Source organism: Halomonas sp. E14, from assembly GCF_052568415.1.
Map to the genome: position 1 here is coordinate 3,374,268 of NZ_CP199423.1, position 108,395 is coordinate 3,482,662.

Here is a 108,395-nt window from a genome sequence, read left to right on the forward strand (position 1 = left end):
AGACGCGCTACCGGGAGGATATCGAGCGGCTCAAGCAGCGCCGCGACGAGACCCGCCGCCGCCTCGAGGCGCTGCAGACGGCCGGCGAGGCGGCCTGGGACTCGCTGCAGCAGGGCGTGGAGGAGGCCTGGGAGCTGATGCGCAAGGCCTGGCGCGATGCCAGCGCCCATGAGCGCGAGACGCGTGACGCCACGCCCCCGGACGCGCCGCCGTCGCACCGCCCGCCCGGGGGCTCGCCCTAGCGGGGTTTACACCTAGCGGGAGTTTCACTCGCGGCCCTCCCGGGCGGCATCCACCCGCCTAGCCGCCGCGCGGCGTATCGTCGGACGGGCGTACGTTCGCCTCCAGCGGCGTGGCGTGCGCCTCGCTGCCGCGCTGCAGCCTATCGATGGCCTCGTCGCCACGGCGCGCCAGCGCCGCCAGGCGATCGATCTGGGCGTCGAGCTGCGGCAGCGCCTCCTGGCGGTAGCGCGACAGGTCGTCGATGGCACCCATCACCTCGCCAAAGGCTTCTTCCAGCGCCTGCATGTCGAGCTGCGCGGAAGCCGCGCGGGTCTGGATCTCCACCCCCTGCTGGCGCAGCGCCCTGGCGGTGCCGGCGATCAGGTCGGAGGTGGTGGTATTGAGCGACTCGACGCGATCCAGCACCAGCCGCTGGTTGGCCAGCGCCAGCGCCACGGCGACCGCCACCGTCAGCGCCGAGACGGTGACATGAATCGCCCGGTCGACGCCGCGGATCAGCTCGCGGTTGTTGCGAATGATCACTTCCAGCGCCAGCACGCCCTGCTGGCTCACCGCCATCTGCTGCTGCAGGTCGACGATGCGCTGGCGCAGCGGAAAGCGCAGCTCCTCTTCGATGAAGGCGCGCTGGGGGTGCTCACCGCCCCGCTGTTCCAGCGCCTGGCCAAGGCGCCGGTCGATCAGGCGGCCGAGGTCGATCTGGCGCGTGAGCCGGGCCAGCAGGCTACGCAGGCTCTCCTGGTCGTCACCGAGGGTGATGTTGTCGCGGCGCAGCATGTCACGCCCCGCCTCGAGGTCGGCGATGATGGCGTCGAGCGCCTGCTGGGCGTTCTCGAACTTGCGGAAGTAGCGCTGCACGCGGCCGCCGGCGCCGGGAATCCGCGCCAGCAGGCGGTCGAACGGACCCGACGCCAGGCGGTGCTGCTGGGGGTCGAGGGTCTGCATGTGGCCGCGCAGGTCGAGCAGCGCCTTGGCCACCGGGCCGCCTTCGTCGCCCTGGTGCGCCAGCTTGCGCAGCGGGGTCTGCAGCATCTCGCTGTGATGGGCGGCCTGCTGCTGCAGCTCCAGGCCCATTTCGTCCACCGCCCGGCGCTGGCGCGCCAGGCTGCCATCGTCGCCGGAGAGCACCTCGTCGACAAAGGCGTCGGCCATGCGCTGCAGCTGCGGGTCGTCGACCTCGGGCGTCGGCTCGGGGTCGGCCTGCCCCAGCTCCCTGGCGATCTCCTCCACCGGCGGCAGGGAGAGCGGCGAGCCAGTTTCCAACGGCGAGTTCATAAGCGTCTTCCCCTTCTGGATCATTCACGAGGTCGTTCACAATGCCTTTACAAGATCAGGCGAAGCGGCGCCGGGCTCAGCGCCGCTCGCTGCGACTGTAGCGCTCCGCCCCGCCAATGAAACGGCGCAGCTCTTCCAGCGCCTGGTCGGTGGCCAGCGAGGCCTGGGGGCGGCCGGTCTCGATTCGCGCCAGGGCCACCGCGGCGTCGTCGAGCAGGGTCAGCGCCGACTCGTTGCGCGCCGCCAGCCGCCGCAGCCGCTTGTCGGTCTCCTCGATCAGCTCCAGGCGCCGCTTCAGGGCGATGCGCTCTTCCACCGCGAGCCCCGCCTCCTCCTGGGCCAGGCGGCGGCGCACGTAGTCGCCGTCCAGCCCCGCCACCCCGCGAGCCTGGCCCGCCATCGAGCCGAAGGCATCCACCGCCCCCAGGCACACCTCGGTGACCAGGCGACGCGAGCGCTCGTAGGCCAGCTCGCCGGGGTCGAAGCGCGCGCCGAGCAGCGTCATGACATGGCTGTAGCGGGTATAGAAGCGATCGACCTGGGCCGCCAGGTCGGGCCGCTGCACCTCGAGCAGCCCCTGCTTGGCCCGGCACAGGGCCAGCACCAGGTCGTCGGCATCCACCGGCGGCCGGCTGGGGTCGAGTTCGGCGACACCGGCCTCGCGCGCCTGCCGCTCGTGCGCGGCCCGCTGGCGCTGCGCCTCGGCGTCGAGCTTGGCCTTCAGCCGCTGCTGGTGGCGCCGCGTCCGCCAGCGCCGCCAGCCGCGCTCCAGCGGCAGCGCAATGCCGATCGCCGCCAGCCCGGCGAGCCAGCCGCCCAGGCTCGGCCCGAAGCCCCCCCACAGCGAGGTCAGCCACAGCAGCATGCTGAGGAAGGGCACCAGCAGACCGTAGCGAAACACTACCTGCAGCCGGCCGGGGTTCTCGGTGGGCACCGCCAGCCGAGGATTGACCAGCCCCACCAGCGCCCAGGGCAGGCAGGTAAGGAAGAGGCCGTAGGCAAACCCCTGCAGAAATCCCAGCATAAGCCTTGTCTCTCAGCAAACGGCGACGAATGACTGCCTTTGAGTGTATGGGGGTCGGTGATCCTGTGCGAGCCTGCCGGCTCATCAACGGCACAGGCGAAAGCCGCGCATGCCGAAGTGGAAGTGGTCGGCGTGGGCCTGGTTGTAGTCGGGGCCCAGCACGTTGCCGAACAGCTCGCAGGCGCCGTCGCGCGCCTCGCGCAGGAAAGCGCCGCGCGCATCCTCGGCATCCCAGTGCTGCAGCAGGCTGACGCGCCGTCCATCCTCAAGGTGGAAGGCCGCCACGTCCAGCGCCTCGGCGGTGGCGTGCTCGCTGCGCCGGCCGGCCTCGCGTCCGTAGATGTTTCGACAGGCAAAGCTGCCGTAATGCTCCACCTGCACCACGCGGCTGTCGAGATGGGCCAGCGCCGCGGGCTGGAGCCGCTGGCGTTCGTACATGACCCAGGCCAGTGCCAGCGGGCAGGCAGCGACGAAGCTGGCGTTGAAGGTGACCTCGCTGCGCTGCATGCGCACCACGTTGTGCAGCGGGCAGCCCGCCACCGGCTCGTGATCCTCCAGCGGGGTCATGCGCAGCGCGCCGTCGGGAACGGTGTCCAGCGCCGCCAGGCAGCCCTCGCGATCATCGGCCAGAAGGTGCAGCTTCCATTTCGTCACCGGCGTCAGCGGGTCGTCGACGTGCAGCGGTGCCCAGGGGTGCCAGTGACGGGGGATCGCCTCCTCGAAGTGCCACCAGGCCGCCGCCCCGAGGGCGAGCAGCAGCAGCACGATCAGCAGCATGCGCATCGCGAGGCGGGGGTCAGAGCAGCAGCGTGAGGATCAGCGCCACGCCACCCACCAGCAGCGCGGTGATCACGGCGACATCCACCGCACGATCGAGCCAGCGATCGAAGCCGCCCGGAGAATGGCGACGCGGCTGGCGGCGCCGGGTGGCGCCGCGCTGCAGCGGGCGTTGGCGTGAGCCGATGAGAGACATGGTAGGCATCCGATACCCGATTCTTTCTCAAGCTTACGACCTGTCACCACGCCTGGCTACCGCCGTTGTCAACCATCTAGCCTCCTTCACGCCGATGAATACGCCGATTGACCACGTTGGGCGCCCGCCGCAGCCGCTCCTGCTCGCCCAGCGCCTCGGCCTCGAAGGCGTCGGCGCCCACCGGCGTCTCGCCATGACGGCGGTAGAGCTGGGTCAGCATGGCCTGGCGGTCGGCGCGAAGCTCGCGTACCAGCACCACGATCATGCCGTAGAGAATGAAGGTGAACGGCAGCGCCGAGAGCACCGACGCCGACTGCAGGCCCGAGAGCCCGCCCGCGGCGATCAGCGTGAGACAGATGGCGGCGATCAGCACCCCCCAGACCACGCGCTTGAACAGCGGCGGGTTGATCGAGCCGTTGTCGGTCATCTGCGCCACGATATAGGAGGCCGAGTCGGCCGAGGTGACTAGGAAGATAAAGATGAGCAGCATCGCGATCACCGACAGCACGCCGGTGAAGGGCATGAGGTCGAACATCTCGAACAGCGCCACGGTGATGTTGGCTTCAGTGGCCGCGGCCAGGCCGACATCGCCGTTCAGCTCCATGTGCAGCGCCGCGCCACCGAACACACCGATCCACAGGCAGGCCAGCAGCGGCGGCACGATGAGCACGCCGAACACGTACTGCTTGATGGTGCGCCCGCGCGACACGCGAGCCACGAAGGTGCCCACGAACGGCGACCAGGCGATGACCCAGGCCCAGTAGAAGATGGTCCAGCTGGCGGCCCAGGTGTTGTCGGTGAAGGGCGAGATGCGCAGGCTCATGCCGATGAAGTTCTGCAGGTAGTCGCCGATGCCCAGGGTGATGGTCTCAAGAATCATCACCGTGGGCCCGGTGATCAGCACATAGAGCATTAGCCCGATGCATAGGATCATGTTGAGGTTGGAGAGCCGCCGGATGCCTTTGTCCAGCCCCGACCAGGTCGAGGCCATGTAGGCCAGGAACATCACGAACAGGATGATGAACTGCCACAGCACATTTTCCGGCAGGCCGAACACGGCATTGAGCCCCCCGTTCATCTGCAGCACGCCCAGGCCCAGCGAGGTAGCCACCCCCATCACCGTGGCCACCACCGCGAACACGTCCAGCGTGGGCGCATAGGGCCGCACCCGCGGGTATTTCGCCGCCACCGAGGAGAGCACCGAGGAGACCAGCCCGGCCTGCCCCTTGCGGAACTGGAAGTAGGCGATGATCAACCCCACTACCGCGAACGCCGCCCACTGGTGCACACCCCAATTGAAGTAGCTGTACTGGATGGCATAGCGCGCCGAGGCGGTGGTTTCCGCCGGCACGTCGCCGTAGGGCGGGTCGATGTAGTGGAACATCGGCTCGGCCATGCCGTAGAACACCAGCCCCACGCCGAACCCTGCCGCCAGCAGCATGCTGATCCAGGAGAAAAAGCTAAAGCTCGGCGTACTGTCCTGCGGGCCCAGCCGAATCTTGCCGTACTTGCTGAAGGCCAGCACCAGCAGGAAGATCACGAAACCGAATACCGAAATGAGATAGAACCAGCCGAACAGGCGCGTCACGCCGGCAAGGGCGGCATCCGCCGCCGCTGCGAACTGATCGGGAAAGCCGGCACCGACGAGCACCAGCCCGAAAATGATCAGTGCCGAGGCGGCAAAGACCCGCTGCCCTCCATGGTTGGCCATATTGGATTCCTTTCGCTTCGTTCGTGAACGCCTTCAGCCTAGCAGCTGCCCCCACGGACACACAGCCAACCGGCAAATTCGCAGCAAGAGCATTGCATCCCATCGCATCTGCGACGATGCTGATGCAAAGCAGGCTAAACAATTCACGAGCGTCGCACCATGTCCCGACTCGCCACGACCCCTCTCTCCGTGCTCGACCTGGCGCCGATCCGCCAGGGCGGCACCATCGCCGACAGCTTCGCCGAAAGCGTGGCCCTGGCCCAACTGACCGAGCGCCTGGGCTTCACTCGCTACTGGCTGGCCGAGCACCACAGCCTCGACGGTATCGCCAGTGCCGCCACCGCGGTGCTGATCGGCCATGTTGCCGGCGCCACCTCGCGCATCCGCGTGGGCAGCGGCGGCATCATGCTGCCCAACCACCCGCCGCTGGTGATCGCCGAGCAGTTCGGCACCCTCGCAACCCTCTTCCCCGGGCGCATCGACCTGGGGCTGGGCCGCGCCCCGGGCTCCGATGCCGCGACCATGGCCGCACTGCGCCGCGACCCCTATGCCGGGGTCAACGACTTCCCCGACCAGCTGGCCGAACTGCAGGCCTTTCTCAGCGAGGAGCAGCCCGGCCAGCGGGTGCGCGCGGTGCCGGGCCAGGGCACCCGGGTGCCGATCTGGCTGCTCGGCTCCAGCGGCTACAGCGCCCAGCTTGCCGCTCGCGAGGGGCTGCCGTTCGCCTTTGCCGCCCAGTTCGCCCCCGGCTACCTGCACGAGGCGCTGCGGCTGTATCGCGACAACTTCCGCCCGTCGGACGTCCTGGCGCAGCCCTACGCCATGGTCGGCCTGCCGGTCATTGCTGCCGAGAGCGACGCACGCGCCCAGTTCCTCGCCTCCACCACCCGCCAGAAATTCCTCGGCATGGTTCGCGGCCAGCGCACCCGTTCGCTGCCGCCGAAGGAGAGCCTCGACTGGACCCCCATGGAGCGCACCCAGGTGGAGCAGTTCCTCGGTGCCGCGGTGATCGGCGGACCCGACACCGTGCGCGAAGGGCTCGAGCACTTCCTCGAACAGACCGGCGCCGACGAGCTGATGCTCAATACCGACACCTATGCCAGCGCCGACCGCCTGCGCAGCTATGAGATCGTGTCGGAGATATGGCACGCATGACCCCCTCACCTCCTGGCGCCAGGCTCGATCTCGCCGGCATCCTGGTTGGCATCCGCCGCATGGCACCACTGTCGCTGTTCGTGGTGGTGTTCGGCCTGGCCTTCGGTGTCGCCGCGCTTTCGCGCGGCCTGTCGGGCCACGAGGCGCTGCTGATGAGTGCGCTGGTGTTCGCCGGCGCCTCCCAGTTCGCCGCCCTGGAGCTGTGGGGGCCCGAGATTCCGCTGCTGCCGCTAATTGCCATTACCTTCGCCATCAACGCCCGCCACCTGCTGATGGGCGCCGCCATCCAACCCTGGCTGGCCCACCTGCCGCCGGGCCAGCGCTACGGCAGCGTGGTGCTGATGAGCGACTCCAACTGGGCCATGGCGGTCGCCGACCGCCAGCGCGGCGAGACCAACCTCGGCATGCTGGTCGGCGGCGGCATCACCCTGTGGTTGACCTGGCTGGCCGGCACCCTGCTTGGCGTGATCTTCGGCAGCGGCATCGAGCAGCCGGAGCGCTTCGGTCTGGACGTCATCATGGGCTGCTTCCTGCTGGCGATGCTGGTTGGCGGGCGCCGCGACCTCTCCATGCTGCTGCCCTGGGCAGCAGCTGCCATCGCGGCGGTGGCCGCCATGGCCTGGCTGCCGCCGCATGCCCATGTCATCGTCGGCGCCGTTGCCGGCGGTCTGGCGGGCGTACTGCTGCCGCCCAAGCGCACCGGGGAGGCAGCGCCATGACGCTTCCCGCCACCGCAGCCGGCGTCGTCGCCGCCATCCTCATCATGGCACTCGTCACCTACCTCACCCGTGCCGGCGGCGTGTTCGTGATGGCGCACGTGCCGATCGGGCCAAAGGTCGAGCGCTTCATCAACGCCATGGCGGGCTCGGTGCTGATCGCGGTAATCACCCCGCTGGCCATCCAGGGCGACTGGGGGGCGCGCGTGGCGCTGGTTGCCACACTCGGCGTGATGCTGACGACGCAGAAGGCGCTCGCCGCCATCGCCGCCGGTATCCTCGCCGCCGCCCTGTGGCGGCTATGGCTGTGATAGCCTGCAACCCTGGAACGTTTGGCGCACCTCGCTCTCCAACAGATACCGACCCACCCGCAAGCGGAGCCACTCCGCCGGAGATGTCAATGTTCGATCCCAACGACCCACGCCGCAACGCCGCCTGGCAGGCAGCCCAGCAGTGGCGCGCCCGGGCCAGCCAGTCTCCTCGTGGCCCGCTGGGCGGGCTCAAGCTGATCCTGACCTGGCTGCTGTTCGGCGTGCTGCTGATCGTCGGCACCGTGCTCGGCCTGTTCTTCCTGCTGCTCGGCTGGGCCATGCTGCCGATCGTGCGCTACCGCATGAAGAAGCGCCTCGAGCAGCTGCGTGCCGAGCAGGCCAGAGAGGCCGGCAACGGCTACTACGCGCACGAGACCCACTATCGCGAAACCCGCTACGGCAACGGCGAACACGAGCTGCTGGAAGGGGATTACGAGGTGCGCGACGAGCGCAAGCCCTGAGCGGCTCTCTCAACGTGAGCCTGGGTTGACGCAACAGGCTGGATTAAAAAAGACCCGCCACGAGGGCGGGTCAAAAAGTGTCATGCAGGGATGCAGACAAATGAAGGGGGGTCGGCCAAGCCGACACCGCTACAGAGTAGAACAAAAACGATTCCCACCACCAATAGCTTTTGCTGATGGTATCAATAGCCGCTTTTCTTATCGGCAATTCTCCCGCGGTGCAGCGCCAAGGTCGCAGGTCTGCTACGACTTAGGTAGGAAGGCAGGCAACTCTCGAACTGCTTAACTGGAAGCGGCAATCTGTCTTATCACCTGACGACGTGGAGAATTTCCTATGTGGACCAAACCCGCCTACACCGACCTGCGCCTCGGCTTCGAAGTTACCCTGTACATCTCCAACCGCTGAACCGGCACTCCTGCCCCTGGGCTGGCGCTGGCGCAGCGTCGGCCCCTGCCACGACCCGATACCTTCACCCTCAGGCACGGAGCCAACCATGCATGTACTGGTTCTGGGGGCTGCCGCTGGCGGCGGCTTTCCCCAGTGGAACTGCAATTGCCCGCTGTGCCGCGGCCAACGGGAAGGAAGCCTTGAGGCCACCCCGCGCACCCAATCGTCGATCGCCATCAGCAGCGACGGCGAGCGCTGGCTGCTGTGCAACGCCTCGCCGGACATCCGCGCCCAGCTGAACGCCAATCCCGAGCTGCACCCGCGCAAGATTCCCCGCGACAGCGGCATTTCGGGCGTGCTGCTGGTGGACGCCCAGATCGATCACACCACCGGCCTGCTGTCGCTGCGCGAAGGCTGTCCCTTCGACGTGTGGTGCACGCCCAACGTACACCAGGACCTGAGCAGTGGCTTTCCACTGTTCACCATGCTCGAGCACTGGGGCGGGCTGAACTGGCAGCCGATTGCCATCGACGACAACCACCTGGAAGCCGCCTTCGAGATTCCCGCCTGCCCCGGCCTGGCGTTCACCGCCGTGGCACTGAGCAGCAACGCCCCGCCCTACTCGCCGCGCCGCGGCGCGCCGACCCCGGGCGACAACATCGGCCTGCTGATCGAGGACCGCACCCGCGGCACGCGGCTGTTCTACGGCCCGGGGCTCGGCCGGCTGGACGACCGGGTGCGCGCCTACCTCGCCCAGGCCGACTGCGTACTGGTCGACGGCACCCTGTGGCACGACGACGAGCTGATTCGCGCCGGCGTGGGCAAGTCGACCGGTACCGACATGGGGCACCTGGCCCTGGCCGGGGCGGGCGGCCTGCTGGAGGAGCTCGACCGCTTGTCGCCTGCCACCCGCCGGGTGCTGATCCATATCAACAACACCAACCCGATCCTCGACGAAGGCTCGCCGCAGCGCGCCACCCTGGCCGAGGCCGGCATCGAGGTGGCCTTCGACGGCATGCGCCTGGAGATCTGAGCCGCGCCGAACCGCAACATCGGAGCGACGTCACTACAACGCACACGTACGCCATGCAATGGGAAGGAATCGCCTCATGAGTTCAATCGCATCACCCCTCACCGACCCAGCGCCCACCCCCGACACCCCGGCGCTTTCCCCCGAGGCGTTCCGCGAAGCGCTGCTGGCCAAGGGCGCCTACTACCACATCCACCACCCCTACCAGGTCGACATGGCCGAGGGCCGCGCCACGCCGGAGCAGCTTCGCGGCTGGGTCGCCAACCGCTTCTACTACCAGGTCAACATCCCGCAGAAGGACGCCGCGCTGCTGGCCAACTGTCCCGACGCCGCCACCCGCCGCCGCTGGATCCAGCGCCTGCTCGACCACGACGGCCATGACGCCGACGGCGGCGGCATCGAGGCCTGGCTGACCCTGGGCGAGGCGGTGGGCCTGACCCGCGACGAGCTCTGGTCGCAGGAACACGTGCTGCCCGGCGTGCGCTTCGCGGTGGACGCCTACGTCAACTTCGTGCGTCGGGCCGACTGGCGCGAGGCGGCGATCTCCTCGCTCACCGAGCTGTTCGCCCCTCAGGCACATCAGAGCCGGCTCGACACCTGGCCGACCCACTATCCCTGGATCGACGAGGCCGGCTACGGCTACTTCCGCAAGCGCTTGAAGGAGGCCCGCCGCGACGTCGAGCACGGCCTGGAGGTGGCGCTGGCGGTGTGCACTACCGCCGCTGCCCAGCAGCGCGCGCTGGAGATCCTGCAGTTCAAGCTCGACGTGCTGTGGAGCATGCTCGACGCCATGAGCCTGGCCTACCAGCTCGGGCGGCCGCCCTACCACTCGGTCACCGACCGGCGCGTCTACCACAGGGGGCTGTGATGGCCACGATCGACTCCGCCACCGTCTATCGTCTGCGCCCCGGCTGGCGCCTGCAGTGGGAACAGGCCCAGGGCCGCCACGTGCTGCTCTATCCCGAAGGCATGGTGCAGCTCAACGACAGCGCCGGTGCCATCCTGAATCAGCTCGACGGCCAGCGCGACGTGGCCAGCCTGGTGGCCAACCTGCAGGCGCAGTTCCCCGATGCCCCCGACGCGGCGATCGAGCAGGACGTCCACGAGTTCCTGCTCGATGCCGCCCGACAAGGGTGGATCCAGCATGACTGACCGAACCGATACCGCCGCCGTCAACGGCGCCACCGGCGCGCCGCTGTGGCTGCTCGCCGAGCTCACCTACCGCTGCCCGCTACAGTGCGCCTACTGCTCCAACCCGCTGGACTTCGCCGCGGTGCAGGAGGAGCTCACCACCGCGGAGTGGATCGACGTACTGGCCCAGGCCCGCGCCATGGGCGCGGTGCAGATGGGGTTTTCCGGCGGCGAGCCGCTGGTGCGGCGCGACCTGGAAGAACTGGTAGCCGAGGCACGCCGGCTCGGCTTCTATACCAACCTGATCACCTCCGGGCTCGGTCTCGACGAGGCGCGCATCGAGGCGCTGCGCGAGGCCGGCCTCGACCATATCCAGATCAGCCTGCAGGCCGCCGACCCGGACGTGGCCGCAGCCGTGGCCGGCTCGCCCAAGGCCCATGCCAAGAAGCTCGCCATGGCGCGGGCGGTGAAAGCCGCCGGCTACCCCATGGTGCTCAACGTGGTGCTGCACCGGCACAACATCGACCGCATCGACGACATCATCGCCCTGTGCGACGAGCTGGGTGCCGACGCGGTGGAGCTGGCCAACTGCCAGATGTACGGCTGGGCCCACCTCAACCGCGAGGGCCTGCTGCCGAGCCGCGCCCAGCTCGAGGCCGCCGAGGCCACCACCGCGCGCTGGCGCGAGCGTCTGGCCGAGCGCGGTCGTGACATGCGCCTGCTGTTCGTGGTGCCCGACTACTACGGCGAGCGCCCCAAGGCGTGCATGGGCGGCTGGGGCTCGATCTTCATGACCGTGGCCCCGGACGGCGCGGTGCTGCCCTGTCACAGCGCGCGCATGCTGCCGATGACGTTTCCCAACGTGCGCGACCTGGGTCTCAGGGAGATCTGGTACGACAGCGAGCCGTTCAACCGCTACCGCGGCGACGCCTGGATGCAGGAGCCCTGTCGCAGCTGTGACGAGCGCCACAAGGACGTCGGCGGCTGCCGCTGCCAGGCCTACCTGCTCACCGGCGATGCCGCGGCCACCGACCCGGTCTGCTCGCTGTCGCCGGATCACCATTTGATCGAGGCTGCCCGCCGCGAGGCCGACACAGCCACCCGTGCCATCGAGGCGCTGACCCTGCGCAACGTGCATGAGTCGCGAGTGTTCTGCCGCCAATGAACGCCCCGCCCCCTCTCGACGACGACGCGGCCCGCCGCGCGGGGCTGCCGCCGGGCAGCCGCTTGCAGGAGGTGCAACTGCCAAGCGGGCTGTGGATCGCTGCGGCGGAAGTGCCCAACGCGCGCCTGCAGCGCCTGGTCGCCGCGGTGGGAGTAGGCTACCTGGACGAGCCCGACGACTGCCTGGGCCTGGCCCACCTGCTCGAGCACATGCTCTTCCAGGGCTCGTGCCGCTTCCCCGATCCCGGCGAGCTCTCTGGCTGGGTGGGTGAACGGGGCGGGCGCTACAACGCCCGCACCGACGAAAGCGTTACCGATGTCCACCTGCACCTGCCGCCCGCCGACGCCGACGAGGGTCTGGCGCGGCTGGTGGACATGCTCGCCGCGCCACGCCTGGCCCACGAGCGCATCGCCCACGAGGTAGCAGTGCTCGACGCGGAGTTCCGCGCCCGGCTGGCCGACCCCGACCTGCACCGGCTGGCGGCACTCGGCCGGCTCTGTCACGAAGGGCATCCGGCCCGCCGCTGCCATGCCGGCAACCGCAGCACGCTGGGCCACGACCCGGCCCGCCTGGCCGGGCGCCTCGCCGCCTTCCACCACCGCCACTACCGCGCCGGGAGCATGGCGCTGGTCATGCTGGGACCGCTGCCGCTGGAGCAGCAGCTCGCCCTGCTGGCACGCCATGGCGCCGGGCTGCCGCCAGGCCGGGCGCCCAAGCGCACCGGCCGCTGGCGCTGGGGCGCACCGGGGGCGGTCGCCTGGTGCGCCCCCGACGACAGCGCCAGCGCCAGCGCGCTGGAGCTGTTCTGGCCGCTGCCCGGCGCCCTCGCCGCAGCCGAAGCCGAGCGCCTGGCCGCCGTGACCGCCCGCCTCAACGATGGCCAGCTTGCCGCCACGCTGCAGGGGGTCACCGAACTGGCCAGCCTCGACGTAACGCTCAGCCCCGCCGGCACCGGCCCGGCCCTGGCGCTGCGCCTCGCCCCCGTGCCCGAGGGCGCCGCGCTCGGCGCCCTGCTGGCCGGCTGTCGCCAGGCCGTCGCCCGGGCGGCGGGGGGCCCCGCCGCCAGCGTGGCGCCGCCCCCGGCGTGCCTCGATGCCTGGCCGCGCCACCATGCCTGCCGCCTGGCCGGGCAGGCGCTGCCCGACGCAGCGCCGCTCCCCCGGCGGCTGACGAAGGAGCCGACAGAGCGGCAGGGAAAGGCACCGGCTAAGGAGCTGGAAACATGGCTGGCACCCGAGCGCTGCCGGCTGCTGTGGCAGGCCCCGGCGCACGCCGGCCCCTGGTGCACCCTGAACGAGACCAACACCCGCTGGCGCAGCGAGGCGTGGCCAGCGCCCTGCGCACCGCCACCACCCCGCCGCCCGCCCGCACTGCCACGCTCCCACGAAACGCGCCGGGCCACCGGCCGTGCGGACGCGCCGTCTGAGAGCGACCTGCTGCTATGGCAGGGCGACCCCAGCGCACGCACCGATGCGCCCATGGCCAGCGGCTGTCTCGGCTGGCCGGCTAACGCCAGCGACCAGCCGGCGCGGCTGGCGCACTGGCAGCGCACCACCCTGGCCCTGCGCCAGGCGGCCGCTCGCCACGGCATGCGGCTGGCGCTCGGCGGCGATGCCCGCGGCGACTGGCTGATGGCGAGCGGCAACGCCGAACGCCTACCCGCCCTGCTGAGCCGGGCGCTGGCCGCCTGGCCGGCAAAGGCCGATGCACCGAGGACCGCCGCCCCTGCCGCCGTCGGCCTGATCGCCCAGCGGCTGCTGGCGCAGCTGGAGCGCCAGCTTCCGCCCGAGGCCCCGTCATCGGACGGGGCGCAGCCGCTGCGCTGCTGGGTCAGCGGCCGCCTGGCACCGGACGATGCCGTCGCCGCACTGCGCCCGCACCTGGCTGCACTGTATCGCAACCCCAAGCGGGAAAACGCCGGCAGCCAGGAAGGCGTGCACGCAGGGAAAACGAGCCGGGGCTGCCCGGAAGCAGGCGACGGTGACATCCTGGTCACGCCCCAGGGCGATGATCAGGTCGTGATGCTCGAAATGATCGGCGAGGCCTCGCCCCGCGGGCGCTGGCTGTTCCAGCTGCTGGCGCAGTGCCACGATGCGGCCTTCCAGCAGGAGATGCGCCAGCGGCGGGGCCTCGGCTATGTGGCCGTGGTGCGCTATCGCGAGGCCTCAGGCGTACCGCGCCTGGGCTACGTGGTGCAGTCGCCGCACACCCCGGCCGCGGCGCTACGCGATGCCATTGCCGCCTTCGTCAGCGGCGAGAGCGCCGCACTGGCCACGCTCGACGTCGCCGCCTTCCGCCGCCGCCGGCATGCCCTGGCGGCACAGGCGGGGCCGCCCGAAACCGCCGTCGAGGCCCATCGGCGGCTGTGGCAGGCGCTGCGCCAGGCGCCCTGCCGGGCCAACCCGCCCTGGCCACCGCTGCCGTGGGAAGCGGAGGCCCAAGCGCTGGCGGCGCTGCAGCCCGACGAGCTTGCCGCCGCCGCCCTGGCGCTGGCCGACGGCACCACGCCGCGGCGCTGGTGGCAGCACCTCCCCGCGGCTTAGCGCGCCAGGCCCGCCGTAGCGCCGGGCCTGGCCACCACCAGGCAGGACGCCCGCTGGCCATGCCGCGCCAGCACCTCGAAGCGTTCCACGCTCAGGCCGGCCGCGTGCAGCTGCGCGCGGAAGGTCGTCTCGTAGGTCACCCGCCCGAAGTCGATACTGGTCAGCCGCTTGAGCAGGGGCTTGAGCCGCTCCATGGCGGGTGAAGGGCGCTGCTGCAAGGTCTGGGTGAAGTAGAGCCGGCCTTGCGGCTCGAGCAGCGTGCAACAGTGGCGCAGCGCCCCTTCGGGTTCGGGCAGCAGCATGAAGCTGCCCGAGAAGTAGATCGCCGCATAAGGCCCGCCGCAGTGGTCGTAGACCGACTCCAGGTGCACCTGCACCTGGTCGGCAAGCGGCGTGCCGTGCAGCCTGCGCCGCGCGCGGTGCACGTAGTCGGCGTCGATGTCGATGCCGGTGACGCGCAGCCGCTTGCGCCGCACCAGGTCAGCGTTGGCCAGCAGCGCGCCGGCGGTGCCAATGCCGACGTCCAGCACGCCGGCCCCTTCCGGCAGGCTGGCCAGCACCTCGGCGTACCAGCGTGCGGTCAGCCGCAGGATCAAGAAATCGTAGACGGCGCTTCGCCACATGGCCGGCCTCCGCTCAGCAGGGACGTACCGCCCTCAGCAGCCGCGCTTGCCGGCGAAGAAGGCGTCGATCGCCGCCTGGGCTTCGGGCGCCCGGCAGCGCTCCAGCAGGCGCTGCTCCTCGCGGGCGAAGGCCCGCTCGACGGCCTCGGCGTCGGCCTCGCGCAGCAGCGCCTTGGTAGCCAGCAGCGCCGCCTGGGGCTTGGCCAGCAGGCGCTCGGCGCAGTCCAGCGCCTGGTCCAGCGCCTTGCCGTCGGGCGTGGTGTCGGTGAGCAGGCCCAGCGCCAGCGCCCGCGACGCCGGGAAGGGGCGGCCCAGCATCAGCAGCTCCGTGGCCGCCTTGTTGCCGGCCAGTTTGGGCAGCAGGTGGGTCGTGGCGCCGAGCGGGGTCAGGGCGAAATGGGTGAAGGGCAGGAAGAAGCGCGTCGAACTGCCGGCGTAGGCGAAATCGCAGTGCAGCAGGATGGAGGTGCCCAGGCCCAGCGCCAGGCCTTCGGCCGCGGCGATCACCGGCTTGGGGAAGGCGTGCAGCCGGCGCAGGAAGGCGATGGCCGGCACCTGGCTGGCCTCGGCCAGCGCCTTGTAGTTGGCCAGGTCGTTGCCGGCGGTGAAGCAGTTCACGCTGCCGGTGATGATCACCACCTTGACCGCCTCGTCGGTGGCACAGGCGTCGAGCAGCTCGATCAGCTGGGCGTAGCTCGCCTCGTCCAGAATATTACGCCGCTCGGGGCAGCTGAACGCCAGCACCCGGATGCCGCCTGGCTGCCGGGTCTGGGTGATCTGGGTCGCCATGAGAGTTCTCCTGAGGGTCGTGGCCTGACCTCATCATAAGAAAAAAGTAATGAGGTCGCTAACGGCCACGCCGCCGGTGCCTCGCATCATGTCGCCAGGTAGGCCAGCGCACCTGCGGCCAGGGCCGCCATGCCGGTCCTGAGGGTTTCGGCGTGCCCGGGAAAATAGTAGGGCGAGTGCGGCATCTCGAGGTGGCGCATCTTCTCCGCTACGCTCTCCCCCGGCGTGGCCTGCCAGCGCTCCGCCGGCGTCATGCCGATAAACCAGTAGACGCAGGGAATATCGTCACCGCCGAAGCCCCCCGCCTCGGCCTTGCCGAAGTAGGGAAAGTCCTCGCTGCCGTTGAGACGCGGCATGGCGAACAGCCGCGCCTCGCCGAAGCATTGCCGGTGTGCCTCGCGGACCCGCGCCGTGCTCACCGGATCGTTGTGCATGGCGACGGTTTCGGAGAGCACGCGGAACTCGGGCGGCCGGGGCGAGCGCCCCGCCTCGCACTCGGCCCGGATGATGCGCTCGATGGCGGCCAGCACCTGGCGGTGCAGGGCGTCGTCGAAGCTGCGCACGTTGATCTCCAGCTCGGCCGAATGCGGGATAATGTTGCCCTGGGTCCCCGCGTGCAGCTTGCCCACCGTGACTACCACGGTCTCTTCCGGCGGCACCTCGCGGGCGACGATGCTCTGCAGGCGGGTGACCACATGGGCGGCGATGACCACCGGGTCCACGGTTTGCGCCGGCATCGAGCCGTGCCCGCCGGCTCCGTGGACGGTCACGCCCAGGGTGGTGGCCGCCGCCATGGCGCTGCCGGCGATATGCCCGACCGTACCGGCCAGCGCCGGCATGTTGTGCTGGCCCAGCACCACGTCGGGCCGCGCGAAGCGTGTATAAAGGCCGTCGTCGAGCATGGCCCGGGCCCCGCCGAAGATCTCTTCGGCGGGCTGGCAGACCACCATCAGCGTGCCGCGCCAGCGCGCCTGCAGCCCGGCCAGCACGGCACCCGCCCCGACCGCGCAGCTGCTGTGCAGGTCGTGGCCGCAGGCGTGCATCACCGGCACCGGCTTGCCGTCGACGCCCATGGCCGTCACCCGGCTGGCGTAGTCGAGGCCGGTCTGCTCCTCGATGGGCAGGGCGTCCATGTCGCCGCGCAGCAGCACGGTGGGGCCTTCGCCATTACGCAGCAGCGCCACCACGCCCGTGCCGCCGACCCCGCGGGTCACCTCGAAGCCCAGCGCCTCCAGCGCGGCGGCCAGCCGAGCGGCGGTCTCATGTTCCTGGAAGGGCAATTCAGGATACTGGTGCAGGTGGCGATAGAGCGCCTGCACCTCGCCGAAGGCCGCATCGACGCCGGCCTCGATGGCCTGCTTGAGGGGAAGCCCCTCCGAATTCATCGTCATCGTCTTGCTCCTTGCATTCATTGCTCTTGCCCCGCCACGGCATGCCCCTGGGCGCGGGGCTGCAGGCACACCTGACAGAGCGCGACCACAGCGACGTTGAGCAGCATGGCCCAGACGCCGGCATGCCAGCCCAGCGGCGAAGACCACACGAAGTCCATCAGCAGGTAGGCGATACTGCCCACCAGAGCGCCGAGCATGACGCTGGCGCGACGCAGCCTGGGCAGGAACAGGGCGCCCATGACCATCGGGAACAGCTGGACGATCAACCCGTAGGCACCGAGCAGCAGCAGCACCAGCGAAGCGGGGTTGAGCAGGGCGAAGCCGTAGGCAAGCAGCGACAGGCCGATCACGCTCCAGCGCGTGGCGGCAACCATGGCCCGGTCGCTGGCCCGCTGCATCACGGTAGGCGCAAGCACGTCGCGCACCAGCACGATGGCGGCGGTGTGGGCCAGGTTGGCCCCGGTGGACATGGCCGCGGCCAGGGCGCCGGAGAGCATCAGGCCGATGACCCAGGGCGAGAAGTTGGCCACGTCCATGACCATGCGCAGCAGCACCGTGTCCGAGCGGGCCAGCGGCTCGTCGGCAAACACCAGAATGCCGGCAAAGCCGATGAACAGCAGCGGCACCAGCAGGTAGGCATACAGCGGATAGAACACGCTGACCTTGCGCAGGGTCTTGCCGCTGTCGGCGGAGTAGAACTTCATGAACAGGTGGGGCCACATGGCGCCGCCGAAGGCGCTGATCAGCACCGCGGTGCTGAAGTAGCCCCAGCCCATGCCGGTGGCACCGGGCATGGTGAGGTACTCGGGGGCCGTCTGCTGGAGCTGCACGAACATCTCGCCGACGCCGCCGTAGAGGCGCTCAGAGACCGAAAGGCCGAGGAACCAGGCGATGGCCACCATCATGATGCCCTGCACCAGGTTGGTCCAGCCGATGCCGCTCAGCCCGCTGCAGAACACGTAGGCCGCCACCACCACGAAGGCCATCAGCGCGCCCAGCCAGAAGGGTACCAGGCCGTCGGTGGCGGCCTGAAACAGCAGGCCGGCGCCGGCGATCTGAATGGTCAGGTAGGGCACCAGGGCCAGCACGCCGATCACCCCCGCCAGCATGCCCAGCGGCTTGCTCTGGTAGTGGTCGGCGATCATGTCGCCCTGGGTAAGGTAACCCTTCCGGCGACCCAGCTCCGCCACCCGCGGGCCTAGCGCCCAGATGGTGATGGGCACCAGCGCCAGGTAGGCAAGGATGTAGAAGGCCGGCGAGCCGTGCTGGTAGGCCCAGCCGGGGGCACCGAGGAAGGCGAAGGCCGAGAAGATCTCCGCACCGAGGATGAAGAACAGGATGACCACGCCGACATGGCGCCCGCCGGCCACATAGCCCTCCAGGCTAGAGCTCGCCTGGTCGCGGGCGCGCAGGCCCACCCACAGCACCGCGGCAAGATAGGTCAGGGTGATGCCGACCACGATCAGGGAGTCAGTCATGGCGGCGTCCTCCATGGCGAACCACGTAGGCCACCCACATGCCGGCGAACAGCACCAGCATCCACAGGGCATACCAGAAGAACAGGAAGGGCAGCCCCAGCACCATGGGTTCGATGCGGTTGGCGATCAGGGCGCCGGGCCAGATCATGGCCAGGGTACAGAGCGCGAAATGCAGCCCCGTGAGGAGGTGATAGGTCTTGGTCATGGGAGTACCTGCTCGACACAGCGAGTCTTGTTGGGGTTGTGCTTGAACTATGGCGCAGGCATTTCGATAGCAAAAATATGGCTTTTAGATGCCAGCCATATTTTTTCAGCATGAGCGGCCGCTAAAAGCTCCCGGCATGCCCGCCGGGAGCCTCCAGTGGGAGTGGTAGAAAGAAGCCTTAGCGGACCAGGATCGGCCTGGCCGAGCGGGCGCCCGCGGCCACCACCGCATCGGCGACCATCTCGGCGGTGACGGCCGACAGGGTCCAGCCCAGGTGGCCGTGCCCGGTGTTGTAGAAGACGCTCGGCAGCCGCCCCCGGGCGACGCGCGGCATCATGTCGGGCAGCATTGGGCGCAGCCCCGCCCAGGGCACCACCCGGCGCGTGCTGACCCCGGGGAAGCACTGCTCGACCCAGTCGATGAGCGGACGAATGCGGTCGTGGCGGATGTCGCGGTTGACGCCGTTGAATTCCGCGGTGCCGGCGACGCGGAAGCGGTCCTCGCCCAGCCGGCTGGTAACCAGCTTGGTCTCATCGTCGAGCAGACTCACCCACGGCGCCGCCTGGCGCGAGGCGGGCTCGTCCAGGTGCACGGTGATCGAATAGCCCTTCACCGGGTAGATATTCACCCGATCGCCGAGCTTGGCCGCCAGGTGGCGGCTGCCAACCCCGGCGCACACCACCAGGCCGTCGTAGGCCTCCCGCCCTTCCGGAGTATCCACCCAGGCCCCTTCAGCAGAAGCGCCGAGGTCATCCACCTGCTGGCCGAAACGCAGCGTCACCCCACGGCGCCCGGCGGCGGCGGCCAGGCCTTGGGTGAACTTGTGGATGTCACCCGTGGCGTCGCTCTCGGTGAAGAACCCACCGTAGTAGTCGCCGGCCAGGCTGGGTTCCAGGGTGCACATCTCGGCGGGCGTCACCGCACGGCGTTCGAGCCCGCCCTTGGCCAGCAGCGTCGAGACTCGGGCCGCATGCTCGAAGCTCGCCTTGTCGCGGTAGATATGCAGGATGCCGCGGCGCTCCAGGTCGAAGTCGATGCCCTCCTCCCGCGCCCACCGGTAGAGCGTGTCACGCGCGGCAATGGCCAGGCGGGCCGTGGCCGTGGTGTTGTCGGCATAGCGGGGAATGGCGGCGATGAACTCGGCGAACCAGCTCAGCTTGTGCCAGGTAGGCTTGGGGTTCACCAGCAGCGGGGCGTCGGGGCGCAGCATCCAGCGCAGCCCCTTCAGCACGGTGGGCCAGTGGGTCCAGACCTCGGCATTGGAGGCCGAGAGCTGGCCCCCGTTGGCGAAGGAGGTCTCCATGGCCGCGTAGCGGGCGCGTTCGTAGAGGGTGACCTCCAGGCCACGCTTGGCCAGGGCGTAGGCGGCGGTGACACCGGTAATGCCCCCTCCGATGACGGCGATTCGTTGCATCGTGGTTCTCCAGACGCGCCAGGGTGAGCTCGCCGCCACGCGGCAGCCAGCACCCCTTCCGTCATGGAACCTGAGAGATTCGCGGCACCACCGCCCGCTTGCTCCTTCGGTGTGCCGGGAGACGCAGACGCCGGCCGCTCTTCGGAAATCGGAGACACGACAGCGGTCCGGTGGCCTGAGAGATTCCGGGGCGGTTGCTCCTTCGGCGCCGGTGCCGCCAGAGGCGGACCGAACTCTCCCGCTGTCGCGATAGCACCCTGCCACTATCTCGCCTTGGCGCTCATAGCAAAAATATCAATAATGCATAACCACCATGCCATTCAGGTATCGACTGCCATGGAATTCCGCCAGCTCAGCTATTTCGTGGCCGTGGTCGAGGCCGGCTCTATCTCCGCTGCCAGCCGCCGGGTGCACATCGCACAGCCGGCCCTGACGCGCCAGATCAAGCTGCTGGAAGAGGATCTCGACACGCGGCTGTTCGAGCGCCATGCGCGTGGCATGCAGCTCACAGTGGCGGGCCGCAAGCTCTACGAGGAAGCCCTGGCGCTGCTGGATGCCCGCGCGCAGATCCGCGCCCGGCTCACGGCGCTAGGCCAGGGCGTGGTCGGCAAGGTCAGCCTGGGCGTGACGGTGACTCATCTGTGGGTCAGCGAGGTGGCGGGCATCATGCGTCGCTATCGCGACCGCTACCCCGAGGTCGCCTTCGAGATCTACCCGCTGCTGTCGGGGCCGCAGTTGGAGCGGCTGCAGGAGGGCAGCTTGGACGCCGGCATCCTCTACCTCGACGACACCGGCCACCCAGGGCTCGAGACCCGCCTGCTGCAGCACAACTGCCTGATCCTCGCCGTGCCGGAGGCCTCGCCCTGGGCCGCGGCCCCGCCGACCTCCCTCGAGGCGCTGGCCGACACCGACTTCATCTGGGGCTTTCGCAGCGCTTCTCCGGTCTACTACGACCGCGTGCAGAGCCACTTCCAGCGCCTGGGCTTCCATCCCCGGGTGGTGCAATACGGCGCCGACAACATTGCCATCCTGAGCATGGTGGCGGCGGGCCTCGGCGTCGCCATCCTCCCCTCCGCCAGCAGCTGCCACCCCATGCCCGGCATCCGCTTCCTGCACCTGCCGGAGCTGGACCGCTGCGACATGCCGCTGTGGTTCGCCTGGCGCCGTGACAACGACTCGCCGGCCCTGCGCAACCTGATCGCCCTGGTCGACCCGTCAAGCGTCGCCAGGGATGCACCGTGACGGCTCAGGGCGGCGAGGGTGGCACGGGGTGGCATGGCGGTCAGCGACGGCGAGGGGGGCACCTCAGCGCGCCGCCGAGGTGACGGGGGTAACGCGCCGCGCTCAGTGGCGGCGCAGCACCTCCAGGGTGGGCGTGTTGGGGCAGAAGCCGCAGGCCGAGAGCTCGGGTTCGCCGGCCAGCGCCCGGCGACAGCGCGCCTTCTGCGGGCACAGCGAGCAGACCCGTTCCAGGTCACGGCGAACGCCGGGGCCGGCAAGAATGGCATCGGCCGGCTCGACGCCATGCAGTGCCATCATGCGCGGAAGCTGCTCCAGCGGCGCACGGTCGCCGCGCCAGAACAGCGACTCGTCGAGGCGCGCCAGGCCGAGGTCGCGCAGGCGTGCCTCCTGGCCGTCGGCATCGAGCGCCTGCCACTCCCGGCGGTACCGGCTGCTACGCCAGGCCTGGGCCATCTGTCTTACCGCTGCGCTGAGAAATTGCATGGAGGAGCCTCCGCTTGTTGTAGGTCCCTCCCACCTTAGCCCAGCGCAGCGACTCTTCCTTTGATCGACATCACGCCTTCGGCCGCAGCACCGCCACCGGGCAGCAGGCCTCGTGCAGCACCTCGTGGCTGACGCTGCCGGCCACCACCTGCGACAGCCCGCTGCGCCCGTGGGTGGTCATCGCCAGCATCACATTGCGGCTGTCGGCCAGGTAGCTGACGATGGCATCCGCCGGATCGCCGTGCAGCACCTCCCAGTCCACCTCGGTACGGTGCTCCCCCTCCAGGCGGCGCGCCAGCCCGTGCACGTAGCCGGACTCCATCACGTCGCTGCGCGCCTCCCCGCCGGCGGACGACAGGGCGCCGGCGTCGAGCACCTGCAGCAGCTGCAGCCGCGCGCCGAAGGTGGCGGCCAGCGTCACGGCGTGGGGCAGCATCGCCTCGGAGAGCGGGGAGCCGTCGACGCACACCATGACGACCTCCACCCGGGCGTGGCGCTCGGGCACATAGCGCGGGCCGCACAGCAGCACCGGGCGCGCGGCACGCCGCACCACCCCGGCGGTGACGCTGCCAATCAGCATCTCCGGCACCGGACGCCGACCGTGGGCGCCCATGCACAGGCCGGCGTCGGGCTGGTCGGCCAGCCTGGCCAGGGCATCCTTGGCGCTGTCGGCCACCACCACCTCGACCGGCACGTCGGCCAGCGCAGGGTCCGGTGACGCCTCCAGGCGCGCTTGCAGCGCCTGTCGCCGGGGCTCGCTGCGCTGCGGCGAGGCCACCACCGACACGATGGACAGGGCGGCACCAAGCTGGGCCGCCAGGTTGCGGCCCAGCAGCAGGCCGCGCAGTGAGTCGTCGCTCTCGTCCATGGCGACATGCAATGTTTGCATGGATTGTCTCCTCGAGGCCCGGGCGAGTCGCGTGGCCGCGCCGGTGCCTGCGTGATCGGCGCCTGGCGCCTAGGGTTGTTTTTCACCGACCGCGGGAGCGGCACGCCGTCCCGGCAGCCTGAAGCCGCGATGCAGCAGCTGATAGGCCAGCCCCCCCGCCACCACGCCCCAGAAGGCGGAGCCGAGGCCCAGGAAGCTGATGCCCGACGCCGTGGCAATGAAGGTGATGACCGAAGCCTCCAGATGGTCCTTCTCGGCGGCAAAGGCCCCGATGTTGCTGGTGATCGCGCCGAGCAGCGCCAGCCCGGCCAGGATCGCCACGAACTCGCCGGGCAGCGAGGTGAACAGCGCCACGATGGTGCCGGCGAAGGCGCCCCCCACCAGGTAGAACAGGCCGTTGGCCACCCCGGCCACGTAGCGCTTGCCGGGGTCCTCGTGGGCCTCCTTGCCGGTACAGATCGCCGCGGTGATCGCCGCCACCACCGTGGTGATGCCGCCGAAGAAGGCGGTGGCGAAGGAGGTCAGGCTGGTCACGCCGATGATCGGCCGGGCCGGCGTGGCGTAGCCCGAGGTACGCAGGATCGCCATGCCCGGCAGGAACTGCCCGGTCAGGCTGACCAGCACCAGCGGGATGGCCAGGCTGAGCGTGGCATTCCAGGTCCATTCGGGGCGGATGAACTGCGGCTGGGCCAGCTGCAGCGAGACGCCGCGCAGGCTCGCCCCCTCCAGCACCACCGCCAGCGCCACGCCGACCACCAGCAGCAGGACCAGGCTGTAGCGCGGGTTGAGCCGCTTGAAGGCCAGGTAGGCCACCAGCATGCCGATGGCCAGCGCCGGCACCGTCGCCAGGGACTCGAAGACCCCGACCCCGAACTGGAACAGGATGCCGGCCATCATGGCGCTGGCGATGCCCGGCGGTATCGCCTGCACGATGCGGTCGAAGGAGCCGGTGATGCCCACCACGAAGAGGATCGCCGCCGCCGTCAGGTAGGCGCCCACCGCCTCGCCCAGCGACAGCCCCGGGAACAGCGTGACCAGCAGCGCCGTGCCCGGCGCCGACCAGGCCGTCACCACCGGCACCTTCAGCCACAGGCTGAGCAGGATGCCCGAGGTCGCGGCGCCGATGGAGATCGCCCAGACCCAGGAGGTCATCATGGCGGCGGAGATTTCCGCGCTCTGGGCCGCCTGGAAGAAGATTGCCAGGGGCCCCGAATAGGAGATCAGCACCGCCACGAAGCCCGCCGTCACGGCGGGGATCGACCAGTCCTTGTGCAGTTGCATGGTTGGCTCCGTCATCCCTTGAAGGCAGGTTTCGCCCGGCCACTGCTGCGCGGGGCCGGGCGCGGCAAGGCGTCAGGCGACGCCGAGATGGGTGTCGAGGATTGAGGGTTCCTCCCTCAGCCCCTGAGAGTCGCCGCTGTAGACCACCTCGCCCTTGACCAGCAGCAGATGGCGGTCGGCCACCTCCAGCAGGTTGTCGATGTTCTTGTCGACGATGATGCTGGCGATGCCGGAGGCCTTGATCTCGCGGATGATCTTCCAGATTTCGTCGCGGATCAGCGGCGCCAGGCCCTCGGTGGCCTCATCCAGGATGATCATGTCGGGGTTGGTGGTCAGCGCCCGGCCGATGGAGAGCATCTGCTGCTCGCCACCGGAGAGGAAGGAGCCGTCGTGGTTGATGCGCTGGCCGAGGCGCGGAAAGGTGTCCAGCACCCGCTCCAGGGTCCAGGGCGACTCGCCGCGCTCGTTGGGGCGTGCGGCCATCACCAGGTGCTCGCGCACGCTGATGCCGGGGAAGATGCCGCGCCCCTCCGGCACGTAGCCGATGCCCTGGCGGATCAGCTGCCAGGGGCGCCGCTTGGCGGTGGGCTGGCCCTTGATGCTGACCTCTCCCCGGCGCGGCGGTACGAAGCCCAGGATCGACTTGAGCGTGGTGGTCTTGCCCATGCCGTTGCGCCCCATCAGGCTCAGGGTCTCGCCGGGCATCAGACGCAGGTCAACGCCATGCAGCACATGGCTCTCGCCATAGTAGGTGTGCAGGCCCCGCGCATCGATCAGCGGGGCGGAAGCGAGTGCAGCGCTCATGCGGCGGCCTCCTCGTGGTGACGGCCAAGATAGACGTCCCGCACCCGTTCGCTGGCGCGGATCTGGGCGGTGGAGCCGGTTTCCAGCACGCAGCCGTCGACCATCACGGTGATGCGGTCGGCCAGGCGGAACACCGAATCCATGTCGTGCTCGATCAGCACCAGCGGGTAACGCTCGGCCAGCCCCTTGAGCAGCTTAGTGACCTGGGCGGTTTCCTCGCGGCCCATGCCGGCCATGGGCTCATCGAGCAGCATCAGCCGGGGCGCGGTGGCCAGCACCATGGCGATCTGCAGCTGGCGCTGCTCGCCGTAGCTCATCGCCGCGGCCGGGGTATGGGCGCGCTGCGTCAGCTGGCAGGTCTCCAGCACTGCCAGGGCGCGCTCGTCGACCTCGCTGGCGCGCTGGCGCGAGCGCCAGCTGCCGAAGACACCGCCCAGGTGGATGCGCGCCGCCAGCTGGCAGTTCTGCAGGCAGGTCAGGCGCGGGAAGATGTTGGTCTTCTGGTGGCTGCGGCCGATGCCCATCCGGGCGATCTGGCGCGCCTTCCTGCCCTGGATCGGCTGACCCTGGAAGAGGATCTCTCCCTCGCTGGGTGGAAACTCACCCGAGAGCAGGTTGATCAGGGTGCTCTTGCCCGCCCCGTTGGGGCCGAGGATGGCGTGGATCTCACCCTGGCGGAGCGTGAAATCGACATTGTTGACCGCCACCAGGCCGCCAAAGCGGCGGGTCAGGCCGCGAGTCTCGAGCAGAACGTCGTGCCGTGTCGTGGTGCTCATGCTCAGCCCTCCTTGCTGGTAGCAGAGACGGCCGGCTTCGCCGCCTCGGTGGGCGGGGCGGTCGGCTCCCGCTTCAGCCATTTGAGCAGCGGCGACTTGGCCAACGTGGTGCGGTTGGGCGGGTCGATGATCAGCCCGGCGATGCCGCGCGGCAGCATCAGCACGGCGAGGATGATGGTGATGCCCATCAGGATCGGCCAGTGGATGGTCAGGTGCTCGAAGATGTGCTGCAGGATCTCGTAGGCGAAGGCGCCGAGGATCGGGCCGAAGATGGTGCCCATGCCGCCCAGGATCAGCATCATCAGCACCTCGCCGGAGGTGTGCCAGCCGAGCTGGGCCGGGTTGGCGAAGCCGTACTGCATGGCCGCCAGCATGCCGGCGACGGAGGCCATCACCCCCGAGATCACGAAGGCGACCAGCTTGTAGTGGCTGGTGGCGTAGCCCAGCGCCTCCATGCGGTGCTCGTTGTCATGGATGCCGTCGAGCACCTGGCCATAGAAGGAGCGGGTCAGCCAGCGCAGGAACAGATAGCCCACCACCACCATGGCCAGGCAGACGTAGAAGAAGGTCAGCGGGTTGTCGAGGTCGAGCAGCACGGTCCCGCCGATCTCCACGCTGGGCCGGAACATGATGAAGACCCCGTCGGTCCCCCCGGTATGCCGCGAGGTGTTGACGAAGTAGTAGAGCATCTGACCGAAGGCCAGGGTGGTCATGATGAAGAAGATGCCCTTGGTGCGGATCACCAGGAAGCCCACCACCAGCGCTGCCACCGCCGCGATCAGCATCACCAGCGGCATCATCCACCAGATGGCGGCCGGGCTGAACGAGGGGCTGGCCAGCGCCAGGGTGTAGGCACCGAGACCGAAGAACAGGGCGTGGCCGAGGCTGACCAGGCCGACGATGCCCACCAGCAAATCCAGGCTCATGGCGAACAGCGCCAGGATCAGCATCAGGGTCATCTTTTCCATCATGAACTCGCTCTGGGCGCCGAACACGGCGGGGCCCCACAGCGGAAAGACGGCAACGATGGCGGTCATCACCAGCATGATGACGACGACGCGCTTGGGATAGCGATGCAACATGTCAATTCTCCCTCAGGCGAACAGCCCGCGTGGCTTGACCAGCAGCACGGCGGCCATGATCAGATAGATGACCATGCTGGCCAGGCTGGGAATCAGCACCGAGCCGAAGGTCTCGGCCATGCCGATCAGGATCGCGCCCCAGAAGGCGCCCTTGATCGAGCCGATGCCCCCGATGACGACCACCACGAAGCAGGTGATCAGGATGCTGTCCCCCATGCCCGGGGTGATGGAGGTGAGCGGCGCGGCGATCATGCCGGCAAAGGCGGTGAGCGCGACGCCGACGCTGAAGATCAGCGTGAACAGGGTGCGTACGTTGATGCCCAGCCCCTCCACCATGTCGCGGTTGACCGCACCGGCACGAATGATGATGCCCAGCCGGGTATGCCGGATGACCCAGTAGATGACGCCGGCCAGCGCCAGGCAGACGCCCATCACGAACAGCCGGTAGTGGGAATACTGCAGGTTGTCGGTGAGCTGGATGCGCCCGTTGAACAGCTCCGGCACCGGCACGCTGTGCACGTCGCCGCCCCAGATGATGCGCTGCATCTCGTTGAGCACCAGGATCAGCCCGAAGGTGAGCAGCACCTGGTAGAGATGGTCACGCTTGTAGAGCGTGTCGAGGAACAGCCGCTCGATGACCAGGCCCAGCGCCACGGCCAGCGGAATGGCCACCACGATGGCCAGCCAGAAGCTGCCGAGGCGGAACGTCAGGTCGTAGACCAGGTAGGCCCCGATCATGTACATGGCGCCATGGGCCAGGTTGATGATGCCCATGATGCCGAAGATGAGCGTGAGCCCGCTGGCGATCAGGAACAGCAGCAGGCCGTACTGCAGCCCGTTGAGCAGCTGCACGCCGAAGAATGCAAGATCCATGAAACCCCCTCCGAGAATCGCGATTGAGGGGCGGGCATACCCGCCCCGTGATCAGTGAGGCAGGCCGTTACATCCGGCAGGCTTCGTCGGGCACCTCAAGGTTCTCGTAGGCAATGTCGATGACTTCGTGCCTGCCGTCGCGAATCTCGCGCAGGTAGACGTTCTGGATGGGGTGGTGCGAGCGCGAGAAGCTCAGCGGCCCCCGCGGGCTGTCCAGCTCCACGCTGGCCAGCGCCTCAATCAGTTGCTCGCGGTCGGAGGTGTCGCCGCCCACGGCCTCCATCGCCTGGATCAGCATCATGCCGGTGTCGTAGCCCTGCACCGCGTAGGTGTCCGGCAACTGACCATAGGCCGCCTGATAGGCCTCGACGAAGGCGCGGTTCTGCGGGGTATCCAGGGTCTCGGCGTAGTGCAGGGTGGTCAGCACGCCTTCGCCCGCCTCGCCGATAGCCGCCAGATTGCCGTCGGTGAGGAAGCCCGAGCCGAGCAGCGGGATGCTGTCCTTTAGCCCCGATGCCGCGTAGTCGCGCACGAAGCTGACACCGCCGCCGCCGGCAAAGAAGGTGTAAACCGCATCCGGCCGGTCGCTGGCGATCTGGGCAAGGTAGCTCTGGAACTCGGTGTTGGGGAACGGTACCAGGATCTGGCGCACGATCTCGCCGCCGGCCGCGGTGAAGGACTCCTCGAAGCCGGCGATGTCCTCCTTACCGCCGGCGTAGTCCCAGGTGATGGTCACGACGCGACGATGCCCCCTGTCATAGGCCACCTTGCCCATGGGGTAGCTGTCCTGCCACATGCTGAAGGAGGTGCGGAAGACGTTGGGCTGGCACAGCTCGTTGGTGGCCGCTCCCAGGCCGGCGTTGGGGATGATGGTGATGGCGCCGGTTTGCTGGGCCACGCGCAGCATGCCCATGGCCACGCCCGAGTGCACCGGGCCGATCACGAAGTCCACCTTGTCGCCGCGCACCAGGCGGCTCATGTTCTGCGGGGCGCGCGAAGGGTTGGCCTCGGAGTCGAGCTTCACGTACTGCACATCGCGCCCGCCGAGCTGGTTGCCGTGCTGGGAGAGGGCCAGCTCCAGGCCGTTGGTGATCGCTTCGCCCAGCGCGGTGTAGGTGCCGGTATAGGGCAGCATCAGGCCCAGCTTGACCGGATCACTGCTGGCCTGGGCAACGCTGCCTGCCGCCAGCCCGGCGACGAACATCGAGGTGAGGGCGTACTGCTTGATCGTTTTCATGGTGGGTTCCAGGGGGTGTTGTTATTGAGGTTGCGCCATTGGCATCGCCGGCCGCCGGCAGGTTGTTGTTGGGTTGGCGTCCTTGCCGCTCGCTCATCCTGGGTCATGTCCCGACGTGAAACCTATCGGTGACATGGGCTGTCGACGCTGCCGAGTCGACAGAGGGTGAAGCCTTTACTGATTGGCATGTCGTAGCGATTCTGGCGCTCGCCAACGGCGCCAACCAATATCGAATGGGTACCCCGCCATACCCTGGAGGTATCGACAGGCCCAGCCGACCGGGCCGCGCTTCGGCCCGATTCGATCAAAAAAGTCATGATTTTTAGTTAACTAGCCGAGAGGCATGCCACCCCCCAGGCGCCAGGAACCATTCCCTCTGCGTAAGGGCGGTATACCGGCAGCGCGGTACGACCAGAAGTGGCGCCCACCGGGGAACTGGCGAGGCCAACGTCATCGACTTGGCTTCACCGCTGAGGTGCGACAAAAGCATAATGGCGGGGCGCAGATAAAAAAGGCGACGGGAGGCCCTGTCGCCATAAGTGGCCGTTTCCGACCGAGAGACCATCTGGCTATTACCCGCAGCGCTGCCAGCCCCTCTGGCTGCCGGTTGCAGACTGTTCAGCTGGCTATGGAGATCTTTGGCAGGGTCGGTTTCGGCACGGAGAGCTTCTCGGTGGGAGCGATCACCTTCGCCTCTCCGACCACGACTGGCTGACCGTGCTGGTTGCGTATGGCGCACTCGAGCCGCACACGGTGGCGGGGCTCCTTGCTGAGTACCGTCAACGTGATGCTCAGGGTATCGCCTAGCTTGACCGGCCGCCTGAAGGCCAGGCTCTGCTCCAGGTAGATGGTACCGGGGCCGGGCATCACGGTGGCGAGAGCGGCAGAAATCAGCGAGCCGCTCCACATGCCGTGGGCAATGCGCTCCTTGAACAGGCTCGTCGCAGCGAAGTCGGCATCCAGATGCAGGGGGTTCACGTCGCCGGAAACCGCCGCGAACAGCACCAGCTCGTCGTGGGTCAGGGTGCGGGAAAAGGTCGCGGTATCGCCTTCCTTCAATTCGTCGTAAGTAATATTTACGAGGGTCGCCGGGGTGGTACTCATCGCAGGCTCCGAAATCAGGGGATGACGCTATCTCTTGTCGGGGTGCTGACGGGGTTCAGTGCCCATCTCCAGCCCCACCTTGCCCATCCGGCTACCCGACTCGAGGCGATCCAGCGCCGCGTGAATGGCCTGCAGCGGATAGACGCTGTCGATGACGGGGGTGATCCCGTGGCGCTCCACGTAGGCGAGCAGTTCCCGGAACTCCGCGGCATTGCCGCTGGTGGAGCCGATGACCTGCAGCTGGCGGATAAAGAGGCGCCTGATATCGGCCGGGGGCTGGTCCCCCGAAGTCGCCCCGCAGGTCACCAGGCGCCCACCGCGCACCAGCGACTTCATGGCCGAGGCCCAGACGGCCTCGCCGACGTTCTCGACCACCACATCCACGCCGCGGCCATCGGTCAGTGCCATCACGCGCCGGGCCACCTCCTCGGTCCTGCCATTGATCGCCTCGTGGGCGCCCAGCGCCAGGGCCCGCTCAAGCTTGTCATCCTCCCGGGAGGTGACGATCACCCTGGCGCCGATGCTGGCGGCCAGCTGCATGGCGGCGAGCGACACCCCGCCGCCGACGCCGAACACCAGCACGGTCTCCCAGGGCTTCAGCTGCGCCCGGGTGAAGAGCATCCGCCAGGCGGTGAGGTAGTTGACCCCCAGGGCCGCGGCCTGCACGAACTCCAGGTGCGCGGGCATGGGGTAAAGGTTCTCCACCGGCACGCTGAGCCACTGCGCAAAGGTGCCGTCCACATGCTCGCCCATCAGCTTCATGCGGCTGCAGAGCACATCGTCGCCGCGCTGGCAGAATTCGCACCGCCCGCAGGTCAGGTTGGGAAAGACCACCACCCGCTGGCCCACCGTCAGGCGCGTCTCGCCCTCTTCGATGGCCTCCACCACGCCGGCGCCGTCCAGCCCCATCACCAGCGGCAACTCATGGGTGATGCCCGCGCCGCTGTTGCGCATGTAGAGATCGACCTGATTGAGGGTGCCCGCCACCAGGCGCACCAGCGCCTCGCCCGGCCGTCGCCGAGGCCGCTCCCCCTGCCTGACTTCGACCACCTCGTTGCCGCCGTGGCCGGTGATCACGACGCTCTGCATGGGTTCCGTCATGGCTGGGCCCTCTCCTGCAGCGAGGCGCCGCCCATGAAGCCCTCTTCGATGGCGGCCGGGTCAAGATCCCATGGCTCATCCAGCACCGCCTTGAAGATGGGGGTGGCGAAGTCGCCGGGGGGCACGCTGGCCAGGGTGCCGCCGAAGCGGCCGATGGCGCTGCGCCGCGGATGGCACAGAGAGATATCGGTCATGTCAGGATCCTTGTGTGTTGTATCGGTGACGCCTCTGCCTCTACATCCGCCTCATACCGAGGCGGCGCCGCGCTTGCCCAGGCGGGCGATGCCCTCTACCGCCGAATAGCTCTCCAGCGCCGAGAGGTCGCCCACCTCGCCGCCGGTATAGGCGTTCTTCACCACGCGGCGCAGCAGCTTGCCGTTCTTGGTCTTGGGCAGTTCGTCGACGATGAACACCTCCCGCGGGGCGAAGGCCTGGCCCAGCTTTTCGCCCACCAGAGCCTTAAGGAGCGCCTCTACGCCATCGCGCGCTGCCTCGGGCTTGAGCACCACGAAGCACAGCGGCACCTCGCCCTTCATGGGGTCGGCCACGCCGACCACCGCGGCTTCCGCTACCTGGGGATAGGCCACCACGATGCTCTCGATCTCTGCCGGCCCCACGCGCTTGCCGGCGACATTCATGGTGTCGTCCGAGCGCCCGCGGATCTCCAGCTGGCCATCGGCATAGGCAATGGCCATGTCGCCATGCACCCAGCGCCCCGGCCAGCGGGCGAAGTACTCGCCCTCATACTTGGCATCGTCGCGCCAGAAGCTCCTGGTCATGCCGACCCAGGGCCGGTCGATCACCAGCTCCCCGAGCTCATTCACGACGCGCTCGCCGTCGGGATTGACCACGCCGGCCGCCATGCCCGGCACGGCGCTGTTGAAGCAGGAGGCCCCGATGGGGCGCAGCAGCACGTTGGCCAGGATGCCGCCGCCAATCTCGGTGCCACCGGCGTAGTTGATGATCGGCACGCGGCCCTGGCCCACCGTCCCGAACAGCCAGTGCCAGCTCTCGTCATCCCAGGGCTCGCCGGTGGAGAGGAACAGGCGCACGCGCTCGTCCAGCCGCTCCGGCGAGATATCGCTCTTCATCAGGCTACGGGTGAAGGTCGGGGAGAGGCCCACGTGGGTCGCCTCGAACCCATCGACCAGGGTCCACAGCCGATCCTCCTGCGGATAGTTCGGCGCGCCGTCGTAGATCGCCAGGGTGGCGCCGTTCATGAAGGCCCCGAACACCGCCACCGGGGCCGTCAGCCAGCCCATGTCGGTGATCCAGAACAGGGTGTCGCCCTCGCCAAGGTCCATGCACAGCCCAAGATCCAGCGCGGCCTTGAGCGGCAGGCCTGCGTGGGTGTGCACGGCGCCCTTGGGCTTGCCCGAGGTGCCCGAGGTGTAGATGAGCAGCAGCGGATCATCGCTTGCCATCTCGCAGGCGGGTTCGCGCGTCTCGGCCACCGGCGTGGCCGCCATCAGCGACGCCCAGTCATGCTCGTGGGCCGCCAGCCGGGAGATGTCGGAGCCGGCGTTGTTGACCACGATGACGGTCTCCACGGCGCTGCCCGAGGCCAGCGCCTCGTCGGCCTTGCCCTTCATGTCGATGAAGCGGCCGCGCCGATGGTAGCCGTCGGCGGTCACCAGGAAACGCGAGCCGGAATCCGCCAGGCGCACGGCCAGGGCGTCGGCGTTGTAGCCGGAGAAGGCCGGGGCGTAGATGGCGCCAAGGCGAATCGCCCCCAGCATGCACACGACGGCCTCGGGAATCATGGGCAGATAAAGCGAGACCACGTCGCCACGCCCCACGCCGAGGCTGCGCAGCATCTCGGCACAGCGTGCCACTTCCCGGGCGAGCTCGGCGTAGGTGTAGCGCCGCTGACGGCCATCCTCGGCCTCGGCGATCAGCGCCAGCCGGCCGGCATGCGCGGGGCTCGTCGCCCAGCGCTCCAGGATCGAGTCGATGATGTTGAGACGCCCCTCGGGAAACCAGTCGGGGTGCATGATCTCGTCGGGATCCGCGATGACCGAGGCGTAGGGGGCGCGCCACCGGACGCCCAGCTTCTGCTCCAGCGCCCCCCAGAACCAGGCGATGTCATCGGTACTTCGGACCAGGAGGTCGTCGTAGCCCTCAAGCCCCAGCGTCTCGATCCACCGCTGCAGACGAGTCGCCTGGCAGTAGGCGCTGTCGGGTGCCCAGATGGTTGGCTTGGTCATGCTCTCGCTCCTGTATGCGTTGGCCGCATCGGCATCACTTGACGTTCTTGCGGTAGGACTTGAGGATCTCGCCAACGATACCGCTGCGGAAGCTCAGCACGCAGATCACGAAGATAGCCCCGAGGATCACGTCCACCCAGTTGCCCAGCGGCGATTGGGCCAGCAGATGCTGCAGGCTGACCACGATGCCGGCCCCTACCACCGGGCCGAGCAAAGTGCCCACCCCGCCCAACAGGGTCATCAGGACCACCTCGCCGGACATGTGCCAGTGGGCGTCGGTCAGCGAGGCAAGCTGGAACACCACCGTCTTGGTGGAACCGGCCAGGCCGGCCAGGCCCGCGGAGAGGACGAAGGCCACCCACTTGTAGGCGTCGACGTTGTAGCCCAGCGACACCGCCCGCGGCTCGTTCTCGCGGATCGCCTTGAGCACCTGGCCATAGGGCGAGTGCACCGCACGCTGGATAATGGCGAAGCCGATCAGAAAGACGGCGAACACGAAGTAGTACATCGCCAGGTTGCTGCGCAGGCTGATCACGCCGAACAGCTCGCCCCGCGGCACCCCATGCAGGCCATCCTCGCCGCCGGTGAAGGGCGACTGCAGGTAAAGGAAATAGACCAGCTGAGACAGCGCCAGGGTCACCATGGCGAAGTAGATCCCCTGGCGGCGTATCGACAGCGCACCGAACACCGCCCCCATCGCCACGGCGACCAGGGTGCCGGCGATGATACCGAGTTCCGGGGTCAGCCCCGGATGGCTGGCCAGCAGGTAGCCGGTGACGTAGCCGCCGGTGGCCAGGAAGGCCGCATGGCCGAACGAAAGCAGCCCGGCGTAGCCCAGCAGCAGGTTGAAGGCGCAGGCGAACAGCGCGAAGCACAGCACCTTCATCAGGAACACCGGGTAGGCAACGAAGGGCGCGGCGATGCCCACCACAATCAGCGCCAGGTAAAAGGCATTGCGGCGCATATCGGCACGGCGCTGGCGCCGCAGAGAAAGAGGCAGCGACTGGGTCTGGGACATGGACATGATCAAGCCTCCTTGCCGAACAGGCCGGCGGGTCTGAGCAGCAGCACCAGGATCATCACCAGAAAGATCACGGTGTTGGCGGCCTCGGGGTAGTACACCTTGGTCAGGCCCTCGATCAGGCCCATGCTAAGGCCCGTGATCACGGCTCCCAGGATCGAGCCCATGCCGCCGATGACCACCACGGCGAAGACCACGATCAGCAGGTTGGAGCCCATGGTCGGCGACACCGGGTAGAGCGGCGCGGCCAGCACCCCGGCGAAGGCGGCCAGGGCCACACCGAAGCCGTAGGTGAGCGTGATCAGCAGCGGCACGTTGACGCCGAAGGCCTGCATCAGCGCCGGGTTCTCGGTACCGGCCCGCAGGTAGGCGCCGAGCCGCGTGCGCTCGATGATGTACCAGGTCACCAGGCAAACGGCGATGGCCGCCACCAGTACCCAGGCACGGTACTTGGGCAGGAACATGAAGCCGGTCTGGAAACCGCCCGAGAGCGCCTCGGGCGTCGGGTAGCGAGCACCAGAGACACCGAAGAAGTTGACCAGCGAGCCCTCGAAGATCAACACCAGGCCGAAGGTCAGCAGCAGGCCGTAAAGGTGATCCAAGTGAGCGATGCGGCGCAGCATGGTGCGTTCCAGCAGCATGCCGAACAGGCCGACGAACAGCGGCGCCAGCAGCAGGGCCGTCCAGTAGTTGATGCCCAGATAGCGCATTCCCAGCAGGGTGGCGAACGCCCCCAGCATGTACATGGCGCCATGGGCAAAGTTGACGATCTTCAGCAGGCCGAAGATTACCGCCAGCCCAAGGCTCAGCAGGGCATAGAAGGCGCCGTTGATCAGGCCCAGCAGCAGCTGACCCATGAACACCGCCAGCGGCACCCCGAATATCATCGTCATGTCAGGAATCTCCCATTGCAGAGACGGCGGCTTGCGCCGCCGCCGGACTTACCTGCCTCAGTTCTGCACCAGCTTGCACTGGCTCTCGGAAAGCGGACGGAACGCTTCCTCAGCGGGGATGGTGGAAAGGATGTCGTAGAGGTCCCACTCACCCTGCGACTGGTCGGGAGACTTCACGCGAGCCAGGTACATGTCGTGAACCATACGGCCATCCTCGCGCAGGCGGCCATTACGGGCGAAGAAGTCCTCGACGGGGTTCTCCATCAGGTAGGCACGTACGTCTGCCGGGGCATCACTGCCGGTGGCCTCGACGGCCTTCAGGTAGCTGGTGACTGCCGAGTAGTTGCCCGCCTGCACCATGGTCGGCATGCGGCCTTCGCGCTGGTAGAAGCGCTCCGCCCACTCTCTGGACTCATCGTCCATGTCCCAGTACCAAGCCGTCACGAACTGGGCGCCCTGGGCGACTTCCAGGCCCAGCGACTTCACGTCGGTGATGAAGACCATCAGCGGCGCCAGGATCTGCCCGCTCTGCGGAACACCGAACTGGTAGGCAGTCGAGATGGCGTTGACGAGATCCGACCCGGCGCTGGCCAGGCCGATGATCTGGGCGCCCGACGCCTGGGCCTGGAGCACATAGGAGGCAAAATCGTCACTGGGGAAGGGATGGCGCGCCTTGGCCACGACGTTACCGCCGCTGTCGAGCACCGCATGCGCCATGTCGGCCTCCATGGCATGGCCGAAGGCGTAGTCGGCGCTTAGCAGGAACCAGGTGTCGCCGCCCTGATCCACGATGGCACGCGCCGCGGCATCGGAAACGGCGAAGGTGTCGTAGACCCAGTGGACATGGTTCGGCGTGCAGTGCTCACCGGTGATGCTCGCGGCGGCGGCCGTGGTGATCATGGCAAAGCGATCCTCCTGCTCCACCAGCCGCGAGACCGCGATGGCCACGGCGGAGGAGTTCAGGCCGGTGATCATGTCCACGGCATAGCGATCCATCCACTCCCTGGCCAGGTTGGAGGCCACGGCGGCATCGTTGCGGTGATCGGCGCTGATCAGCTCGATGGGAACGCCGTTGACACTGCCGCCGAAGTCCTCGATGGCCATCTCGACGGCGGTACGCCCCGCGGGGCCGGCCAAGTCGCTGTAGGGGCCGTTCATGTCATCCATGTAGCCGATCACGACCTTGCCGTCGCTGATCGCGGCCTGGGCGGTGGTAGCCAGGGCGGCGCTGGCGGCCAGACCAACGGCGGCGGCGAGGCTCTTCCTGATGAAGCTCTTCCCGGTGAGGCGCTTGCTGTGAGTCATACCCGTCTCCTCTGCCTCGACTTCGAGGCGCTTGTTGTTATGGCATGCAGGACGTAACGAAAAGGGTGTGGGTAATGCGGTGACACACCGCCGATGGACGCGGATCAGACCCCCAAGAGGGTGTGCAGATGCTCGCGCCGGCTCGGCAGCTCGGCCGCCGAGATCTCCTCGACGATCAGGCCGTGATCCATCACGAAGTGGCGATCGGCCAAGGGTGCTGCGAAGCGGAAGTTCTGCTCCACCAGCACGATGGTCATGCCACGCTCCTTGAGCTTGACCAGCACCTCGCCCAGCGTCTGGACGATGACCGGTGCCAACCCCTCGGTGATCTCGTCGAGCAGCAAGAGCCGTGCCCCGGTGCGCAGGATCCGCGCCATGGCCAGCATCTGCTGCTCGCCCCCGGAGAGCCGCGTGCCCTGGCTGCGCCGCCGCTCGTAGAGGTTGGGAAACATCGCGTAGATCTCATCGATCGACATGCCGCCGGAGCGCACCGTGGGCGGCAGCAGCAGGTTCTCCTCGACGTCAAGGCTGGCAAAGATGCCGCGCTCCTCGGGGCAGTAGCCGATCCCCAGACGTGGGATGTGGTGAGCCTTCATACCCAGCGTCTCGTTGCCGTTGATCATGATCGAGCCGGTACGTCGGCCGACCATGTTCATGATCGCCTTGAGGGTGGTGCTGCGCCCGGCGCCGTTGCGCCCCAGCAGGGTCACCAGCTCACCGCGCTTCACGTTGAAGTCGACGCCGTGGAGGATGTGCGATTCGCCGTAGAAGGCATGCAGGTCGCTGACCCTGAGCATCTCGCCGCCATGGCTGTCGCGGTACTCGAACACCCCCTTCTCGCGTGCGGCCACTGGCTGGTTCATGGCGTCGCCTCCTGTGTCGCTTCGCTGCCCATGTAGGCCTCCTTGACCCGTGGGTCGGCGGAGACGGTGGCGTAGTCACCCTCGGCCAGCACCGCACCGCGAGCCAGCACGGTGATGCGATCGCACAGCCGGCTCACGACGCTGAGGTTGTGCTCCACCATCAGCACGGTGCGGCCCTTGGCGACCCGGCGGATCAGCGCGACGATGCGGTCGACGTCCTCGGCGCCCATGCCCTGGGTCGGCTCATCGAGCAGCATCAGGGTCGGTTCCATCGCCAGGGTGGTAGCCACTTCCAAGGCGCGCTTGCGCCCATACGGCATCTCCACGGTGAGCACGTCCGCGTATTCACGCAGGCCCACTTCCTCGAGCAGCTCGATGGCGCGGTCGTTAAGATGGTCGAGGGTGCGTTCAGATTTCCAGAAGTGGAAGGAGGTGCCCATGGGACGCTGCAGCGCCACGCGCACGTTCTCCATGGCGGTCATGTGGCCGAACACCGCGGAGATTTGGAAGGAGCGCACCAGGCCCAGGCGGGCGATCTCGTTGGCCTTCATGCCGGTGATCGGCTTGCCACGGTAGAGGATCTCACCGCGGGTGGGCGGCAAGAACTTGGTGAGCAGATTGAAGACGGTGGTCTTGCCCGCCCCGTTGGGACCGATCAGGGCATGGATATGCCCCTCCTGGACCTGCAGGTTGACATCGTCCACGGCGGTGAAGCCGCGAAACTCCTTGGTCAGGCTGCGCACTTCGAGGATTGCACTGCTCATCATGCCACCTTTGTCATTGTCTAACGTTCGGCAGGATTGTTAGTTGAGTGTAGAACCACGCCAATATATGTCAATATATATACATATATTTTTTAGAAAGAGGAAAAAGCCCCTCGTAATGGCAGTTTTTCCGCATAAAATTTAATAACTAGTGACAAGCAATTGTCTTAATGACCAACCACCCCATTCACGCAGGCATGCCGACACCCCTGCGTGATCAGGCGCCAGGGCGATATCGTCAGGGGCCTCGCTCCGCAGACTAGAGGCAGCCCCAGTGCGATACGCTGCTTCAGCTGGGAGCTGACGCGATAGCGCGACTCGCCATAGCGGTCATGAAGCAGGCCACGCTCGGTGACGGTCTCGCTGACTGCGCCACGCCTCACCTCCTCAGAGCTTGCTTTCCAGCTCGGGCAGCACCTCGAACAGGTCGCCGACCAGCCCGTAGTCCGCCACCTGGAAGATCGGCGCCTCCTCGTCCTTGTTGATGGCCACGATCACCTTGGCGTCCTTCATGCCGGCCAGGTGCTGAATGGCCCCGCTGATGCCCACGGCGATGTAGAGCTCGGGCGCGACGATCTTGCCGGTCTGGCCCACCTGCATGTCGTTGGGCACGAAGCCGGCGTCCACCGCGGCGCGCGAGGCGCCAATGGCCGCGCCCAGCTTGTCGGCAATGCCGTCGAGCAGCGTGAAGTTCTCGCCGCTGCCCATGCCGCGGCCGCCGGAGATCACCACCCGGGCGGCGCCCAGCTCGGGGCGGTCGGACTTGGCCAGCACCTCCTTGAGGAAGGTGGACTGGGCGCTGTGAGCGACGAAGTCGACCGCCTCGACGGCACCGCCGCCCTGACCTTGTTGAGCGCCGACCGCATCGAAGCCGGTGGTGCGCACCGTGATCACCTTGAGGGGGTCCTCGCTCTGCACCGTGGCGATGGCGTTGCCGGCGTAGATCGGGCGCTTGAAGGTGTCGGCATCGACCACGTCGACGATCTCGGAGATCTGGGCCACGTCGCGCAGGGCGGCCACGCGGGGCAGCACGTTCTTGCCGGTGGTGGAGGCAGCCGCCAGCAGGTGGGTGTAGTCACCGGCCAGCTCGTTGAGCAGCGCCGCGGTGGGCTCGGCCAGCAGGTGGGCGTAGGCGACGTGGTCGGCCACGCGCACCTTGCTCACGCCGTCCAGCCTGGCGGCGGCCTCGGCGATGGCGAAGACATCTCGGCCTGCCACCAGCACGTGGATCTCCCCGCCGCCGTGCTGGGCAATCTGCCGGGCGGCGGCCACCACATGGGCGGTGGCGCCGGCCAGGGCGCCGTCGTGATGTTCGGCCAGGATCAGAATGCTCATGCGACCACCTTCGCTTCGTTCTTCAGTTTGTCGACCAGCTCATCCACGGAGCCCACCTTGATGCCGCCCTGGCGCTCGGCCGGCGGCTCGACCTTGAGCAGCTTGACCTTGGAGGCCACCTCGACGCCGAGATCCGCCGGGGTCGTGACAGAGAGCGGCTTCTTCTTGGCCTTCATGATGTCCGGCAGCTTGGCGTAGCGCGGCTCGTTGAGGCGCAGGTCGGTGGTGACGATGGCGGGCAGGGTCAGCTCGACGGTCTGCAGGCCGCCGTCGACCTCGCGGGTTACGACCGCCTTCTCCCCCTCGACCCTCACCTGCGAAGCGAAGGTGCCCTGGGGCAGATCGGTCAGCGCAGCGAGCATCTGGCCGGTCTGGTTGTTGTCGGTGTCGATGGCCTGCTTGCCGAGAATGACCAGGCCCGGCCGTTCTTCTTCGACCAGCCTGGCCAGCGCCTTGGCGACGCCCAGCGACTCGACGCGCTCGTCAGTCTCGACATGAATGGCCCGGTCGGCGCCCAGCGCCAGCGCAGTGCGCAGCTGCTCCTGGGCCGCCTTGGGGCCGACGGTAACGGCGATCACTTCGGAGGCGATGCCTGTTTCCTTCAGCCGCACCGCTTCTTCCACGGCGATCTCGCAGAAGGGGTTCAGGGCCATCTTGACGTTGGTGAGGTCGACGTCGGAGTGATCGGGCTTGACCCGGATCTTGACGTTGTAATCCAGCACGCGCTTGATCGCGACGAGCACTTTCATGGCGTACCTCCCAAGAGAAACAGCGGATCTTGGCGGTGAAAGGCGAGCAACTGGGACATGTCGAAGGCTCCTGTACTTGTTGTGGGGACGCTGGTCGCGTCAACTGACCGCGAGAAGATCGGCATAGGCCTTGAGCTGGCGGTCGTCATCGCCAAAGCGGTGGCCGAGCATCACCAGGTGGCGGGCATGGTGGGCAAGGCGGTACTCCCAGGTCATGCCGATGCCGCCGTGAAGCTGGATCGCCTGCTCGGCGATGAACTGCGCCGCACGCTTGACCACATGCTGGGCGGCGATCAGCTGGCGGCTGCGCTCGAGGCTTGCCGGCTCGTCGGCCACGCAGGCGGCGAGAATCGCCATGGAGGTGGCCAATTCCAGCTCGGTGGTCATGTCCACCATGCGATGCTGGAGCACCTGGAAGCGGCCGATGGGCTTGCCGAACTGCTGGCGGGTCTTGAGGTAGTACAGGGTCAGCTCGCAGGCCTGCTGCATGCTGCCCACCGCCTCGGCGCACTGAGCCGCCATCGCGCGACCCAGCTGATGATCTAGAGCCTTGAAGGCGCCACCGGGCTCGCCCAGCAGGGCGTCGTCGGCCAGGAGCACGTCATCGAAGGAAAGGTCGCAGGCCCAGGGGCCCGCCATGGTGGGATAGCTACGGCGCTGCACGCCGCTTGCGGCCGGGTCGACCAGGAATAGCGAGAGGCCATCGCACTCACCGGGCTCCCCCGCGGTGCGTGCCACCACCAGGACCCGGTGCGCGGCCTGGCCGCCGATCACCACCGACTTGCGGCCCGAGAGCCGCCAGCCATCGGCAGCGCGCTCGGCCCGAGTCTCGGTCCACTCCGGCCGATAGTGGGTGCGAGGCTCCTCGCTGGCCACCGCAAGCAAGAGCTCGCCGGCAGCCAGGGCCGGCAGCAGCGCCTCTCGCTGGGCCTCGCTGCCCAGGGCCTGCACCAGGCCGCCGCCGAGGATCTGCGACTCCAGAAAGGGCTCCAGGCAAAGGCCGTGACCGAGCGCCTGCATCACCACCAGGTTTTCGACGCCGCTGCCGCCCATGCCGCCATGGGCCTCGTCGATGGGTACCGCCAGCACGCCCAGCTCGGCCAGCTGGGCCTGGAAGGCCTCGCTGAAGCCCGGTGCGCTGCGCTGCACCTGGTCGCGCTGCTCGAAGCCATAGTGCTCCCTGACCAGTCGGACCAGCATGTCCTGCAGCATCTGCTGCTCGTCACTGAAGGAAAAGTCCATGGTGGCCTCCTATAAGCCCAGCTGGGCCTTCGCCAGGATGTTCTTCTGGATCTCATTGGAGCCGCCGTAGATCGACAGCTTGCGCAGGTTCAGATACTGGGCGGCCGGCGCTGCGCTGTAGTCGGCGTGCCGAAGCTCGCCGTCGTGTTCGAGCTGCATCTCGTCAGCCAGGAACGGCAGGGCATGGGGGCCCAGCACCCGGCGGGCGAGATCGCTGATCGCCTGGCGGATCTCGGAGCCGGTGATCTTGAGGATCGAGCTCTCCGCCCCCGGCACCCCGCCGGCCTGGGCCCGGGCAAGGATGCGCAGGGTGCTCATCTCCACCGCCATCAGGCGCATCTCCACCGCGGCGATACGCTGGCGCAGCAGCGGGTCCGCCAGTGCCGGCCGGCCGTCGATCACCTCGCGGGCGGCGATCGCCTTGAGGTGGGCCAGGGCCGCCTTGGAGATGCCGATGCCGGCCTGCCCGGTGCGCTCGTGGGTCAGCAGGTACTTGGCGCAGGTCCAGCCGTCGTTCTCCTCGCCCACCCGATTCGCCACCGGTACGTGAACGTTGTCGAAGAACACCTCGTTGACCTCGTGGGCGCCGTCCAGGGTGATGATCGGCCGCACCGAGATGCCGGGACTCGCCATGTCGATTAGCAGGAAGGAGATGCCGGCCTGGGGCTTGGCCTCGGGGTCGGTGCGCACCAGGCAGAAAATCCCGTTGGCGTGCTGGCCCAGGGTGGTCCAGGTCTTCTGTCCGTTGACGATGTAGTGGTCGCCCTCGCGCACCGCGCGGGTCTTCACTGCGGCCAGGTCGGAGCCGGCGCCCGGCTCGGAGTAGCCCTGGCACCACCAGTCGCTGCCGTCGAGAATGCGCGGCAGATAACGGGCCTTCTGCTCGGGGGTACCGAACTTGATGATCACCGGCGCCACCATGTTGACGCCGAACGAGATCAACCGCGGCGCGCCCGCCGCCGCACACTCCTCCTCGAAGATGTGCTTCTCCACCACGCTCCAGCCGGTGCCGCCGTACTCCAGCGGCCAGTTGGCGGCGTACCAGCCGCGGCGGTGGAGAATCGCCTGCCAGCGCTGGTGATCCTGCTTGGCGAGTTGCTTGCCGAGCCGCACCTTGGCGGCGATATCGGCGGGCAGCTCGGCCTTGAGGAAGGCCCTGACCTCATCGCGGAAGGCCAGCTCCTGTGGGCTGAAATGAATATTCATGCGGTGGTCCCTCTTGCGGCATCTCCACCGCCGCCCGCGTTGAGCAACCGGCTGTCGCGGCCGCGCGCCAGGAAGGCCTCGACTTTGGCCTGGCGCTGGGGCGAGGCCAGGCACTCCAGGAAGAGCTCGCGCTCGCAGGCGAGCGCCTTGTCAAAGGAATGGGTCATGGCAGCCTCAAGTGCCTCGACGGCCTTGAGGGGGGCCAGGTCGCCCGAGATGGGCAGCGTCAGCGCCTCACGCTGGGCCGCCAGCCAGGCGAGCGGCGCCTCGCTGGTGGCGACAAGTTCACGCTCACGCGTCGGGCGTACGCCCTGCCCGGCCAGTTCCGCCGCCATGACGAGGCGCATCGCCTCGGGGGTATGCCCCTCGTCGGCCACACCATCCACCAACCCCAGCTTGCGGGCCTCGCGGGTACCGATGGGCTCACCGGAGAGGATCATGTCGAGTGCCGCTTCCAGCCCGATCAGGCGCGGCAGGCGCTGGGTGCCGCCGGCACCGGGAATCAGCCCCAGCTTGACCTCCGGCAGGCCGAAGCGAGCATCGGGCGCGGCGAGGCGGTAGTGGCAGGCCATGGCTAGCTCCAGCCCTCCCCCCAGGGAGACGCCGTGAAGCCAGGCCACTACCGGCTTGGCCGAACTCTCTATGGCCCGGATCACATCGGGCAGCAGCGGCGCCTGGGGGGGCTTGCCGAACTCCTTGATATCGGCCCCGGCGCTGAAGCAGCGCCCGCCAGACTGCAGCAGGACCCACTCCACCCGAGCATCCTCCAGGGCGGCGTTCATGGCCGCCGCCAACCCCGACCGCACGGGCTGGCTCAGGGCATTGACCGGCGGGCTGAAGAGTGTGACCAGGCCACAGTTTCCATGTCGGGTCAGGGTGACAGGGTTGCACATGGCGACTCTCCGAATCGTTGTGGCTATTCGAGCTGGCGTGCCAGCGATATCGCCAGGCCGCCGCAATTCGTGACAACGGGATGTCACGCTGTTACCGAAAGCGAGCCTGATCGACCTGGTTTCGAGTCTAGCCAGCCTCAAAATAAAAGACAATGTATTGACATAAATTTTCCCGTGCCCTAGCTTTTCATCAGGCGCACGGCGAGGCATGAGCCGGCCTTCGAGCAGCCAACTTCCCAAAAATAAATTCTTTTTCAGGAGCTTATATGCCAATCCATACAAATCTGACGCCCGAGCGCAGAAAAGCCATGGTCGAGCTAGGTGCCTGGAATGACAGGATCATTACGGACTATCTGGACGAGGCGGTGACCAGCGCTGGCCACAAGGCCGCCATCATCACCTATTGCATGGCCGACGGCAGCCGCACCGAACTGAGCTACCGTGAACTCAACGAGAGGGTCACACGTATCGCCGCGGGGCTGGCCGGACTCGGCGTCGGCAGAGGCGACATCGTCTCCTGCCAGCTGCCCAACTGGTGGCAGACGACCGCGCTGCATCTGGCCTGCGTACGCATCGGCGCCGTGCTCAACCCGCTGATGCCGATCTTCCGCGAGCATGAGCTCTCGTTCATGCTCGGCATGGCCGAGAGCAAGGTGCTGGTCGTCCCCCAGACCTTCCGCAAGTTCGACCATGGCGCCATGGCCCATGAGCTGCAGCGCTCGTTGCCCAAGCTGGCGCATGTGCTGGTGATCGGCAGCGAGGGAGAGGACAGCTTCGAGCGGGCACTGCTGGAGCGCGCCTGGGAAACCGAGATCGACACCGCCGCCCTGTTCCACGAGCGCCGCCCAACCGGGGATGACGTGGTGCAGATCCTCTATACCTCCGGCACCACCGGGAAGCCCAAGGGGGTGATGCACACCTCCAACACCCTGTTCAGCCATCTTCGCCCCTTCACCGAGCGCCTGGCCCTGGGCGAGGCGGACACCGTGTTCATGCCCTCCCCGCTGGCCCACCAGCTGGGCTTTCTCTACGGCCTGATGCTGCCCGTCTATCTCAAGAGCAGCGCCGTGCTGCAGGACACCTGGCTGCCGGAAGAGGCCGTGGCCATCATCCGCGCCGAACGACCCAGCCTGATGCTCGGCTCGACGCCCTTCCTTGCCGATATCGCCGAGCAGGCCACCGAACATGGCCCGGACCTGCAGTCGCTGAAGCTGTTCCTGTGCGCCGGCGCGCCAATCCCCAGCCCGCTGGTGGAGAAGGCCGCAAAAAACCTGCCAACCCGCATCCTCTCCGCCTGGGGCATGACCGAGAACGGCGCGGTCACCACCACCCTGCCCGAGGACGACCCCGAGCGAGCCGTGCACACCGACGGCGTGCCGCTGCCCTATATCGAACTCAAGGTCACCGACATGGAGGGCAACCCCCTGCCTGCCGGCCAGGAGGGGCCGCTCTACATGCGCGGCGCCAGCCTCTTCGTCGGCTACTTCAAGCAGCCGGAACTCTATGGAGTGGATGACGAGGGCTGGTTCCCCACCGGCGACCTGGCGCGCCTCGACGCGCAGGGCTACGTACGCATCACCGGGCGCTCCAAGGACGTGGTGATCCGCGGCGGCGAGAACATTCCCATCGTCGACATCGAGAACACCCTCTACCAGCACCCGAAGATCCAGACCCTGGCGCTGGTAGGCAAGCCCGATGAGCGCCTTGGCGAGCGGCTGTGCGCCTACGTGACCCTGAAGGAAGGCGTGGAGTCGCTGACCCTCGACGAGGTCTGCGCCTTCCTGAACGAGCGCAAGGTGACCCGCCAGTACCAGCCGGAATTCCTGGAGGTGCTCGACGAGCTGCCGCGCACCCCCTCCGGCAAGATCCAGAAATTCAAGCTTCGCGAGCAGCCCCTCCAAGGCGCCTGAGACAGCCCTCCCTATTCCCCACTACCCGAGCGGAGAGACGACATGAAAGGACTTGAGAACAGAACCGTGATCGTGACCGGCGGCGGCGGCGGCATCGGCCAGGCCGTGTGCAAGCGCTTCGCCGAGCATGGCGCCAAGGTCGCCGTACTCGACCGCGACGAGGGCGCCGCCCAGGCCACCGTCGAACTGATCGCCGAGGCCGGCGGCAAGGCCCAGGCCTACGCCGCTGACATCACCGACTACGCCGCCATCGTCACCACAGTGGCAAGCATCGAGCAGGATCTCGGCACCCCCACCGTACTGGTCAACAACGCTGGCTTCGACCGCTTCATGCCGTTCCTCAAGACCGAGCCGGCCATGTGGGAGTCGCTGATCGCCGTCAATCTGACCGGCGCGCTCAACATGCATCACGTGGTACTGCCCAAGATGGTCGAGGCCGGCGGCGGCCGGGTGATCAACATCGCCTCCGATGCGGCACGGGTGGGCTCCTCCGGCGAGGCCGTCTACGCCGCCTGCAAGGCCGGCATGCTGGGCCTGAGCAAGACCCTGGCCCGCGAACTCGCCAGCAAGAACGTCACCCTCAACGTGGTCTGCCCCGGCCCCACCGACACCGCCCTGCTCAAGGAAGTGGCCGATACCGCCCGCGACCCGGAGAAGCTCCTCGAGGCCTTCCGCAACGCCGTGCCCATGCGCCGCCTCGGCCAGCCAGAGGACTACCCCGGCATCATCACGATGCTCGCCAGCGACGAAGCCAGCTTCATCACCGGCCAGGTGATCAGCGTTTCCGGCGGCCTGACCATGGCCGGCTAAGCGCCGCCACCGCACATATCTGCACGGACCTCTAGGAGCTCGACAATGAACTACGAAGACATCCTCTACGACGTGACCGACGGTGTCGCCACCATCACCATCAACCGCCCCGAACGTTACAACGCCTTCCGCAGCCAGACCTGCATGGAGCTGCTCGACGCCTTCAACCGCGCCGGCTGGGACAAGTCGGTGGGCGTGATCGTGCTGACCGGCGCCGGCGACAAGGCCTTCTGCACCGGCGGCGACCAGGGCGCCCACGAGGGCCAGTACGACGGCCGCGGCATCATCGGCCTGCCGGTGGAGGAGCTGCAGACCCTGATCCGCCAGGTGCCCAAGCCGGTCATCGCTCGGGTCAACGGCTTCGCCATCGGCGGCGGCCATGTGCTGCACGTGGTGTGCGACCTCTCCATCGCATCCGAAACCGCCATCTTTGGCCAGGTGGGCCCCAAGGTGGGCTCCGTCGACCCAGGCTTCGGCACCGCCTACCTCTCCCGCGTCATCGGCGAGAAGCGCGCCCGCGAGATCTGGTACCTGTGTCGCAAGTACACCGCCCAGCAGGCGCTGGAGTGGGGGCTGGTCAACGCCGTGGTGCCGCCCGAGCAGCTCGACGAAGAGGTGCGCAAGTGGTGCGACGAGATCCTCGAGAAGAGCCCTACCGCACTGTCCATCGCCAAGCGCTCGTTCAATGCCGACAGCGAGAACATCGCCGGCATCGGCAGCCTGGGCATGCAGGCGCTGAGCCTCTACTACGACACAGAGGAGTCCAGGGAAGGGGTCGCGGCGTTCAAGGAGAAGCGCAAGCCCGAGTTTCGCAGGTTCTACAACCGCTAGTTCCGCCAGTACTACAACTCCTGGTGCCCCAAGGCGCTGACCCACGCACCGACGACAGTCGCCGCCGGCCTCCCCGCGGGTCGGCGGCCACCCGATAAGGATGGAAATGGCCATGAACTTTGCCTTTACCGAACAACAGGATGCCATTCGCGAGAGCGTGGCCAAGCTGTCCGCCGACAGGCTGGCCCCCCGCTACCGCCAGCGCGAGGAAGAGGCGCTCATCGAACGCGAAATCGTCGAACTGCTCGGCGAGATGGGCTGCCTGGGCGGCGAGCTGCCAGAAGAGTACGGCGGCAGCGGCCTGGACTGCGTGACCAGCGGCGTGATCATCGAGGAGATCGCCCGCGGCGACTTCAACGTTGGCTACCTGCCGCTGCTGGCCTCGCTCAACGGCCAGATCATCGCCCAGCATGCACGTCCCGAGCTGGCCCGCGAATGGCTCGGCGGCATCACCGCTGGCAAGAAGATCTGCTGCATCGCCCTGACCGAGCCCCATGGTGGCAGTGACGCCGCCAATCTGAAGCTGAAGGCAAGCCGCAACGGCGAGCACTTCGTGCTCAATGGTGAGAAGACCTCCATCTCGATGGCCGACCAGGCCGACGTGGCGGTGGTCTTCGCCCGCACCGGCACTCAGGAGCAGCGCGCCAGCGGCATCAGCGCCTTCCTGGTGCCCATGGACCTGCCCGGCATCACCACCAGTCGTTTCGAGGATTCCGGCCAACGCGCCATTGGCCGCGGCTCGATTTTCTTCGACAATGTGGCGGTGCCCGCCGATCACATGCTTGGCGAGGAGGGACAGGGGTTCAAGCAGGTGATGCAGGGCTTCGACTATAGCCGGGCGCTGATCGGCCTGCAGTGCCTGGCAGTGGCGCAACAGTCGCTGGACGAGACCTGGCAGTGGCTCACCGAGCGCGAGGCTTTCGGCCAGCCGCTGGCAGCCTTCCAAGGGCTGACGCACCCGCTGGCCGAATACCAGACCTACGTTCAGGCCGCCCGCCTGCAGTGCTACTACGCCCTGTGGCTGAAGGACAACGACCTGCCCCACACGGCCGAGGCGGCCATGAACAAGTGGTGGGGCCCCAAGCTCGCCTTCGATGTGATCAAGCAGTGCATGCTGGCCCACGGCCACACTGGCTGGGGCGAGGACCTGCCCTTCTCACAGCGCATGCGTGACGTGCTGGGGCTGCAGATCGGCGACGGCACCGCCCAGATCATGAAGAACATCATCGCGCGCCAGTCGGTACCCCGGTGAATGCCATCGTCGGGGCTCGGAACACCGCTCCCGGCCTGGCGCCACCGCTTTACGACACAGGAGTGCTACCGATGGCTGCCCAGGACGACAGAAGCGTCGCCAACCGTCTGTTCTTCCGCCTCTTCCAGGCCAGCAACATCCTGCAGAAGCAGACGGTGAGCGCCGTGGGACTGACCACGGTGCAGTGGGCGGTACTGGGGGCGCTCTCACGCCGCGGCTATGAGGACGGCATTGCCTTCAACGACCTCACCGAGTACCTGATCGTCAGCCGCCAGAGCCTCGACGGTGTGCTCAAGCGCCTCGAACGGGAAGGCCACGTGAGGCGCATCCCTCACCCCGACGATGGCCGCGCCCGCCTGATTCTGCTCACCGATGAGGGGCGCGCCTACTGGGAGAGCCTGCAGCCGAAGATTCATGACTTCTATGCCCAAGGCCTGGAGAGCCTGAGTTTCGATGAGGCGATTAGCCTGCTGCATTACCTGAACAAGCTTCAGAAAGACCTGGAAGCCATCGATATGCCGGACACCCCGACTGCCAGACGCGAGGAGAGCTGAGCCCCCACCACTAAACCAACCGCTAGCGCTACACCCCTTACGAATCACAACAACAATGGCTTCGTCCAGCGACGAGGCAGGAGAGTTCGCATGTCCATAAAACACCCCTTCACCCTGAAAAGCGGCCTGCTGGGCCTGTGCGTGGCGCTTGCCGCCACCGGCGCCCATGCCGAGATCAGCGATAGCGCGATACGCATTGGCTACCTGGCCGACATGTCCGGCCCCTACCGCGACCTGGCCGGCCCCGGCGGGCTGGAGGCGCTGCGCATGGCCGTGGAAGACCACGGCGGCAGCATTCATGGCGCTCCCATCGAGGTATTCAGCGCCGATGATCGCAACAGCGCCGACGTGGGCGCCAACACCGTGCGCGAGTGGATCGACCAGCGCAACGTCGACATGGTGGCGGGGCTGGTCGCCTCGTCGGTGACCATCGCCGCCACCCGGCTGCTGGCCGAGCACGACAAGATCGGCATGGTCGCCGGTGCCGCCGCGCTGAGCGTGACCAACGAGCACTGCACGCCCAACCACATCCAGTGGGTCTACGACACCCATGCCATGTCCAACGGCGCGGCCCGCGCCATCATCGAGGAGGGCGGCGACAGCTGGTTCATCCTTGCCGCCGACTACGCCTTCGGCCACTCGCTGGAGGCCGACGTGGAGAAAGTGGTGGTGGAGAGCGGCGGCCAGGTGCTGGGCAAGGTACGCCACCCGCTCAATACAGCCGATTTCTCCTCGTACATGCTGCAGGCCCAGGGATCCGGGGCGAAGATCATCGGCCTGGCCAACGCCGGCGCCGATACCGTCAATGCCATTAGTACCGCAGGGCAGTTCGGCCTGGCCGAATCGGGCCAGGCGCTGGCGGGGCTGATGGTGTTCCTCAACGACATCCATGCCCTGGGGCTGGAGACCACCCAAGGCATGCAGCTCACCACCGGCTGGTACTGGGACATGAACGACGAGGCCCGGGAGTGGGCCGAGCGCTACTATGCGCGCATGGGCAGCATGCCCACCATGGTCCAGGCCGGTGTCTACTCCAGCGTGAAGCACTATCTCGACGCCATCGAGGCCACCGGCACCGACGATGCCGGGACGCTGCGCGCCTGGATGGGCGAAACGCCGGTCAACGACATGTTCACCTCCAACGGCGTGATCCGCGAGGACGGCCGCATGGTCCACGACATGTATCTGGTGGAAGTGAAGTCGCCGGAGGAGTCTCAGGGCGAATGGGACCTCTACCGCATCCTGCGCACCATCCCGGGAGACGAGGCCTTCCTGCCGCTGGAGCAGAGCGGCTGTCACCTGGTCAATTCCTGAGCGCCTGCCGGACCGCTCCACAAGCGGTCCGGCAACGTCCCGCCCGGGTGGCCTGGCTCACCCTCGCCGCAGCAATGGTGAGCGGTGCCGTCGGACTTGTGGAAGACAAAGGGTGAAAACCCGCAGAGCCAGAAACGGCATAATGGCGACTACTGCCCCACCACCCGTTTGCGGCCGCTTGCCTTGGCGGCATACAGGCGGCTGTCCGCATCCGCGAACAGCTCGTGGAACCCTTGGGTCCGAGGATCCCCGACGGCGACTCCCGCGCTGATCGTCACCCACACTCGCGTACGCGGAGACGGGCCTGGCGCGTGTGCCCTAGCGCCTCACTTAGCCGGCTCGCGCTTCAGCACGTTGCGGCTGGTGGCAAATTCAAAGTCCTTGGTTTCGAAGATCAGCGAGATGAAGACGCCCAGCACCAGGGCCCAGAACGAGGCGCCGATCTCCAGTATCTGAATGCCCGAGGCGGCGATCAGGAAGGCGAACAGCGCACCCATCTCGTGCTTCTTGCCGGAAAAGGCAATGGCCATGGCCGAAGTGATGACGCGGATCAGCGCCAGGCCGGCGATGATGGCGATGAAGTAGCGCGGGGTCGCTTCGATCAGGCTCACCACATAACCGTAGAAGGGCGCCCCGACAACGAAGATGGCCCCGGCGATCACCGCCGCCACCCAGCGCTTGTCGCGCTCGCCTGCTTCCGGTGACGAGCAGATGCCGGTCATGGGCGCAGCGATGCAGGTGCTGTGCAGGTTGAAGAAGGCGGAGATCATGGTGCCAAAGCCGCCCACGGCGGTGATCGCGTTGGCCGGCACCTCCTTGTAGCCCATGCCCTTCACCAGGCCGACGCCGGCGGGCGTTTCCATGCCGACCAGGATCAGCGCCAGCGGCAGGCCGTAGGCGAGGAAGGCGCCCAGGGTGAACTCGGGAACGATGAATTCGGGGAAACGGATGGTGGCCTGCACGCCGGAGAAATCGACCCCGGTCACCGACAGGTAGAGGATGCCGGCCAACATGGCAACGATCAGCGGCGGCACCTTGCGCAGCAGCCGCGCCGAGAGGAAGAAGGCTAGGATCATGATCGCCGCGGGCAGCATGGCGTTTTCCAGCGGGCGCACCATGTTGAGGCCGAAGCTGAGCAGGATGCCGCCAATCATGCCCATCACGATCGGCATCGGGATCAGCCGCATGACGATGGACATCACCCCGGTCAGGCCGGCGACCAGCGCGATGGCGCCGGCGATCAGCGTCGCACCCAGCGCCGCCTCGAGGCCCACCACAGGAATCACTGCGGCGAACAGCAGCGCGCCGGGAATGGAGTTGGCCATGGGCAGCGGCAGCCGGTAGTAGGCCGGCATGAAGAGGCCGAACAGGCCGTTGATCATCAGGTAGCTGATGACCCAGATCATGATGAAGGAGGAGTCGAGGCCGGCCGCGGTGCCGGCGCTGATGTGGATGATGCCGGCGCTGAGGCCGAAGATACCGGCCACCAGGCCGGCGCTGGCATTGTCGAGGTTGAGGTCTCGCACAAAGTCTCGGGGGGCGTACCGGAGGCTGACGCCCTTCTCGATATGCTTCATGGTGGCTCCAGAGGGTTGTTATCGTTGGTATTGTGCGGAGGGATGTCGCTGATCCGCCGGCCCGGCATTATCCGAGCCGGCGCGGGTTTGTCTAGCCTTGGTCGCCGCCGCCCACCGGCAACACGCTGCCGGTGATGTAGCTGGCGTGATCGGAGGCCAGGAACAGGATGGGCTCGGCCATCTCATCCAGCGTGCCGTAGCGGTCCATCAGGCAGCTCTGCTTGGTCTGGTCGATATGCGCCTGGAACCAGGCCCGCTCCGTGTCGTTGCGCGGCTCGGGCGTGCCGCGGGAGATCTTGCGCGGCGGCGCCTCGGTGCCACCGACGCCGGCCGCCACCACTCGGATGCCGCGGTCGGCGTATTCGAAGGCCAGCGACGCCGTCAGCGCATTCACCCCACCCTTGGCCGCCGAATAGGGAATCCTGTGGATGCCGCGGGTCGCCACCGAGGAGATGTTGACGATCACTCCGGCGCCCTGGGCTTCCAGGGTGGGCAGCACGGCGCGGCAGCACCACAGGGTCGGCATCAGCGAGCGGTTGATCTCGGCGCTGATCTCGCTGTCGCTGAACTCGGTGAACGGCTTGAAGTTGATCGCTCCGCCCACGTTGTTGATCAGAATGTCGATGCGGCCGAAGTGCTCGGCGGCCTTCGCCATTACCTCGGCGGCGCCGTCCCAGCGCTCCAGGTCGGCCTGCAGGGCGATGGCGTCGATGCCCTGCGCCGCCAGCTCGGCCACCACCTCATGGATCAGGTCGGCACGATCGACCAGCGCCAGGCGGGCGCCCTCGGCGCCGGCCCGCTCGGCGACCCGCTTGCCGATGCCCTGGGCGGCGCCGGTGATCACCATCACCTTGTCATGGAAACGGCCGCCCTGGGAACGGCCTTCCTGATCGTGCGGGGTGGCTTGGCGGCTCATGCGGCCTCCCCCGCCTGGTTCGGCGTGAACTTCTCGTAGTGGAAGCTCTGCGGCGTGATGCCCTCGGCGTCGAAGTGCCTGAGCACTGCATCGACCATGGGGGGCGGGCCGCACAGGTAGACGTCAACGTCGCCGTCGTGCATCACCTCGGCGTCCATGTGGTGGGTCACGTAACCTTTGCGCGGGTGGGCGCTGGCCTCGTCCACCACCACGGTGGCGTAGGTGAAGCGGGGCAGCTGCTGCGCGAAGGCCTCCAGGGCGTCCACCTTGACCAGGTGATCGTCCTTGTTGACGCCGTAGATCAGGTGAATCGGCGCCTCGCAGCCCTTCTCCACCAGCTGCGCCAGCATCGAGAGGAACGGCGCGAGGCCAGTGCCGCCGGCCAGCATCAGCACCGGCCGCGTGACCTCACGCAGGTAGAAGCTCCCCAGCGGGCCGGTCAGGGTCAGGCGGTCGCCCGCCTGGGCCCGGCTCGAGAGGTAGCGGCTCATCACCCCATCGGGAATGTTGCGAATCAGGAAGGTGGCATGCTTCTCGCCGGGCAGCGAGCTGAACGAGTAGGAGCGATACAGCTCGGTGCCCGGCACGTCGATGTGCACGTACTGGCCGGGCAGGAAGGCGATCTCGGCCTGCTCGTCCAGCTCCACTACCAGCTCGATGCTGTCCTCGGAGAGCGAGTCGACCACGGCCACGGTGCCCTCGACCTTGCCGACCTGGGTCTTGCACAGGGTGGAGGCCACCGGCACCTGGATGACACAGTCGGAGGACGGCACCATCTGACAGGTCAGCACCATGCCTTCGGCGGCCTCCTCGTCGGAGAGCGCCTCTTCAATGTATTCGTCGCCCATGTCGAACGCGCCCTGCTCGCAGCGGCCCTTGCAGGTGCCGCAGACGCCGTCGGAGCAGTCCATCGGCAGGTTGACCTTCTGGCGGTAGGCGGCGTCGAGTACCGTTTCACCTTCCTTGCAGCCGATGAAGCGAGTGACGCCGTCCTCGAAGTTGAGGGCAATGGTGTAGCTCATGGTCGTTCTCCTCGGACACCCGGTCCCCATCTATCGGTCAGACGTGATAGATATCGATGACCTGGTGGATGTAGTCGTTGTTGAGTTGGATCACCTTGCGCGTGATCAGCGGCCGCTCTCCCGACACGTCCAGCGTATAGAAGGAGGTGCCGAAGAAGGTCTGGGTCTCCTTGTAGCGGTGGCTCAGCGTCTGCCAGTTGAAGCGCAGCTCCACCTTGCCGCCCTCCTCCTTGAGAATTTCGAGGTTGGTGATCTGGTGGGTGGTGCGCGGCTCCGGCGTGCTGGCGCCGGAACGCTCGGTCTTGATCCGGTAGACGCGGTCCTCCAGCCCTTCGCGGCTGGGGTAATAGATCAGCGATATCTCGCTGTGCGGGTCGCGGGTCAGCTGGTCGTCGTCGTCCCACGCCGGCATCCAGTATTCGACGTCCTTGCTATAGCAGGTCAGCCATTCGTCCCACTCGCGGTCGTCAAGCAGCCGCGCTTCGCGGTACAGGAAGGCCTGGATGTCGTGATAGCTAAGGCTCATGGTGTCTCTCCCCTGTCAGGTCGCTCGGCTCACGCCGAGGCGGTGGCACGCTCAATTGGAATGAACTGGCTGCGCTCCTTGTCGATGGCGCGCAGCATCTCCTCGACCCAGTGCTTGTGGTGCAGCACGTAGAGGCCTTCGTCCTCGGGGGAGGCACCGCTCATCAGCGGCTGCATGTCGATGGCCTTGGCGTTGTCGTCGGCGCCCTCGATCCACTGCTTGGCACCGCGCGAGAGGTCGTTCCACTCGGCCAGCGCACCTTCATAGCCGGTCTGGCAGCCGCGGAACTCCTCGAGGTCGTCCGGGGTGCCCATGCCGGAGACGTTGAAGAAGTCTTCGTACTGGCGGATGCGCACGCGGCGGTTCTCGGCGGACTCGCCCTTGGGCGCGAAGCAGTAGATGGTGACTTCGGTCTCGTCGACGCTGATCGGGCGCAGCACGCGGATCTGCGTGGAGAACTGGTCCATCAGGTAGACGTTGGGGTAGAGGCAGAGGTTACGGGTCTGGTTGACGATGGAGTCGGCCCGGGCAGCGCCGAACGTCTCCTCGATCCACTCGCGGTTCTGGTAGACCGGGCGCACCTCGGGGTTGATCAGACGGGTCCACAGCAACATGTGGCCGTTCTCGTAGGAGTAGAAGCCGCCCTGGCTCTTCGACCAGCCGTCGGCGTCGACCGCCTTGGTGCCGCCGGCGTCGTAGTTGCGCCGCTCCATGGTGGAGGCATAGTTCCAGTGCACGGTGCTGACGTGGTAGCCGTCGGCGCCGTTCTCGGCCTGCAGCTTCCAGTTGCCCTTGAAGGTGTAGGAGGAGGTGCCGCGCAGCACTTCCAGCCCTTCCGGGGCCTGGTCAACGATGTTGTCGATGATCTTGGTGGTTTCGCCCAGGTACTCCGCGAGCGGCTTCACGTCTTCGTTGAGGCTGCCGAACAGGAAGCCCTTGTAGCTCTCGAAGCGCGGTACGCGCTTGAGGTCGTGGCTGCCGTCCTGCTTGAAGCCGTCCGGATAGGCACCGGTCTTCTCGTTCTTGGCCTTGAGCAGCTTGCCGTCGTTCTTGAACGTCCAGCCGTGGAACGGGCAGGTGAAGGTGCCCTTGTTGCCGCGCTTGCGCCGGCACAGGGTGGCGCCGCGGTGCGCGCAGGCGTTGATCAGCGCGTGCAGCTCGCCGCCCTTGTCGCGGGTGATGACGACAGGCTGGCGACCCATGGTCACGGTCATGTAGTCGCCCGGCTCGGCCACCTGGCTCTCGTGGGCCAGGAACAGCCAGTTGCCCTCGAAGATGTGCTTCATCTCGAGGTCGAAGAAGTCACGGTCGGTGAACATGCTGCGGTGGCAGCGGAAGATGCCGGCCTCGGCGTCGTCGATGACGGCGCCGCGGACACGCTTCTCGAGTTGATCAAGCTTGCTGGTCATGATCCAGGTCCTCGCTATCTTGTCATTCTGTGGTGGGAGCGTTGCCGGGGCAGGCCGGCGAGGAGGTCCGTAGCGCCTTTCCTGGGCGCTGATCTTGCCTTCCCTGGCAAACGGCCTCTTCCTCGCCCTGCCCCCGGCGCGGCTCGCGGGGCGTCAGGGGCAGTCGCCAGCTCAGACTTTGGCGGTGCCGGCCAGCTCGCTGTGCTGGTCCTGCGCCTTCTCCTTGGCCCGCGGGCGGGCGTGGCGCGTCTGCAGCTCGGCCACGTCGGTCTTGGCCAGCTCGATGTCGAACACCACTTCGGAGAACGGCCCGTCCAGCTCGCGCTGGTCGATCACGGCCGGATCCTCGATGCGGTTGGCCGGGACCACCAGCTCCTCGCGGGTGGCGAAGGCGAAGTCGTCGAAGGTGTACGGGTCGCCGGCCAGGTTGATCTGGGTGGTCAGGTGCTGGTAGCCCGGCGCGGAGATGAAGTAATGGATGTGCGCCGGACGCTCGCCGTGACGACCCAGCGACTTGAGCACCACGTCGGTCGGGGCGCCTTCCGGCACGCCGTAGCCGGAGGGAATGATGCTGCGCGCGCTGTAGCGGCCTTCGCTGTCGGCATAAATGGTGCGGCGCATGTTGTACTCGGACTGGGTCGGGTCGAAGAACGAGTAGCCGCCCTTGGAGTTGCAGTGCCAGATCTCGACCTTGGCGCCGGGGATCGGGTTGCCGTTCACGTCGCGCACCTGGCCGGTCAGCCACATGACCTCGGCGTCGGGATCACTGCCGTCATCCATGCGCGCGAAGCCTTCAGCTTCCGGGGCGCCGGCCACATAGAGCGGGCCCTCGATGGTGCGCGGGGTGCCGCCGGTGCGCTTGGCTTCGGCGTCGATAGCGTCCTGGCGCATGTCCAGGTAGTGGTCGAAGCCGAGGCCCGGCGAGAGCAGGCCGAACTGAGTCTGGCCACCCAGGGCGTTGAGCATGCTGACGGCAGACCAGTACTCCTCGGGGGTGACATCGAAATCGTCGATCAGCTTGTAGAGGTCGGAGAGCAGGCGATGCATGAGCTGCTTGGCGCGCTCGTTGCCGCCCTCCTGGTCGAAGCCGGCAACGGTCTTGAGGAAATCCTGCACTTCAGGGGTATCGAAAATCTTGACGGTCATGGTGGTGTCCTCGGTTGTTATGGTAATGCCTCACGATGAGGGGTCTGGCGTGCCTGGTCGGCGACTCAGGAGTCGTCCTCGCGGATCGAGGACGGATGGCGACACAGCGGCTTGACGCTGATCTCCATGTAAGGGAAGAGGGGCAGGCCCGAGATGATCTCCTGCAGCTCGGCGTTGTCCTTGACGTCGAAGATGCTGACGTTGGCGTAGCTGCCGGCCACCCGCCACAGGTGACGCCACTTGCCGGAGCGCTGCAGCCCCTGGGCGTAGGCCTTCTCGGTGGCCTTGATGTCGGCGGCCTGCTCGGCCGGCATGTCGGGGGGCAGCTTGACGGTCATTTCCACCTGGAACAGCATGTGTCTCTCCTCCGCAATCTCGCTGCGCTTGAATAACGGTCGTGCTAGTGCGACTCGCGTTATTGGCGCGAATAGTGGGCCAGCTTGTCTTCATCGAGGGCGATGCCCAGCCCAGGGCCGTTCGGCAAGTCGACGCCGAACTCGTGGTACTGCAGCGGCTCGGCGACGATGTCGTCCTTGAGCAGCAGCGGACCGAACATCTCGGTGCCCCAGGCCATCTCGGGCAGCGTCGCCCAGGCGTGCAGCGAGGCGGCGGTGCCGATGGTGCCTTCCAGCAGGGTGCCGCCATACAGGCCGATGCCCGCGGCCTGGGCCACGTGGGCCAGCTCCAGCACCCCCTGCAGGCCGCCGGACTTGGCAATCTTCAGCGCAAAGGCGCCGCTGAAGCCGCCGCAGGCCAGGTCGAAGCCGTCGCGGGCGTCCTGCACGGCCTCGTCGGCCAGCATCGGCACGTTGAAGCGGTTGGCCAGGCGGATCAGGCCGGCGTGCTCACGCGCCGGCAGGGCCTGCTCGATCAGCTCGATGCCGGCGTCCTGCAGGGCCTGGATGCCGCGCACCGCGGTGGCTTCGTCCCAGGCCTGGTTGACGTCGACCCGCACCCCGGCGCGGTCGCCCAGCGCCTGCTTGATCGCGGCCACGTGACGCACGTCGTGCTCCACCGAATGGGCGCCGATCTTCAGCTTGAAGTCGCCGTGGCGACGCTGTTCGAGACGCAGCAGCGCCTCGTCGATGTCTTTGGCGGTATCGCCGCTGGCCAGGGTCCACAGCACCGGCAGGTGCTGCTGGCGGGCACCGCCCAGCAGCGCCGCCACCGGCAGCCCCAGGCGCTTGCCCTGGGCGTCGAGCAGCGCGGTCTCCAGCGCTGACTTGGCGATGGTGTTGCCGCGCGCATGCCGGGCCATGCGGGCGCGCAGGGCATTGAGGTTGTCGGACGGCTGGCCCACCAGCAGCGGGGCCAGGTAGGTGTCGATGTTGCGCTTGATGCTCTCCGGGCTCTCCGGGCCGTAGGCCAGGCCGCCGATGGTGGTCCCCTCGCCCAACCCCTCGATGCCGTCGCTGTGGCGCATGCGCACGATAACCATCGTCTGGCAGGCCATGGTGGTCATGGAGAGCTTGTGGGGACGGATGGTCGGCAGGTCGACCAGCAGCGTCTCGATGGAGTGGATCACAGTTGTCATGGGGGCTCCCGGTACGGGCAGATGGCGATTGAATGGCAGTCTGATTGCAGCGAAACGGCGGAACCAATATTGTTTGAGTGCCCTGCCATACCCAGGAGGTATCATGGAGCTGCGCCATTTGAGGTACTTCTGCGTGGTCGCGGAGGAGTTGAACCTGACCAGTGCAGCCGAGCGACTGCACATGTCGCAGCCCCCTTTATCCCGCCAGATCAAGCAGTTGGAACAGGAAGTGGGGGCCGAACTGTTCGAGCGCGGGCCGCGCGGCCTGCGCCTGACGGTTACCGGCCAGTTCTTCCAGCAGAATGCCCTGCAGATCTTGGAGAAGGTGGACGCCACCCTGGAGGCAACGCGACGCATGGCCCGCAGCAAGCGAGTCATGTTCGGCATCGGCTTCGTGGCTTCGGTGTTCTACGGCCAGCTGCCGCTGCTGGTGCGCGATTTACGACAAAAGGATAATGTCGAGCTGAGCCTGTCCGAGCTGACCACCGTGCAGCAGATCCAGGCGCTCAAGGCGGGGCGCATCGACATGGGTTTCGGGCGCCTGCGCATCGACGACCCGGAGGTAGAGCAGGAGATCCTGTTCGACGAGCCGATCATGGCCGCCGTGCCCTGCGGCCACCCGCTGGAAGGCACCACGCCCACCCTGGCTGAGCTGGCCCGCTATCCGCTGATCCTGTTCCCCTCCAAGCCCCGCCCCAGCATGGCCGACCTGATGCTCGGCATGTTTCGCCGCCAGGGGCTCAAGGTCGAGGTGGTACAGGAAGCCAACGAGCTGCAGACGGCGCTGAGCCTGGTGGCCTCGGAGATCGGCATCACCCTGGTGCCCGAGCAGGTGCGCCGGCTGCGCCGCGACGGCATCAGCTACATCTACCTGGCGGACCGCTCGCTCAGCACTCCGGTGATCTGCAGCCGCCGCCGCGGCGAGACGCCCTCGCCGATCATGCGCGAGGCCAACGCCATTCTTGAGGTGCTGGTGGAGAACCGGCGCAGCGGGCGCTATCCCTGAGACCAGCCGGCAGAGGTCGCCTCAGTCCTCCGCCGGCTCCCCCACAACCTCCCGGGCCAGGCGCCGGCGCGCCGCTGCCACATCCTCTTGGGGATCGTGGTTCCACAGCCAGTCGAAGCGGGTCTCGAGGTTCTCGATCAGCTTCGCCTCGTCGTCGCCGATGCCTTCGCCGGCATACTCGTAGACGTTCCCTGCTTCGTGGGAGGTGCGCTGCGCCCGGCAGGTGCGCCCGTGGCGAACCGCCTCGAAGGCCGCCAGCACCGGCTCCACGCTGTCTCTGGTGCAGGCCTCGTCGCCCAGCAGGCTGGCCAGCACGTAGGCGTCTTCCAGCGCCTGGCCGGCACCGGCGCCCTGATGGGGCACCAGCGCGTGGGCGGCGTCGCCCACCAGCAGCACGCGGCCGCGGTGGTAGCGCGGCAGTTCGGGCAGCTCGTGAAGCGCCCATCGGGTTGGCTCGGGAATGCACGCGAGGATCGCCTGGGAGGCTGCACCCCAGCCGACGAAGACCTCCTGCATCTCCTGCTGAGTCACCGCCTGGACCCACTCCGCCCCCTCGGGCAGTTTCGGCGCGGCGGTGGAGCGGTCGGTGATGAAGGCCACCACGTTGATCAGCTGCGACTGCTTGACCGGGAAGGTAAGGATATGGCGATCCTGGCCCAGGTACATCTGGGGCACCAGGGCCAGGCGCCGATCGGCGCCCCGGTTCTCCAGGGCCGCTTCCAGCCGGGCAGTGGGGATCATGCCACGATAGGCATAGGTACCGCTCCAGAGGGGCGTGATCTCGCCGTGCTTCTCGGCGGGCAGCACGCTGGCGCGCACCGCCGACTTGATGCCGTCGAAGCCGATCAGGATATCCGCGGTGAAGGCGGTACCGTCGGCGAAGTGGGCGGTGGCGCTATCGGCCTCCTGGGTGACCTCGACGCAGCGCTTGCTGAAATGGGCGATGCCGGCAGGCAGCTGGGCCACGATCGCGTCTAGGAAGTCCGCCCGATGCACCGAGGACTGCCCACAGCCCGGGGCCAGGGTGGCGGTCAGGAAGCCGTCGTCGCTGCCGCGCCGCCACTCGAACCAGACATCCTCGAAGGGTGCCGGCGAGGAATCGGCGATGCGGCGGTAGGCCGCTTCGAGACCGAGCCGCTGGATGGCGCGCACCGCGTTGGGGCCGAAGGAGACTCCGGCGCCGATCTCGGAAAACTGCGGCGCCGCCTCGAAGAGTTGCACGTCGAGGTCGGCATGGCGGGAAAGGGCGACGGCAAAGGCCACGCCGCCGATGCCGCCGCCGATGATGGCAATGGACAGGCGAGAGGCAGAAGGGGACGCGGTAGTGCGATTGGGCATGGTGCGTGCTCCGTCACGGATGCTGTTGTTGGAATGGCGACAGGTGATGAGGCGCAGGCTAGGGCTCCACTGATATTCACACAACACAGCCACCTTCATTTTCTGCATAAATAGAATTAATATTTTAATGAATACAGATAATTAGGTAAGGAGAGGCATGCTTCGGCTGGTGGATATCGATGTCAATCTGCTGGTGGTCTTCGACCTGCTCTATCGCGAGGGCAACACCCAGCGGGTTGCCGAGCGGCTCGGCGTGACCCAGCCCGCCGTCAGCCACGCGCTCAAGCGCCTGCGCCGGCTGCTCGGCGATGAGCTGTTCGAACGCACCTCGCGGGGGCTGTCGCCGACGCCGCGGGCGGATCAGCTGCACCCCGGTATCGCCGAGGCGCTGGCCCGACTGCATGAGACCCTCAACCTGGGCGATGACTTCGAAGCGGCCAGCAGCGAGCGCACCTTCCAGCTGGCGATGACCGATATCGGTGAGATCGTCTTCCTGCCGCGGCTGCTGGAACTCCTGGCCAGGGAGGCGCCGGGCATCCGGCTCAGCACGGTGCGCAGCCATCGCGAGGATCTGAAGCGAGAGATGGAGGAGGGGCGGATCGACCTGGCCGTCGGACTGATCCCCCAGCTGGGGGCCGGGTTCTACCAGCAACGGCTATTCGTGCAGCGCTATGTCTGCCTGATGCGGGCGGGTCACCCGCTGGCAGCAGGCGACTTCGACAGGGAGGCCTTCACGGCGGCCACCCACGCGGTGGTGGTGGCGGAGGGCACCGGGCACGGCGTCGTCGAGGAGCAGCTCGCCCGGGCGGGCATCGAGCGCCCGGTCCGGCTGCAGTTGCCCCACTTCGCCGCCGTGCCCTACATCATCAGCGAGAGCGACCTGGTGGTCACGGTGACCGGTAAGTTTGCCGAGGCGACACGAGAGCGCTTCGACCTGGCCGTGCGTGAGCTCCCCCTGCCCTTCCCCGCGATCCCGATCAACCTCTTCTGGCACCGCCGCTTCCACCGCGACGCCGGCAACCGCTGGCTACGCGGCCTGCTCTTTTCGATGTTTGCCGAATAGCGCAGGTCGATTGACGAATCAGCGAAGCCCGACGGAACAGCAGCGTTACTGAGGCCTGGCCCAGGCCGCCCGGCTGCCGTGCACGGCGCTCTTGTGGGTGATCTTCCAGGCGCCGTCGAGCTTGAGCAGGGCCAGTACGTCGACCCAGGAGTCCGCCAGGTTCTCGGCATTGTCGAAGCCGAGCAGCACGCTGGCCACCTCGCCGGCCTGGGTTACCTGGATCACGCGACCCTCAACCTTCCGGTGGCTGGCCGCCCAGCGTTCGAAGCGGTGGCTGACCGGCTCCCGGCTGAGCTCGCCCTGCGCATCCACGGCAAAGATCCAGGCATCCCCGTGAAAGGCGGCCTCGAGCTTGTCACGGCGCCCCTGGAACCCTTCGATATAGCCCTGCACCGCCTGCACGATCGCGTCGCGCTCGGGCACCTGGTCCGCGCCCACCATGCTAGCCATGCGCCACCTCCCCAGAGACCGCGGCGGGCGCCTGCGGCGGGCGCAGGCCGAGGATTTCGCGCGCCTGCTGCCAGGTGGCCACCGGGCGCTCGTACTTCTCGCACAGCGCCGCGACGCGCTCGACCAGGGCCGCATTGGAGGGGGCCAGGGTGTCGTGGTCGAGGCGCACGTTGTCCTCAAGGCCGGTACGGGTATGCCCACCCGCCGCGATCGACCACTCGTTGAGCAGGATCTGGTTGGGGCCGATGCCGGCGCCGCACCATTGGGCATCCGGCGCGAGCCGCTTGAGCGTCTCGATATAGACCTCGAAGGTGGGCTTGTCGGCCGGCATGGCGTTCTTCACCCCCATCACGAACTGCACGTAGAGCGGCGCCTTGAGCTTGCCCTGCCGGGAAAGCGCCACCGCCTGGTGAATGTGCGACAGGTCGAAGGCCTCGATCTCCGGCTTGACCTCGTACTTGAGCATCTCGCCGGCCAGCCACTCCACCAGCTGCGGCGGATTCTCGTAGACCCGATTGGGGAAGTTGTTCGAGCCCACCGACAGGCTGGCCATGTCCGGCCGTAGCGGCAGCATGCCGCCGCGCTCCTTGCCGGCGCCGGAGCGCCCTCCGGTGGAGAGCTGGATGATCATGCCCGGGCAGTGCTTCTGCAGCCCTTCCATCAGCCGGGCGAACTTCTCGGGGTCCGAGGTCGGCGTCTGGTCGTCGTTGCGCACGTGGCAGTGGGCGATGGTGGCGCCGGCCTCGAAGGCGGCCTGGGTGCTCTCGACCTGCTCCGCGATGGTGATCGGAACGTCGGGGTTGTTTTCCTTGCGCGGCAGGCTGCCGGTAATGGCGACGCAGATGATGCAGGGGTTCGTCATGGTGTCCTCGCTTCACGCCAGAGAGGCCCGGGCGTGGCGTTTGCTGTTGTTGTCAGGGTGGGAAAGAAAAGCGCTAGGCCGCCTGGAGGAAGGCCAGCAGCTTGTCGGCAAACAGCCCCGGCGCCTCGACGGAAGGCACGTGGCCGGTCCCTTCGAGAATTTCCAGGGAAGCGCCGCCGAGTTCGGCAGCCAGGGCGGCGAGGGTCGCCGGCGGTGTGGCCAGGTCCTCGCTGCCGCCCAGCAGTTGCACCCTCACCGGCTTGCCGGCGAGCTTGCCGGTGAAGGCGTGGCTGCCGAGCATCTCGCACAGGCGGGCGTAGGAGTCGTCTTCGCCGCGCCCCATCTGGGTGCACCAGCCGGCCTTGAGCGCCGGCTCGGCCTCGAAGCAGGCCGGCGCGAACCAGCGCGGCACGATCTCCTCGGCCATGGCCGCCAGGCCTTCCTGACGAATGCGCTCGGCGCGGGTGCGCCACAGTTCGGCATTGCCGATCACCGCGCCGGTATTGGTCAGGGTGACCGAGAGCAGGCGCTCGGCGTGCTCGCTGATCAGCTGCTGGCCGACCACGCCGCCGATCGAAGTACCGGCGAAGTGGAAGCGCGAGGCGCCGGCATGTTCGACCAGTGCCAGCGCCTCAGCGGCCAGGTCGGCCGGGGTGATCGGAGCCGCCCCCCATGCCTGACTGGCGCCGTGGCCGGGCAGGTCCCAGGTCAGCACGCGGTAGCGCGGCAGCAGCGCCGGCAGCAGCTCGTCCCATACCGCCTGGCTCATGCCCAGCGGATGCGCCAGCAGCACCAGCGGGTTGGCCTCGCTGCCAAGCAGGCGATAGGCGACGCTGCGGCCCTGATTCATTAAGAAAGCCATGACATATCTCCCGTTATGCGCGCTCGATAAGCGTCGCGATCCCCTGCCCCACGCCCACGCACATGGTGCACAGCGCATAGCGCTTGCCGGTGCGCTGCAGCTCGTGGGCGGCGGTGAGCAGCAGGCGGGCGCCGGACATGCCCAGCGGGTGGCCGAGTGCAATGGCGCCGCCGTTGGGGTTGACCCGCGGGTCGTCGTCGGCGAGCCCCAGCTCCCGCGTGCAGGCGAGCGCCTGGGCGGCGAAGGCCTCGTTGAACTCGAACACGTCGATCTCGTCCAGGGTCACGCCGGTGCGTTCGAGCAGCTTGCGTACCGCCGGCACCGGGCCATAGCCCATGATGCGCGGCTCGACGCCGGCCGTGGCCATGCCGATGATGCGGGCCATGGGCGTGAGCCCATGCTGCTCCACCGCGGCCCGGCTTGCCACCAGCATGGCGGAGGCGCCGTCGTTGACGCCGGAGGCGTTGCCGGCGGTGATGCTGCCACCCTCGCGGAACGGCGTCGGCAGCCCGGCCAGCGTCTCCAGGGTGGTCTCGCGCGGGTGCTCGTCGGTATCGAATACCAGCGGCTCCTGCTTGCGCCGGGGGATCTCGATGGGCGTGATCTCGATGGCGAAGCGACCCGCTTTCTGCGCGGCGGCGGCCTTCTGCTGGGAGCGCAGGGCGAAGGCGTCCTGATCCTCGCGGGAGATGTTGAACTGCTCGGCCACGTTCTCGGCGGTCTCCGGCATGGAGTCGATGCCGTAGGCCTTCTTCATCAGCGGGTTGACGAAGCGCCAGCCGATGGTGGTGTCCTCGATCTTCTGGCCGCGGGAGAAGGCGCCGTCGGCCTTGCCCAGCACATAGGGCGCGCGGGACATGGACTCCACGCCGCCGGCCAGGGCCAGCTCCATCTCGCCGGCCTTGATGGCGCGGAAGGCGGTGCCTACCGCGTCCATGCCGGAGCCGCACAGGCGGTTCATGGTGGTGCCGGGCACCGAGGTGGGCAGGCCCGCCAGCAGGGCGGACATGCGCGCCACGTTGCGGTTGTCCTCACCGGCCTGGTTGGCGCAGCCCATGAAGACCTCTTCGATGGCGGCCGGGTCGAGGTCCGGAGCCTCGGCCAGCACCGCCTTGAAGATGGTGGCGGCGAAGTCGTCGGGGCGTACGCTGGCCAGGGTGCCGCCGAAGCGGCCGATGGCGGTGCGCCGCGGATGGCAAAGGAATACGTCGGTCATGGAACTCTCCTGTTCGGCTTACTGAACGCTATGGGCGCGCTCGGTGCGAGCCTTCAATTCACGCAGGATCTCGAGTTCGTTGGCGCTCGGCTCCGGCGTGCTTTCCAGCGTCTCGGCGAAGCGGATCTCCCAGCCGGTGGCCTCGATCACGTCCTCACGGCTCACGCCCGGGTGCAGCGAGACCACCACCAGCTCCTTGGTCTCGGGGTCGGGCTTCATCACGCACAGGTCGGTGATGACCCGGGTCGGCCCCTTGCCGATGTTGGGCACGCCGTCGCGGCCCTTGCCGTCGCGGCCGAAGCCCAGGGTGGTGACGAAGTCGACCCGGTCGACGAAGGCGCGCTTGGAGTGCTTCAGGGTGATGAATACCTCACCCGCGTTCGTCGCGATTTCCGGCGCACCGCCGCCGCCCGGCAGGCGCACCTTGGGCTCTCGGTAATCGCCGATCAGGGTGGTGTTGAGGTTGCAGTAGCGGTCGATCTGAGCGGTGCCGAGAAAGCCCACGTCGATCTTGCCGCCCTGCAGCCAGTAGCGAAACATTTCAGGCACGGAAACGGTGGTGAGCGCGGTCTCGGCCAGCTCGCCGTCGCCGATGGAGAGCGGCAGCACGTCGGGCTTGGTCTGCAGGGTGCCGGATTCGTAGATCAGCACCACGTCCGGTGCGTGGGTCAGGCGCGCCAGGTTGGCCGCCTCACTGGGCAGGCCGATGCCGACGAAGCAGGTCATGCCGTTCTCCAGCGCGCGGGCCGCGGTGACGGTCATCATCTCCGCCGAGGTGTAGTCCAGGCACTTATCGACGCTACTCATCAGGCGTTCCCCCCTGCTTTCATGACGTTCTCTTCGATCCACCGGGTGAAGGTGTCGCGGTCGCGGGCGATGCCGTCCCACTCCTTGTAGAAGGCGTTGTTGCGCGGGTAGTAGCCGTGGGCATAGGAGGGCAGCGAGCCCTTCTCGGCCACGGCGATGGCGCTGATGGCCCAGCCCGGAATGATGCAGGCGTTGGGGTGATAGTCGGCCTCAGCGCGCAGGTCGTCGACGATCTCTTCGACGGTGACGATGCTCTGCTTGGCCGCCAGCACCGCCTCCTTCTGCACGCCGACGATGCCTTCCACCAGCACGTTACCGGCGCGGTCGGCCTTCTGCGCGTGGACGATGGAGACGTCCGGGCGAACCGCCGGCACCGCGGCCAGGCGCTCGCCGGTGAAGGGGCACTCGATGAACTTGATCTGGTCGTTGACGCTGGGCAGCTCGCTGCCCACGTAGCCGCGCAGCACGGCCAGCGGCAGCCCGGCGGCGCCGGCCTCGAAGGCGCAGGCCATGGCGGCGTGGCTGTGCTCGAGGATCTCGACCTTGTGCGGCCAGCCCTTCTCCACCGCGTCGCGCAGGCGGTGCAGCGAGCCCACGCCGGGGTTGCCACCCCAGGAGAAGATCACCTTCCTGGCGCAGCCAGCGCCGATCATCTGGTCGTAGACCAGGTCCGGGGTCATGCGGATCAGGGTGAGGTCGCGCTTCTTCTGGCGGATCACTTCGTGACCGGCGGCGAACGGAATCAGGTGGGTGAAGCCCTCCATGGCCACGGTGGCGCCGTCTTCGACGTAGCGCGCCACCGCGTCATGCAGGCTCAGGAACTCGGCCATGACTGTGCCCTCTTCGGTTGGGTCTTTTGTTCGACGCTCATTGTTCGTGATACGAACAATGATTTGTATAACGAACAAAATACTGCGCCGAGCCGGCAGCGTCAAACCTCCGCTTGGAAAATTACTGGCCTCTGGCAGGCCTTGCTCTCAAGCACTTTTTAGCGTCAATAAGTTACGTGAAAAAAGGACATCTTGTTCGGCCTCACGCCCATAGTGCCGGCACCCACCGCGACGGTAGAGGGTTATTTAAGGTGACGGCACTGGCCACCTGAGACGAAGGTCGCATTGAGGGGAATCGAGGCAGAGCGCAATGTCTAAACGAAAACGAACTAATGTACGCATTACGCACATGAATGGCGATGCATTACCCCTTCCCCAGCTCTGTAAGGACCCGACATGACCGAATCCTGCGCCGTCGTCACCGGGGGGGGCCGCAACATCGGCCAGGCCATCGCCCTGCGCCTGCAGCGTGACGGCTATCGCACCCTCGTGCTGGACATCGTCGAGCCCGAGGCCGAGTCGCTGAAGGCCGATGCACGCCGCGTCGATCTAAGCGACGTGGAGGCCACCCGCGCGGTGCTGGCCGAGATCGTCGCGGCTCACAGCGTAGGCTGCCTGGTCAATAACGTGGGGATCGTCGCGCCGGCGCTGCTCGACGATACGCGAGTGGAGGACTTCGATCGCCTGATGCACCTCAACGTGCGCTCGGCGCTGGTGTGCACCCAGGCACTGCTGCCGGGCATGCGCGAGCGGCGCCACGGGCGCATCGTGATCAATGCCAGCCGCGTGGTGCTGGGCAAGGAGGCCCGCAGCCTCTACAGCGCGACCAAGGGTGCGCTGCAATCCATGGCCCGCACCTGGGCGCTGGAGCTGGCCGGCGACGGCATCACGGTCAACTGCGTCGCCCCCGGTCCCATCGCCACCAGCGTCTTCTGGGAGAACAACCCCCCCGACTCCGAGCGCGCGCGGCGCATCATCGACAACATCCCGGCGCGGCGCATGGGCCAGCCCGAAGACGTGGCCCAGGCGGTGAGCTTCTTCTGCGACGAGCGCAGCGGTTTCGTCACCGGCCAGACCCTGTTCGTCTGCGGCGGCGTCAGCGTCTGCTGATCCGCGCTAGATCACTCCGCGCTGGCGCAACTCGGCGATCTCCGCCGGCGCCTTGCCGAGCAGCCGCGCCAGCACGGCCTCGGTATCCTCGCCCAGTGCCGGCGGTGCCTTGCGATACTCCAGCTGCGTACGCGAGTACTTGATTGGGTTGGCCACGCCGGGCACCGGCCCGTGGCGCGACTCCAGCTCGATCTTCATTTCCCGCGCCTTGACCTGTGGGTCGTCGAAGACCTGGGCGATGTTCTGGATTGGCCCGCAGGGCACGGCGATCTCGCCCAGCAGTGAGATCCATTCGGCGGCGGTACGGCTGCGGGTGATCTCGACCATGATCGGCACCAGCTCGAGGCGATGCCGGACCCGCTCGGGATTGGTCGCAAAGCGCGGGTCCTCGGCCAGCTCCGGCCGCCCCACCGCCTGGCAGAAGCGCTGGAACTGGCCGTCGTTGCCGATGGCGATGATCACCTTCTCACCGTCGGCGGTGGGAAACGGCTGATAGGGCACCAGGTTGGGGTGATACTCGCCGGTGCGGCTGGGTGGCGTACCGCTGCAGAAGTAGTTCTGTGCCTGGTTGGCCAGCCAGCTCACCTGCACGTCGAGCAGGGCCATGTCGATGTACTGCCCTTCGCCGGTCAGGTGACGATGATGCAGCGCGCCGAGAATGGCGATGGTCGCGTTCATGCCGGTGGTAAGGTCCGCTACGGCCATGCCGACTCGCTGCGGTCCCGCGCCGGGTTCGCCGTCGGCGGCGCCGGTGATGCTCATCAGGCCGCCCTGGGCCTGGATCAGGTAGTCGTAGCCGGCCAGGGCGGCCATCGGCCCGGTCTGGCCGAAGCCGGTGATGGAGCAGTAGATCAGTCCGGGATTGATCGCTTCCAGGGTGGCGTAGTCGAGCCCCTTGCGCGCCAGCCCGCCGCGCTTGAAGTTCTCCACCAGGATGTCGCTCTGGGCGGCCAGCTCACGGATCAGCGCCTGCCCTTCGGGCTGGCCCATGTCCACGGTCACCGAGTGCTTGCCGCGGTTGGCCGAGAGATAGTAGGCGGATTCGCGGGTCTCGTTGCCGTCGCGATCCTTGAGCCAGGGCGGTCCCCAGTGGCGCGTATCGTCGCCGCTTACCGGGCGCTCGATCTTGATCACCTCGGCGCCCATGTCGGCGAGTATCTGGGTGCACCAAGGCCCGGCCATCACCCGGCTCAGGTCGAGCACGCGCAGGCCTGTCAGCGGTCCTGCCATATTACCTCTCCCGATCCTTGCGTTGCGCCCGTGGGTTCAATATTGCTCACGGGCTCTCCTGCGTCGCGCCGGCGCTGACGGACTGGCGGCGCGCCGCGACATAGCGATAGATCGCCAGCAGGATCGAGCCCAGCGTCAGGGCGATGAAGAACCAGGTGATCGGACCGCGCACGAAGATCGCGAGATCGTTGTGCCCGATCAGCAGCGAGCGGCGCAGGTTGTCCTCGAACATCGGCCCGAGAATGAAGCCGATCAAGAACGGTGCCGCCGGAATCGCCGCCCGGTTGAAGATGTAGCCGAGCACGCCGAAGCCCAGCATCAGCCACACGTCGAAGGTGTCGTTGTTCACCGCGTAGGCGCCGTAGACGCAGAACATCAGCACGATGGGGAAGAGGATCGACTTGGGAATGTCGGCGATCAGCGAGAAGTACTTGATCGCCCCGTTGCCCACAACCAGCAGCACCAGCGAACTGAACATGATGCCGACGAACAGCGCGTAGATCAGCGTCAGGTTCTCCTGGAACATGATCGGGCCCGGGGTCAGGCCGTGGACCATGAAGGCGCCGAGAATGATGGCGGTGATCACGTCGCCGGGAATGCCCAGCGACAGCAGCGGAATCAGGGTCGCCCCGGCCACCCCGTTGTTGCCCGCCTCCGAGGCGGCCACGCCTTCCACCTCGCCCTTGCCGAAGTTGTCGCGGTTGGGCGAGCGGCGGCGGGCGTCGCTGTAGGAGATGAAGGCCGCGGCGGTGGCCCCGGTACCGGGAATCGCGCCGATGATCACGCCGATCAGGCTGCCGCGAATGATGCTCTTCAGGCAGCGCTTGAGCTCGGCCAGGGTCATGCCCACCCCGCTGGCCTTGGCCTTGAGGTGCGGCAGCGCCTTCTTGCGATAGAACTCGATGATCTCGGGAATGGCGAACAGCCCGATCAGCAGCGGAATGAACGAGATCGAATCCATCAGGTTGTAGTTGCCGAAGGTCAACCGCTGGGAGCCGTAGACCTCGTCCAGTCCCACCAGTGAGAGCAGGATGCCCATCAAGGCGGCGAGCAGGCCCTTGATCATCGAGCCGCTGGCCAGCGAGATGATGATGGTCAGCGAGAAGCAGATCAGCCAGAAGAACTCCGGCGCACCGAAGTTGAGCGCGATCTTGGCCAGATAGGCGGCGAAGAAGATCAGCGCGATGTTGGAGATGAAGTCGGCAATCACCGAGGAGTAGAGCGCCGTCTTGAGCGCCTTCTTGGCGTGGCCCTGCTGGGCCATGGGGTAGCCGTCGAGCAGCGTACAGGCGGATGCCGGCGAGCCCGGGGTGCGGATCAGGATGGCCGTGATGGAGCCGCCGTACATGCCGCCCTTGTAGATGCCCACCAGCAACAGAATGGCCGCCACCGGCTCCATGGTGAAGGTGAACGGCAGCGCCAGCGCGACTGCCATGGTGGCGGTTAGCCCCGGAATCGAGCCGACCACGACGCCGATGACGACCCCCAGCGCAATGGCCAGGAAGTTGTCCAGGCTGAAAAAGAGATGCAGGACTTCCGAGAACATATCCATAAATCACCCAAGGGTGGTGGCGCCTGCCGTCAAAACGGCATCAGCGGCAGCGGCACGTTCATGACCTTCACGAAGACAAAGGCGACGGCAGCAGGGAACACGAACGCCAGGCTGTAGACCCACCAGGTCCTGACCGGGTGAGCCGCAAACAGGATCAAGGTGGCCAGGATGCCGCTGATCACCGCCCCCAGCGCCTCGAACAGCGTCACGTAGACGACCAGCGCCGCTGCCATCATGGCGAAACGCAGCCGGGGCCCCTTCTCGATGCGGCGCCCATCCTCCTTGTCGGTGTTGTCCACCAGCAGCCCCTGCACGATCAGCAGCAAGGAAAAACCGAGCAGCATCCAGCCGACGATACGAGGCAGCCACCGAGGCGACATCATCGGGCTTTGTAAGAAAGGCGGTTCGCTGATGTAATTCGGCACAAGGTAGAAGAGAAGAAAGGCGGAAGCAGACAGCAGAACGCATCCCGAGAGCACATCGACGGGATCACGAATCGCCCTGATACGCGAGGGAAACGAGGTCGACATAAGCCCCTCCAGAGTGGACGGTCGAGGCGGGGTGGGAACCCCGCCTCGACGAAGCGTCACAACAGTTCAACTCTTACTGGCTGATGCCTGCTTGCTCAGCCACCTCTTGCCAGCGTTCCACTTCTTGGGCGATGAACTGCTTGAACTCTTCGTCGGCCACTTGGCCGGGCTCGGCCCCCAGTTGGTTGGCAAAATTGAGGAATTCTTCGCGCTGCATGACGCCACCAAGCGCCTCATGCATGGCGTCCTGGGCGGCCTGGGAGAAGGATTCATGGGCAATCAAGCCAAACCAGGCGGTGGTCACGAACTGATCGAGGTTGTATTCGCCAATTTCGGCTAGGGTCGGGACGTCAGGAAGGTGCTCGGAGCGCTCGGCAGATGTCACGGCCAAAGCTCGCAGATCACCGGAACGAATATGGGAGAGCACGGTCGGCATGTTCTCGAAGGAGACGTCGACATCGCCCCCGAGCAGGGCCGGAAGCGCCGCACCGCTGCCGGCAAACGGCACGGCGGTCAGGTTGGTCTCGGTCAGCGTCTTGAACAGCTCGCCCGACATATGAATGGAGCTGCCCACGCCGCTGTGGCTGAAGGTCATGTTCTGCTCGCGTGCCGCCTCGATAAACGCCTCGACGCTGTCATAGGGGCTGCTGGCCGGCACCACCATCACGTTGGGAATATCGATCAGATTCTGCAGGAAGACGAAATCCTCGACCGGATCGTAGGTCAGGTCGGGATAGATCGCCGCTCCGATGGTGTGCCCGGGCGAGGCCATAAGAATGGTATGGCTCGCATCGCGACCGCCACGTGCCAGACGACCGGTGGCCACCGTGGAACCTGCACCGGGGCGGTTCTCTACGATGACATTGGCACCGAGCTCGTCTTGCAGCAGGTCCGCAACGCGGCGTGAGAGGACATCGGTCGTGCCGCCAGGAGCGTAAGGCACAACCAGGCGTACGTCATCGGTGGGCCACTCGTTCGCACTGGCTGTCGAGAGGGAAACTCCCAGAACCAAGCTGCTGCTGCAAGCTGCCAGGCACGCTGCTTTTACCATGTTCTTCATTGACGCCACCTTATGTGCTGGTTATTTGTTCGCTATTCGTACACATATTCGCAATACATAACGAGGTTACTGCTTTCTCTCGCGCCGCCATAACCCCGACTTTAGTCGACAACGATTGAGTATTTCATGGTGCTATCTGACTATTTGCCACTCGCCGTGTAGTTCGCATATCGAACATCAATGCGTTATCGTCTCGCCGCGCACGCCATGCCATCCGCCAGACGAGAAGAGGATCTCTCCCTATGCAAGACGACGTATTGAGCCCGGACGATCGAGACTTCGTGGCCGCCCTGGCCAGCGGGCTGGAGGTGATTCAGGCCTTTGACGAGGCGCACCCGCGCATGACGCTGAGCGAGGTAGCCACACGCACCGGCATGAACCGCGCCAAGGCACGTCGCTTCCTGCTGACCCTGCATGCCCTGGGCTACATGCGAAAGCAGGGGCGCGACTTCGAGCTGGCCCCCAAGGTGCTCCAGCTCGGCTACGCCTACCTTTCAGCCAACAATTACCGCAGCGTCATCCAGCAGATGCTTGAGGAGATCACCGCGGAGATCGGCGAGTCCGCCTCGCTGGGCGTACTGGAGGGCGACGAGGTGATCTACGTGGCGCGCTCGGCGGCGAGCCACCGCCTGCTGGCAATCACCCTGTCGGTGGGCAGCCGCCTGCCGGCCGCCCACACTTCGCTGGGCCGCGTGCTGCTGGCGCAGCTGCCGGAGCCGGAGCTGGAACGATTCCTTGAACGTACGCGGCTCGAACGCTTCACCGAGCACACCGTGGTGGACAAGGCGGAGCTCAGGCGGCGCATCGTCGAAGTGCGCCAGCAGGGCTACGCCATCGTCGACCAGGAGCTGGATCCGGGGCTGCGTTCGCTGGCGGTGCCCGCCTTCGACGCCAACGGCAAGCTGCTGGGCGGGATCAACATCAGCACCAACGCGGCGCGGGTCGACTACCCGACCCTGCTGCAGCGCTACCTGCCGCTGCTGCAGGAGAAGGCACGCCAGGTGCGCCTGACGGTGAGCTGAGCGCAATGCGCCGCTAGACGCCGACTTTCTGACAGAGCAGCTCTCGCCAGAAACGAGCTTGCGGAAAGATCGGCAGCAAGGCCGGTCAGCAAGGCCTGGCGGCGAGCACCCTGCAGGTGAAGGTCCGGCTAAGGTGATGGCGGCAGGGAAGGGGACGCACCACGCCGAGAAGGCCTCGGGTGGCGCGGGTCGTTCACGAGGAGCGGTTCCGGTCCTCGGTCTGCTCCCTCTGCCCCGGCCGGATCGGCCGGCGGGGCTCCTCCAGGCCAGGGTCATCCGGCTCCAGATCGCGGTAGGGCGACGCGTCGTCGCCGTTGGAATGCGGCGGGCGTTGCTGGCCATTTTCTCCCTGGCCGCCTCCACCCTGCTCGTTACCGCCCCGGTCGTTCACATCCCGGTCGTTACCGCCATGGCCGCTTCCCGCCCGGCCTTGCTGCGGGTCGAAGCCCGGCCCGGTGCCGTCACCGGAAATCCGCTCGTCGCGCTGCGCGGCACCATGCATGTCCTGCTGCGGATCAAGCCGCTCGACCCCAAGCCCATCGGTGCGCGCTTCGATGGTGCCGATCTGCGCTTCATCGGCCACCGAGCCCGGCTGGCCCGGCTCGGGGAACGGGTCCTGGCCGAAGGCGAACGGCGCGGCCCCTAGCGCCAGCACGGCGGCCAGCGCCATCTTTCCCTTGCGATTGCACATCTCCCTACCCTCCTGCGGCATCCTGCCGCTGATTACCAGCCGTGTACGCCGGCCATGTCCGGCAGCTCATGGGCGATGCCCTTGTGGCAGGTGATACAGGTCGCGTCGCCCTCCACCAGTCCGCGCTGGTGCGCCGCCGCCGCCCGCGGGCTCTGCCGGGTGAAGTCCATGGCCTGCTCATCGTGGCAGTTGCGACACTCCAGCGAGTCGTTAGCCTCGAGCCGCCGCCACTCGCGCGAGGCCATCTCGAGCCGGTGGTCGAGGAACTTCTCGCGGGTATCGATGACGCCGAAGATGTGTCCCCACACTTCCTTGGAGGCCTGCATCTTGCGCGCCATCTTGTCGGTCCAGTTGTGCGGCACGTGGCAATCCGAACAGATCGCACGCACGCCCGAGCGGTTGGTGTAGTGGATGGTAGGCATGATCTCCTGGTAGACGTTCGACTCCATCTCATGGCAGCTGATGCAGAACTGCTCGGTATTGGTGGCCTCCATGGCGGTGTTGAAGCCGCCCCAGAACAGCACGCCGCCGATGAAGCCGCCCACGGTGAGAAAGCCCAGGCTGTAGTAGCCGCTCGGCGAGCGGAAGACTCGCCAGAAACCCCTGAGAAAGCCGCCGATCCGCTTGAACATGGTCTCTCCTCACTCGCTTCTGGCGCGTTGGCCACGGATCAGTTCGTCCATGTCCACGAAGGTGTTGCCGACCCGTGAGGGCGCATCCGTCTGCGGCACATGGCACTGCATGCAGAAGTAGCGGCGCGGCGACAGCTCGCCGAGGAAGTTGCCTTCCCGGTCCATGTAGTGCGTGACGCTAACCATAATGGCCTGAGTCTCGCCAACGCGGCTGCGCGCATGGCAGGCCATGCAGCGATTGGCATTCAGGTCTACCTGGTAGTTGTCGATGCGGTGCGGAATGGTCGGTGGCTGCATGGGGTACTCGCGCGCCGGCCGCCGGCTGCGGTCCTGCACCTGGTACAGCGGCTCCGGCGTCGGCTCCTGCAGCAGCGGTACATTGGCGCGCAGGGCGTCAAGCTCACCTTCCGCCGCTACGCTGTTGAGGGCGAGCAGGAAGAAAGCGCTCGCACACACCACTATCGTCAGCAGTCTCATGATCACCTCCCCCTTAGACGGCCTCGATTCGGCAGGCGCACTTCTTGAAGTCCGTCTGCTTGGAGATGGGATCGGTGGCATCCAGCGTGACCTTGTTGATCAGCTGGCTGGCATCGAACCAGGGCACGTACACCACGCCGCGGGGCATGCGGTTGCGCCCGCGCGTCTCGACCCTGGTATGCATGTCGCCGCGCGGGCTGACGATGCGCACCTCGCTGCCGCGCCTGACGCCGAGCGCCTGCGCATCCTCAGGATGCATGTAGACCACCGCCTGCGGGTAGGCCCGGTGCAGCTCGGGCACCCGCCGGGTCATCGAGCCGGAGTGCCAGTGTTCCAGCACGCGCCCCGTCACCAGCCACAGAGGAAACTCTTCGCTCGGCGCCTCGGCGGGCGGCTCGTAGGGCACGGCATAGATGATCGCGCGGCCGTCGGGCTGGGCATAGAAGTGGAACTGGCGCCCCTCCTCCACGTACGGGTCGTGGTCACCGTTGTAGCGCCAGCGGGTCTCCTGGCCATCGACCACCGGCCACAGCTTGCCGCGGCTCTGGTGGTAGCTGTCGAAATAATCCAGGTCCTTGCCCTTGCCGCGGCCGAAGCGGGCGTACTCCTCGAACAGGCCCTTCTGCACGTAGAAGCCGAAGTGGTGGGACTCGTCGTTGTCGAACTCGGGATTCAGCTCATCGAGTCCGAAGGCGTCCACCTGGCCGTTGCGGAACAGCACTTCATAGAGGGTCTTGCCGCGGAAATCCGGATTGGCGTTGAGGAACTCCTGCGGCCACACCTCCTCGATGTCGAAGCGTTTGGAAAATTCCATCAGCTGCCACAGGTCGGAGCGCGCCTCACCGGGCGCGGTGACCATCTGCTGCCAGAACTGCGTGCGCCGCTCGGCGTTGCCGTAGGCACCCTCCTTTTCCACCCACATGGCGGCGGGCAGGATCAGGTCGGCCACCTCGGCGGTCACGGTGGGGTAGGCGTCGGAGACGATGATGAAGTTGTCCGGGTTGCGATAGCCCGGATAGGTCTCTTCGACCAGATTGGCTGCCGCCTGGACGTTGTTGTTGCACTGCACCCAGTAGACGTTGATCTCGCCATCCTTGAGCATGCGATTCTGCAGTACCGCATGCGCCCCGGGCTGCGCCTGGATGGTGCCCTCCGGCACCCGCCAGATCTCCTCGGCGTAGCGCCGGTGGTAGTCGTTGGTGACCACCATGTCGGCGGGCAGGCGGTGCGAGAAGGTGCCCACCTCGCGCGCCGTGCCACAGGCCGAGGGCTGGCCGGTGAGCGAGAAGGGGCTGTTGCCCGGGGTGGAGATCTTCCCGGTCAGCAGGTGGATGTTGTAGATCATGTTGTTCGCCCACACCCCGCGGGTGTGCTGGTTGAAGCCCATGGTCCAGAACGACATCACCTTGGTATCGGGGTCGGCATAGAGTTCGGCCAGGGCATCGAGCTGGCGCTTGGGCACACCGGAAAGCGCGGTCACCATCTCGGCATCGTACTGCTGCAGAAACTCCCGATAGCGCTCGAAGTCGATGTCGCGCGCACCCGCACTGTCGCGGGCATTGGCCGCCGCCAGCTCCAGGCGATGCTCGGGGCGCAGGCCGTAGCCGATGTCGACATTGCCCTCCATGAAGCGCACGTGCTCGTTGACGAAATCCCAGTTCACCCGGTCGTTCTCGATGATGTAGCGCTGGATGTAGTTGAGGATGGCGAGGTCGGCCTGGGGGGTGAAGATGATCGGCTGGTCGGCCAGCTCGAAGGAGCGATGCTCGAAGGTGGAGAGCACCGACACCCGAACGTGGGGGAAAGAGAGCCGCCGGTCGGTGATGCGGGTCCACAGGATCGGGTGCATCTCGGCCATGTTGGCGCCCCACAGCACGAAGGCATCTGCCGCCTCGATGTCTTCGTAGCAGCCCATCGGTTCGTCGGAGCCGAAGGTACGCATGAAGCCGAACACCGCGGAGGCCATGCAGTGGCGTGCGTTGGGATCAATGTTGTTGGAGCGAAAGCCCGCCTTCATCAGCTTGTTGGCGGCGTAGCCTTCCCAGATCGTCCACTGTCCCGAACCAAACATGCCGATGGCGTTGGGGCCCTTCTCGCGCAGCGCGGCCTTGTACTTCTCGGCCATGACATCGAAGGCCTCGTCCCAGCTCACCGGGGTGAACTCGCCCTCCTTGTGGTACTCGCCGTTGCGCTTACGCAGCAGCGGCTGAGTCAGGCGATCCTCGCCGTACATGATCTTCGACAGGAAGTAGCCCTTGATGCAGTTGACGCCACGGTTGACCGGCGACTGCATGTCACCGTGGGTCGCCACCACCTGGTTGTCGCGCACCGCCACGTTGACACCGCAGCCCACGCCGCAGAAGCGGCACGGCGCCTTCGACCACTTGAGCTGGGTCTGCTGCGCATCGGTGACGATGTTCTGGGCCTGGGTCGCACCCGACATGCCTGCCGCCGTTACTGCCGTGGCCACGGCCGAAGTCTTGATGAAATCGCGTCTTGTGAGCGTCATCCCGCTATCTCCCCTATCTCCCGATCCAGTTCTTCGGCCGATTCGACATGGTGGTAAACCAGGTTGACCGACAGCACGCCCGGCCTCTCCTGCAGCCAGTCGATGAACTCGACAATCCTTCGTTGCGATGGCATTTCAAGCAACACCACCAGCTTCCCCAGCGGGTCGACGACAGGCACATCGACATTCTCGAGCACCTTGCACTGGGTGACGATGGCCTCGACAACCTCCGGCTTTACCTGGGCGATTAGGCTTGAAATATGCTGTTGTTCTTGCATGAGGGTTCCCTTTTATCCCGCCACAGCCAGACCATATGGCTCGATTTTCACCGCCTGAACCGGACAGTGGGCCACACAGGCACCACAGCCGGTACAGGCGTCGCTCTCCACGATGGGCTCCGGCATGCGCCGTTGATTGAAGACGAAGTGAATGGCCCCAGTCTCGCAGGCCTCACCACAATTCTTGCAATAGACGCCCTGGCGCCCTAGGCAGGCATCGCCGATCGTGGCCACAACCTGCCAGGGTGAGGCATCGGGTGAAAGGTCGAAGGCAGGAGCGTGGCAGGCGTCGACGCAGGCACGACAGAAGGTGCATTCGCCGCGGCTGAAGTCGACCTCGGGGAAACCGCCGTCGCCGGCGCGCAGCACCTGCATCTCGCAGGCCTTTAGGCAGTCGCCGCACTGCACGCAGTGTCGGACGAAGGAGGCTTCGTCGCGTGCCCAGGGCGGCCGCAGCGCCGGCTCAGGCCTTGGGTGACCGCGCAGGAAGGCGCGGCGCGACGGATCGATGGCTGACATGGCAAGGATCTCGATTCGTCAGGGGTGGCCATCCTGGCCTATTATCATGATCTTGATTATTCGTGCTTCTTCACCAGCCAATCGTACTCAACCAGGCGGTCCGGGCGGGCCGGTCACCAGCTGCAGCATCCACACCGCAAAGCCGTAGCCGGAAACCAGGATGACCGCAAGAATCGGAAAAAGAATGCCCGCCAGGAAGAGGAATACGGCCAATTCCCGCCGTTTTTCCTGCCGCTGTTCCAGCGTTTCCGGCTTGGGAGGTCTGCCGATCTTTTGCATTGTTCGTTCCATAAAACTACACCGAAGCGTGGCGTCATGTACTACCGTAGGAAGCATCAGCGGGTTACGCAACCTGAATGAGGTACGTCACCCACCGGAATCGTTTTTGTCCCAGGAGAGCGGGAATGAAACGTAATTTTTCAGCAATGGCACGAACGGCAGCATTTTGTGCCTGCGCCCTTCTGCTGGCCCTCCCCCTGCAAGCGCTGGCGGAGGTCGATCGCCGCGAGGTGGCCGCTGCCCTGTATGCGCTGCATCAGCACCAGGCGGAGCTTGCCGAACTGGCCGAGGAGCGGGCGGAGCGAGACGAGATCGGGGCGCTGGCCAACACCCTGCGACGCAACCATGGCATCCTTGCCGAATGGCTTGAAGAAGCCGAGGAAGACCCGAGGTCGGGCGAAGCGGGGCCGGCCGAGGCCTTCGACCAGGAGGCCCATGAGGCGCTGCGACAGCAGGAGGACGAGGCTTTCGACGACGCTTACCTGACCTACCAGGCCCGGCTACACCAGGCCGCGATCGCCTACCTGGAGCGCAATCTGCCGGCGGAAGCCGCGCGCATGAATGAGTTCAACAATCACCTGATGGTGACCCACGAAACGCTGCACACCCACCTTGCCCTGATCGAGCGCCTCAGCGCGCCCGAGCGCCAGGACTAAAGCAAGCGCCTGCGCCTGGCCGGCGCAGCGAACCGCACCGGCCAGGCGCCCGGCAGAAGCCCGGGGGAGCCACGATCAAGGAGACCCCGCGAGGAAGCACCGGCGCTCAGGCCTCGGTGGCGCGGATCACGGCCTCCAGCGCCGCCAGGTAACCCTGGCTGCCGAGCCCCGCGATCACGCCGTCGGCGCGCAGCGAGACATAGGAGTGGTGGCGAAACGCCTCGCGCTTGTGCACGTTGGAAAGGTGCACCTCGATCACCTTGCCCTCGAAGGCGTTGAGCGCATCGAGGATGGCCACCGAGGTGTGGGTGTAGGCGGCGGGGTTGATGATGATCGCCGCCGTGCCGTCGAGCCGCGCCTCCTGTATCCAGTCGATCAGCTGCCCTTCGTGGTTGCTCTGCAGCGCCTTGATGTCCCAGCCGTTGATGGCCGCCTTCTCGTACAACGCGTGGTTGACGTCGTCGAGGGTCTGGTGGCCGTAGATCTCCGGCTGGCGGGTGCCCAGCAGGTTGAGGTTGGGGCCGTGCAGGATCAGGACCTTGTTCATGGCATCTCTCTGGGTGGCGTGGAAAGGCTCAGGCGCTGGGCTCCAGCAGCTGCTGCCAGGCATCGCGCACCGCCTGGCGGTGAGCAGCGAAGTCGGCATCGCGCCCGCGGGTGGTGTCGCGGGTCAGCGAGGCACGGTGGGCCGCGCTGCGCAGGGCCAGGTAGGCCTCGCGCAGGCGCCGGCACGCCTCGGCCGGCAGGCGCTGCGTCGCCTCCAGGGTTTCGAGGATGCGCATGTTGTCGCTCCAGTGCAGCAGCTCCGGCGTCTCGTGGCCCAGCGAGAGCACCGCGAATTGGCACAGGAACTCGATGTCGACCATGCCGCCGGGATCGTGCTTGATATCGAACTCGCCCGCTTGCGCCTTGCCGCCCAGATGCTCGCGCATCTTGTGGCGCATCTTCACCACTTCCTCGCGCAGCGCCTCGGGGTCGCGCCGGCGGCCCAGGATCTCCCGGCGAATGGCATCGAAGCCTTCGGCCAGGCCGGCGTGGCCCGCCACGGCGCGAGCCCGGACCAGCGCCTGGTGCTCCCAGGTCCAGGCCTCGCGGCGCTGATAGTCGCCGAAGGCGGCCAGCGAGCTGACCAGCAGCCCGGCGTTGCCGGAAGGACGCAGGCGCATGTCGACCTCGTAAAGCGTGCCGGCCGGGGTCACCGCGGTGAGCAGGTGGATGATGCGCTGGCCCAGGCGGGTGAAGAACAGCGCCGTTTCGATGGGCCTTGCCCCGTCGGTGCTGCCCTGGGTGTCGGCGTCGTGGATGAACACCAGGTCCAGGTCCGAACCGTAGCCCAGCTCGATCCCGCCGAGCTTGCCGTAGCCGACGATGAGGAACTCCGGCTCGGCCCCGGCGCGCGAGCCGTCGTGGCGCAGCGGGTAGCCGTGCTTGCGCACCAGGTGGCGCCAGGCCATGGCCAGCACGGCATCGAGCAGTACTTCCGCGATATAGGTGAGGTAGTCGCTGACCTTCATCAGGTGGCGGGTGCCGGCGATGTCCGAGGCGGCCACGCGCAGCACATGGGCGTGCTTGAACACCCGCAGCGCCTCCAGCTGCGCCTCCTCGTCATCCTCGGGCAGGCGCGCCAGGGCCTGGCGCAGCTCGTCGGCCAGGCGCACCTTGTCGGCCGGCGTGTAGAGCGTTGCCGGGGTCAGCAGCTCGTCGAGCAGCAGCGGGTAGCGCGCCAGCTGCTCGGCGATCCAGGGGCTGGCGCCGCACAGCCCCATCAGGTGGCTCAGCGCCTCGGGATTCTCGCGCAGCAGCGCCAGGTAGGCGGTGCGCCGCAGCACGGCCTCGATCAGCGGCAGCACCCGCTCGAGCGCCGTGTCGGGCGCATCGCTCTGGGCCACGGCGTCGAGCAGCAGCGGCATCAGAGCGCTCAGGCGGTCGTGGCCGATCTGCTGCATGCTCTGCACCTGGCGCGACTGGCGCAGCCCCGAGAGGCGGCGCAGCGCCGTCTCGGCCTCGCTGAAGCCCGCCTCGGCCAGCATGGCCTGGGCCTCGTCGGCGTCGAGCTCGCCGCTCCACAGGGTGCGCCAGTCGTCCAGCGTTCGCCCGCCAGGCGCGGCGCCCTCGTCGCTCTCCGCGGCCCCGTCCTCGGGGTCGGCGATCACCGCATCGAAATGGCGCCTGACGCGCTCGCGCGCCTCGTCCAGGCGTGCCATCAGCGCCGGCCAGCCGTCCTGGTCGAGCGCCAGCGCCACCCGCTCGCGGTCCAGCGCATCGTCGGGCAGGCTCTGGGTCTGGCGATCCTCGCGCGCCTGCAGCACATGCTCGAGGTCGCGCAGGAAGACATAGTCGGGCTCCAGCTCCTCGACCACCGCCTGGGGCAGCAGCCCCAGCTCGGGCAGCCGCGACAGCGCGGTGCGCAGCGACGTGACCTGCAGTTCGGTATCGCGCCCGCCGCGGATCAGCTGGAACGCCTGCACCACGAACTCCACCTCGCGAATGCCGCCGGAGCCGAGCTTGATGTTGGCCTGCATGCCACGACGCTTCACTTCCCGGTTGATCAGGGCCTTGAGCTCGCGCAGCGACTCGATGGCGCCGAAATCGAGATAGCGGCGATAGACGAAGGGGCGCAGCTGGGCCAGCAGCTCCCGCCCGGCCTGGCAATCGCCGGCCACCGGCCGCGCCTTGAGCAGGGCGTAGCGCTCCCACTCGCGACCCTGGTCCTGGTAGTAGGCGGCCAGCGAGCTGAAGCTGCCGACCAGCGGGCCGCCATCGCCCAGCGGACGCAGGCGCATGTCGACGCGGAACACGAAGCCGTCGGCGGTCATGGCATCCAGCGCGGCGATCAGCTTCTGGCCCAGCTTGGTGAAATACTCCTGGTGCGCGAGCGCGGTGCGCCCGCCCACGGTCTCGCCCTTTTCGGGAAAGGCGAAGATCAGGTCGATATCGGACGAGAGATTGAGCTCGCCGGCGCCGAGCTTGCCCATCCCCAGCACCACCAGGCGCTGCTCGCTGCCGTCACCGCACGGCGCCGGCCGCCCCCAGCGCGGCGCATGATGGCGCTCGAGCCAGCCCAGCGCGCCCTCCAGGCACACCTCGGCGAGCCGCGACACGGCGGCGGCGGTGGCCCACATGTCGATGCCGGCAGGGCGGGTCAGGTCGCGCCACACGATGCCCAGCATGCGCGCGCGGCGAAAGCGCCGCAGCGCGGCATGCAGCGCGGCCTCGCCCTCGGCGGCCTCCAGCCGCTCCTCCAGCCAGGCGGCGAGGGTGTCGGGCTCGGGCGCGGCGTCGAGCTCGCCGCCGGCATCCAGGTGCAAAAACCAGTCGGGGTAGCGAACCAGGGTGTCGAGGGCGAAGTCGGAGACCACCACCACCCTGGCCAGCTGGCGGCGACGCGCCTCACCAAGCCCCTCCCAGTCGAGCGAGGGAGGCTCTCGGCCGGTCATCTCGGCCAGGTTGTCGGCCTGGGCCAGGCTGGCACTGAGCCGCTGCCACGCCTTGTCGCGCACCGCAACGAGCGCGGCGGGCAGATCCTCGGCAGGCAGGAAGTCATCGGGCAGGGGCATCGCCGCACACCTCTTTACATGGCTCGAAAGGCTCCAGCATAGCGAAGCCCGCGGTGCGACGGCACCCCTCGGCGTCGGCCCTCAGCCGAACAGCTTCTGCCACAGCAGCAGGCCCCAGGTCAGCCCGGCCGCCACCAGTGCCAGCATCACCGCCGCCGAACCGATGTCCTTGGCTCGCCCCGAAAGCTCGTGGTGCTCGGTGCCGATCCGGTCCACCACGCTTTCGATGGCGCTGTTGACCAGCTCCACGATCAGCACCAGCAGGCAGCTGCCGAGCAGCAGGATCCACTCCACCGGCCCGGCGCCGATCCACCAGGCCAGGGGCAGCAGCGGCACGCACAGCGCCAGCTCCTGGCGGAACGCCGTTTCGTGGCGAAAGGCATAGCGCAGCCCCTTAAGGGAGTAGCCGGTAGCGGCCACCAGATGGCGCCACCCGGTAAGTCCTTCCTTCATCCTGATGCCTTGCGGTAGTGGCGTGACGAGACGCGCCTCAGTGAGCCTCGATCATGCGCTCGAGGTCCAGTGCCAGGGGGTCGAGCACCTGGGCCCAGTTGAGCCAGGGCGTGCTGGAGGTGCCGTTGACCAGCACGGTGAATACGCCCCAGCGCCCCGACCGTGTTCGAAAGTAGCCGCTTGCGGCGCGCACGGCAATCGGCTGGTTGAGCGTACCGGTCTTGAGCATCACGTGCTCCTGGAACACCGGCGAGCCGCGCCGGATGAAGCGCGACACCCCGTTGCCCGGCGACTGGAAGCTGGCGACGAAGCTGGGAAACAGCGCGGTGCGGTGGAACATGCTTTCGAGTAGCACGTTGGCCCCCTGGGCCGAGGTGCGGTTCTCGGTGGTCAACCCGCTGCCGCTGAGCATGATCAAGGGGCCGTGGTCGGGCACGCCGGCCACGTAGTCCTGCAGCGCCTCGCCGCCTTCCAGCAGGCTGGCCCGCGGCCTGTCGACCAGGTTGAGCGCCAGCACGTCGGCCATGAAATTGTTCGAGTAGTTCATGACGTGCAGCAGCAGCTCCTGCAGCGGCCTGCCCTGCACCTGCGCCAGCACGCGGGCGGAAGCCGGCGGCGGCTCGATGCTGGTGACATAGCCCTGCCCCACGCCGATGCCACTCTGCTCGAGCATGGCCATCAGGGTGCGCGCCGTCTGTCGCGCGGGGTCGCCGCTGGCCCGGTAGACGTCGCGGGGCGAGGCGCCGAGCGCGATGTGGCCGCGCAGCAGCATCACGTCGCCCTCCTCGCGCGTCACCCGCTCGGCGCTGAATTCGGTGCCGCCGTCGGCCGCGCGCGTCTCGATCCCGTTGTCCACGCCCAGCACCAGCGCCTGGCTGTCACAGCTGGTGACCCGGGCGGGCTCGCCGGCCGCGGCCCCAGGGGCGACGTTGACGCACCAGTTGCCATGGTTGACGCCGGCGGACGAGAGCAGGGCGCTGTAGGAATTGCCCACCCGGGTCTGGGCCTGGCAGCGGTCGGTGGTGATGCACGCCACCGGGCCGAAGCGCCACTGGCTCACCACCAGCTGCCCCTCCACCCGGCGCACCCCGGCCTGGTGCAGGCGCTGGGCCAGGCGCCACAAATCCTCGGTGACCAGCCCCGGGTCGCCGCCGCCGTCCAGCACCAGATCGCCCTGCAGCACGCCCTGCGCATCCACCTGCGCCTCGCTCACCAGGTGCGTGGTGAAGCGGTGCTGGGGGCCCCAGCGGTCGAGCGCGGCCGCCGCCAGGTAGGCCTTGGTCACCGAGGCCGGCGAGAGCTGGCGCGCCGGTTCGATGGCGCCCAGCAGCTCGCCTGGGGCGGCTCCGTCGCCCAGCAGCCGGGCTTCGGCCCCGATCTGGTACCCGCGCTCGGCCAGGCGCCCGAGTTCGGCGAACCCCGAGCCCCAGGCCGGAAAAGTGAGCGCAAGTCCGCACAGCAGGACAACGCAACGCAGCATGAAGGCACCTCGCTAGGTGTTACGGCCAGCGCCTCTCAGTGGGCGCCAGGCCATGAAAAGAGTTGAATCACCCCACTCTGGCCACCTCGCCCCAATGGGCCGACGCAGGCCATCAAATCTCCTTGAAGCGGGCCAGCGCCTCCGGCGCGGGCGGCAGCGCGATCCTCAGCCGCCACAGTTCCTGACCGCTGAGCGCGTACTTGCGTTCGAAGGGCGTCAGGAAGGCGTCGCCCGGCGAATGGCGCTCGACGCTGGGCAGCGTGCCGACCACCTGGGCCACCGCCAGGGCGAACTCCTCCACGTAGAGCCGCCAGTTGGAGCGCAGCTCGAGCCGCCCTCCCAGCGCCAGGATCACCGGGAACACCGGGTGGCCGTGCCAGCGCTGCTTGAGGTGGGCCGACTTGGGATAGGGGTTCGGGTAGAGCAGGTAGTGGCGGGCCGGCTGCCAGCCAGCGCTCAGCGCCAGCCGCCAGAAGTCGACCAGGTCGGCCCTGACCAGCAGCGCGTTGCCGGGCAGCGCGCCATGGTTGCGCGACAGCCGGCTTTCGCTGCGATCCACCCCGATGACCAGGTGGTCGGCAAAGCGTTCGGCCAGCGCACGCGTAGAGAGCCCCACCCCGCAGCCAGCATCGAGGATCAGCGGCGGGGCAGCGGGCCCGGTCATGTGTCGCTCGCGCCAGGCCTGCGCCCGGGCGAAGGCGTGCCGGGTATGCTCGGCGACAGGCTTGCGAAGGGGCGCCGCCAGGGCACGCTCGACGCGCCGCGCCAGGTCCTGGTGCGGGCCGTCCTGATTGCTCGTGATGGAGCGCGAAGTGGCGTGCATGGGCGTCACGGCGTGGCGGAAAACGCCGCCATTCTACCAGCCATGCCTGGCCTTGCGAGTGTGAAAAAAAATGGCGCACTCCCGAAGAAGCGCGCCCACATACCCACTCGTATGACTCAAACAGCCCGCCTAGCATAGCCCTGGCAGCACGATATTTCAAACGTTCGTTTCATGAAAAACAGCGTTTTTTCTCGGCAAGGCGGCCATGACGGGGTCCAGAGACGGGTGCTATGATCGCGGCACATATCCCTATAACACCGACTCGCACAAACAGCACAACGAGGAAAGCGGCTTGTCACACTTACCGGTGATCGTCGGCATGGGCGGCATCAATGCCGCCGGCCGCACATCAGGCCATCAGGCGTTTCGACGCACCGTGATCAACTCCCTGCCCCAAGTGGAACAGCAGGCCCTGTTGCTCAGCCTGGCCGCGCTGATGGGCCTTGGCCACCACCGGGACGGAAGCTGGTACAACACCGCTCAGGAGCCGGTTGCCGCCGAGCAGCTCGTTGCCGAGTGTCGCGGGCGAATTCTCGACCACACCCTGATCCGCCGCATCGAAGACCCCCGCTTCAACGATGCCGGCCTGCCGGCCAACCGCCGCGCCCAGCTCGACCTGCCCCACAGCCTGGTGTTTCACATTCGCCGCCGCCAGCTGCCCGACCAGGTGCCGCCCACCTGGCAGATCCGTGAGATCGACCGCCACACGCTGGAGGTTTCGGTGCCTCCCGGCGAGCTGGAAGTGATGCTGCCGGAGGTACGCCAGGCCCAGGTGAGGGCGGCCGGCCAGCTTCCCAGCGGCTTCGACCCGAGCTCCCACTACCGCAGCGTGCACCACCCCCGCGGGCTGTCGATGGCCATCTTCGCCGCCAGCGACTGCTTGGGCAGCAGCGGGCTTGCGTGGGAGGCACTGCGTGACCGCCTCGACCCCGACGAAGTAGCGGTGTACGCCGGCAACTCCATCGGCCAGCTCGACGACGAGGGCTGGGGTGGCCTGCTCAAGAGCTTCGTCTCGGGCAACCGCGCCACCTCCAAGCAGATGCCGCTGGGCTACGGGCAGATGCCCGCCGATTTCCTCAACGCCTATGTGCTCGGCAGCGTCGGCGGCACCGGCGCCGCCCTCGGCGCCTGCGCCAGCTTTCTTTACAACCTGCGCCTGGGCATCGAGGACATCCGCAGCGGCCAGCGGCGCGCCGTGATGGTCGGCACCTCCGACGCCCCCGTGACGCCGGAGATCATCGAGGGCTTTCGCGCCATGGGCGCGCTGGCCGACGACGACAGCCTCAAGGCGCTGGACGCCCTGGAGCTGCTCACCGACGCCGACTACCAGCGCGCCTGCCGCCCCTTCGCCCGCAACTGCGGCTTCACCATCGCCGAGGCCAGCCAGTTCATCCTGCTGCTCGACGACGCCCTGGCGCTGGAAGTGGGAGCCGAAATCCTCGGCAGCGTGCCGGGGGTCTTCGTCAACGCCGACGGCTGGAAGCGCTCCATCTCCGCGCCCGGCATCGGCAACTACATCACCCTGGGCAAGGCGGCGGCGCTGGTGCACGACATGCTGGGCGAGCAGGCTCTGAAGGAGCGCACCTTCCTGCATGCCCACGGCACCAGCACGCCGAAGAACCGCGTCACCGAGTCCCATGTTTTCGACCTGGTGGCCCGTGCCCACGGCATCGACCAGTGGCCGGTGGTAGCGGTGAAGGCCTTCGTCGGCCACTCCCAGGGCAGCGCGGCGGGGGATCAGCTGGTCAGCGCGCTGGGCAGCTTCGCCCACGGCCTGCTGCCGGGCATTCCTACCCTCGATGCCGTGGCCGACGACGTCCACGCCGAGCGGCTGCGCTTCTCTCGTGAGTCGCAGCCGTTCGCGGCCGACGCCGCCTTCATCAACGCCAAGGGCTTCGGCGGCAACAACGCCACCGGCGTGGTGCTATCGCCGGCGGTAACCGAGCGGCTGCTGGCCCAGCGCCATGGCGAGGCCGCCGTGGCTGCCTGGCGCGAGCGCCGCGAAGCCACGCGCCAGGCCAGCCAGGCCTACCTGGACGCCGCCGACCGCGGCCACTACCAGGCGCGCTACCGCTTTGGCGAAGGGGTGCTGGAAGGTCCCGAGCTCGAGGTCAGCGACACCGCCATTCACATCCCCGGCTACGCCAGGCCAGTCTCGCTCAAGGTGGACAACCCCTTCGGCCGCCTGGACGACTGACGACACGGGCAGGTCGGCATTGTCGCCCTGCCCTGTCGGCGTTACCCTGAGCCCCTCGACGCATCAGCAGAGCCCAGCGCCATGAAAATTGCGGTCTATCCCGGCACCTTCGATCCCATCACCCACGGCCATTTCGACCTGATCGAGCGCGCCTCGCAGCTGTTCGACAAAGTGGTGGTAGCGATCTCCGCCAGCCCCGGCAAGGGCCCGGCGCTGGACCTCGATACCCGCATCGCCCTGGCCCGGGAGGTCTCGGCGGGCCTCGACAACGTCGAGGTGATCGGTTTCTCGGGCCTGCTCACCGACATGATGACCGAGCAGAACGCCCATATCATCCTGCGCGGCCTGCGCGCCGTGTCCGACTTCGAGTACGAGCTGCAGCTGGCCAACATGTACCGCGCCCAGGCCCCCGAGCTCGAAAGCGTGTTCCTCACCCCGGCGGTGGAGAACTCCTACATCTCTTCCACCATCGTGCGCGAGATCGCCAAGCTCGGCGGCGACGTGTCGCGCCTGGTGCATCCCAGGGTCGCCGAAACGCTGCGCAGCCATTACAATACCTGACCGAATTACTCGGCGATTAGCCGAGCCGCATTGCCCCTGGGCCCCGCCACCGTGCGGCCGCCCAATCGCGAGGTAGCCCTATGGCCTTGATGATCACCGACGAGTGCATCAACTGCGACGTCTGCGAACCGGAATGCCCCAACGGCGCCATCTCCGCCGGGGAAGAGATCTACGTGATCGACCCCAACCTGTGCACGGAGTGCGTCGGCCACTACGACGAACCCCAGTGCCAGCAGGTGTGTCCGGTGGACTGCATCCCGCTCGACCCGGCGCGCCAGGAAACCCAAGACGAATTGATGGCCAAGTATCGGCTGATTACCGCGGCCTGACACCGTAGCGCCATGCCACGTCTCCAGCCCCGCGCCTGCGGGGCTGGGCGTTTCGGGCGTATCCGCTCGACTCAGCGAGCGCGGGGCGGGTTGGTTGCGGTACAGCCCAGGCAGCGGCGGAACGTTGCCTCGGCGGGCGTCTTGACCAGTGTATCGGCAACCGCATCGACATTGCCGCCCATCGCGGAAAATGGCAGCGTAACCGCAAACAGGGCCGTGCCGCCAACGGTGGCCACCAGCAGCAGCGGTCGGGCGATCAGGGCATCGGCGATCATCGCCGCACCGCTCGGCCTGGCCTCCAGGCGCGACTCCTGCGCCAGCGCCTGCCCTCCTCCCAGCAGCAGTGTCGCCGCCACGCCCACTGCCACCGCCACTCTTCCCATGCGCTTCATGCCTGTCTCCCACTTTTTTTCTGGCTATCTTGATGAATAGGGTTATTGGCTCGATCGTGCACCGACGGGGCTAACATCCCACGGCGGCGAGCCGGTATCCAGTCGCGGCTTATCACGGTTGCATTGCATCGGCACGCCCGCCATGCTGCTCGGCTCGTTCACCACCGGGGCAAGACGTGGCGACCCAGCCCACCGAGACACCTGCGACCGCCCGGCGACGCCTCGGGGCGCTGGCCTGGCCGATCATCCTTTCCAACATCACCGTACCGCTGCTCGGGCTGGTGGATACCGCCGTGGTCGGCCACCTGCCGGATTCGCGCTACCTGGCGGCGGTCACCCTGGGCGCGACGCTGTTCAGCTTTCTCTACTGGGGCTTCGGCTTCCTGCGCATGGGCACCACCGGGCTGACGTCCCAGGCCGTGGGTCGCGAGAACGACAGCGAGGTGCGCCACCTGCTGGGGCAGTCGCTGCTGCTGGCCGCGGCCATCGGCACGCTGCTGATCCTGTTCTCGCAGCCGCTGATTTCGCTGGGCCTGTGGCTGCTCGGCGGCAGCGAGGCCGCCTCGGCCCTGGCCGCGGAGTATGCCCAGATCCGCATCCTCTCGGCGCCGGCGGTGCTGGCCAACTACGCCATCCTCGGCTGGTTCCTGGGCCAGCAGAATTCGCGGGTAACGCTGGCCATCCTGGTGCTGACCAACAGCGTCAACATCGTGCTGGACCTGCTGTTCGTGGTGGGGCTGGGCATGACCAGCGACGGCGTGGCCTGGGCCACGGTGATCGCCGACTACACCGCCCTGGCGTTCGGCGGCTGGCTGGTGAGCCGCCGGCTCCGGCGCCTGGAAGGACGCTTCCTGCGCGAGAAACTGCTCAGGCTCACCGCCTATGCCGAGCTGTTCCGGGTCAACGCCAACCTGTTCGTGCGCACCTTGGGGCTGCTCTTCGCCATGGCCTTCTTCACATCGCGCGGGGCTGCCCAGGGCGACACGGTGCTGGCGGCCAACGCGGTGCTGTTGCAGTTCATCATGCTGACCTCCTATGCCCTGGACGGCTTTGCCCACGCCGCCGAGGCGATCGCCGGGCGCGCCGTGGGTCGCCGGCGCTGGGACGAGTTCGCCCTGGCGGTGCGCACCGCCGCCGAGTTCTCGCTGCTGACCGCAGGCGCCGCGGCCCTGGCCTTCGCCCTGGGCGGCGGCTACCTGATCGCGCTACTGACGGGGTTGGCAGAGGTGCGCACGGCCGCGGCCGAGTTCCTGCCATGGATGGTACTGATGCCGCTGATCGCGGTGTGGAGCTACCTGTTCGACGGGGTCTTCATTGGTGCCACGGCGATCCGCGAGATGCGCAACAGCATCTTCGCGGGCCTCGCGGTCTTCCTGCCGCTCTGGTGGCTGACCCAGGGTCTCGGCAACCACGGCCTATGGCTGTCGTTCCTGGCCTTCGCCCTGGTGCGCTCCAGCGTGCTGAGCGCCTACTACCTCGCCTATCGTCGCAGCCGCTGGCGTTAGGCTTTGACAATCCCCGGCGGGGTCGGCACCGTTGATCGAAAGCAGCGCAAGGCCCCAGGCCTGCGCTACTTTTTCCTGTAGCTTCGCCAAACGCCTCAACAACCTCACTAGAAGAAGCGAATACCGCCATGCTCAAGTTCCTTTCCCGGCCGGCCGTACGGCTTGTCGAGCGCTACCTGCCTGACCCCTTCATCTTCGTGTTGCTGCTGACCGTGATTGCCGCGGTGGCGGCCATTGCCGTGGAGCGCCAGACACCGCTGGCGGTGATGCGCTTCTGGGGCGACGGCTTCTGGAACCTGCTGACCTTCTCCATGCAGATGCTGCTGGTGCTGGTGACCGGCTTCATGCTGGCCAGCTCGCCGCCGGTCAAGCGCCTGCTGCAGCGCATCGCCGCGCTGGCGAACAACGCCGGCCAGGCGATCCTGCTGGTCACCCTGGTCTCGCTGCTGGCCAGCTGGATCAACTGGGGCTTCGGCCTGGTGGTGGGGGCGCTGTTCGCCAAGGAGCTGGCGCGCCTGGTGCGGGTCGACTATCGCCTGCTGGTGGCCAGCGCCTACTCGGGCTTCGTGGTATGGCATGGCGGCCTGGCCGGCTCAATCCCGCTGACCATCGCCACCGACGGCCACTTCAGCGCCGAACAGATCGGCGTGATCGGCACCGGCTCCACCATCTTCGCCTTCTTCAACCTCGCCATCGTGGTGTGCCTGTTCGTGGCCATCCCGCTGGTCAACCGCATGATGCTGCCCGATGAGAAGGACAGCGTTTACGTCGATCCCAAGCTGCTGGACGACGCTCCCGCCACGCGGGTGCGCATTGGCCGGCCAGCCGAGCGCCTGGAAAATAGCGTGACGCTGGCCTGGCTGGTGGGCATCCCGGGGGTGATTTTCCTGCTCGACCACTTCATGCTGCGCGGCGGCGGGCTGAATCTGAACATCGTCAACTTCATGTTCCTGTTCCTGGCCATCGTGCTGCACCGCACCCCGCGCAGCCTGCTGGAGAGCCTGAACGAGGCGATCAAGGGCGGCGCCGGGATCGTGATCCAGTTCCCCTTCTATGCCGGGATCATGGCCATCATGGTGCAGTCTGGCCTGGCAGAATCCATGTCCCAGGCGCTGATCTCGTTCGCCACCGAAACCTCGCTGCCCTTCTGGTCGTTCATCAGCGCCGGCATCGTCAATCTGTTCGTGCCCTCCGGCGGCGGCCAGTGGGCGGTACAGGCGCCGGTTATGCTGCCGGCGGCCGAGGCGCTCGGCGTCGATGTCGCTCGCGTGGCCATGGCCGTGGCCTGGGGCGACGCCTGGACCAACCTGCTGCAGCCGTTCTGGGCGCTACCGGTGCTGGCCATCGCCGGGCTGAAAGCCAAGGACATCATGGGCTTCTGCCTGATCCAGCTGTTCCTGACCGGCATCATCATCTCGGTGGGTCTGACCTGGTTCTGAGCCGCCGCCTCCCGCGCCGCGCTTCGGCGCGGGAGGCAACCCCTTCAATGAGGAGAACGCCATGGAAGATACGCCGCTGCCCGGACAGCACGAGCTGATCATGACCGTGCTGATGACCCCCGACATGGCCAACTTCAGCGGCAAGGTGCATGGCGGCGCCATCCTGAAGAAGCTTGACGAAGTGGCCTATGCCTGTGCCAGCCGCTATTCGGGCCACTACGTGGTGACCCTCTCCGTCGACCAGGTGCTGTTCAAGCAGCCGATCCACGTCGGCGAGCTGGTCACCTTCCTGGCCAGTGTGAACCACGTGGGCCGCTCGTCGATGGAGATCGGCATCAAGGTGGTGGCGGAGAACATCCGCGACAAGGTGATCCGCCACACCAACAGCTGCTACCTGACGATGGTCGCCGTGGACGCCAACGGCCAGCCCGCGCCGGTGCCGCCGCTTGAACTGACGACCCCGCTGCAGAAGCTGCGCTTCGAGAAGGCGGCGCTGCGCAAGACCCTGCGCAAGCAGGCCGAGGAAGCCGAGCGCCGCACCCAGGCCGAGCACCGCTCCGCCTGAGGCACGCTCTCCGCTCGGCGAGCGTCAGCCGCAGCCGATGTCGCTGATCACTTCGTTGTCGTCGACGCGCACATTGATACGGTCGTCGCGGTACTCCAGGGTATAGGCGTGCCCCGGGCGCATCACGCGCAGCGTGGCGGCCCCACTCTCCTCGAGAATCGCCTGGCCCAGGCCTTCGTCATACGCGCGGCCGACCCGATCCTGCACGCGGCCCGCACCGCAGCTATCTTCGCGCGCCTCGACCCGCGGCGGCAGCGGCGCCGGCTCATGCGGAACGGAGGAGGAGGTGGCAGACGTACAGCCGACCAGCAAAACCAGGCTGGCACTGGCCAGGGAGAACCGGAAAGGCAGGAGCATTGGAGTGTCTCGAGGAGGGAAAGGGAGGGAAGTGTAACAGGCAGCAAAGGGCGCGCCGAAGCGGCGCGCCCTTAAATAGCCAGGCCAAGGCGACGTATCAGCGGGCGGCATCCTGTACGGCTTGACCGCCGCGCTCGACGTCCTGGCCGGCACCTTCCATCGTGTTGCAGCCTGCCAGGGCACCGGCGGTCATCAGCAGGGCGAAGCTGAGGGCGATCGCTTTTTTCATGGTTCATTCTCCTTGAAAGAGTCGGGTATCCATTCCTTGGCAAAAGCAAGGGCCTACTCAAGCGTAACAGCGAATTCCCGAGTTTGCACAACCAGGTCAGCTCGCCTGCCGCTGAATGGCCTCGCCCCCACGTTCGATGTCCTCCCCCATGCCGCGCATGGTATTGCAGCCGCTCAGCAGCGAGAGGCCGACCAGTACAACCAGCAAGAGCAGCAGCATCCGTTTCATGGTTCACTCCTCGGTGATGGAACGCTTCCCACCCCTTCAATCTAGCACCCAGTAACGCGACGCGAGGCAGCGGGGCCGTCCGCCCGCTGTGCCATGATGAACCAACACGACCCATGAGAAGGAAAGCACCATGCACGATCTCGCCCTGGACGAACGCCTGGCGCAGGATAGCTACCCGGTCACCGAGCTGCCGCTGTGCCAGCTGCGGGTGATGAACGACCGCCGCTACTGCTGGCTGCTATTGATTCCACGCCGCGACCACGTAAGCGAAGTCTTCGACCTCGACGACGCCGACCAGCGCCAGCTTTGGCATGAGGCCACCCGACTCGGGGCGCTGCTCAAGGAAATGACCGACTGCGACAAGATCAACATCGCCACGCTGGGCAACGTGGTCGCCCAGCTGCATGTGCATGTCGTCGCCCGGCGGCGTGACGATCCCGCCTGGCCCGGCCCGGTGTGGGGCCACGGCCAGGCAGAGCCCTACGACCTGGATACCCTGGCCGAGGTGCGCGATCCGCTGCTGGCGCAGCTCGATGGCAGCGACCTGCTGCGCTGATCAGCCGCCCCCGAACGGCGACGGCCGGGGTGCTTCGCCGTTCGCGCTGCGCGCAGGCGGTTCCCCCAGCAGCGGAACGGAGGTGGGCTGGCTGACCCCGGTGATCGACAGCGATATACCCAGCGCGAAGATCGCCAGGCCACCGCCCAGCGCCGCCCAGCCCAGCAGGCGCCCGGCACGCTGGGCATTGTGCTGGCGCACCAGGCGGCGCTCGGCCCAGCCCCGCGCTACCACGCTGGCCAGCGCCAGGGCGGAGACCGTGAGCGCCGTGCCCAGCGCCATCACCATCACGGCAGCCACCCCCACCGCAAATTTCCCCAGCAGCGTAGCCGCGCCCAGCAGCAGCACACCCCCGCTGCAGGGGCGCATGCCGATGGCCACCACCGTGGCCAGCGCCGTACGCCAGTCGCGTGCCTGCTCCGGCGCGACGTGATGATGCCCGCCGCAGCAGTGGCCATCGTGACCATGCCCGTGTACATGCGCATGTCCGTGGGCCACCGGGGCGAACGACGTTGCCGCCACGGGCTGGAACGCGGGCGCCGATGCGGAGTAGGCCGCCGACCGGCGCAGCTGGCGAATCGCCCGCAAACACAGCCAAGCGCCCAACAGCGCCACCATCAGGAAGCTGGCCTGCTCCACCCAGACCACGCTGCCCATGGCCTGGCGGGTCACCCAGCCCAGTCCATGCACCAGCACCACGACCAGCGCGATGGCCACCAGCCCCTGCAGCAGCGAGGCGGCGAAGGAGAGCGTCAGCGCCCGGCGCAGCGCCCCGCCCTGGGACACCAGGTAGGTGGCCAGCACCGCCTTGCCGTGGCCGGGCCCGGCGGCATGGAAGACCCCGTAGCCGAAGCTGACGCCCAGCAGTGCGGCCCAGGCAGCCGGTGACGGGGTGCCCGAGAAGTTGGTAATGGCCAGGGTCAGCGCACGGTGCAGCTCACGCTGCCAGACCACCAGCTGGAAGCTCAGCGCCTGCAGCCCTCCCATCACGACCAGGTAATAGAGCAGCAGCGCCAGCAGCAGCACACCGCCCAGCAGCGCGGCTCTCAGGGTCACTCGCATGCCACCTCCCCGGTCTCGGCGAAGTAGCGGCCAAGGCCGGGCTCGGCCTCGTCGGTCACGTCGAGCATGGCGGCCGCCATGACCCGCTCCGGGTCGGGGCGGGCCGGGACGATCCGCGTGCTGCAGGCCAACGAGCCACTCACCGTCAGGGCCGTCTCCTGCGGCGTCTCGCCCTCCGCCTCGTGCACCATTTCCAGGTAATAGGTGGGATCGAAGATCTGGTAGCTCAGGCTACGCTGCGCAAGTGGCTGCGCCGAGGCCAGCGGCAGCAGGAAGACGAACTCGATGCGCCCGCCGCGTTCCATCGCGGTGTACTCGCTGACCTCGCCCAAGGCGATGCGCTCGCCGTCGAGGTGCAGCTCGGTGAAATAATCGAACGGCGCCAGGTTGCCGCGTATCTCGCCGCCAAGCTGGTCCAGGGCCGCCTCCAGGCCCTCGTCGGCGCGGCCGAGCTCCTCAAGCAGCACCAGGCTGTAGAAGGGGTCCATCCGCCAGGCCTGGTGCAGGCCCTCAAGGCGGCCTTCATCGTCGACCAGCAGCCGCACGCGCACGTCGATCCAGCCATGCGGATGGGCCAGCGCGAGGCTCGGCGGCCCCAGCAGAGCCAGCAGGCCGAGTGACAGGGCAAGCCGCTTTCCCGACCAGCGCCGGGCACAAGAAACCAGGCAGTTCCGTCTATTCATGTGTTGCCTACTCATCGTGTCACGGAGGGGCGTCGGCGAAGCCCGGAGCGAGTCCGAGCCTGACCTGGAGCGCCGCCAGCAGGGGGTCCAGCAGATGGGGCGGCAGGGCCTGCCCGCCCCGGGTGGCGCTCAGGGCGACGCGGGCCCCTTCGCCTTCGGGTATCACGCTCAGCCGCACCCGATAGCCCGGCCAGCGCGCCAGTGCGGCATCCGCCCGCCCAAGCCCCGGGTCGGCATGGCGAATGACATAGCCTTGCTCCATCAGCAGGCCAAGAGTGGCCTGCATGGCCTGCTCGGGAGGTGCGGCCAGCGAGAGCTCGCGCGTTTCGGCCGCCGGGGCGCCAGTCGCGGCGCAGCCGCTCAGCCACAGCGTCAGCAGCAGCGCCAGGGGGGCCAGCAGGGCTCTCATGGCCCCTCCCCGACCGCAGGCGCGGCCGTGGCGGTCATGACCTGACGCAGGCGCAGGCAGAAGTCGGCATCGCTGGCGCTGCGGGTCTCGCGCAGGTCGCCGCGCCAGTCGATGACCTGGATGTCACGGGTGAGGCGCACCCAGTCGGCGTCGGCCACCAGCGAGACCCGCTCCAGGCGGGTGGCATCGCGGGTGACGCTGCCGACACCGCCACCGAAGCCGATCATCAGCCCGGTGGAGAAGCCGCCGCGCCCACCGCCCACGCCCACACCGTAGCCGCCATAGAAGCCGCTGCCCTCCCAGTCGTCGTGGAAGTCGCCGTAGGCGGGCAGCACCTGGGTGCGATCGGCGCTGACCAAGCCGAGGCCCAGCGCGGTGTGGCGCACCACGAAGCCTTCGTTCTCCAGCGCCGTCAGCGCTCGCCGCACCCAGTCGGGCGCGGGCGTATCGCCCGCCTCCCAGCGGCACTCCGGCGCCGGCCGCGGTTCGGCCGCAGGCAGCACGCTGGGCGCCGCCTGGCAGCCTGCCAGCATGATCAGCCAAGGGGTGAGCCACCACAGGCGCATTGAGCCATCTCCCATCCAGGTTGCTCGAGTCTACGCACAGCGTAGAGCAGCGCAAGCGACACCGGGCGGCGCCTGCGCCTCACTCAGAGTCTCGCCAGCGCCCTGGGTTCCCGCAAGGGCGGGCCTTGAACGGCTCGCCGGCGCGGCCACCTCATGGGCTGGGCCTATGGCGGCCATGGCCAATTTTTGCTTAGCCCCCGGGCCCGGTCCGCTTACACTGGTGCCAGCTTCCCTACAATGACCGCTTCCCTACCGAAGAGGAGACAAGCATGAGTGATACCAACCCCATCGGCCTGCACAAGGGCAGCGCCAGCCAGCTGGCCGAGAAGCTCAACGTACTGCTGGCCAACTACCAGATCTTCTACATGAACGTGCGCGGCTACCATTGGAACGTGAAGGGCCCGCAGTTCTTCGAGCTGCACACCAAGTTCGAGGAGTTCTACACCGACCTGCTGACCAAGGTCGACGAGGTCGCCGAGCGCATCCTCACTCTGGGCCACCAGCCGGTGCACGCCTACAGCGACTATGTGGCCATGGCGCAGATTCAGGAAGAGAAGCACGTGTCGGACGGCGAGACCTGCGTGCGCGGCGTGCTCAAGGGGTATCAGACCCTGATTGAACTGCAGCGCGAGATCCTGGCGCTGGCCTCCGATGCCGACGACGAAGGCACCGCCGCCCAGGCCGGCGACTACATTCGCGAGCAGGAAAAGACGGTCTGGATGCTCAACGCCTACCTGGGCTGATTCGCTTTCGTAGCCGGGCCGCACCCGGCTACGGCCACATTCTGTCACACATCGTCATCGTGCCTTGACGTTTCGCAACGCTCGCCCCCTTGTGACCCGCGCCGTCCGCCACGACGCTTGAAGAAGCAGGCGAAGGCCACTCGCCACCAGGCCGGCCAAGCCGGCTCACACTGCTTGCAAGGAGGTAGCCCATGAGCGAGAAACTGAAAGGCAAGAGCGTCGCCATCCTGGCAACCGACGGCTTCGAGGAGTCGGAGCTCACCGAACCCAAGGCGGCACTGGCGCGCGAAGGCGCCACGGTGCATGTGATTGCACCGGACAAGTCGAACATTCGGGCCTGGGCCGGCAGCGACTGGGGCGAGCGCCATGCTGTCGACAGGCAGCTCGCCGACGCCAGGGTCGACGACTACGACGCCCTGGTGCTGCCCGGCGGCCTGTTCAACCCCGATACGCTGCGCCAGGACGACCAGGCGCTCGCCTTCACCCGCGGCTTCTTCGAAGCGCACAAGCCGGTCGGCGCCATCTGCCACGGCCCCTGGGTGCTGATCGACGCCGGCGTGGCCAAGGGACGCCGCATGACCTCCTACCCTTCGGTCAAGCAGGACCTGCGCAACGCCGGCGCCGAGTGGGTCGACCAGGAGGTGGTCGTCGACAGCGGGCTGGTGACCAGCCGTAAGCCCGACGACCTGGACGCCTTCTGCGCCAAGCTGGTCGAGGAAGTCGCCGAAGGCCCGCACCGCCGCCAGCGGGCCTGACCAGGGCTTGCGCGTGCCGCCCGCCCGGGCGGCACGCCGGTTTCAAGCCTGGCGGGGCGAACCGGCCAGGTCGGCCACCAGCGCTCGCAGCAGCTCCCAGAACTCCTCCACCGACGCCAGCTCCACGCGCTCGTCCGGCGAGTGCGCGCCACGGATCAGCGGGCCGAAGGAGATCATCTCGAGCCCAGGGTACTTGCCGGCCAGGATGCCGCACTCGAGCCCGGCGTGGATCACCTTCACCGCCGGATCGCTGCCCAGCCGCTGGCGATGCAGCGCACAGAAGCGCGCCAGCAGCGGGTTGCCGGGGTCGGGCGTCCAGCCGGGGTAGGCGTGCTCGACGCGGGTGCGCGCTCCAATCAGCTGGAACAGGCCACGAAAGCGCTCGGCGATATCCGCCGCGGCGCTGTCGCGCAGCGAGCGCACCAGGGCGCAGAGGTGGAAGCGCCCCTTCTCCAGCGTCACCACCCCCAGGTTGTTGGAGGTCTCGACCACGCCGGGCATCGCCTGGCTCATGCGCTCCACGCCGCAGGGGGCGGCGTGGAGCGCCGCCAGCAGCATGCTGCTGGCATGCGCGTTGAGCGCCTGCTCCGGCTGGTGCGGCTCCGCCGTCACGCACAGCGCAAGCCCCTCGTCGACGCCGCTCAGCTCGGCGCGCAGCGTCTCCTCCAGGGCGGCCACGCGGGCCTGGACGCCTGCGAACTCGGCGGCCGGAATCGCCAGGGTAGCGAAGGCCTCGCGCGGGATGGCGTTGCGCAGCGTGCCGCCGCGATAGGCCACCAGCCGGGCATCGAAGGCTTCCAGCGCCCGCAGCACGCGCACCAGCAGGCGGTTGGCATTGCCGCGCCCGCGGTGGATGTCGATCCCCGAATGGCCGCCGACCAAGCCGGTCAGCGCCAGGCTCACCGCCATTTCATCGCCGGCCAGCGCGGCGGTGGGCAGCTGCACCTCGACCACGATATCGGCGCCGCCGGCACAGCCGATGAAGACCTCGCCCCGATCCTCGGAGTCGAGATTTAGCAGCACCTGGCCTTCGAGCCAGCCTTCAGCCAGGTTGAGCGCTCCGCCCATGGAGGTTTCTTCTTCCAGGGTGAAGAGCGCCTCCAGCGGACCGTGGACCAGGCTGTCGTCCTCGAGGAGCGCCAGGGCCGCAGCCACGCCCAGGCCGTTGTCGGCACCCAGCGTGGTGTGGCGGGCATGCAGCCAGCCGTTCGCCACGTAGGTCTCGACGGGGTCACGGGTGAAGTCGTGGGGCGCATCGGCGTTGGCCTGGGCCACCATGTCGAGGTGGCCCTGCAGGATCACGCCCGGCGCCTGCTCATGCCCGGGGCTGGCCGGCTTGCGCAGCCGCAGGTTGCCGAAGGCGTCACGGTCATGGGCCAGCCCGCGGGACTCAGCCCAGCGCTCGAGCTTTTCGACCAGCTCGGCTTCATGGCCGGAAGGGCGCGGCGTGTTGCACAGCGTACGGAAATGGCGCCACAGCGGCTGAGGGTTCAGGTGTTCGAGATGCTCGTTCATGACGACTCTTCAGCAGGGTATCCGGCTTACCTTACCTAGCCGCCGCGCGCTGGGAAAGCCCGCACGATGCCTTGTGGCTCGGCCAGGTGGGCGATACCGGCACGCAGCCGATCGTGCACGTCGCGGCGCCCTTTCGCGCCCAGCCGTGCGCCCAGCCAGTCGGTATCGCGCCCCTGGAAGGCCCAGGCCACCAGCCAGGGCAGCACCGGGTCGCACTCGCCGCGCCGCGCCGCGTGTTGCAGCAGTGTCTGCAGCGCCGGGCGTGCCAGCGCCGGTTCGCGCCGCCCCCAGGCGACGTCGGCGATCGCCTCGCGGTCGACGTCGCTCAATTCGGGCGCCGGCCCTTCGCCCAGCAGAGCCGCCGCCACCCGAGGCTCCAGCCCGCGCAGTTCGAACGCCAGCAGCGCCGGCAGCAGGCGGTGGAAGCGCTCGGCCAGCCGCTCGGCCAGGGCCTTACCGCCGGCACTGGTCGGCCGCACCACCATCAGGGCGTGCTCGCCGGTAGAGGTTTCGCGCGAGAGCCCCAACCGTACCGCACGAAAACCTTGGGCCTGCCAGAAGGCGATCAGCCCCGGTTCGGCACCGAAGCTCGCCCCCAACAAATCGATGCCTTCATGCCGGGCCGCCTCGCCGGCCTCCTGCAGCAGGCGTGCACCAAGCCCCTCACGGCGCCGCGCCGGATGTACGGCAATGCGCTGAATGCGCCGCAGCCGGGCGGTCAGCGCATCGCGGCAGCCGGCATGGGCCGCCAGCGACTGCGCCAGCAGGTGCCCCGGCAGGCGGCGCTCACCGCGGGCCACCTGATCCGCCAGCCGGCTGTCGAAGCCCCCCTCGTCGCTGCAGGCCATCACACCCTGGACCTGCCCGGCCGCACTCAGGGTCGTCAGGCTCAGGTCGGGCGCGTCGAGCAGGCGGCACAGGTCGCCGGGGGTGGTGCGGTAGTGGGCCTGCACCAGCAGGCCGAACAGTGCCTGCAGGGTCGCCTCCTCACGCACCAGCTCCGCACCGCGCCACTGGCGGCAGGCCAGCGGCTCCGCGGCGTCGGCGGCGGGCGGCGGCTCGGCGTCGAGCAGCAGCAGCCGCGCCACCAGGCGTTCGAGCGGGTCGCCGGGCGCCCAGCGCACCGAGGTGTCGAGGTGCAGCTCACGCCAGTCGGGAGCCTGGCGGGCAAGACGGTCGCGGAAGCGCAGGGCAAAGCCGCGCCCCGACCCTTCGTAGCCGTGCACGGTGGTGGCAAAGGCGATGCGTGGAAATGCCGCCAGCCACTGCCCCAGCAGCGCAGCGGGAATGGCAGCGGCCTCGTCGACCAGCAGCCGCGTACCCGCCCCTCCGGCCTCGCCACACTCAACCCGGGCGGTCAACGCATCGGGGGCGACGAATACCACCCGCCCGCCGCCGGCATCGACAAAGCACGGGGGCTGCCAGGCGCCCTCGGGGCGCAGCACCGCCAGGCGTTCGAACAGGGCGGCCAGCGATTCGAGCCGCGGCGCGGTGACAAGGATCTCGCGTTCGCCAGCCTCGAGCAGCCGGGCGCAGGCGATGCCCAGCGCCGCAGTCTTGCCACGCCCGCGGTCGGCAGTGATTACCAGCGGACGGCGGCGCTTCAGCCCGACCAGCCCGCGCACCGCCTCAGCCTGGTCGGGCGTGGCGCAGTCGCCCGGCGGCGTCGATGCCGGCGGCGCCACGCCGGCGGACAGCGCAGGCAGCCGCAGGGGCGCATCGCCGTGCCAGTGCGCCACCGCTTCGGCTTCGGCTAGCCGCCGGGCAAGCCGGCGGTGGTAGGGGGTCAGCTTGGCCGCCTGCTGGGCGGCACCCTCCAGGGCCCAGCCGGGCGGCGTCAGCAGCACCAGCAGGCCGCCGGCCCGCAGCGTTCCGCTCAGGGCACCGAAGGCGTCCGCATCGAAGGGAGACGCCGCCTGGGCATCGAACACGAGCAGGTCGTGCTCCCCGCCCAGCCGGGAGCGAGCCTTGCCGGGCGGCAGCCACTGCACCGACGGCATCGTCGCGGGCGGTTGCGCTGCGATCCAGCAGGGCGAGCGCCAGCCACCGGCCTGCCACAGCGCCGCCGCCCGTCGCTCGGCCTCTTCTTCGTCGGCAGCCAGCCACAGCAGGCCGCGCCAGCCGCGAGACGCCAGCTCGCCCGCCCACTGCAGGATGTCGGCGCAAGCCCGTGGGGTCATCCACGCCCTCCCATACGCTTGGGTTGTCTTTTTTCCGGCCGACAGGGAGCAGCAACGGCGTTCCTGCCGTACCGCCTAGACTTTGGTCTTAGCCTCTGCGCTCGACACACCACCCTGCCCTGTGCCAGTTCATCACAGGTTTTCTTAAAATACAGCAACATGTTGATTTTCATTGGGCACATGGTGGTCTGACCACTTGCACGGCGGAGCGCACCAGGGTTGAACAGCGGCCCGTGCAAGATATCGCTACCGGCGGCTTGGCCATGCTAGCTTGTTCTTGCCACCGCAGGCTGCACGGTGCCGCGCCGGCTCGCCGCCATGCCGATGCAGTTCGCGGGCTGTCCTTGCCATACGCACAACAAGATCCACAACGGGAGCATGACATGACGATAAAGACAAGGTTTGCGCTGACCGGCCTGGCCGCCGGTATTGCCCTGGCGGCTTTCGCTACTTCCGCCCAGGCGCAGGAGCGCTGGACCATGACCTCCACCTGGCCCGACAATCTGGATCTGATCCAGATCGACCGCCACTGGGCGGACCTGGTCAACAAGCTGGCCGGTGACGAAGTGCGGATCGAATTCCGCGCCGGCGGCACGCTGATGCCCGCAACCGAAGTGTTCGACGCCACCGAGACCGGCAGCATCGAAGCCGCCGGCGACTGGCCCGGCTACTGGGCCGGCCGCAACCCGGCATTTTCTCCGCTGGCCACCACCACCATGCTGTTCAACGGGGTGGACTACCTGAACTGGATCCAGCAGTGGGGTGGCTTCGATCTCTACCAGGAGATTTACGGCCAGTACAACATGGTCTACCTGCCCTACGGCATCACCAACAATGAGTCCGGCTTCATGGGCCGCACGCCGATCCAGAGCCTGGCCGACCTCGACGGCAAGCGCCTGCGCCTTTCCGGGCGTGACCAGGGCCGCGTGCTCGAGCAGCTCGGCGGCTCCCAGGTCAACCTGGCCGGCGGCGAGATCTATCAGGCGGTGGAGCGCGGCGTGGTGGATGCCGCCGAATTCTCCACGCCGGGCGTCGACTACAACGCCGGCTTCGCCGAGGTGGTCGAGCATTGGAGCGTACCCGGCTGGCACCAGTCAGCCAGCGTGTTCGGGGTGATGATCAACAAGGATGCCTGGGACGCCCTCTCCGAGGAGACTCAGGAGAAGCTGAAGATCGCCGCCGATGCCACCATGGCCTGGTCGCTGGCCTGGTCGGAGCGCGGCTCCACCGAAGGCACTGAAAACTTCATCGAAGCCGGGGTGCAGATCAACCAGCTGGCCGACGAAGAGCTGGCGCGCATCCAGGAGATCACCAACCAGGTAATCGTGCGCGGCGCCTGCGAGCACCCGGACCACGCCAAGGTCTACCACTCCATGATCAGTTACCTGGAGCACTACGCTAGCTGGCGTGACATCTCGGCACCGTTCAACATGAGCCGCACCATGGACAACCTGCCGTCTCTGGAAGAGATCGAAGCCTGCCTGTAAGGCACATGCCTGCCGCCCCGGCCCCCCACTGCCGGGGCGGCTTTCGTTCCGACGTCGGAGACTTTCCATGAATGCGATTGCCAAGGCGATCGATACGCTCAACGAGCTGTTCGGGCGGCTCATCGCGCCCCTGATCGCCGTCATCACGCTGATCGTTCTCTATGACATAGCGCTGCGCTTCTTCACCGGTCGCCCCAGCGACTGGGCCTTCGACATCACCAAGATGCTGTTCGGCGCCCATTTCATGCTGATGGCCGCCTACGGCCTGCGCCATCACGCCCACGTCGAGGTCGACGTGCTCAAGCGCCTGCTCGCGCGGCGCAAGCAGGCGGTGCTCGAGATCCTCGGCTACCTGATTTTCTTCGTGCCGTTCATCTGGATGCTGCTGACGTTCGGCTGGAGCTTCTTCATGCGCTCCTACAGCCGCCTCGAGACCACCTACGGCGTGGTGTCGCTACCGGTCTATCCGGTCAAGGGCGTCATCGTGGTGGCGGCCTTCCTGATCCTGCTCCAGGCCGTTGCCATCGTGATTCGTGCCATCCAGCAGCTGCGGGAGGAGAGAGCCGCATGAACCTGAGTCCCGAACTGCTCACCCTGGTGATGTTCGGCGGGCTGCTGATTGGCCTGTTCATGGGCCATCCGCTGGCCTTCGTGCTGGGCGGCGTGGCCGTGATCGGCGCCTACCTGGGCCCCGGCGAGCGCGTGCTCGGCACCATCATCAACAATATCTACGGCAACGCCATGGACAACTACGTCCTGGTCGCCATTCCGCTGTTCGTGCTGATGGCACGCTTCCTCAACGACTCGGGCGTGACCGAGAAGATGTTCGAGGCGATGCGCCTGCTATTGGCCAACCTGCGCGGCGGCCTGGCGCTGACGGTGGTCATCGTCTCGGTGCTGCTTGCCGCCACCACCGGCATTGTCGGCGCTTCCATCGCGGTGATGGGCATGATCGCGCTGGCCCCGATGCTCAAGTACGGCTACAACAAGGAGCTCAGCACCGGGGTGATCATGGCCAGCGGCTGTCTGGGCATCCTGATTCCGCCCAGCATCATGCTGATCCTGATGGCCAGCTACTCGCCGGTGTCGGTGGGCGCACTGTTCGCCGGCGCCCTGGTGCCGGGGCTGATGCTGGGCGCCATGTACGCCCTCTATGTGCTGGTGATCTGCTTGATCAAGCCGGCATATGGCCCGGTGGTGCCCGCCGAGGAGCGTGCCGACGTCTCCACCGGCCAGCTGCTGATGATGCTGGTGAAGTACGTGCTGCCGCCGATGACGCTGATCCTGGGCGTGCTCGGGGCGCTGTTCACCGGGGTGGCCACCGCCACCGAGGCCTCGGCCATCGGCGTGGGCATCGCCTTCCTGCTGTTCCTGATCTTCGGCGACCGCAAGCTCAAGACCTGCTTCAACACCCTGATCGAGGCGAGCAAGACCACCACCATGGTGATGCTGGTGCTGGTCGGCGCCACCGCCTTCACCGGGGTGTTCTCCCGCGGCGGCGGCATGACGGTGATCAGCGACCTGGTGCTGGCGATGCCCGGCGGCACCGTGGGTGCGCTGATCCTGATGCTGTTCCTGGTGTTCCTGCTGGGGATGTTCCTCGACTGGACCGGCATCGTGCTGCTGAGCTTCCCGATCATGCTGCCGATCGTCAGCCAGATGGGCGTCGACGTGCTGTGGTTCGTGGTGATGGTGGCGGTGGTGCTGCAGACCTCGTTCCTGACCCCGCCGTTCGGCTACGCGCTGTTCTACCTGAAAGGGGTGGCGCCCAAGGGAGTGGAGATCGTCGACCTGTACAAGGCGGTGGTGCCCTTCGTGGCGCTGATCCTGCTGGCGTGCCTGCTGATGGCGTTCTTCCCGGTGCTGGTGACGGGTCTGCCTTCGACGCTGCTCGGCTACTCGTAGCTCGTAGCACACCGCCACTGCCGCCGGCCACTGGCGCCCGCATCGCTCGATGCGGGCGCCTTTTTATTGATGTCCGTCAGCTGGCCGAGCTGCAGCCAAATGCAGCAACTGATATCATTTCCAATCGTCACCGCCTCGCATTACTGCGCTGTCACCCCGGCCAGTGAAGGAGTTCTCGCTTGTTCCGACCCGCAACTACCGCGCTTGCCGGCGTGTCACGTCGACTCAGCCCCTGGACGCTGCTGATCCTCACTGTCGCCCTGTTCGTCGCCCTGCCGGTGATCGTGGTGCTGGCGCATATCTTCATGCCGACCGAGGGCGTCTGGCAGCATCTCGTCAGTACCGTGCTGGGACGCTATCTGGGCAACACCTTCTATCTGGCCGTGACGGTGGGGCTAGGCACCATGGTGATCGGCACCGGCACCGCCTGGCTGGTGGTGATGTGCCGCTTCCCCGGGCGACGGATCTTCGAATGGGCGCTGCTGCTGCCGCTCGCGGTACCCACCTACGTGATCGCCTATGCCTATACCGATTTCCTGCAGTTCTCGGGGCCGCTGCAGACCTGGCTGCGTGAGTTCTTCGAGTGGGGGCGCGGCGACTACTACTTCCCCAACATCCGCTCGCTCGGCGGTGCCGCCACGCTGATCACCCTGGTGCTCTACCCCTACGTCTACCTGCTGGCCCGGGCCGCCTTCCTCGAGCAATCGGTATGCGTGCTCGACGTCGGCCGTACCTTGGGGCGCGGACCCTGGCGACTGTTCGCCACCGTGGCCGTACCGCTGGCGCGCCCGGCCATCGTCGGCGGGGTCTCGCTGGTGTTGATGGAGACGCTCAACGAGTTCGGCGCGGTACAGTTCTTCGGCGTCGACACCTTCACTACCGGCATCTATCGCACCTGGTTCGGCCTGGGCGAACCCGTGGCCGCCGCCCAGCTAGCCGCCTGCCTGCTGCTGTTCGTGATCCTGCTGGTGCTGCTCGAACGCTGGTCGCGCGGCAAGCGCAAGTACTTCCACACCACCAACCGCTATCAGCAGCTGCCGGAGTATCGCCTGCACGGCTGGCGCGCCGCCGGCGCTTTCCTGGCCTGCGTGCTGCCGGTGCTGATCGGCTTCCTGATTCCCAGCGGCCTGCTGCTGCAGATGGCCATCGCCAAGGGCGACGCCCTGTTGGGCACTCGCTTCCTCGACTTTGCCTGGAACAGCCTGTTGCTGGCGGTGATCGCTTCGGTGGTCGCGGTGGGGCTGGCGGTGATACTGAGCTACGGCGTACGCCTGCACGACAGCCCGCTGACCCGCATCGCCACGCGGATCGCCTCGATGGGCTATGCCATTCCGGGTTCGGTGATCGCGGTGGGCATCCTGATTCCCTTCGCCTGGCTCGACAGCACCCTCAACACCTGGCTGCACGCCAATTACGGCAAGATCGTGGGGCTGATCTTCAGCGGCACGGCGTTCATCCTGGTCTACGCCTACGTGGTGCGCTTCCTGGCGGTGTCGTTCAATACGGTGGAGGCGAGCCTGGGCAAGGTAACGCCGAGCATGGACGCCGCCTCGCGCACCCTGGGTCAGACCCCGGCCGGCACGCTCAAGCGCGTGCATACGCCGATCATGCGCGGCAGCCTGATCGCCGCCGGCATCCTGGTCTTCGTCGATGTGATGAAGGAGCTGCCGGCAACCATCATCCTGCGCCCCTTCAACTTCGACACCCTGGCGGTGCGGGCCTACAGCCTGGCGTCGGACGAGCGCCTCGCCGAGGCGTCGACGGCGTCGCTGGCCATCGTCATCGTCGGCATCCTGCCGGTGATCCTGCTGAGCATGGCGATGCGCCGCTCCCGACCCGGCTCAGGCAGCCGGTGACGGGAAGACGAAGACCTGGGAGAGATCGAGGTGAATGTCCACCCGCTGCCCCTCGGCGGGCAGGAACACGCCGGGAACGCGGGCGTGCAGGTGGGCTTCGCTGCCATCCTCGCCGTGGGCGCAGATATGCAGCAGACTGCTGCGCCCGAGCAGCTTGGCCATGATCACATGGCTATAGCGGTGCTCCGGCGAAGGCTCGAAGTGCTCGGTGATGCGCAGCGCCTCGGGGCGGATCATCACCTGCGCCCGGCTTCCCTCCGCTAGCCAGCCGGCCTCCACCGACCCCACCGGGGTCTGCACCCGCCCTCCCTGCACGACGCCTTCAAGCTCGTTCACCTCACCGAAGAAAGCCACCACGAAGGGGTCGCAGGGCGCGCAGTAGAGCTCGCGCGGCGTACCCATCTGGACCACTCGTCCGTCGCGCATCAGCGCGATTCTGTCGGCCATGAACATGGCCTCCTCGGGGTCGTGAGTGACCAGCAGGGTGGCAGCGCCGACTTTCTTGAGCACGTGCAGGGTGTCGTCGCGGATGCGATCGCGCAGGCGAGCATCGAGGCTGGAGAAGGGTTCGTCGAGCAGCATCAGCTGCGGGGCCGGTGCCAGCGCGCGCGCCAGCGCCACGCGCTGCTGCTGCCCGCCGGAGAGCATGTGCGGGTAGGTGTCGGCATAGGCCGCCATGCCAAGCTGCTCGAGCAGGGCAAGGGCTCGCTCGCGGCGCTGGCGCGCCGGCTCGTGCTTCAGCCCGAAGGTGACGTTCTCGAGCACCGTGAGGTGCGGAAACAGCGCCGAGTCCTGGAAGGCCAGGCCGACATTGCGCTTCTCCGGCGGCACGTGGCGCCCCTTGGGCACGGCGATCTCGCCGCCGTTCAGGGTCACCCGGCCCTGCTGCAGGACCTCAAGCCCCGCCGCGATGCGCAGCAGGGTCGTCTTGCCGCAGCCCGAGGGCCCCAGCAGGCAGACCACCTCGCCCGGCGCCACGTCCAGGTCGACGCCCTTGACGGCAGCGAGGCTTCCGAAAGTGTGATGCACGCCTTCCATGGTCAGCGCGGAGGGCTGACGGTAGGGTGAGTGTGCAACGTCCATTGGCTTCGATTGGCTAGTCATAGGGCAGGCGACTTGGTCAAGAATGGGTAGGCCTTATCCTACCCGAAATGTCCAGCAAACACGTTTGAAATTTAATCGCATTTGCCACCTTTTCCACATTTTCTTGCTTCGGGTCAGTCCGGCGTGAGCGGCTTGCATGCGGACGCCTGGAACTCTGCGCTGGAGGCTTGACGGCCAAATCGGGAAGCGCTTCAATAGCGCTCAACGTAATACAAAGCATTATCATTAACTCGACTCACCCACTCCATCAGGTCCGCGAGGTCACTCCATGCGTCATCATCGTCTCGTCGCTCCGCTCGCCGCCGT

113 protein-coding genes and 1 riboswitch (2 of these 114 cut by a window edge) are annotated in these 108,395 nt (G+C 67.4%); of the genes, 37 read left to right on the forward strand and 76 right to left on the reverse strand.

Annotated features, from left to right (window positions below; translation table 11 throughout):
• Window positions 1-242: the 3' portion of a hypothetical protein gene (locus ACT7B3_RS15805; protein WP_445158590.1), read on the forward strand. It extends 109 nt beyond the left edge of the window; only the last 242 of its 351 coding nucleotides appear in the window; its start codon lies off the left edge, out of view; it ends in the stop codon at window positions 240-242.
• 58 nt (window positions 243-300) lie between these two features.
• Here ACT7B3_RS15805 and ACT7B3_RS15810 read toward each other — a convergent pair whose 3' ends face one another.
• From ACT7B3_RS15810 to ACT7B3_RS15830, 5 genes are all read right to left on the reverse strand, one after another.
• Window positions 301-1,515, reverse strand: a complete 1,215-nt coding sequence (locus ACT7B3_RS15810; protein ID WP_445158591.1) for a toxic anion resistance protein — start codon at window positions 1,513-1,515, stop codon at window positions 301-303.
• A 76-nt stretch (window positions 1,516-1,591) separates the two neighbouring features.
• Complete coding sequence (locus ACT7B3_RS15815) at window positions 1,592-2,539, reverse strand: cobyrinic acid a,c-diamide synthase (protein ID WP_445158592.1); 948 nt, start codon at window positions 2,537-2,539, stop codon at window positions 1,592-1,594.
• An 84-nt stretch (window positions 2,540-2,623) separates the two neighbouring features.
• Window positions 2,624-3,322, reverse strand: a complete 699-nt coding sequence (locus tag ACT7B3_RS15820) for an extensin-like domain-containing protein (RefSeq protein ID WP_445158593.1) — start codon at window positions 3,320-3,322, stop codon at window positions 2,624-2,626.
• Window positions 3,323-3,335: 13 nt separating this feature from the next.
• Window positions 3,336-3,512, reverse strand: a complete 177-nt coding sequence (locus ACT7B3_RS15825; RefSeq protein ID WP_444679229.1) for a hypothetical protein — start codon at window positions 3,510-3,512, stop codon at window positions 3,336-3,338.
• Between the two features lie 76 nt (window positions 3,513-3,588).
• On the reverse strand, window positions 3,589-5,223 hold the full coding sequence (locus tag ACT7B3_RS15830; RefSeq protein WP_445158594.1) for a BCCT family transporter: 1,635 nt from the start codon (window positions 5,221-5,223) through the stop codon (window positions 3,589-3,591).
• 159 nt (window positions 5,224-5,382) lie between these two features.
• Here ACT7B3_RS15830 and ACT7B3_RS15835 point away from each other — a divergent pair, with 159 nt between their 5' ends.
• From ACT7B3_RS15835 to ACT7B3_RS15880, 10 genes are all read left to right on the forward strand, one after another.
• On the forward strand, window positions 5,383-6,378 hold the full coding sequence (locus ACT7B3_RS15835; RefSeq protein ID WP_444679228.1) for an LLM class flavin-dependent oxidoreductase: 996 nt from the start codon (window positions 5,383-5,385) through the stop codon (window positions 6,376-6,378).
• Window positions 6,375-7,097, forward strand: coding sequence for an AzlC family ABC transporter permease (locus ACT7B3_RS15840; protein ID WP_445158595.1), 723 nt, complete (start codon window positions 6,375-6,377; stop codon window positions 7,095-7,097). The genes ACT7B3_RS15835 and ACT7B3_RS15840 overlap by 4 nt, the downstream gene beginning before the upstream one ends.
• A complete protein-coding gene (locus tag ACT7B3_RS15845; RefSeq protein WP_445158596.1) occupies window positions 7,094-7,405 on the forward strand; it encodes an AzlD family protein in 312 nt (103 codons plus the stop codon). Before ACT7B3_RS15840 ends, ACT7B3_RS15845 begins: the two co-directional genes overlap by 4 nt.
• 83 nt (window positions 7,406-7,488) lie before the next feature.
• Window positions 7,489-7,866 (forward strand): hypothetical protein, encoded by a 378-nt coding sequence (locus ACT7B3_RS15850; protein ID WP_445158597.1) that lies wholly within the window; start codon window positions 7,489-7,491, stop codon window positions 7,864-7,866.
• A gap of 334 nt (window positions 7,867-8,200) precedes the next feature.
• Window positions 8,201-8,272, forward strand: a complete 72-nt coding sequence (gene pqqA, locus ACT7B3_RS15855) for a pyrroloquinoline quinone precursor peptide PqqA (protein WP_081786101.1) — start codon at window positions 8,201-8,203, stop codon at window positions 8,270-8,272.
• An 88-nt stretch (window positions 8,273-8,360) separates the two neighbouring features.
• Window positions 8,361-9,287, forward strand: a complete 927-nt coding sequence (gene pqqB / locus ACT7B3_RS15860; protein WP_445158598.1) for a pyrroloquinoline quinone biosynthesis protein PqqB — start codon at window positions 8,361-8,363, stop codon at window positions 9,285-9,287.
• A gap of 76 nt (window positions 9,288-9,363) precedes the next feature.
• Window positions 9,364-10,152, forward strand: a complete 789-nt coding sequence (gene pqqC / locus ACT7B3_RS15865) for a pyrroloquinoline-quinone synthase PqqC (RefSeq protein ID WP_445158599.1) — start codon at window positions 9,364-9,366, stop codon at window positions 10,150-10,152.
• Window positions 10,152-10,436 carry a pyrroloquinoline quinone biosynthesis peptide chaperone PqqD gene (gene pqqD, locus ACT7B3_RS15870; protein ID WP_445158600.1) on the forward strand — a complete coding sequence of 95 codons (285 nt, stop codon included), beginning with the start codon at window positions 10,152-10,154 and terminating at the stop codon, window positions 10,434-10,436. Before pqqC ends, pqqD begins: the two co-directional genes overlap by 1 nt.
• Complete coding sequence (gene pqqE / locus ACT7B3_RS15875) at window positions 10,429-11,580, forward strand: pyrroloquinoline quinone biosynthesis protein PqqE (RefSeq protein WP_445158601.1); 1,152 nt, start codon at window positions 10,429-10,431, stop codon at window positions 11,578-11,580. Before pqqD ends, pqqE begins: the two co-directional genes overlap by 8 nt.
• Complete coding sequence (locus ACT7B3_RS15880; protein ID WP_445158602.1) at window positions 11,577-14,123, forward strand: insulinase family protein; 2,547 nt, start codon at window positions 11,577-11,579, stop codon at window positions 14,121-14,123. The genes pqqE and ACT7B3_RS15880 overlap by 4 nt, the downstream gene beginning before the upstream one ends.
• On the opposite strand, the gene ACT7B3_RS15885 is transcribed toward ACT7B3_RS15880, so the two are convergent.
• The 6 genes from ACT7B3_RS15885 to ACT7B3_RS15910 all read right to left on the reverse strand — a co-directional run bounded on the left by ACT7B3_RS15885 (window position 14,120) and on the right by ACT7B3_RS15910 (window position 20,023).
• Complete coding sequence (locus ACT7B3_RS15885) at window positions 14,120-14,746, reverse strand: class I SAM-dependent methyltransferase (protein ID WP_445158603.1); 627 nt, start codon at window positions 14,744-14,746, stop codon at window positions 14,120-14,122. The genes ACT7B3_RS15880 and ACT7B3_RS15885 overlap by 4 nt on opposite strands.
• Window positions 14,747-14,779: 33 nt before the next feature.
• On the reverse strand, window positions 14,780-15,535 hold the full coding sequence (locus ACT7B3_RS15890; RefSeq protein ID WP_444679217.1) for an enoyl-CoA hydratase-related protein: 756 nt from the start codon (window positions 15,533-15,535) through the stop codon (window positions 14,780-14,782).
• A gap of 86 nt (window positions 15,536-15,621) precedes the next feature.
• Window positions 15,622-16,926, reverse strand: a complete 1,305-nt coding sequence (locus ACT7B3_RS15895) for an amidohydrolase (RefSeq protein WP_445158604.1) — start codon at window positions 16,924-16,926, stop codon at window positions 15,622-15,624.
• A 17-nt stretch (window positions 16,927-16,943) separates the two neighbouring features.
• Window positions 16,944-18,404, reverse strand: coding sequence for a sodium:solute symporter family protein (locus ACT7B3_RS15900; protein ID WP_445158605.1), 1,461 nt, complete (start codon window positions 18,402-18,404; stop codon window positions 16,944-16,946).
• A complete protein-coding gene (locus tag ACT7B3_RS15905) occupies window positions 18,397-18,609 on the reverse strand; it encodes a hypothetical protein (RefSeq protein WP_445158606.1) in 213 nt (70 codons plus the stop codon). The genes ACT7B3_RS15900 and ACT7B3_RS15905 overlap by 8 nt, the downstream gene beginning before the upstream one ends.
• Window positions 18,610-18,787: 178 nt before the next feature.
• Window positions 18,788-20,023: a D-amino acid dehydrogenase gene (locus tag ACT7B3_RS15910; protein WP_445158607.1), complete on the reverse strand. Its 1,236-nt coding sequence runs from the start codon at window positions 20,021-20,023 to the stop codon at window positions 18,788-18,790.
• A gap of 153 nt (window positions 20,024-20,176) precedes the next feature.
• Window positions 20,177-20,274, reverse strand: a riboswitch (glycine riboswitch).
• Window positions 20,275-20,323: 49 nt separating this feature from the next.
• Here ACT7B3_RS15910 and ACT7B3_RS15915 point away from each other — a divergent pair.
• Window positions 20,324-21,265: a LysR family transcriptional regulator gene (locus ACT7B3_RS15915; protein WP_445158608.1), complete on the forward strand. Its 942-nt coding sequence runs from the start codon at window positions 20,324-20,326 to the stop codon at window positions 21,263-21,265.
• A 102-nt stretch (window positions 21,266-21,367) separates the two neighbouring features.
• Here ACT7B3_RS15915 and ACT7B3_RS15920 read toward each other — a convergent pair whose 3' ends face one another.
• The 22 genes from ACT7B3_RS15920 to ACT7B3_RS16025 form a co-directional block, all read right to left on the reverse strand.
• Window positions 21,368-21,748, reverse strand: a complete 381-nt coding sequence (locus tag ACT7B3_RS15920; RefSeq protein WP_445158609.1) for a hypothetical protein — start codon at window positions 21,746-21,748, stop codon at window positions 21,368-21,370.
• 70 nt (window positions 21,749-21,818) lie between these two features.
• Window positions 21,819-22,637: a universal stress protein gene (locus tag ACT7B3_RS15925; protein ID WP_445158610.1), complete on the reverse strand. Its 819-nt coding sequence runs from the start codon at window positions 22,635-22,637 to the stop codon at window positions 21,819-21,821.
• A gap of 69 nt (window positions 22,638-22,706) precedes the next feature.
• Complete coding sequence (locus ACT7B3_RS15930) at window positions 22,707-23,933, reverse strand: benzoate/H(+) symporter BenE family transporter (protein ID WP_445158611.1); 1,227 nt, start codon at window positions 23,931-23,933, stop codon at window positions 22,707-22,709.
• 57 nt (window positions 23,934-23,990) lie between these two features.
• Window positions 23,991-24,722, reverse strand: coding sequence for an ABC transporter ATP-binding protein (locus ACT7B3_RS15935; RefSeq protein WP_445158612.1), 732 nt, complete (start codon window positions 24,720-24,722; stop codon window positions 23,991-23,993).
• Window positions 24,719-25,498, reverse strand: coding sequence for an ABC transporter ATP-binding protein (locus ACT7B3_RS15940; protein WP_445158613.1), 780 nt, complete (start codon window positions 25,496-25,498; stop codon window positions 24,719-24,721). Before ACT7B3_RS15940 ends, ACT7B3_RS15935 begins: the two co-directional genes overlap by 4 nt.
• Before the next feature lie 2 nt (window positions 25,499-25,500).
• Window positions 25,501-26,580, reverse strand: a complete 1,080-nt coding sequence (locus tag ACT7B3_RS15945; protein WP_445158614.1) for a branched-chain amino acid ABC transporter permease — start codon at window positions 26,578-26,580, stop codon at window positions 25,501-25,503.
• Window positions 26,581-26,592: 12 nt separating this feature from the next.
• Window positions 26,593-27,453 carry a branched-chain amino acid ABC transporter permease gene (locus ACT7B3_RS15950; protein ID WP_445158615.1) on the reverse strand — a complete coding sequence of 287 codons (861 nt, stop codon included), beginning with the start codon at window positions 27,451-27,453 and terminating at the stop codon, window positions 26,593-26,595.
• A gap of 67 nt (window positions 27,454-27,520) precedes the next feature.
• A complete protein-coding gene (locus tag ACT7B3_RS15955; protein WP_445158616.1) occupies window positions 27,521-28,690 on the reverse strand; it encodes an ABC transporter substrate-binding protein in 1,170 nt (389 codons plus the stop codon).
• A gap of 618 nt (window positions 28,691-29,308) precedes the next feature.
• Window positions 29,309-29,794 carry a MaoC/PaaZ C-terminal domain-containing protein gene (locus tag ACT7B3_RS15960; RefSeq protein ID WP_445158617.1) on the reverse strand — a complete coding sequence of 162 codons (486 nt, stop codon included), beginning with the start codon at window positions 29,792-29,794 and terminating at the stop codon, window positions 29,309-29,311.
• A 27-nt stretch (window positions 29,795-29,821) separates the two neighbouring features.
• Window positions 29,822-30,895: a zinc-binding dehydrogenase gene (locus ACT7B3_RS15965; protein WP_445158618.1), complete on the reverse strand. Its 1,074-nt coding sequence runs from the start codon at window positions 30,893-30,895 to the stop codon at window positions 29,822-29,824.
• Window positions 30,892-31,089, reverse strand: coding sequence for a hypothetical protein (locus tag ACT7B3_RS15970; RefSeq protein ID WP_445158619.1), 198 nt, complete (start codon window positions 31,087-31,089; stop codon window positions 30,892-30,894). Before ACT7B3_RS15970 ends, ACT7B3_RS15965 begins: the two co-directional genes overlap by 4 nt.
• Before the next feature lie 51 nt (window positions 31,090-31,140).
• Window positions 31,141-33,102 carry an AMP-binding protein gene (locus tag ACT7B3_RS15975; RefSeq protein WP_445158620.1) on the reverse strand — a complete coding sequence of 654 codons (1,962 nt, stop codon included), beginning with the start codon at window positions 33,100-33,102 and terminating at the stop codon, window positions 31,141-31,143.
• Window positions 33,103-33,136: 34 nt separating this feature from the next.
• Window positions 33,137-34,126, reverse strand: coding sequence for a branched-chain amino acid ABC transporter permease (locus tag ACT7B3_RS15980; protein WP_445158621.1), 990 nt, complete (start codon window positions 34,124-34,126; stop codon window positions 33,137-33,139).
• Between the two features lie 2 nt (window positions 34,127-34,128).
• The gene (locus ACT7B3_RS15985) at window positions 34,129-35,016 is read right to left on the reverse strand and encodes a branched-chain amino acid ABC transporter permease (RefSeq protein WP_445158622.1); all 888 of its coding nucleotides are present in this window, start codon (window positions 35,014-35,016) and stop codon (window positions 34,129-34,131) included.
• 57 nt (window positions 35,017-35,073) lie between these two features.
• Complete coding sequence (locus ACT7B3_RS15990) at window positions 35,074-36,321, reverse strand: ABC transporter substrate-binding protein (protein WP_445158623.1); 1,248 nt, start codon at window positions 36,319-36,321, stop codon at window positions 35,074-35,076.
• A gap of 104 nt (window positions 36,322-36,425) precedes the next feature.
• On the reverse strand, window positions 36,426-37,118 hold the full coding sequence (locus tag ACT7B3_RS15995) for an ABC transporter ATP-binding protein (RefSeq protein ID WP_445158890.1): 693 nt from the start codon (window positions 37,116-37,118) through the stop codon (window positions 36,426-36,428).
• A gap of 62 nt (window positions 37,119-37,180) precedes the next feature.
• Window positions 37,181-37,951: an ABC transporter ATP-binding protein gene (locus ACT7B3_RS16000; RefSeq protein WP_445158624.1), complete on the reverse strand. Its 771-nt coding sequence runs from the start codon at window positions 37,949-37,951 to the stop codon at window positions 37,181-37,183.
• 384 nt (window positions 37,952-38,335) lie between these two features.
• On the reverse strand, window positions 38,336-39,283 hold the full coding sequence (locus tag ACT7B3_RS16005) for an electron transfer flavoprotein subunit alpha/FixB family protein (RefSeq protein WP_445158625.1): 948 nt from the start codon (window positions 39,281-39,283) through the stop codon (window positions 38,336-38,338).
• Window positions 39,280-40,032, reverse strand: coding sequence for an electron transfer flavoprotein subunit beta/FixA family protein (locus ACT7B3_RS16010; protein WP_445158626.1), 753 nt, complete (start codon window positions 40,030-40,032; stop codon window positions 39,280-39,282). The genes ACT7B3_RS16005 and ACT7B3_RS16010 overlap by 4 nt, the downstream gene beginning before the upstream one ends.
• Window positions 40,033-40,131: 99 nt before the next feature.
• Window positions 40,132-41,274 carry an acyl-CoA dehydrogenase family protein gene (locus ACT7B3_RS16015; protein ID WP_445158627.1) on the reverse strand — a complete coding sequence of 381 codons (1,143 nt, stop codon included), beginning with the start codon at window positions 41,272-41,274 and terminating at the stop codon, window positions 40,132-40,134.
• A 9-nt stretch (window positions 41,275-41,283) separates the two neighbouring features.
• Window positions 41,284-42,480: an acyl-CoA dehydrogenase family protein gene (locus ACT7B3_RS16020; protein WP_445158628.1), complete on the reverse strand. Its 1,197-nt coding sequence runs from the start codon at window positions 42,478-42,480 to the stop codon at window positions 41,284-41,286.
• Window positions 42,477-43,373 (reverse strand): enoyl-CoA hydratase/isomerase family protein, encoded by an 897-nt coding sequence (locus ACT7B3_RS16025; RefSeq protein WP_445158629.1) that lies wholly within the window; start codon window positions 43,371-43,373, stop codon window positions 42,477-42,479. The genes ACT7B3_RS16020 and ACT7B3_RS16025 overlap by 4 nt, the downstream gene beginning before the upstream one ends.
• Window positions 43,374-43,639: 266 nt before the next feature.
• Between ACT7B3_RS16025 and ACT7B3_RS16030 the strand changes: the two genes are divergently transcribed.
• The 6 genes from ACT7B3_RS16030 (at window position 43,640) to ACT7B3_RS16055 (ending at window position 50,044) form a co-directional block, all read left to right on the forward strand.
• On the forward strand, window positions 43,640-45,283 hold the full coding sequence (locus ACT7B3_RS16030; RefSeq protein ID WP_445158630.1) for an AMP-binding protein: 1,644 nt from the start codon (window positions 43,640-43,642) through the stop codon (window positions 45,281-45,283).
• A 42-nt stretch (window positions 45,284-45,325) separates the two neighbouring features.
• Window positions 45,326-46,093, forward strand: coding sequence for an SDR family NAD(P)-dependent oxidoreductase (locus ACT7B3_RS16035; protein WP_445158631.1), 768 nt, complete (start codon window positions 45,326-45,328; stop codon window positions 46,091-46,093).
• A gap of 45 nt (window positions 46,094-46,138) precedes the next feature.
• Window positions 46,139-46,924 (forward strand): enoyl-CoA hydratase-related protein, encoded by a 786-nt coding sequence (locus tag ACT7B3_RS16040; RefSeq protein ID WP_445158632.1) that lies wholly within the window; start codon window positions 46,139-46,141, stop codon window positions 46,922-46,924.
• A 112-nt stretch (window positions 46,925-47,036) separates the two neighbouring features.
• Window positions 47,037-48,176 carry a cyclohexanecarboxyl-CoA dehydrogenase gene (gene aliB, locus ACT7B3_RS16045; RefSeq protein ID WP_445158633.1) on the forward strand — a complete coding sequence of 380 codons (1,140 nt, stop codon included), beginning with the start codon at window positions 47,037-47,039 and terminating at the stop codon, window positions 48,174-48,176.
• Between the two features lie 71 nt (window positions 48,177-48,247).
• Window positions 48,248-48,730, forward strand: coding sequence for a MarR family winged helix-turn-helix transcriptional regulator (locus ACT7B3_RS16050; protein ID WP_445158634.1), 483 nt, complete (start codon window positions 48,248-48,250; stop codon window positions 48,728-48,730).
• Window positions 48,731-48,820: 90 nt separating this feature from the next.
• Window positions 48,821-50,044, forward strand: coding sequence for an ABC transporter substrate-binding protein (locus ACT7B3_RS16055; protein WP_445158635.1), 1,224 nt, complete (start codon window positions 48,821-48,823; stop codon window positions 50,042-50,044).
• A gap of 149 nt (window positions 50,045-50,193) precedes the next feature.
• On the opposite strand, the gene ACT7B3_RS16060 is transcribed toward ACT7B3_RS16055, so the two are convergent.
• The 9 genes from ACT7B3_RS16060 to ACT7B3_RS16100 all read right to left on the reverse strand — a co-directional run bounded on the left by ACT7B3_RS16060 (window position 50,194) and on the right by ACT7B3_RS16100 (window position 58,174).
• A complete protein-coding gene (locus ACT7B3_RS16060) occupies window positions 50,194-50,328 on the reverse strand; it encodes a diguanylate cyclase domain-containing protein (protein ID WP_445158636.1) in 135 nt (44 codons plus the stop codon).
• Between the two features lie 42 nt (window positions 50,329-50,370).
• Entirely contained in the window at window positions 50,371-51,621 is a 1,251-nt protein-coding gene (locus tag ACT7B3_RS16065; RefSeq protein ID WP_445158637.1) for a benzoate/H(+) symporter BenE family transporter, read from the reverse strand.
• A gap of 91 nt (window positions 51,622-51,712) precedes the next feature.
• Window positions 51,713-52,537 (reverse strand): benzoate diol dehydrogenase BenD, encoded by an 825-nt coding sequence (gene benD / locus ACT7B3_RS16070; protein WP_445158638.1) that lies wholly within the window; start codon window positions 52,535-52,537, stop codon window positions 51,713-51,715.
• Window positions 52,534-53,559 carry a benzoate 1,2-dioxygenase electron transfer component BenC gene (benC, locus tag ACT7B3_RS16075; RefSeq protein ID WP_445158639.1) on the reverse strand — a complete coding sequence of 342 codons (1,026 nt, stop codon included), beginning with the start codon at window positions 53,557-53,559 and terminating at the stop codon, window positions 52,534-52,536. Before benC ends, benD begins: the two co-directional genes overlap by 4 nt.
• 37 nt (window positions 53,560-53,596) lie before the next feature.
• A complete protein-coding gene (gene benB, locus ACT7B3_RS16080) occupies window positions 53,597-54,085 on the reverse strand; it encodes a benzoate 1,2-dioxygenase small subunit (protein WP_445158640.1) in 489 nt (162 codons plus the stop codon).
• A 29-nt stretch (window positions 54,086-54,114) separates the two neighbouring features.
• The gene (locus ACT7B3_RS16085) at window positions 54,115-55,494 is read right to left on the reverse strand and encodes a Rieske 2Fe-2S domain-containing protein (RefSeq protein WP_445158641.1); all 1,380 of its coding nucleotides are present in this window, start codon (window positions 55,492-55,494) and stop codon (window positions 54,115-54,117) included.
• Window positions 55,495-55,665: 171 nt separating this feature from the next.
• On the reverse strand, window positions 55,666-56,640 hold the full coding sequence (catA, locus tag ACT7B3_RS16090) for a catechol 1,2-dioxygenase (protein WP_445158642.1): 975 nt from the start codon (window positions 56,638-56,640) through the stop codon (window positions 55,666-55,668).
• A 65-nt stretch (window positions 56,641-56,705) separates the two neighbouring features.
• Entirely contained in the window at window positions 56,706-56,996 is a 291-nt protein-coding gene (gene catC, locus ACT7B3_RS16095) for a muconolactone Delta-isomerase (RefSeq protein WP_445158643.1), read from the reverse strand.
• Window positions 56,997-57,055: 59 nt separating this feature from the next.
• A complete protein-coding gene (locus ACT7B3_RS16100) occupies window positions 57,056-58,174 on the reverse strand; it encodes a muconate/chloromuconate family cycloisomerase (RefSeq protein WP_445158644.1) in 1,119 nt (372 codons plus the stop codon).
• Window positions 58,175-58,277: 103 nt separating this feature from the next.
• On the opposite strand from ACT7B3_RS16100, the gene ACT7B3_RS16105 reads away from it, so the two are divergent.
• On the forward strand, window positions 58,278-59,180 hold the full coding sequence (locus ACT7B3_RS16105; protein WP_445158645.1) for a LysR family transcriptional regulator: 903 nt from the start codon (window positions 58,278-58,280) through the stop codon (window positions 59,178-59,180).
• Window positions 59,181-59,201: 21 nt separating this feature from the next.
• Here the strand turns inward: ACT7B3_RS16105 and salA are convergent, their stop codons facing one another.
• Window positions 59,202-60,518, reverse strand: coding sequence for a salicylate 1-monooxygenase (gene salA / locus ACT7B3_RS16110; protein WP_445158646.1), 1,317 nt, complete (start codon window positions 60,516-60,518; stop codon window positions 59,202-59,204).
• Window positions 60,519-60,675: 157 nt separating this feature from the next.
• Between salA and ACT7B3_RS16115 the strand changes: the two genes are divergently transcribed.
• Window positions 60,676-61,581, forward strand: a complete 906-nt coding sequence (locus tag ACT7B3_RS16115; RefSeq protein ID WP_445158647.1) for a LysR family transcriptional regulator — start codon at window positions 60,676-60,678, stop codon at window positions 61,579-61,581.
• 45 nt (window positions 61,582-61,626) lie between these two features.
• Here the strand turns inward: ACT7B3_RS16115 and ACT7B3_RS16120 are convergent, their stop codons facing one another.
• The 6 genes from ACT7B3_RS16120 to ACT7B3_RS16145 all read right to left on the reverse strand — a co-directional run bounded on the left by ACT7B3_RS16120 (window position 61,627) and on the right by ACT7B3_RS16145 (window position 66,608).
• Window positions 61,627-62,031, reverse strand: coding sequence for a nuclear transport factor 2 family protein (locus ACT7B3_RS16120; RefSeq protein ID WP_445158648.1), 405 nt, complete (start codon window positions 62,029-62,031; stop codon window positions 61,627-61,629).
• Window positions 62,024-62,893, reverse strand: a complete 870-nt coding sequence (locus ACT7B3_RS16125) for a 3-keto-5-aminohexanoate cleavage protein (RefSeq protein ID WP_445158649.1) — start codon at window positions 62,891-62,893, stop codon at window positions 62,024-62,026. The genes ACT7B3_RS16120 and ACT7B3_RS16125 overlap by 8 nt, the downstream gene beginning before the upstream one ends.
• Before the next feature lie 73 nt (window positions 62,894-62,966).
• Window positions 62,967-63,755 (reverse strand): alpha/beta fold hydrolase, encoded by a 789-nt coding sequence (locus tag ACT7B3_RS16130; RefSeq protein ID WP_445158650.1) that lies wholly within the window; start codon window positions 63,753-63,755, stop codon window positions 62,967-62,969.
• Between the two features lie 13 nt (window positions 63,756-63,768).
• Window positions 63,769-64,971, reverse strand: a complete 1,203-nt coding sequence (gene pcaF, locus ACT7B3_RS16135; protein WP_445158651.1) for a 3-oxoadipyl-CoA thiolase — start codon at window positions 64,969-64,971, stop codon at window positions 63,769-63,771.
• 18 nt (window positions 64,972-64,989) lie between these two features.
• A complete protein-coding gene (locus ACT7B3_RS16140; protein ID WP_445158652.1) occupies window positions 64,990-65,778 on the reverse strand; it encodes a CoA-transferase subunit beta in 789 nt (262 codons plus the stop codon).
• Entirely contained in the window at window positions 65,778-66,608 is an 831-nt protein-coding gene (locus ACT7B3_RS16145; protein WP_445158653.1) for a CoA transferase subunit A, read from the reverse strand. The genes ACT7B3_RS16140 and ACT7B3_RS16145 overlap by 1 nt, the downstream gene beginning before the upstream one ends.
• Window positions 66,609-67,004: 396 nt before the next feature.
• Between ACT7B3_RS16145 and ACT7B3_RS16150 the strand changes: the two genes are divergently transcribed.
• The gene (locus tag ACT7B3_RS16150; RefSeq protein ID WP_445158654.1) at window positions 67,005-67,718 is read left to right on the forward strand and encodes an SDR family NAD(P)-dependent oxidoreductase; all 714 of its coding nucleotides are present in this window, start codon (window positions 67,005-67,007) and stop codon (window positions 67,716-67,718) included.
• 6 nt (window positions 67,719-67,724) lie between these two features.
• Here ACT7B3_RS16150 and ACT7B3_RS16155 read toward each other — a convergent pair whose 3' ends face one another.
• The 4 genes from ACT7B3_RS16155 to ACT7B3_RS16170 form a co-directional block, all read right to left on the reverse strand.
• A complete protein-coding gene (locus ACT7B3_RS16155; protein WP_445158655.1) occupies window positions 67,725-68,948 on the reverse strand; it encodes a CaiB/BaiF CoA transferase family protein in 1,224 nt (407 codons plus the stop codon).
• Between the two features lie 46 nt (window positions 68,949-68,994).
• Complete coding sequence (locus ACT7B3_RS16160; protein WP_445158656.1) at window positions 68,995-70,500, reverse strand: tripartite tricarboxylate transporter permease; 1,506 nt, start codon at window positions 70,498-70,500, stop codon at window positions 68,995-68,997.
• Between the two features lie 29 nt (window positions 70,501-70,529).
• The gene (locus ACT7B3_RS16165) at window positions 70,530-71,030 is read right to left on the reverse strand and encodes a tripartite tricarboxylate transporter TctB family protein (RefSeq protein ID WP_444679207.1); all 501 of its coding nucleotides are present in this window, start codon (window positions 71,028-71,030) and stop codon (window positions 70,530-70,532) included.
• Between the two features lie 73 nt (window positions 71,031-71,103).
• Window positions 71,104-72,090: a Bug family tripartite tricarboxylate transporter substrate binding protein gene (locus ACT7B3_RS16170; protein ID WP_445158657.1), complete on the reverse strand. Its 987-nt coding sequence runs from the start codon at window positions 72,088-72,090 to the stop codon at window positions 71,104-71,106.
• A gap of 242 nt (window positions 72,091-72,332) precedes the next feature.
• Between ACT7B3_RS16170 and ACT7B3_RS16175 the strand changes: the two genes are divergently transcribed.
• Window positions 72,333-73,112 carry an IclR family transcriptional regulator domain-containing protein gene (locus ACT7B3_RS16175; RefSeq protein ID WP_445158658.1) on the forward strand — a complete coding sequence of 260 codons (780 nt, stop codon included), beginning with the start codon at window positions 72,333-72,335 and terminating at the stop codon, window positions 73,110-73,112.
• A gap of 193 nt (window positions 73,113-73,305) precedes the next feature.
• Here ACT7B3_RS16175 and ACT7B3_RS16180 read toward each other — a convergent pair whose 3' ends face one another.
• The 7 genes from ACT7B3_RS16180 to napE all read right to left on the reverse strand — a co-directional run bounded on the left by ACT7B3_RS16180 (window position 73,306) and on the right by napE (window position 78,497).
• The gene (locus ACT7B3_RS16180; protein ID WP_445158659.1) at window positions 73,306-73,803 is read right to left on the reverse strand and encodes a hypothetical protein; all 498 of its coding nucleotides are present in this window, start codon (window positions 73,801-73,803) and stop codon (window positions 73,306-73,308) included.
• A 32-nt stretch (window positions 73,804-73,835) separates the two neighbouring features.
• The gene (locus tag ACT7B3_RS16185; RefSeq protein WP_444679204.1) at window positions 73,836-74,435 is read right to left on the reverse strand and encodes a cytochrome c3 family protein; all 600 of its coding nucleotides are present in this window, start codon (window positions 74,433-74,435) and stop codon (window positions 73,836-73,838) included.
• A 9-nt stretch (window positions 74,436-74,444) separates the two neighbouring features.
• Complete coding sequence (locus ACT7B3_RS16190) at window positions 74,445-74,912, reverse strand: nitrate reductase cytochrome c-type subunit (RefSeq protein ID WP_444679203.1); 468 nt, start codon at window positions 74,910-74,912, stop codon at window positions 74,445-74,447.
• A gap of 13 nt (window positions 74,913-74,925) precedes the next feature.
• Complete coding sequence (napA, locus tag ACT7B3_RS16195) at window positions 74,926-77,421, reverse strand: nitrate reductase catalytic subunit NapA (protein WP_445158660.1); 2,496 nt, start codon at window positions 77,419-77,421, stop codon at window positions 74,926-74,928.
• Window positions 77,418-77,699, reverse strand: a complete 282-nt coding sequence (locus ACT7B3_RS16200) for a chaperone NapD (RefSeq protein ID WP_444679201.1) — start codon at window positions 77,697-77,699, stop codon at window positions 77,418-77,420. Before ACT7B3_RS16200 ends, napA begins: the two co-directional genes overlap by 4 nt.
• Before the next feature lie 12 nt (window positions 77,700-77,711).
• On the reverse strand, window positions 77,712-78,218 hold the full coding sequence (gene napF / locus ACT7B3_RS16205) for a ferredoxin-type protein NapF (RefSeq protein WP_444679200.1): 507 nt from the start codon (window positions 78,216-78,218) through the stop codon (window positions 77,712-77,714).
• Between the two features lie 87 nt (window positions 78,219-78,305).
• Window positions 78,306-78,497 carry a periplasmic nitrate reductase, NapE protein gene (gene napE, locus ACT7B3_RS16210; RefSeq protein WP_444679199.1) on the reverse strand — a complete coding sequence of 64 codons (192 nt, stop codon included), beginning with the start codon at window positions 78,495-78,497 and terminating at the stop codon, window positions 78,306-78,308.
• Between the two features lie 125 nt (window positions 78,498-78,622).
• On the opposite strand from napE, the gene ACT7B3_RS16215 reads away from it, so the two are divergent.
• Window positions 78,623-79,153 carry a DUF4142 domain-containing protein gene (locus ACT7B3_RS16215; protein WP_444679198.1) on the forward strand — a complete coding sequence of 177 codons (531 nt, stop codon included), beginning with the start codon at window positions 78,623-78,625 and terminating at the stop codon, window positions 79,151-79,153.
• A 106-nt stretch (window positions 79,154-79,259) separates the two neighbouring features.
• Here the strand turns inward: ACT7B3_RS16215 and aroQ are convergent, their stop codons facing one another.
• From aroQ to trmB, 5 genes are all read right to left on the reverse strand, one after another.
• On the reverse strand, window positions 79,260-79,700 hold the full coding sequence (gene aroQ, locus ACT7B3_RS16220) for a type II 3-dehydroquinate dehydratase (protein ID WP_444679197.1): 441 nt from the start codon (window positions 79,698-79,700) through the stop codon (window positions 79,260-79,262).
• Window positions 79,701-79,728: 28 nt separating this feature from the next.
• Window positions 79,729-82,710 carry a bifunctional [glutamate--ammonia ligase]-adenylyl-L-tyrosine phosphorylase/[glutamate--ammonia-ligase] adenylyltransferase gene (gene glnE, locus ACT7B3_RS16225; protein WP_445158661.1) on the reverse strand — a complete coding sequence of 994 codons (2,982 nt, stop codon included), beginning with the start codon at window positions 82,708-82,710 and terminating at the stop codon, window positions 79,729-79,731.
• A gap of 81 nt (window positions 82,711-82,791) precedes the next feature.
• Window positions 82,792-83,163 (reverse strand): diacylglycerol kinase, encoded by a 372-nt coding sequence (locus ACT7B3_RS16230; RefSeq protein ID WP_445158662.1) that lies wholly within the window; start codon window positions 83,161-83,163, stop codon window positions 82,792-82,794.
• A 37-nt stretch (window positions 83,164-83,200) separates the two neighbouring features.
• Window positions 83,201-84,643, reverse strand: a complete 1,443-nt coding sequence (gene dacB, locus ACT7B3_RS16235) for a D-alanyl-D-alanine carboxypeptidase/D-alanyl-D-alanine endopeptidase (protein WP_445158663.1) — start codon at window positions 84,641-84,643, stop codon at window positions 83,201-83,203.
• Window positions 84,644-84,755: 112 nt separating this feature from the next.
• Window positions 84,756-85,466, reverse strand: a complete 711-nt coding sequence (gene trmB, locus ACT7B3_RS16240; RefSeq protein ID WP_444679196.1) for a tRNA (guanine(46)-N(7))-methyltransferase TrmB — start codon at window positions 85,464-85,466, stop codon at window positions 84,756-84,758.
• A gap of 319 nt (window positions 85,467-85,785) precedes the next feature.
• Here trmB and ACT7B3_RS16245 point away from each other — a divergent pair, with 319 nt between their 5' ends.
• The 3 genes from ACT7B3_RS16245 (at window position 85,786) to ACT7B3_RS16255 (ending at window position 88,553) form a co-directional block, all read left to right on the forward strand.
• Complete coding sequence (locus ACT7B3_RS16245) at window positions 85,786-87,663, forward strand: beta-ketoacyl synthase (RefSeq protein ID WP_445158891.1); 1,878 nt, start codon at window positions 85,786-85,788, stop codon at window positions 87,661-87,663.
• Window positions 87,664-87,744: 81 nt separating this feature from the next.
• Complete coding sequence (coaD, locus tag ACT7B3_RS16250) at window positions 87,745-88,224, forward strand: pantetheine-phosphate adenylyltransferase (protein WP_444679195.1); 480 nt, start codon at window positions 87,745-87,747, stop codon at window positions 88,222-88,224.
• Between the two features lie 80 nt (window positions 88,225-88,304).
• Window positions 88,305-88,553 (forward strand): YfhL family 4Fe-4S dicluster ferredoxin, encoded by a 249-nt coding sequence (locus ACT7B3_RS16255; RefSeq protein ID WP_444679194.1) that lies wholly within the window; start codon window positions 88,305-88,307, stop codon window positions 88,551-88,553.
• A 71-nt stretch (window positions 88,554-88,624) separates the two neighbouring features.
• Here the strand turns inward: ACT7B3_RS16255 and ACT7B3_RS16260 are convergent, their stop codons facing one another.
• Window positions 88,625-88,945 (reverse strand): hypothetical protein, encoded by a 321-nt coding sequence (locus ACT7B3_RS16260; RefSeq protein ID WP_444679193.1) that lies wholly within the window; start codon window positions 88,943-88,945, stop codon window positions 88,625-88,627.
• Between the two features lie 176 nt (window positions 88,946-89,121).
• Between ACT7B3_RS16260 and ACT7B3_RS16265 the strand changes: the two genes are divergently transcribed.
• The 3 genes from ACT7B3_RS16265 (at window position 89,122) to ACT7B3_RS16275 (ending at window position 92,454) form a co-directional block, all read left to right on the forward strand.
• The gene (locus tag ACT7B3_RS16265) at window positions 89,122-90,450 is read left to right on the forward strand and encodes an MATE family efflux transporter (protein ID WP_444679192.1); all 1,329 of its coding nucleotides are present in this window, start codon (window positions 89,122-89,124) and stop codon (window positions 90,448-90,450) included.
• Between the two features lie 128 nt (window positions 90,451-90,578).
• On the forward strand, window positions 90,579-91,889 hold the full coding sequence (locus tag ACT7B3_RS16270; RefSeq protein ID WP_444679191.1) for a short-chain fatty acid transporter: 1,311 nt from the start codon (window positions 90,579-90,581) through the stop codon (window positions 91,887-91,889).
• A 61-nt stretch (window positions 91,890-91,950) separates the two neighbouring features.
• Window positions 91,951-92,454, forward strand: a complete 504-nt coding sequence (locus ACT7B3_RS16275; protein WP_444679190.1) for an acyl-CoA thioesterase — start codon at window positions 91,951-91,953, stop codon at window positions 92,452-92,454.
• Window positions 92,455-92,478: 24 nt separating this feature from the next.
• Here the strand turns inward: ACT7B3_RS16275 and ACT7B3_RS16280 are convergent, their stop codons facing one another.
• The 3 genes from ACT7B3_RS16280 to ACT7B3_RS16290 all read right to left on the reverse strand — a co-directional run bounded on the left by ACT7B3_RS16280 (window position 92,479) and on the right by ACT7B3_RS16290 (window position 93,268).
• Window positions 92,479-92,811: an I78 family peptidase inhibitor gene (locus ACT7B3_RS16280; protein ID WP_444679189.1), complete on the reverse strand. Its 333-nt coding sequence runs from the start codon at window positions 92,809-92,811 to the stop codon at window positions 92,479-92,481.
• Between the two features lie 97 nt (window positions 92,812-92,908).
• Complete coding sequence (locus tag ACT7B3_RS16285) at window positions 92,909-93,040, reverse strand: entericidin A/B family lipoprotein (RefSeq protein ID WP_444679188.1); 132 nt, start codon at window positions 93,038-93,040, stop codon at window positions 92,909-92,911.
• Between the two features lie 96 nt (window positions 93,041-93,136).
• Window positions 93,137-93,268 (reverse strand): entericidin A/B family lipoprotein, encoded by a 132-nt coding sequence (locus ACT7B3_RS16290; RefSeq protein WP_444679187.1) that lies wholly within the window; start codon window positions 93,266-93,268, stop codon window positions 93,137-93,139.
• Window positions 93,269-93,398: 130 nt separating this feature from the next.
• On the opposite strand from ACT7B3_RS16290, the gene ACT7B3_RS16295 reads away from it, so the two are divergent.
• Complete coding sequence (locus tag ACT7B3_RS16295; protein ID WP_444679186.1) at window positions 93,399-93,824, forward strand: HIT family protein; 426 nt, start codon at window positions 93,399-93,401, stop codon at window positions 93,822-93,824.
• Here the strand turns inward: ACT7B3_RS16295 and ACT7B3_RS16300 are convergent, their stop codons facing one another.
• Genes ACT7B3_RS16300 through ACT7B3_RS16315 form a run of 4 tightly spaced genes read right to left on the reverse strand, consistent with a single transcriptional unit; the run spans window position 93,825 to window position 96,544 of the window.
• Window positions 93,825-94,886, reverse strand: a complete 1,062-nt coding sequence (locus ACT7B3_RS16300) for a nickel/cobalt transporter (protein WP_445158664.1) — start codon at window positions 94,884-94,886, stop codon at window positions 93,825-93,827.
• Window positions 94,877-95,569: a DUF1007 family protein gene (locus tag ACT7B3_RS16305; RefSeq protein WP_444679184.1), complete on the reverse strand. Its 693-nt coding sequence runs from the start codon at window positions 95,567-95,569 to the stop codon at window positions 94,877-94,879. The genes ACT7B3_RS16300 and ACT7B3_RS16305 overlap by 10 nt, the downstream gene beginning before the upstream one ends.
• Before the next feature lie 19 nt (window positions 95,570-95,588).
• Entirely contained in the window at window positions 95,589-95,978 is a 390-nt protein-coding gene (locus ACT7B3_RS16310) for a hypothetical protein (protein ID WP_445158665.1), read from the reverse strand.
• Window positions 95,975-96,544, reverse strand: coding sequence for a hypothetical protein (locus ACT7B3_RS16315; RefSeq protein WP_445158666.1), 570 nt, complete (start codon window positions 96,542-96,544; stop codon window positions 95,975-95,977). The genes ACT7B3_RS16310 and ACT7B3_RS16315 overlap by 4 nt, the downstream gene beginning before the upstream one ends.
• A 269-nt stretch (window positions 96,545-96,813) precedes the next feature.
• Here ACT7B3_RS16315 and ACT7B3_RS16320 point away from each other — a divergent pair, with 269 nt between their 5' ends.
• The gene (locus ACT7B3_RS16320; protein WP_444679181.1) at window positions 96,814-97,287 is read left to right on the forward strand and encodes a Dps family protein; all 474 of its coding nucleotides are present in this window, start codon (window positions 96,814-96,816) and stop codon (window positions 97,285-97,287) included.
• Between the two features lie 191 nt (window positions 97,288-97,478).
• Entirely contained in the window at window positions 97,479-98,042 is a 564-nt protein-coding gene (locus tag ACT7B3_RS16325; protein ID WP_444679180.1) for a type 1 glutamine amidotransferase domain-containing protein, read from the forward strand.
• Between the two features lie 42 nt (window positions 98,043-98,084).
• Here the strand turns inward: ACT7B3_RS16325 and ACT7B3_RS16330 are convergent, their stop codons facing one another.
• Both ACT7B3_RS16330 and ACT7B3_RS16335 read right to left on the reverse strand, forming a co-directional pair.
• Window positions 98,085-99,557: an aminoacyl-histidine dipeptidase gene (locus ACT7B3_RS16330; RefSeq protein WP_445158667.1), complete on the reverse strand. Its 1,473-nt coding sequence runs from the start codon at window positions 99,555-99,557 to the stop codon at window positions 98,085-98,087.
• Window positions 99,558-99,592: 35 nt separating this feature from the next.
• Window positions 99,593-101,737, reverse strand: a complete 2,145-nt coding sequence (locus ACT7B3_RS16335) for a tRNA(Met) cytidine acetyltransferase TmcA (RefSeq protein WP_445158668.1) — start codon at window positions 101,735-101,737, stop codon at window positions 99,593-99,595.
• A gap of 383 nt (window positions 101,738-102,120) precedes the next feature.
• On the opposite strand from ACT7B3_RS16335, the gene dctP reads away from it, so the two are divergent.
• The 4 genes from dctP (at window position 102,121) to ACT7B3_RS16355 (ending at window position 106,985) form a co-directional block, all read left to right on the forward strand.
• Window positions 102,121-103,224, forward strand: coding sequence for a TRAP transporter substrate-binding protein DctP (dctP, locus tag ACT7B3_RS16340; protein WP_445158669.1), 1,104 nt, complete (start codon window positions 102,121-102,123; stop codon window positions 103,222-103,224).
• A gap of 67 nt (window positions 103,225-103,291) precedes the next feature.
• The gene (locus ACT7B3_RS16345) at window positions 103,292-103,795 is read left to right on the forward strand and encodes a TRAP transporter small permease subunit (RefSeq protein ID WP_444679175.1); all 504 of its coding nucleotides are present in this window, start codon (window positions 103,292-103,294) and stop codon (window positions 103,793-103,795) included.
• The gene (locus tag ACT7B3_RS16350; protein ID WP_445158670.1) at window positions 103,792-105,129 is read left to right on the forward strand and encodes a TRAP transporter large permease; all 1,338 of its coding nucleotides are present in this window, start codon (window positions 103,792-103,794) and stop codon (window positions 105,127-105,129) included. Before ACT7B3_RS16345 ends, ACT7B3_RS16350 begins: the two co-directional genes overlap by 4 nt.
• Window positions 105,130-105,308: 179 nt before the next feature.
• A complete protein-coding gene (locus ACT7B3_RS16355) occupies window positions 105,309-106,985 on the forward strand; it encodes an ABC transporter permease (RefSeq protein WP_445158671.1) in 1,677 nt (558 codons plus the stop codon).
• On the opposite strand, the gene ACT7B3_RS16360 is transcribed toward ACT7B3_RS16355, so the two are convergent.
• Entirely contained in the window at window positions 106,971-108,068 is a 1,098-nt protein-coding gene (locus tag ACT7B3_RS16360; RefSeq protein WP_445158672.1) for an ABC transporter ATP-binding protein, read from the reverse strand. The genes ACT7B3_RS16355 and ACT7B3_RS16360 overlap by 15 nt on opposite strands.
• A 289-nt stretch (window positions 108,069-108,357) precedes the next feature.
• Between ACT7B3_RS16360 and ACT7B3_RS16365 the strand changes: the two genes are divergently transcribed.
• On the forward strand, window positions 108,358-108,395 hold the start of the coding sequence (locus ACT7B3_RS16365) for a Fe(3+) ABC transporter substrate-binding protein (RefSeq protein WP_445158673.1). It continues 988 nt past the right edge of the window; 38 of the gene's 1,026 nt are visible here — the first part of the coding sequence; the start codon lies at window positions 108,358-108,360; the stop codon falls past the right edge of the window.

Bases quoted from the DNA above. Each gene is read 5' to 3' on its own strand.
- ACT7B3_RS16330 (WP_445158667.1), bottom strand. From the start codon at position 99,557: ATGAACGAGCATCTCGAACACCTGAACCCTCAGCCGCTGTGGCGCCAT.
- ACT7B3_RS16260 (WP_444679193.1), bottom strand. From the start codon at position 88,945: ATGAAGCGCATGGGAAGAGTGGCGGTGGCAGTGGGCGTGGCGGCGACA.
- ACT7B3_RS16350 (WP_445158670.1), top strand. From the start codon at position 103,792: ATGAACCTGAGTCCCGAACTGCTCACCCTGGTGATGTTCGGCGGGCTG.
- ACT7B3_RS16245 (WP_445158891.1), top strand. From the start codon at position 85,786: ATGGGCGGCATCAATGCCGCCGGCCGCACATCAGGCCATCAGGCGTTT.
- ACT7B3_RS16190 (WP_444679203.1), bottom strand. From the start codon at position 74,912: ATGAGACTGCTGACGATAGTGGTGTGTGCGAGCGCTTTCTTCCTGCTC.
- ACT7B3_RS15915 (WP_445158608.1), top strand. From the start codon at position 20,324: ATGCATAACCACCATGCCATTCAGGTATCGACTGCCATGGAATTCCGC.
- ACT7B3_RS15935 (WP_445158612.1), bottom strand. From the start codon at position 24,722: ATGAGCGCTGCACTCGCTTCCGCCCCGCTGATCGATGCGCGGGGCCTG.
- ACT7B3_RS16005 (WP_445158625.1), bottom strand. From the start codon at position 39,283: ATGAGCATTCTGATCCTGGCCGAACATCACGACGGCGCCCTGGCCGGC.
- ACT7B3_RS16120 (WP_445158648.1), bottom strand. From the start codon at position 62,031: ATGGCTAGCATGGTGGGCGCGGACCAGGTGCCCGAGCGCGACGCGATC.
- ACT7B3_RS16275 (WP_444679190.1), top strand. From the start codon at position 91,951: ATGGAAGATACGCCGCTGCCCGGACAGCACGAGCTGATCATGACCGTG.
- ACT7B3_RS15995 (WP_445158890.1), bottom strand. From the start codon at position 37,118: ATGCTCAGGGTCAGCGACCTGCATGCCTTCTACGGCGAATCGCACATC.
- ACT7B3_RS15960 (WP_445158617.1), bottom strand. From the start codon at position 29,794: ATGAGTACCACCCCGGCGACCCTCGTAAATATTACTTACGACGAATTG.
- ACT7B3_RS16000 (WP_445158624.1), bottom strand. From the start codon at position 37,951: ATGATGAGCAGTGCAATCCTCGAAGTGCGCAGCCTGACCAAGGAGTTT.
- ACT7B3_RS16040 (WP_445158632.1), top strand. From the start codon at position 46,139: ATGAACTACGAAGACATCCTCTACGACGTGACCGACGGTGTCGCCACC.
- ACT7B3_RS15910 (WP_445158607.1), bottom strand. From the start codon at position 20,023: ATGCAACGAATCGCCGTCATCGGAGGGGGCATTACCGGTGTCACCGCC.
- pqqB (WP_445158598.1), top strand. From the start codon at position 8,361: ATGCATGTACTGGTTCTGGGGGCTGCCGCTGGCGGCGGCTTTCCCCAG.
- ACT7B3_RS16255 (WP_444679194.1), top strand. From the start codon at position 88,305: ATGGCCTTGATGATCACCGACGAGTGCATCAACTGCGACGTCTGCGAA.
- aliB (WP_445158633.1), top strand. From the start codon at position 47,037: ATGAACTTTGCCTTTACCGAACAACAGGATGCCATTCGCGAGAGCGTG.
- ACT7B3_RS16325 (WP_444679180.1), top strand. From the start codon at position 97,479: ATGAGCGAGAAACTGAAAGGCAAGAGCGTCGCCATCCTGGCAACCGAC.
- ACT7B3_RS15990 (WP_445158623.1), bottom strand. From the start codon at position 36,321: ATGACTCACAGCAAGCGCCTCACCGGGAAGAGCTTCATCAGGAAGAGC.
- ACT7B3_RS15815 (WP_445158592.1), bottom strand. From the start codon at position 2,539: ATGCTGGGATTTCTGCAGGGGTTTGCCTACGGCCTCTTCCTTACCTGC.
- salA (WP_445158646.1), bottom strand. From the start codon at position 60,518: ATGCCCAATCGCACTACCGCGTCCCCTTCTGCCTCTCGCCTGTCCATT.
- ACT7B3_RS16130 (WP_445158650.1), bottom strand. From the start codon at position 63,755: ATGGCTTTCTTAATGAATCAGGGCCGCAGCGTCGCCTATCGCCTGCTT.
- dacB (WP_445158663.1), bottom strand. From the start codon at position 84,643: ATGCTGCGTTGCGTTGTCCTGCTGTGCGGACTTGCGCTCACTTTTCCG.
- trmB (WP_444679196.1), bottom strand. From the start codon at position 85,466: ATGCACGCCACTTCGCGCTCCATCACGAGCAATCAGGACGGCCCGCAC.
- ACT7B3_RS16230 (WP_445158662.1), bottom strand. From the start codon at position 83,163: ATGAAGGAAGGACTTACCGGGTGGCGCCATCTGGTGGCCGCTACCGGC.
- ACT7B3_RS16360 (WP_445158672.1), bottom strand. From the start codon at position 108,068: ATGGACGTTGCACACTCACCCTACCGTCAGCCCTCCGCGCTGACCATG.
- ACT7B3_RS15840 (WP_445158595.1), top strand. From the start codon at position 6,375: ATGACCCCCTCACCTCCTGGCGCCAGGCTCGATCTCGCCGGCATCCTG.
- ACT7B3_RS16055 (WP_445158635.1), top strand. From the start codon at position 48,821: ATGTCCATAAAACACCCCTTCACCCTGAAAAGCGGCCTGCTGGGCCTG.
- ACT7B3_RS16100 (WP_445158644.1), bottom strand. From the start codon at position 58,174: ATGACAACTGTGATCCACTCCATCGAGACGCTGCTGGTCGACCTGCCG.
- ACT7B3_RS16065 (WP_445158637.1), bottom strand. From the start codon at position 51,621: ATGAAGCATATCGAGAAGGGCGTCAGCCTCCGGTACGCCCCCCGAGAC.
- ACT7B3_RS15925 (WP_445158610.1), bottom strand. From the start codon at position 22,637: ATGCAAACATTGCATGTCGCCATGGACGAGAGCGACGACTCACTGCGC.
- ACT7B3_RS15970 (WP_445158619.1), bottom strand. From the start codon at position 31,089: ATGACCGATATCTCTCTGTGCCATCCGCGGCGCAGCGCCATCGGCCGC.
- ACT7B3_RS16165 (WP_444679207.1), bottom strand. From the start codon at position 71,030: ATGTCGACCTCGTTTCCCTCGCGTATCAGGGCGATTCGTGATCCCGTC.
- ACT7B3_RS15850 (WP_445158597.1), top strand. From the start codon at position 7,489: ATGTCAATGTTCGATCCCAACGACCCACGCCGCAACGCCGCCTGGCAG.
- ACT7B3_RS15920 (WP_445158609.1), bottom strand. From the start codon at position 21,748: ATGCAATTTCTCAGCGCAGCGGTAAGACAGATGGCCCAGGCCTGGCGT.
- ACT7B3_RS15820 (WP_445158593.1), bottom strand. From the start codon at position 3,322: ATGCGCATGCTGCTGATCGTGCTGCTGCTGCTCGCCCTCGGGGCGGCG.
- benD (WP_445158638.1), bottom strand. From the start codon at position 52,537: ATGAGCCGCCAAGCCACCCCGCACGATCAGGAAGGCCGTTCCCAGGGC.
- ACT7B3_RS16310 (WP_445158665.1), bottom strand. From the start codon at position 95,978: ATGAGAGCCCTGCTGGCCCCCCTGGCGCTGCTGCTGACGCTGTGGCTG.
- ACT7B3_RS16300 (WP_445158664.1), bottom strand. From the start codon at position 94,886: ATGCGAGTGACCCTGAGAGCCGCGCTGCTGGGCGGTGTGCTGCTGCTG.
- ACT7B3_RS16030 (WP_445158630.1), top strand. From the start codon at position 43,640: ATGCCAATCCATACAAATCTGACGCCCGAGCGCAGAAAAGCCATGGTC.
- ACT7B3_RS16150 (WP_445158654.1), top strand. From the start codon at position 67,005: ATGACCGAATCCTGCGCCGTCGTCACCGGGGGGGGCCGCAACATCGGC.
- ACT7B3_RS16185 (WP_444679204.1), bottom strand. From the start codon at position 74,435: ATGTTCAAGCGGATCGGCGGCTTTCTCAGGGGTTTCTGGCGAGTCTTC.
- ACT7B3_RS16010 (WP_445158626.1), bottom strand. From the start codon at position 40,032: ATGAAAGTGCTCGTCGCGATCAAGCGCGTGCTGGATTACAACGTCAAG.
- ACT7B3_RS16200 (WP_444679201.1), bottom strand. From the start codon at position 77,699: ATGCAAGAACAACAGCATATTTCAAGCCTAATCGCCCAGGTAAAGCCG.
- ACT7B3_RS16335 (WP_445158668.1), bottom strand. From the start codon at position 101,737: ATGACCCCACGGGCTTGCGCCGACATCCTGCAGTGGGCGGGCGAGCTG.
- ACT7B3_RS16180 (WP_445158659.1), bottom strand. From the start codon at position 73,803: ATGTGCAATCGCAAGGGAAAGATGGCGCTGGCCGCCGTGCTGGCGCTA.
- napA (WP_445158660.1), bottom strand. From the start codon at position 77,421: ATGACGCTCACAAGACGCGATTTCATCAAGACTTCGGCCGTGGCCACG.
- ACT7B3_RS16270 (WP_444679191.1), top strand. From the start codon at position 90,579: ATGCTCAAGTTCCTTTCCCGGCCGGCCGTACGGCTTGTCGAGCGCTAC.
- ACT7B3_RS16015 (WP_445158627.1), bottom strand. From the start codon at position 41,274: ATGGACTTTTCCTTCAGTGACGAGCAGCAGATGCTGCAGGACATGCTG.
- ACT7B3_RS15885 (WP_445158603.1), bottom strand. From the start codon at position 14,746: ATGTGGCGAAGCGCCGTCTACGATTTCTTGATCCTGCGGCTGACCGCA.
- catA (WP_445158642.1), bottom strand. From the start codon at position 56,640: ATGACCGTCAAGATTTTCGATACCCCTGAAGTGCAGGATTTCCTCAAG.
- pcaF (WP_445158651.1), bottom strand. From the start codon at position 64,971: ATGACCGACGTATTCCTTTGCCATCCGCGGCGCACCGCCATCGGCCGC.
- benC (WP_445158639.1), bottom strand. From the start codon at position 53,559: ATGAGCTACACCATTGCCCTCAACTTCGAGGACGGCGTCACTCGCTTC.
- glnE (WP_445158661.1), bottom strand. From the start codon at position 82,710: ATGCCCCTGCCCGATGACTTCCTGCCTGCCGAGGATCTGCCCGCCGCG.
- ACT7B3_RS16160 (WP_445158656.1), bottom strand. From the start codon at position 70,500: ATGGATATGTTCTCGGAAGTCCTGCATCTCTTTTTCAGCCTGGACAAC.
- ACT7B3_RS15835 (WP_444679228.1), top strand. From the start codon at position 5,383: ATGTCCCGACTCGCCACGACCCCTCTCTCCGTGCTCGACCTGGCGCCG.
- ACT7B3_RS16140 (WP_445158652.1), bottom strand. From the start codon at position 65,778: ATGAGTAGCGTCGATAAGTGCCTGGACTACACCTCGGCGGAGATGATG.
- ACT7B3_RS16315 (WP_445158666.1), bottom strand. From the start codon at position 96,544: ATGCGCCTGTGGTGGCTCACCCCTTGGCTGATCATGCTGGCAGGCTGC.
- ACT7B3_RS15940 (WP_445158613.1), bottom strand. From the start codon at position 25,498: ATGAGCACCACGACACGGCACGACGTTCTGCTCGAGACTCGCGGCCTG.
- ACT7B3_RS16215 (WP_444679198.1), top strand. From the start codon at position 78,623: ATGAAACGTAATTTTTCAGCAATGGCACGAACGGCAGCATTTTGTGCC.
- pqqE (WP_445158601.1), top strand. From the start codon at position 10,429: ATGACTGACCGAACCGATACCGCCGCCGTCAACGGCGCCACCGGCGCG.
- ACT7B3_RS15830 (WP_445158594.1), bottom strand. From the start codon at position 5,223: ATGGCCAACCATGGAGGGCAGCGGGTCTTTGCCGCCTCGGCACTGATC.
- pqqC (WP_445158599.1), top strand. From the start codon at position 9,364: ATGAGTTCAATCGCATCACCCCTCACCGACCCAGCGCCCACCCCCGAC.
- ACT7B3_RS15980 (WP_445158621.1), bottom strand. From the start codon at position 34,126: ATGTCCATGTCCCAGACCCAGTCGCTGCCTCTTTCTCTGCGGCGCCAG.
- ACT7B3_RS15825 (WP_444679229.1), bottom strand. From the start codon at position 3,512: ATGTCTCTCATCGGCTCACGCCAACGCCCGCTGCAGCGCGGCGCCACC.
- ACT7B3_RS16025 (WP_445158629.1), bottom strand. From the start codon at position 43,373: ATGTGCAACCCTGTCACCCTGACCCGACATGGAAACTGTGGCCTGGTC.
- ACT7B3_RS15975 (WP_445158620.1), bottom strand. From the start codon at position 33,102: ATGACCAAGCCAACCATCTGGGCACCCGACAGCGCCTACTGCCAGGCG.
- ACT7B3_RS16305 (WP_444679184.1), bottom strand. From the start codon at position 95,569: ATGAATAGACGGAACTGCCTGGTTTCTTGTGCCCGGCGCTGGTCGGGA.
- aroQ (WP_444679197.1), bottom strand. From the start codon at position 79,700: ATGAACAAGGTCCTGATCCTGCACGGCCCCAACCTCAACCTGCTGGGC.
- ACT7B3_RS15895 (WP_445158604.1), bottom strand. From the start codon at position 16,926: ATGACGATGAATTCGGAGGGGCTTCCCCTCAAGCAGGCCATCGAGGCC.
- coaD (WP_444679195.1), top strand. From the start codon at position 87,745: ATGAAAATTGCGGTCTATCCCGGCACCTTCGATCCCATCACCCACGGC.
- ACT7B3_RS16125 (WP_445158649.1), bottom strand. From the start codon at position 62,893: ATGACGAACCCCTGCATCATCTGCGTCGCCATTACCGGCAGCCTGCCG.
- ACT7B3_RS15905 (WP_445158606.1), bottom strand. From the start codon at position 18,609: ATGACCAAGACCTATCACCTCCTCACGGGGCTGCATTTCGCGCTCTGT.
- ACT7B3_RS16285 (WP_444679188.1), bottom strand. From the start codon at position 93,040: ATGAAAAAAGCGATCGCCCTCAGCTTCGCCCTGCTGATGACCGCCGGT.
- ACT7B3_RS16345 (WP_444679175.1), top strand. From the start codon at position 103,292: ATGAATGCGATTGCCAAGGCGATCGATACGCTCAACGAGCTGTTCGGG.
- ACT7B3_RS16115 (WP_445158647.1), top strand. From the start codon at position 60,676: ATGCTTCGGCTGGTGGATATCGATGTCAATCTGCTGGTGGTCTTCGAC.
- ACT7B3_RS15930 (WP_445158611.1), bottom strand. From the start codon at position 23,933: ATGACGGAGCCAACCATGCAACTGCACAAGGACTGGTCGATCCCCGCC.
- ACT7B3_RS15845 (WP_445158596.1), top strand. From the start codon at position 7,094: ATGACGCTTCCCGCCACCGCAGCCGGCGTCGTCGCCGCCATCCTCATC.
- catC (WP_445158643.1), bottom strand. From the start codon at position 56,996: ATGCTGTTCCAGGTGGAAATGACCGTCAAGCTGCCCCCCGACATGCCG.
- napF (WP_444679200.1), bottom strand. From the start codon at position 78,218: ATGTCAGCCATCGATCCGTCGCGCCGCGCCTTCCTGCGCGGTCACCCA.
- ACT7B3_RS16290 (WP_444679187.1), bottom strand. From the start codon at position 93,268: ATGAAACGGATGCTGCTGCTCTTGCTGGTTGTACTGGTCGGCCTCTCG.
- napE (WP_444679199.1), bottom strand. From the start codon at position 78,497: ATGCAAAAGATCGGCAGACCTCCCAAGCCGGAAACGCTGGAACAGCGG.
- ACT7B3_RS16085 (WP_445158641.1), bottom strand. From the start codon at position 55,494: ATGACCAGCAAGCTTGATCAACTCGAGAAGCGTGTCCGCGGCGCCGTC.
- ACT7B3_RS16175 (WP_445158658.1), top strand. From the start codon at position 72,333: ATGCAAGACGACGTATTGAGCCCGGACGATCGAGACTTCGTGGCCGCC.
- ACT7B3_RS16280 (WP_444679189.1), bottom strand. From the start codon at position 92,811: ATGCTCCTGCCTTTCCGGTTCTCCCTGGCCAGTGCCAGCCTGGTTTTG.
- ACT7B3_RS16050 (WP_445158634.1), top strand. From the start codon at position 48,248: ATGGCTGCCCAGGACGACAGAAGCGTCGCCAACCGTCTGTTCTTCCGC.
- benB (WP_445158640.1), bottom strand. From the start codon at position 54,085: ATGAGCCTTAGCTATCACGACATCCAGGCCTTCCTGTACCGCGAAGCG.
- ACT7B3_RS16295 (WP_444679186.1), top strand. From the start codon at position 93,399: ATGCACGATCTCGCCCTGGACGAACGCCTGGCGCAGGATAGCTACCCG.
- ACT7B3_RS15900 (WP_445158605.1), bottom strand. From the start codon at position 18,404: ATGACTGACTCCCTGATCGTGGTCGGCATCACCCTGACCTATCTTGCC.
- ACT7B3_RS15810 (WP_445158591.1), bottom strand. From the start codon at position 1,515: ATGAACTCGCCGTTGGAAACTGGCTCGCCGCTCTCCCTGCCGCCGGTG.
- ACT7B3_RS15950 (WP_445158615.1), bottom strand. From the start codon at position 27,453: ATGGATCTTGCATTCTTCGGCGTGCAGCTGCTCAACGGGCTGCAGTAC.
- ACT7B3_RS15880 (WP_445158602.1), top strand. From the start codon at position 11,577: ATGAACGCCCCGCCCCCTCTCGACGACGACGCGGCCCGCCGCGCGGGG.
- ACT7B3_RS16020 (WP_445158628.1), bottom strand. From the start codon at position 42,480: ATGAATATTCATTTCAGCCCACAGGAGCTGGCCTTCCGCGATGAGGTC.
- ACT7B3_RS16105 (WP_445158645.1), top strand. From the start codon at position 58,278: ATGGAGCTGCGCCATTTGAGGTACTTCTGCGTGGTCGCGGAGGAGTTG.
- ACT7B3_RS16145 (WP_445158653.1), bottom strand. From the start codon at position 66,608: ATGGCCGAGTTCCTGAGCCTGCATGACGCGGTGGCGCGCTACGTCGAA.
- ACT7B3_RS15890 (WP_444679217.1), bottom strand. From the start codon at position 15,535: ATGGCGACCCAGATCACCCAGACCCGGCAGCCAGGCGGCATCCGGGTG.
- ACT7B3_RS16320 (WP_444679181.1), top strand. From the start codon at position 96,814: ATGAGTGATACCAACCCCATCGGCCTGCACAAGGGCAGCGCCAGCCAG.
- pqqD (WP_445158600.1), top strand. From the start codon at position 10,152: ATGGCCACGATCGACTCCGCCACCGTCTATCGTCTGCGCCCCGGCTGG.
- dctP (WP_445158669.1), top strand. From the start codon at position 102,121: ATGACGATAAAGACAAGGTTTGCGCTGACCGGCCTGGCCGCCGGTATT.
- ACT7B3_RS15965 (WP_445158618.1), bottom strand. From the start codon at position 30,895: ATGACGGAACCCATGCAGAGCGTCGTGATCACCGGCCACGGCGGCAAC.
- ACT7B3_RS15945 (WP_445158614.1), bottom strand. From the start codon at position 26,580: ATGTTGCATCGCTATCCCAAGCGCGTCGTCGTCATCATGCTGGTGATG.
- ACT7B3_RS15955 (WP_445158616.1), bottom strand. From the start codon at position 28,690: ATGAAAACGATCAAGCAGTACGCCCTCACCTCGATGTTCGTCGCCGGG.
- ACT7B3_RS16170 (WP_445158657.1), bottom strand. From the start codon at position 72,090: ATGAAGAACATGGTAAAAGCAGCGTGCCTGGCAGCTTGCAGCAGCAGC.
- ACT7B3_RS16035 (WP_445158631.1), top strand. From the start codon at position 45,326: ATGAAAGGACTTGAGAACAGAACCGTGATCGTGACCGGCGGCGGCGGC.
- ACT7B3_RS15985 (WP_445158622.1), bottom strand. From the start codon at position 35,016: ATGACGATGATATTCGGGGTGCCGCTGGCGGTGTTCATGGGTCAGCTG.
- ACT7B3_RS16155 (WP_445158655.1), bottom strand. From the start codon at position 68,948: ATGGCAGGACCGCTGACAGGCCTGCGCGTGCTCGACCTGAGCCGGGTG.